Source organism: Acaryochloris sp. 'Moss Beach' (assembly GCF_021497025.1).
In the GTDB taxonomy this organism is placed as follows: domain Bacteria; phylum Cyanobacteriota; class Cyanobacteriia; order Thermosynechococcales; family Thermosynechococcaceae; genus Acaryochloris; species Acaryochloris marina_A.
In genome coordinates this window covers 461371-576713 of record NZ_CP071717.1, presented here as the reverse complement: position 1 = coordinate 576713, position 115343 = coordinate 461371, and the positions used below count along the sequence as shown (strand labels likewise).

Genomic DNA, 115343 nt, shown 5'->3' with positions numbered 1-115343 from the left:
CAATTGTGGACCATAGCAGTGCATGTTGAATTGAAGCAACGACAGCTGGCTGAGGAGAATCTAACCGGTGCTATTGCTGCTTTTCGTCGAGCTGCAAACTTACTCGCTAGAGCAGAAGATGCAATCATCTTTTCAAATGACACAATTGACAATCTTCGCGTTGTTGAAGACCCTGATGATTTAGAGTGGAAAGCCCCACCATCTGTACCTGAACTTTGTATTGTTTCTGGCGGTGACAACATCCCTGGACTTGTAGCTAAAGGAGTTCAAAATCCTCCAGATTTTGAAGCCAACAGTGAACGCAATCTTGTTACTGATATTGCCGGTGCTGTTGCAAAGCTAGAAGAAAATGGGAATTTAGGACCATTCGCATGCATCCTCGATCATAAAGCGTTTATCAAGGCTAATACTCCTAATGATTCTCTTGTGCTACCAAAAGACCGCATTGAACCTTTGTTAGGTACACAGCTCTTACGTTCCAGCATTCTACAAGACAATCAAGTCATTGTAGTTTCTCTGGCTGGTGATCCAATTGATTTAGTAGTTGCAACAGTACCCACAGTCCAGTTCTTGAATGTGAGCGATGAGGCTAGATATCGATTCCGTGTATACGAAAAATTTGTGTTGCGGATTAAGGAACAGGGAGCAGTTAGTGCATTCACTTTATCCTAACCAAAGATTTTGATGATCTAAAGAATCCCTCACTGCAGATAGAAAACATCATGCAAAAAAAGGTAGTGATCCTTGGTGGCGGCGTTGCCGGACTGAGTGCCGCCCATGAGCTGATTGAGCGAGGATTTGCCGTAGAAGTATACGAAGCCAAGAAAATTCCTGGAGGTAAGGCCCGAAGTATCCCCGTGCCCAATACAGGTGGCATGGGACCCAATGGTCCTCGCAAGCCACTACCTGGGGAACATGGCTTCCGATTTTTCCCCCGCTTCTACAAGCATATTGTCGATACAATGGCGCGGATTCCTTACGGGAAAGACAAAACCGTTGCCGATAATTTGGTCGATACAACGCGGGTCGAAATGGCTCGCTATGGTCAGCGTCCCATTGTGTTTCCATCCCGCTCTCCTCGCACCTTTTCAGATGTCCAGGAAATTCTCAATGAGTTTCCAACCATCTTTGGACCTGACTTTGGAGTTTCTCCCGAAGAAATTGCGTTTTTCGGCACCAAGGTCTGGCAAATCATTACCTCCTGTGAAGAACGGCGCTTAGCGGAGTATGAGAAAGAAGACTGGTGGGAATTTGTAGAAGCAGACCATCGTTCCCCGGCCTATCAGAAAATTTTTGGCCATGGCATTACTCGCTCCTTGGTCGCAGCAAAAGCCCACCTGGCGAGTACCAAAACGATTGGTGATATTTTTGTCCAGCTCCTGTTTGATTTAGTAGAGCCGGGACCGAGTAGCGATCGCGTGCTCAATGCACCCACCAACGATGCCTGGATCAATCCTTGGCTGGCCTACTTAATTCAACAAGGGGTGCAATATCATCTGGAGGCCAAGGTCTTAGCCATTGACTGTGCAAATGGCCTGATTCAGGGGGCCACGATTGAAACAGAGGGACAAACCTTTCAGGCCCAAGGGGACTATTACATTGCTGCAGTCCCGATCGAACGCATGGCGGAGCTGGTTACCGACAGTATTAAAACGGCGGATCCAGAATTAGGCAAGCTCCATCAGCTCAGTGAAGGCGGGGTGTCCTGGATGAATGGCATCCAACTGTATTTAACAGAGGATGTGCCCCTGTCCCATGGTCATGCGATTTATGTGGATTCCCCTTGGGCACTCACGTCTATCTCCCAACGACAGTTCTGGCCGGGAGTTGATTTTAATCAGTATGCGGATGGCCGAATTAAAGGCATCATCTCTGTTGATATTTCCGAGTGGGATGAAAAGGGCCTCAATGGTAAAACCGCTAAGGAATGTACCCGGGAAGAAGTCAAAAATGAGGTCTGGGCACAACTTAAAAAGAGTATCAATATCCACGGTCAAGAAATTCTCAAAGATGAATTTTTAGACCATTGGTTTTTGGACCCCGCCATTTATCTCGTAGAAGGGGAAGGAGACACGAATGAAGAACCGCTTCTAGTCAATTTAATTAATACTTGGTCGAAGCGTCCTGATGCAGTGACGGATATTCCCAATCTGTTTCTCGCTTCTGATTACGTCCGCACCTATACGGATCTAGCGACGATGGAAGGAGCCAATGAAGCTGCCCGTCGCGCCGTCAATGGCATTATTGCTGCTGCAAACGCAGATGTTCCCCCATGCAAGACTTGGAAACTGCATGAGCAAGAAATTTTCGAACCCTGGCGAGTGATCGATCGTATTCGGTTTCACCAAGGCTTACCCTGGGATGACAGTTTGGTGCGATGGGGATTATCGGCTCTAAAGCTGGCCCACCAAGGTGGCCGAATTCTAGAACAGCTGCTGGGGGTTACCATCGATCAGCCTCTGGAAAAATTAGGTAACCCGCTCTATGCGGTAGGCACTCAAGGATTTGACAATATTGAATTGCGGCAAGAGCTGATGGAGGTAGTACAAAAGTCAGTGCTAGATATTGTGGTGCGGATGGCTGAATCCCAAACCATGCCTGAAGCAATCCCTAGCTTGGCAGCTCTCCAGACATTATCAGAGCAATCCCAATCTTCTCCTGCTCAGCGCTCTGGAAAAGTTCGCATTATTCCTGAGCGATGAATAGTCTCATTCCCTACCCGTTAGCCAGAGGTATCTTGTGCCCCTAGCTACCCTTACCCCTCAGGATTTAGAGACCCTTCAGATTCATCTTGGTCATTACCGAGACGTGACTTTGGCCGCGTTGTTAGCGGTTATTCCGACTGGAGAACCCCAACGCTATCTGTATGAGCCGTTAAAAAGACATCTTTCCCATATGGGTAAAGGATTGCGGCCTGCTTTATGTATGGCGACCTGTCAGGCCTTTGGGGGAACTGAAGAACAGTCTCTCAAATCAGCTGTTGCCTTAGAAATGATTCACAATGCTTTCCTGGTTCATGATGATGTGGAAGATAACAGTGAATGTCGTCATCGGATGCCGACGATGCAGGCAGAGCAGGGGGTGCCCATCGCCGTTAATATTGGCGATGCCATGAATGCCTTAAGCCTGAGATTGGTGCGGGAAAATATCCCCTTACTGGGTCATCAACTGACCCAACGAATCTATGAAGAGTTTGAGCATTTAATGCTGAAATCTCTAGAAGGGCAAGCCTCAGAATTAGGGTGGGTCCGGGACAACCGCTGTGATATCACTGAGACAGACTACCTGCAGATGATTTTGAACAAAACCTGTTGGTATAGCTTTATGCATCCCTGCCGGATTGGCGGCTTGATTGCCTCCAAGGACACCCTAGACCTCGATCGGTTCAATAAATTTGGATACTTTATGGGGGCCGCCTTTCAGATTCAGGATGATGTGCTTAATTTGGTGGGGGATTCTCAACGGTATGGCAAAGAAATTGGTGGCGATATTTGGGAGGGGAAGCGAACGTTGATGTTAGTGCACCTATTTAAACAGGGCACCCCTTCGGAGCGAAATATGTTGCAATTCTTTATGGACAAGCCTCGAGATGAACGGTCTGAAGATGAGGTGAGCTGGGTGATTCAACGAATGCAGGATTATGGCAGTATTGCCTATGCGATCGCAGTCGCCCATCAGTTTGCCGAAGCAGCCTTAGAAGAATTCTCGGTGGCCTATGGCGATGCCCCCGACTCTGAAGAGAAAGCGTTTATCCCCAAATTGATTCACTATATGATTAGCCGCAATCTGTAGGACCGCTGGTTTTGAGTAGCAAGTAGAGGACAGTCAAGATGAAACAGTATCGACGCAAACCCCTCCAGCTCATCGATCAAGGGCTACCCGAATCGATCAGTGGCCTTCTGGATCAAGTTGAGACTCTCCCTTCTACCGTCTTTGAAACGGGAGGGCTATCTACTGAACCAGAAGCACTCACAGAACCTGTTGCAGAAGTTATCCAGCCTATGATGGACGGAACTGAAACAATACCGACTCCTGAAGCCCTTGTACAGCAAGCTGCTGCTATCCTTGATAACGATCTAACGACGCCCTTACAGTCAGCCCAGACCATTGCCTCTCCTCTAGATCTAGGAAATACGACTCCCTCTGGACCCACTAGCTATTCTGTTCCAGGCTTAGTAGGGGAAATGCATGAGTTTGTGAATGAATTAGCTAATCTACTCTCCCTCAAATCAGATTGGACGGGAGGGGTGTCAGAACAAGCACCATCGAGCGAGGCTGGTGTCCCTTTACTGCAGTCGGCTCATCCAAGCCATGTTGGGGAGACAGTCCAGATCGCATTTAAGGTTCACAATGATAGCGAAGAACCCATTCAGGCCAAGTTCTTCTGCACCGATCTATATGGTTGTGACGGCGATCTGATTTCTCAGCAGGCCATCTCTATTGCCCCTAACCCTCTAAGCCTTGCATCCGACGCAACAGGTTCAATTAGTATTTCTATTCAACTTCCCCAGCATTTACCCAACGGCGAGTATTCAGGGGTTTTGATGGCAGCGGGGTTATCTTACCTAAAAGCGATGGTTTCGGTGATAGTGACTTAAAGAGTAACCATCCATTAAAAGTTAGTAGAAATCGCTTGAACTGGACAAGTAGGAACACATTGTTCACAGACGATACAGCGAGATCGGGTGAAGTTCAGCAAAAAAGATTTGGGGTCAAGGGTAAGGGCCTGGGTGGGGCATATCCCTGTACATAAACCACAATGAACGCAGCTATCTTCATCGATCAGAATTTCGCGATTAGACGAAGACACATCAATATTTTGCGAAAGCATCCAATCAATGGCGGCATCGAGCTGATCAATATCCCCCGCTAATTCCACCACCAACTTACCAATTTGATTTGGGGCAACCTGGGCACGAATAATGTTTGCCGCCACATTGAAATCCTTCGCCAATCGATAGGTGACTGGGACAGGAACGGCTCGCCGAGGGAACGTAAGAGTAACGCGCTTTTTCACAGGCGAACGATTCAGGCAACGATAGGGGCACTTTTAATTGTAAAGCAGGTCAAAAGGATATAAATTCACCCATCGTCTCGTAAAAGTTTAGGCTAATCTGTTAGAGATGAGCTGTCCATAGGAAAAGCACGTTAACCATGCCCAACGTCCAACGTAACCGATTTCTACGTAGAACCCTACAGCGGTTGATCGCCTTTGCAGTCATTCCCCTCTTGCTAGTCATTGGTTCGATTCGTCCGGGCACGGCAGCCACAGCTAAACACTATACAGAATTGGAGTTCCCGGCCCTTCCCGAGGTAACCATTCCAGAATATAGCCGTTTCCAGTTGGATAACGGTTTGACCGTTTACTTAATGGAAAATCATGAGTTACCTTTGGTAAACGGCATTGCTCGTATGCGGACGGGGTCGCGGCTTGAACCTGCCGAAAAAGTGGGCTTGGCTGATATCGTTGGCACGGTGATGCGGACGGGAGGGACCAAACAGCACCCTTCCGAGCAGCTTAACCAAATGCTAGAGCAACGGGCAGCATCTGTGGAGACTGGAATTAGTACTGCTTCCGGTAGTGCATCCTTTGCCGCCCTGAGTGAAGATTTAGACACCGTCTTCGGTTTATTCTCAGAAGTGATTCGTGAACCTGCGTTTGAAAAAGACAAGCTTGTTCTCGCCAAGACCCAACGTCGAGGAAACATCGCCCGCCGTAATGATGATCCTGACAGTATTACAGGCCGAGAATTCAAAAAGCTGATTTATGGGGGAGAAAGCCCCTATGCGCGCACCCAGGAATATCAAACCCTCGACAATATTTCCCAAACCGATGTTGAATCCTTTTACCAACAGAACTTCCACCCTAACTGCATGATTTTGGGAATTGTGGGGGACTTCGATCCCGCCGCCATGACTCAGCGGATCAAAAAAGAATTTGGGGATTGGCCTGCGATACCTGAGCGAGATGAAACACCTCCAGCACCGAGTGCAGAGCAAATAAAAGCCGGGGAGACGTTTGTCGTTGATCAGCCTCAACTATCCCAAAGCAATGTCCAAATCGGTCATTTGGGCGGTCAGTTTGATAACCCCGATATTTTCTCTTTATTGGTAATGAATGAGGCTCTCAACAGCTTTGGGGGACGGTTGTTTAACGAAGTACGATCTCGCCAGGGATTGGCCTATTCCGTTTATGCCGTATGGAGTGCTCGCTACGATTACCCAGGGCTATTTATTTCTGGGGGACAGACGCGTTCTGAAGCAACGGTTCCATTTATCAAAGCGGTGATGGGTGAACTGCAAAAGGTACGCGAAGCGCCCTTATCCGCAGATGAGCTTCAACAGGCCAAGGACTCCATCCTCAACTCTTTTGTCTTCAACTTTCAGGACCCAGGCCAAACCTTGTCTCGTTTAATGCGGTACGAGTACTTTGGCTATCCCGATGATTTTATCTTTCAATATCAGCGAGCCGTCAAAACCATGACTGCCGAAAAAGTTCAGGCTGCAGCGAAGAAATATCTGCAGCCTGAACAGATTGTTACTTTAGTCGTGGGGAACCGCTCAGCGATCCAACCCTCATTAGAAGAGTTAGGAAAAACAGTGACACCGATTGATATCACGATTCCTCAACCTGTTTCTTCTTGATTTTCTAGGGATTCAGCCTACACATAACGCCCTAGAGACGTTATGTGTACCCTTAATTATCAGGGGCTGGTTCTGCCTCGCTGGCTTCACTAGCGTCGGCATTGGGTGAGTCGGTTTCTGCTTCAGCGACGGTTTCTGTGGCCTCAGCTACGGCTCCTTCCTCTTCTGTAGTCGTTTCTGCAATTGCTTCTTCTGGAGTTTCCACGGGTTCGGGCTCTTCCACCTTTGCTGAAGGCCTGGGACCACGCATCAAAGCTAGGGGAACAGCAGGCTTTCTCTTTTCTCTGTCTTTATTGTTTCGACCTTTTCCACGTCCATCTTTACGGCCCTTCTGAATTTGTTTTTTGTCATCGCCTGTTTGGCCTTCAGTCTGGGCACGCTTTTCTAATTCAGACTTCTTAATCGGTCGCTCAGCCATTGTTCAACTAGCATAGGTGTAACTTGCAGATCCTACCTCGAAAGCTGCCGTTCCTGCTAAAGGATATGTCTGAACCCTCAAGACAGCCCTATGCTAATGCCAAAGCAGCCATGTTAGATTCAAAATAGGTTCTTTGAGCAACAGCATGGCGACACCGCAACTTTCAAATCAGACGGCCAGCCAGCCGGTCTCTATTCAGCAGCCCATTGTGTTTTTTGATGGGGAATGTGTGATGTGTAATGGCTTTGTCGACATCCTACTGAAAGTCGATCCTCTAGGAACCATCCTGATTGCCCCTTTACAGGGTCAAACAGCCAGACAGTATTTACCCCCATTGCCCATAGATCGAGAAGCCTGGTCGATTTACTATCGGGATGAGAGTGAGCTGTACGATCAGTCCGATGCGTTTATTCAAGTCTGTAAGCGTTTGGGTGGTGTTTGGTCAGTCTTCAATGCTATTAGTTTGATTCCGCGAACAGGTCGCGATCGCATTTATCGTTTCATTGCTTGTAATCGTTATCGCCTATTTGGACGACGAGCCACCTGCCGCATGCCCAGTGAATCAGAACGGAAACGGTTTCTCCCCTAAGTCTCTCTAGCCCCTCAAATACTTCAAATTGAGGTGCAAACTCTTGTGTAGGCCCGGACTCTTCATGGTTCAGAAAATGTGGGTCTGCCTACAAGCACCCCAGCCTTATCATTCAATGATAAGGCTGTTGATGGATTGAGCTTGCGCAAAAATTTAAACTCAATACTCACCTTCAACTTAAGTGGGCATAAAAAGGCAGTTCTCTTAGTTGTTGGAGCGAGATGCTTTCGGCTTTGCCTTCAATTCAGCAGGATGACTGGGAGGGATGCCCTCAATACTAATCAGGGTTTCTAACACCGACTTCACCGCTGGAGCTGCCACGGTCGATCCGTAAGCATTGCCCCCTTGAGGTTCATCCACAACGGCCAGCACTACATATTTAGGGGACTCCAAGGGGAAAGATGCTACAAAGCTCGTAATCCGGGCATTGCTATAGGTACCGCTATCCGCTTTTTGGGCCGTTCCGGTTTTACCCCCCAAGCGATAACCCGGAATTTTGGCGGGTTTGCCCGTGCCGTTTTGCACCACACTTCCCATCATGGTCCGAACCTTAGCCACCGTATCTTTAGAGAAAATGCGGCGGGGTTGAATCAGATTTAATCCCTTGGTTTTCTTGCCAGCAGGATTGTATAGACCATCAACGACATGAGGAGTCACCAATTCGCCTCCGTTGGCGATGGCTGCATGGAGCTGTGCCATTTGTAGAGGGGTGACTGAAAATCCTTGTCCGAAAGCCGCGGTTGCCGCTTCAATGGGATAGTCTAAAAACTGCTGTTTATCCTTAAACTGGCCGGGGGTTTCAAAGGGAAGATCAGTACCCGTAATTTGGCCAATCCCAATTTTTTTCAGGTAATTGTAGTAGGCCGATCGATCCATCCGCTGCATGACATGGACCATACCTACGTTGCTGGAATATTCCAGGATGCCCGTAATGGAAAGGTTGCCATGGCCTGAGTTGTCGGCATTATTAATCGGCCAGCCACCGATGGTAATTTGACCACCATCGTGGAACACACTATCGGCTTTGATGGCTTTGGATTCTAATGCGATGGCAATATTGATGGGCTTAAAGGTAGACCCTGGTTCATAGAGATCCGAAATGGCCCAGTTTTTAAACAGTTCAGTATTGGCTTCAAAGTAACGCTGGGGATTAAAAGAGGGTTCCGAGGCCAAAGCCTTGAGGGAGCCATCTTCGACATCCATCACAATGACAGTGCCCCGCTTGGCTCGGAACTTTGCCATTTGTTTATGAAGGGCTTGTCGGGCCGACCGTTGAAGTCGCGTATCTAGGGTCAACTTCAGGGTCAAGTCATTGGCATTTAGCGGCTCTAAGGGAAATCGATCCGGCAAGAGCTTACCCTGACCATCCCGAGTCACTAGCAAGGGAATGGGGTCTCCTTTTAAGAGGGGTTGCTGGCTATATTCAATGCCAGATTGTCCTTGGTTTTCGGTATTGACATACCCGACCAATCCCGAGGTCAGTCCCGACTGGGGATAGACCCGTTGCCATTCCCGCGTAATTTCTAATCCATCTAAATAGAGATTGTTGATTTTCTCTGCTTCAATTTCCGACAGGCGATACCCAATTGGAATCCCACTCTCTCCGGTTTTGAATAGCTCTGTCAGAGAATCCGATGAGCGGTCGAGAACAGGGGCTAATGCTTGAGCAATTTCATCCGGTTGTCTTTGGAATAAAAAGGGATGGGCAAACAGACGAAAGACCGGTTCATCCTTAGCCAGTAGATTACCCTGGCTATCCGCGATCGGATAGCGGAAGGTGCGCTCAGGAAGACCGCCTAGCTGTTGTTGTTGGGCCTTCGTTCGGAGAAAAGGGGCCGCACTAATTTGCAAATAGACTAAACGGGCTAACAAGCCCACAATGCCTCCAAATACTACCAACCAAACCAGGAATAAGCGTAATCGCTGATTAGTAACTCGATGGGGCTGCTTCGTTTGGATTCGGGCTTTGATCGCGGCCCGACGGTCTTGGACTGGGTGAGAAGGAGTGGGCATAAACTTGCAAAGAAGTTGGACTTAATAACCAATCGGAGCTACATCAATATGGGTAATGCCAGTCCGCTGAGGAGGCACAGGCTGAGCTGGGCGCACCGGGGCTGGCTTAAAAAACACGGTCGTTTTGGAGCTTTTGGGAACAAAGCCTGCTGGATTGCTTTCTAAATTTTCTGAAATTTGGAATTTGCGCTCTTCATTGCGAGTGAGCCAATCTCGCTGATCACGCTGTAATTTCTCTAGCTTTGAATATTGAGTCCCCCAAGATTGTTGAGTATTCACTCGCCAAGCATAGAGGGGCAAAATTCCTAAGACTGTCACCATCAGAATAGGGGTTGACAGCTTCCGAAACGCCATTAGTAGTATTAGCCAATTGGGAAATTGTGGCGAACGGGAATCAATCAGATCCAAGGGCTGTTCTTGCCTGGATAAAGTCTTGGGTTTTCGCCGTCGTTGAGGGGGATGGGAACGGGCTGAGGGAGCAGCCTGTTTCGGTCGGACGGGGACAACTTTAGATCGGCTAGCAACGGCCATACTCAACTCCTCAAGCCCAGGAAATTACCCGGTTAATGGGTTCGGAAATTTTAATTTTTGGCAATTTTCAGTAGTTGCCACATGCATTATAAATGCATAATTTCATAATTGTTTCCAGAATACTTATCTTTTGTTCATAGTGGGGGTAGATTTCCCCATCAACTCTAATTAGAGTGCTGAGTTTATTCTTTGCAAAAAACTAAAAGTCATCGTTTTATGACCAGCCGTTATGGCTTCAGTGACGATTCAGCCTCATCTGTCAAAGGAACCCGTTCGGCAATCCGCAGTTTAGCGGATCGAGAGCGGCTGTTTTCTCTTTTCTCTTGCTCGGAGGCAATCATGGGCTTTTTCGTGATCACCTGCAGTAAAGGATTCTGGCGAAAGTGGATTTTAACAATTCGATCTTCCAGGCTGTGGAAACTGATGATGACAATTCTGCCCCCGGGCTTGAGCCAGGTGGGAGCCAGCTCAATAAATTTCTCTAGGACCTGCAATTCCTGATTGACTGCAATCCGCAGGGCTTGAAAGACTCGGGTCGCTGGGTGGATTCGACGGCGACGCCCTTTAGGAGGGGGCAGTGAAGACGCTACAACCCTTGCCAGATCAGAGGTAGTGTGAAGGGGGCGTTTGGAGACAATTTTCCGGGCAATTCGCCGAGAAAACCGTTCTTCTCCATAGTGGAAGAAAATATCGGCTAAATCCCGCTCTGAATAGGTGTTGATGACATCAGCAGCGGTTAAATCTTGGCTCTGATCCATGCGCATATCTAACTCTGCGTCATGTCGGAAACTAAAGCCACGCTCAGGGCGATCCAGTTGGGCTGAACTGACCCCTAAATCAGCAATAATGCCGTCAAACCGAAGATCCTCCGGATCATAGGTGGAAAAATTTCCTTGCCAAAACCGGATGCGATCGCAATTGTCATGCAACTTAGCCCGCGCAGCATCCAGGGCCTGAATATCTTGATCAAGGGCGATCACCTGAGCCTGGGGACTTTGTTCCAAGATCAAGGCACTATGTCCTCCTCCGCCTACGGTGGCATCCAAATATAAGCCCTGGTCATGCAGCATCAGTCCTTCTATCAGCTCATGGCTTAAGACTGAAATATGGTTAAAGGCGGCAGCGTCTGGTGTCATATATTCCCTTGAATGGAACAAGGTATTGTTCTGTGGTCTGACCTAAACTTCCAGATTGTACCTGTCCCCTGCTCAAGGGAACAGGCTCAACCCGAAATCAACCCTCAGCCTATTTCGCTTCAGAAACTATCATCGGGATATTAAGTAAAAAAATCTGATGATAGAATATTGCAGTTTTAAGTAAAACTGTTTAGAATCGACCCCTGCATAAAGGAGATATTGATAAAAATGACTGGTAGAAACGGGAGAGCAAAAGCTGGAGGCTTCCTCAAGGACTTTGGCGATTTTCTGATGCAAGGGAATGTTGTCGACCTAGCGGTTGCCGTTGTGATTGGCGGGGCCTTCGGCAAGATTATCGGTTCTTTAGTTGAGGATATTATTACCCCAGCCCTTTTAAATCCGGCGATGAAAAAAGCGGGTGTGGATGAATTATCCAAGCTCGCGATAAATGGCATTAAATATGGTTCATTTCTGGCCACAGTGCTGAATTTTATCGTGATCGCTTTTGTAATCTTTCTGTTGATTCGATCTTTTGAACAAGCCCGTAAGAAGATGCAGCGAAAGCAAGAAATGGCAGAAGCAATTACGCCGGATCCTGCAATTGAGGCCAATGAGCGCTTGATCGGTTCCTTAGATCAGCTCAACCAAACCCTACGAGAAAAGAGTTAATCCTGGGGCTGCAGTGCAGTGGTTTCTCCCAGATCTGTAGACCACTGAGACTGCCCATTTCTGCGGGAGCGGGTCAGATGGCTAAAGATCATCTGACCTATGGCTTGAATTAAGTTGCCTTCTACTTCTTTGAACAATTCCATATTGAGCTTAAAGGCAAGGTTGGCTTCATCTACGATGTGGGTGATAGTGCTTTCATCCAGAAGCAAATTATCCAAGGATTGCCGATAGGTAACCTTAAAGGTTTTAGGGTTCTGGATATCTTCAAACTCATAGAAGGCAGTGCCTTGGCCTTGAGGGAGATTCATGCCTCGCTGGGCTAGCTTCTTGAGCAGTTGTCCCCCAGAAAGGTCTCCGAGATACCGTGTATAGCTATGAGCGACTAGCAGGATTGGATCTGCGATCGCAACTTCATGAATCCTGTCAATATAGTGTTGAGTGGCACTAGAAGGGGTGATTGACGTTTGCCATTGAGGCCCCCAGTAGTAACTTAGATCCGTAGCCAAGCTCTGCTGTCGATATAGCGCCGGAAAATAAAGCTGACTTAAAAGTGGATGGTTTTGATGTTGAGTCAGCTGATCTTCTAGGGCGCTATAGACAAAGTGAAAATTTCCTAATAGTTGGCGATAAGACGTTCTTTCAACTACTCCCTTGAGAAAACATTGGATAAAATCTGCATTTTCTGCCAAAGAATGAGATTTTTTCGTCCCTTCTCGCAGCCGGGTCGCCAACTTACCACTCATCAATTTGCAGCCTTTACACGAATCATCATTGGAGTTGGATAAGCAGTGTGAGGTGAAAGAAATTGCCTTTCCGGTTCAGCTTACACAAAATTATGAACTTATTTTGCCCCACAGATCACATTAACCAGACAATTCCATCGTCAGATGCAGGCAGATCATTACGCGCTGATTTTCTCCAAAACGCGTTCAAATTCTCGGAGTTACTTGACTAGGCTATACGTCTGTAACCCTTGGTGGGACAAGCTTGTTAGGTGACTTTCATGTGTGTATTTACTTGCTCATCTGACCTGTATCTTTTATTCCTATGAACTTTATTAAAAGAAATATTTAAGTTGGATCAATCTTTGAAGACTGTGCTACACTCTTATCCCAATACGACTGGAAAAAACTTACTGAATTTATCTACTACTGGTTAGTAGTTTGCAGTAACTCTTTTCCTAGGGTCTGGGGGAAGCTTAATCGTCGGTTGATAGTATTTTGTCTGTTGCATTTAATTGGCTTTGCGCATTTTTGCAGTTTTTTCTGCAATGTTTAGCTAGTGCAGCACAAGTTATCTGATTTGCTCTTGAATTTTATACAAATCATCACTTTCTCTTCTTCTTTGGAGGCTTTTGCGATGTTTTTGCATGGGCAAATCTCTTCTATCGCTGAAGTGAAATAAATTTCAGCCAGTTAGTCAAATCACTAATGGGTTAAAAGTTCTAAGACTTTTTTGATAGTAAATTGATCAAAAACGATCTTGACTCTCACATGGTTGGTTAAGCTGGTTCAATTCTTTTTTATACGCCCTAATAATCTCCTCTCATAGGTAAAACTCGGTTTCTTATTAATACCAATGACAGTATCTCGGTTTACAAAAGATGTTTCTAATTTGAAATCAGCATCGCAAAAGCGATTACTGACTTTTCTGCAAGAAGAGCTAGCACTGCCGAGCGACTCTATTGGCCTTGCTCTTCGCCACCTTGAGCAAGATCCAGGACCGTTACCGATTGTGCTCTGGCAATATGGTTTGATTACTTTGGATCAGCTCAATCAGATTTATGACTGGCTGGAAACCATTTAATCTGCAAGTTTAGGCATTTTGCATGTGGGTTGAGAACAAACCCTAATTCCCTTTAAAGATACGATGGGCAGCCTCTACACCTGCCCCAGCTTGGAATGGATAGTCTAAATCTGCCAAGGCCGCCTCTACGGCCGCAATGGTGGTAACAATATTGCGATCGCAAACATAACCCAAGTGGCCAATCCGAACGAGTTTGCCTCGCATATGGTCTTGGCCTGCAGCAATCACCACCCCGTAGTGCTGCTGTAATTTGAATCGGAGGGTTTCAGGAGCAACCTGATCGGGGGCAATGGCAGTGACAGCCGGGCTAGCCACATGATTGTCAGGAATAAATAGAGGCAGGTCCAAGGCTCGAAGAGCGGCTCGGGTTGCCTGCATCAACCGTTGCTGATGGGCAAACATGGAGAGCAGACCTTCAGCCTTCATCATGGCTAAACTTACCTGTAAGGCAAAGAATAGATTTACAGGCGGGGTAAACGGGGTCGTATTCGCAGCGGCATCCGTGCGGCATTTCCCCAGGTCCAGATAAAACCGAGGAAAGCGAGCCGTTTCATAAGCCTGCCACGCTAAAGAGCTAACACAAACAAACCCCCAAACCAGGCGGCATTCGATATCCTTTCTGGGACGCAGAAACCACCACATCTAGTCCCCACTTATCGACTGGGACTGGACAAATCCCTAAACTGGTGACCGCATCAATCATGCTTAGGGCTCGACCATGGGCTTTGATATGACGGCTAATGGTTTCCAGATCGTTAAGAACCCCGGTGGACGTTTCACTATGGGTCACAATCACCGCTTTGATCTGCTTATCCTGATCGGCTTCTAGATGCTGCCGAAAGACTTCTGGGTCCAAAGCTTTCCCCCAAGGGACCGTAATCCGCTCGGTAATTAGACCAAATTGTTCACAAACATCCGCCCAACGATCGCCAAACTTGCCATTGCATCCCACCAATACCCGATCACCTGGGCTTAAAAAATTAATGATGCCAGCTTCCATGGCCCCGGTGCCGCTGCTGGCTAAGATCAACACATCATTTTGGGTTTGGTGGAGCCATTTTAAATTTGCCGTAATATCAGCCATCAAATCCCGGAAATCCTGACTACGATGACTGATGGGCTGTTGAGCCGAGGCAAATAATACCGATTCGGGCACTGGAGTAGGGCCTGGAATCATCAGCAACAAGGGATTTTCCATAGGGCATTAAGCATTTTCAGAGGGAAACAAACGCTGCCATTTCAGAGTTTGGGTCTGGGGATGATGACGCCAACGCAGCAAGCAGCGAGCGGATTGTCCTGGACCCATGCCGGGTAGCCCTAATGCCTGCCTCGGGGCTTCTGTGGCTAAGGCAATGGCACGCCCCACATAACAAAGATTCCAGTGGACTAGATTTTGCACCCCAGCCAACAGGGATAAGGTGGTTCCCGACAAGGTGCCATCGGAGAGCCGAGCCGTACCGGCCGTCACTTCAATTTGGCGAGAGTCCCAAGGATAAACGCCATCCGGAAGTCCTAACGGTGCTAGAGCATCACTCACTAGAAACAGGCCTTGCTCGGGGCTAGCCTTCAGCATCAGCTTCAGCATCAATGGGTCCACATGTTGACCATCGGCAATAAATCCACACCAGACCTGGGGATGCACCAGCGCTGCTGCCAATAACCCGGGTTGGCGATGGTGCAAGCTAGGCATGGCATTAAAGGCATGGGTCACCATGGTGGCTCCCTGATTAAAGGCCACATCTGCTTCTGCTGCCGTGGCTAGAGAATGGCCGAGACTGACGATAATATTGTGGGATCGCAACCAAGCTACCGCTTCTCCAGACGGCTCCAACTCTGGCGCTAAGGTCATGACCCTAACGCTATCTTTGTAGGGACCTATGACCGCTTGCAGTGTTTCAATACTCAATGGCTGAAGATGTTTTTGGGGATGGGCACCCCGTTTGGTGGCATTCAAGCAGGGGCCTTCCAAATGGACACCTAGAATTTGCGCTTGGTCGCTATCCCCTGGTGACTTCTGAGCAGACAAAGTAGCCAAGGCTTGCTGAAACTTGTCAACCGATGTTGTCACCAGTGTCGGCAAAAAACCGTCAACGCCTTGCTGCCACAGAAACTGGCAAATTTCTTGAAGTTTCGATTGATCGGTGGGCAACAAATCTGGAAAGGCTAGACCTAAGGCACCATTGATCTGCAGGTCAATGCCCCCTAAAGACAGCCAATCACCTTCTAAATCAATTTTTTGTGGGGCTAGAGTGGGGGGTGGGGCATCCATGGGCTGAATGGTTTGAATCACCCCATCTCGGATACTCACTTGCTGTAATCCTGAGTAGCCAGTGACCCGAGCATTCTCTAACTGGCCCTGAAGCGGTAATGCACCCATGGTGTTGGCGGCTCGCTAATTGACCTAAGCCTCTTCCTTTGGCTCAACAGGCGTTAGTTCAATGTGATTGAGCAGGGTGGTCACAAAGGCAAATAGCAAGAAAGGTAATGACAATACCAAAATCAATCCCCCAGTTAAAAAGGCATACATGGGGTTTTGGTACAGGGCAACGGAGGAGGCTAAAGCAATGAAAATCACAATCAACCAAATAATCACCTGGGCATAGATGTCCCCAAAGGTGAGGGTGCAGGAAAAGCGATACCCTTGTAACGGATTCATCGAAGCGTCCTCAAAAAGAATTAGAATTTCTCAATGTTGCAGGTTGTCTAAAATGCTGATGTTCAAGAAACATGCAGATTGCCAGAAGTGATCAAATTTTAGACAAATCCAGATCAAACGTGATGTTTTTAATTAAAAAACAAGACTTGCTGCTCCTGTGAACAGTCCTATTTTAACGTTGTCCCTGTTTTACAAAGGAAAGAAGAGCCCTTGAGTCATCCTGAAGTTGCCATCATTATGGGCAGTGATTCTGATTTACCGACGATGCAAGCTGCGATCTCAGTTTGCGAAGACTTTAAGATCCTCCCCCATGTGGAAATCATTTCCGCCCATCGTACGCCTCACCGCATGGTGGAATTTGCCCAACAGGCCCACCAACAGGGAATACAAGTGATCATTGCTGGTGCCGGGGGCGCAGCTCATCTACCGGGGATGGTGGCAGCTATATCCCCCTTACCCGTGATTGGCGTCCCCGTGGCCAGCCGCCACCTCAAAGGATTGGATTCCCTTTACTCTATTGTCCAAATGCCAGGGGGGATTCCTGTTGCCACCGTCGCCATTGGTAATGCCAAAAATGCCGGTCTATTGGCCATTCAAATATTGGCTGCTCAGCGCCCAGCACTCCAAGAGCAGGTCATCGCCTATCGTCGCTCCCTCTCAGAAATGGTTCAGGACAAACAGGAACAGTTAGCGACAGTTGGTTATCAACAATACCTCAAGGACTATCAAGCAGCCTCCTCCGCAGGCTAAGATTCGATCAGTGTGCCGGATTCAGGAATGGTAAAGCATGCATCCCCTGGGACATTGGCTTGTGAACGCGCTTGGATCAATATTGATCTAAAAGCGCTAGAGAACAATGTTCGCCAAATCAAACAGCAATTGTTGCCCCAAACTGCATTAATGGCTGTCGTCAAAGCAGATGGCTATGGGCATGGTGCAGTGACGGTTGCCCAAACCGCTTTGAAGAATGGTGCGACTTGGTTAGGGGTTGCCACCATTTTGGAGGGAATTGAACTGCGCCAGGCCGAGATCGATGGGCCTATTCTAGTTCTTGGGGCTACCCATACTGTTCAAGAGATAGAAGCTATCGTCCGCTGGCAACTGCAGCCTACCCTATGTAGCCCAGAGCAAGCCCTGACCTTTTCTCGGCATTTGCACCATCCTTTGCCAGTGCATCTCAAAATTGATACGGGTATGTCTCGCTTGGGGCCCATTTGGCAGCAGGGGGCAACCTTTATTGAATTTGTCTCCCGTCTTTCTAATCTCAAGATTGCCAGTATCTATTCCCATTTAGCAACGGCCGATGATGCAGACTCTAGCTTTATGCTGCAGCAGCAAAGTCGATTACAGGACGTCTTAAGCCGTATCCAAGCCCAGGATATTCCCTTACCCAAACTCCATCTCGCCAACTCAGCGGCAACCTTAGCAGGTCCCCAATTTCACTACGACTTGGTCCGAGTGGGATTGGCACTATATGGTTTATATCCTGCGTCCCACTTCCAGCAGACGGTTTCGCTACAACCTGTTATGGAAGTCAAAGCTCGGATTACCCAAATCAAGACTTTACCCGCCGGATCAGGGGTGAGCTATAACCATACCTTCACCACAGAGCATCCTTTAACCGTTGCAGTGGTCGGTATTGGCTATGCCGATGGGGTTCCCCGGTCCCTATCTAACCAAATGGATGTGATGATTCGGGGTCGATTGGCTCCCCAAATTGGAGCCATTACCATGGACCAGCTCATGGTGGATGTCAGTGACTTTCCCCATTTACCGGTAGGAGAGGTGGTCACCCTTTTGGGTCAGGATGGTCCGGCGTCAATCTCTGCTGAAACTTGGGCTGAGGCGCTGGATACGATTTCCTACGAGATTGTCTGTGGATTTAAGCATCGACTCCCTAGAATCTTAGTCAATAGCGATATCCCTCAAGGACATTGAGATCAGTTCTGGTCGCTCATGGTGGAATGACTGAGTCTCTGCCTTAAGGGGCAAATTGCTCCATCGTCACATGTTGAGGATGTTGAGAGATACGCCGTAGCCAATTGCGAACGTTGCTATAAGGCTTGAGGGAGAATCCTCCTTCCGAGGCGACATGGGTATAGGCATATAAGGAGATATCGGCAATGGAATAGTGCTCGTCCACAAAAAAATCTTGCTTTTCAAGATGGCTTTCCATCACATCTAAGGCGGCATATCCCCAGACTCGGCGGGCCTCCAAATCCGCCTGCCGATCAGGCGGTGACCCTAAATAGCGAATGATATATCGAGACGTGGCAATATAAGGCTCATGACTATATTGCTCAAAAAACTGCCATTGCAGTACTTGGGCATGGCCATAGGGATCTATGGGCAAAAAACATGAATCTTGGGCTAAGAAATGAAGGATTGCGTTCGACTCGAACAGCCATCGCCCATCTGGAAGCCCCAATACAGGTACACGACCATTCGGATTCCTTGCTAAAAATTCATTGGTCCGACTTTCGCCATTCAGAATGTCAATATGAACCCAATCATGCTCTATCTCCAGTAGAGACATGAGTAGCTTGACCTTATAGCAGTTACCAGAATATATATCGCCGTATACTTTGAATTGACTCATCACTATATCCGGACGCATAGAACCCTATGACAGCGTAAAGTGCTGGTCAATTAGGAACGAATTGCAATTCTAGCGTTTTATTCGCTTATCTCTCTAAAATCATGTTTATAGGTCAGATAGCATTTGTCTCAATTGTTATTGGGCCAGCCCAGGCATACAAGGGTCAAACAGCAAGAAACTCCTGGATCACCTGATTACTCAGCTCATCGGTTGAACCAGATGCAACGATGCCCCCTTTCTGCATGGCGTAATACCAATCTGCCTGGCGCACAAAGTGAAGATGTTGTTCAACCAAGAGCACAGAGACTCCTGTCGTTTCAACAATCCGTCGCACAGCGGCTTCAATTTCTAGAATAATCGATGGCTGAATGCCTTCTGTGGGTTCATCGAGGACTAACAGGCGCGGCTTTCCCACTAATGCTCTAGCAATGGCTAGCTGCTGCTGTTGGCCACCACTGAGATCTCCTCCCATTCGGCCTAACATACTGGCTAAGACCGGAAAGAGTTGAAAGACCTGTTCGGGGATGGTGTCACTTTTTTTTCGACCTCGGGGTCGAGCCTCTAGTCCTAAAAGTAGGTTTTCCTGGACCGTGAGACTGGGAATAATTTCCCGACCTTGAGGGACATACCCCACCCCCAGACGAGCCCGCTGATCGGAGGTTTTATTCAGGACTGACTGTCCCTCCAACACAATGTTGCCCGTCCGGGGAGACAGCAACCCTAAAATCGTCTTGAGTAAGGTGGTTTTGCCCACGCCATTCCGACCAATGAGGCAAACCATTTTTCCAGGGCCAACGCTCAAATCAACATTGCGGAGAATATGGCTCTCGCCATAGTAAACGTTGAGGTTCGAGATATCCAGTAGAGCCTGGGGGGAGTGAGTCTGGGATGATGCCTGATTAACCATCGTCTTCCTCCGGCTGTCCCAAATAGACTTCAATCACTTGGGGATTCGTTTGTACTTCATTCATGTTGCCTTCAAACAAGACGCTGCCTTGATGTAACACCGTGACTTGTCTGGCAATCTGGCGGACAAATTCCATGTCATGCTCAATCACAATGATTGAGTGGCTTTTGGCCAGGGTGAGCAATAGGTCGCCAACGTTCTCTGTTTCCTCGTCGGTCAGGCCAGCAACGGGCTCATCCACCAGTAGTAAATCGGGGGATTGAGCCACCAACATGCCAATTTCAAGGCGCTGCTTTTCGCCATGGGACAGCAGGGCTGCTGGAATATCTCCCTTTGTCGTTAAGCCAATGGTTTCTAGCAAGCCAGAAACGGTGCGACGTTCTGGTCCTGAAGGGCGTCCCATTAAGGTTGCCAGCACATTTTTATGACGATTGCAGGATAAATCTAAGTTTTCCCGGGGGGTGAGTTGTAAATAGACCCGCGGCGTTTGAAACTTACGACCAATTCCTAGTCGAGAGATATTGTGCTCGGATCTGGCTCGGAGGTTTTTACCTTTGAATAGTGCTCTCCCCGTCGTGGGTTGAACCTTGCCCGTAATCACATCCAAGAAGGTGGTTTTCCCTGCTCCATTGGGGCCAATAATAACCCGCAGCTCTCCTGTCTCCATGCTGAAGTTGAGCTGATTGAGGGCTTTGAATCCTTCAAAGCTGACGGTTACATTTTCAATTTCTAAGATTTTGTCGCTCATACTCCACTTCCGGATCTTCAGACAAACTGGGATAAGTCATCACTCGTCGGGGTCGCCCAATTAAAGATCGAAACAGTTCCTGTCCTTCGTTTCGTAGCCAACCGATAAATCCGCCGGGGAGGACCGTAACCACCACCAAGAACAATGCCCCCTGAAAAAATAGCCAAATTTCTGGGAATTGCTCAGTCAAGATACTTCTAGCAAAATTAACGATCAATGCTCCCAAAATGGCACCAATTAAACTGGCTCTTCCCCCAACCGCGACCCAAATCACCATCTCAATGGAAAAGGCAATATCCATGGTTTTGGGAGAGATAATCCCGGATTGGACGGTATAGAGCGCCCCTGCCATTCCTGCAAGACCGGCTGATACGGCAAATACCAAAACTTTGAATCCCGTTGGATCATATCCAGAAAATCTCACCCGACTTTCGTCGTCCCGAATCGCGATCAGTAACCGACCGAGCCGGCCACTGGTCAACCAACGACAGAGGAAATAGGCCAGTACTAAGAAAAGGACCGTGAGGGTATAGAAAACAGACTGGGCTTGATCTGATCCTGCATAGACCCCAAATATTTTAGTGGTATCGGTTTTAAGGCCATTTGTGCCGTTGATTAGCTTCTGTTGGCTATTAAAAAAGTTAAAGAAGACAATCAGAGATGCTTGGGTAAGGATCGAGAAGTAAACGCCTCGAATACGGTTGCGAAACACTAGGTAGCCTAACAGGCCAGCAATGGTGGCAGGAATAAATACAATTGCCATCAAGGTAAAGGGCAAGGAGTGAAACGGTTGCCAAAACCAGGGAAGCTTATCTACACCAAATAGGGTGAAGAATTCTGGGAGCTGACCTTCTGGGAGTTGGAGCTGTAGAAACATAGCTAGGGCATATCCCCCTAGGGAGAAAAAGATGCCGTGGCCTAAGCTCAGCATCCCGGTGTAGCCCCAGATGAGGTCAATTCCCAAAGCTACAATCGCTAAGGCCATAAAGCGGCCTAGCATATTGATGCGAAATTCTTGACCGATGGCTGTCAGAAATTGAGGAGCCCCAAACAGAATCAGAAGTGCGATCGCAACCACAATCACCCCTTCGATCACCAAAGAGCGTCGGCGCATGGCAGATGAGGACTTTACGGGAGGAGAATCTGTAATCATATGCTGCTTTTAAGCATCTACCATGCGTCCTTTTTGGGGGAATATGCCAGCCGGTCGGAATTGCAAGAACGTAACAATGAGAGCAAAGACAAGGACTTTCGCCATGCTAGCGTTGGCAAAGAACTGTAGAACAGCTGCTAATTGGGGGAACCAGGATACTAGCGGACTCAGGGCATCAGCACCAATCATGTAATTGGCGATGCCGATAGCCATTGCCGCTACAATACTGCCCACTAGCTTGCCAACCCCCCCCACAACAACAACCATAAAGGTATCCACAATATAGTTCTGGCCTGTATTTGGACCCACTGAGCCTAATAAACTGACTGCACAGCCCGCAACCCCTGCCAACCCTGACCCTAAAGCAAAGGTAAGGGCATCCACTCGCTCTGTGGGAATGCCTAAACAAGCACTCATACTCCGATTTTGAGTGACCGCTCGAATACGAAGTCCCCAGGCAGAGCGTTGCAAAAATAGGTACATGCCAAGGATGCAGACGATCGTCAACACCAGGATAAACAAACGAACATAGGGTAGCTGATAGGTACCCAGCTTGATCCCCTTGCGCAGCCAACCTGGGGCAGTAACATCTACATTCTGTGCACCGAACCAAGGTTTGGTCGCTGCTAGCTGATAGGTTTGACCCAGCATGTTACCGGCTGTCCAGGCAATTCCAGCCGAGAGAGGGATTAAAACAGTACGCGCCCAACCCCGGATCTTTTCGACGTTTGGCCTTCGAGAAAGAATGGCCATAGCCCCAAAATAAAGGACACAAAAAACGCCTAATCCCAGCACCATTACCCAGCTCACACTCCGCACAAACTGTCGCAGGATTAAGCTGACGCCCCAGGTAGCCAGTAGTGTCTCTAACGGCCTGCCGTAGAGGTGGCGAATCACCCCTTTTTCAAGAATTAGCCCCAATAAAGCAGTAACGAAGAAAGCACAGATCAATGCCACAAAAATGTAGGCACCGAACCAAGGTTGACCAAAGGACTTAAAGGCATTCTGGACAACGAATGTTGTATAGGCACCGATCATCATCAATTCCCCATGGGCCATGTTGATCACACCCATGAGGCCAAAAACAATGGCAAGGCCCAATGCCGCTAAAAGCAGCACTGAGCCTATGCTGATGCCATCAAACAAACCATCCAATAACGAAGTGAGCAAAGCATCTCCTCATGGTTAAAAGGTTGTTGATAACGTTAGGCGAGGCTTAGATCTTATATTTCTCGCCTTTATTGGGATCAGACCAATCACAGGCATATCCCTTGGTGTCTTTCACAAACTGGTTCCAAGCAATGGGTTCCACAGGACCATCGGTGGAATTGACAATTTCAAAGAGACCATCCTCTCCAATCTTGCCGATTCTCACTGTCTTGGAAATATGGTGATTGCCCGCAACCTTAACAGGACCATTCGGTGCTGCAAATTCTTGGCCAATCGCAGCAGCTCTTACTTTCTCTAGATCATCAGCAGTACCTGCTTCCTCTACAGCCTGCTTCCATAGATACACCATGATGTAAGACGCTTCCATGGGGTCATTAACGACCCGATCCTCACCATATTCCTTCTTGAAAGCTTCTACAAACTTTTTGCTTTCAGGAGAATCAACGGTTTGGAAGTAATTCCAAGCCGCATAGTGATCTTTGAGGTATTCAACACCAATGGCCTTCACCTCTTCTTCAGCAATACTGACTGACATAGAGGGGTATTTATCTGGGCCTAGCCCTTTACCTTGCAATTGCTTAAAGAAGGCAACATTCGTATCGCCATTCAGGCTGTTATAAATGACACCACCCTCAGGGAGGGCAGCTTGGATTTTGGCAATGACAGGAGTGACATCCGTACTACCCAGTTGGATATATTCTTCACCCACATGCTTACCACCCTTCGCTTCTAGCTGAGCTTTGATGATGGTGTTAGCAGTACGGGGGAAAACGTAGTCAGACCCCACTAAAAAGAAAGGCTTGCCCTTGTATTCTTCCAGCAGCCAATCAACAGAAGGCTCGATTTGCTGGTTAGGTGCTGCGCCCGTATAGAAAATGTTCTTGGAGCATTCTTGGCCTTCATATTGAACGGGATACCACAGCATATGGTCTTTGGACTCAAATACAGGCTTGACCGCTTTTCTACTGGCAGAGGTCCAGCAACCAAAGACGGTCACGACCTTGTCTTGTTCAATCAGCTTTTTCGCTTTTTCTGAGAACTTATCCCAGTCAGACTGACCATCTTCCGTAATGGCCTCGATCTGCTTCCCTAAGACGCCTCCTGCTGCATTAATTTCTTTAATGGCTAATTTCTCAGCGTCTACAACACTTTTCTCGCTGATTGCCATGGTGCCACTCAAAGAGTGGAGAATCCCCACCTTGATGGTGTCACCGGAAGGACTACCACCATCTGTGCTTCCACTGTCCTGACTACCGGGTGTACAGGCTTTGAGCAGCACACTCCCTGAAGCGACGGAACCCATAATTAGGAATTCGCGCCGACCAAATCCTCTGGCCATAAACCGATTCACTCCACAAAACAAAGTAACTTGATAAATACAGACATGTTTATTGATTAACAGATTGCTAGCATCACATGTCTAGGTGGTCAATTTTTTCTCAATCTCCGAAGAAACAGTTTCGATCTTCCCCCTAATTCAGTTGCTTTGGTCTTTGATTAGCACAATATAAATGATTGCTGATTCCTGGCAACATGACCTGTAACAGAAAATACTAGAGATTTAACCTGTAAGAAAAATGTTATCTCTGATACAGAAAATCTGCTATTCTTCCTATTTATGAAATAAGTCATCGCCTATAACCCTTGCTCTGTAAAGACTAGGAAGATTTATTGTTTTTTATTAACAAAAAGTTAAATTCCAAGGTTTTTCCTGGCGTTAGAACATAGTCACTAAAGCCATTGAGTATCGCTATAAAGCTCAACATCTGCTAATACTAGCTAAACACCTAATTTGGTTTTTTTTTAGAATAAATTGCCCATTTGGAGTATACTCACATACCTCTATTGATACTCAAGTTCGGCTAAGATATCTTCTCTTCAGCTTGTCTATTACTCGCCACTATCATGAGGAATTCACAAATTTCTTTGATCTCAAGCTAATAATTGAGAAATATCTTCAATAATTAATGCAATTCTATTTTTAGCTTTGAAGTTCCGTTGAGAAATATTCTTTTCATAGCTCTAAAGAAAATCTTTGGCAAGGCTGACAATATGTGATATATGAAGTGAGTTTTTATAATGAAATTACTCAACGCCCTCAAAATATATCGCCAAAGTTCACTTATTCAAGCACTCATATATTTCTTGGGTATCAGTCTTTTTAGATTCTAAGAAGTCACAAGTTTAATTGTTCTTTAATTTGTATTGTATTTTACAAAAAAAATACCTGCTATACCGTAGTTGTATTTGGGGGGACTTATATTAAGGATCTACTAAGGCTGCCTTAATATAAGAGTTAGGAAATTATCATCTAAGCAATATGACCAAAGTGTTTAAAGGCTAGTGCTTTGTCTAACTGGCTACAGTTCCATAGCCAATTGATACGTTTTTATAGACTAATGTCGACCTGATTTAACACACAAAAGCTTCCATAACACCTAAATTATTTGTATTTAGTGTCTGTGGCTAAGCAGTCAGTTTCTTGCTTTTGATGAAATGTTTAAGTTTTAAGAACAGATTCAAGTTCTGAATCGAAGTTCTAGGTGTGTGTGAGGATTTTTATATGACCAGTATTCGGGATAAATCCCTAGTTTTTTCATCTCTTGCTTTATGGGCATGTTTGTTGCCTACTGCTGTGGGGGCAGTAGAACCCACCGCTTTGGAAGAAGTGCAAGCAGATATCACTGCGATCCCCTCTTTGGAGTTAGCTCTCAACTCTGAGATTGATGATAGTGAGGAAGCTCAAGCCCTCTTTACTACCCCTGAGGGATTAGAAGAGATTGATATCAAGTCTGATGAGACTTCTAGCACTACAGTTGCAGAAGTAGAGTCCTTACAATTAGCCAATCACTCTACTCCGGTGTCTTCTTCTGTCGCAGATTTGATGGAGGAAACCCAAACTGATTCTGTGGGGCAAGTAACCTCGGTTTCTCAGTTATCGGATGTTCAACCTGATGATTGGGCTTTTCAGGCCATTCAGTCCTTAGTCGAGCGCTATGGCTGCGTCGCGGGTTACCCCAATGGTACGTTCCGTCCGAGTCGGGCCATGTCTCGTCGGGAAGCTGCAGCTTTAGTCAATGCCTGTCTAGATAATCTCAGCAATCGCTTTGCAACGAAGGAAGATCTGGATGCTCTGAAGGCTCTGCAAGATGAATTTGCAGCTGAACTTGCGACTTTGAGAGGACGGGTTGACGGCCTTGAAGCTAGGGTGGCAACCGTTGAAGCCCAGCAGTTCTCCACTACGACCAAATTGAGTGTTGACGCTGTTTTTACGGCCCAATTTGGTGATTCAGACAACCGAGCTTTTGATAACTCTTCCGATGGCTTAACACCTGGCGTTAACCAACTGGCAGACTCTCGGGCAAGTGCGATTGGCTCTGTTTACATGAGCTTCAATACCAGCTTTTCTGGAGATGACCTCTTACAAACCACGTTGTTCTTTGGTAATAACGGGCAAGATTTATTCTCCAATGCCCAGGTTGGGAGTACTGCAACACTGCCCTTCGCCCAAAGTGCACCTTTATTCAACCCAGGTCAGTATTACTTTGCTGGCCTACCCAATAATGCGACCCTCTACCGCTTAGCCTATACCTTTAAGCCCATCGAAGATTTAGCGGTAACGGTGGCACCGTTGTATTATCCAACGGACATTATTGACGGCAACAGCTATACCAGTCCGTTTACTGGTTTCAGTACCTGGTTCTTGATCAATAACCCCTTGATTACTCCTTACATCACCAACTTCTTAGGTGGTGCGGGTGCTGGTTTTGACTGGAATTTCAATGGCGGCCCTGTGTCTCTACGGGGTGCCTATGTTGCGGTGAATGGTTTCTCCGCAGTTAACACAGGCCCACCTAACGATGGTGGATTGTTTGGCGATCCTTACCAAGCGACGGCTGAATTGGAATATACCGGTGAGTTAGGCGATGACTCCAACTATGCCGTGAAGCTGCAATATACGAATTCTGAAACATTTGGTGTTAGCCAAAATGTTGTGGGAGTCAATGCAGAAGCAAAATTTGGTCAGTTCGGCATTTTTGGCCGTTACGCTTATTCCTTTGCCAATGGCAATAACGTCGCTAACCCCATTCCGTTTGCTGCGGGTAATGTGGGTCGTTTTGATGCCCAAACTTGGCAGGCAGGTGCTGGTATTCACGATTTGTTAGTACCGGGTTCCTTATTTGCGGTTTCCGCTGGCATGCCTTTCATGAACAATCTGCCTCAAGCAGTAGGGGTGAACGATGAAGACCAAATTAACTTCGAAGCCTTCTATCGTTTCCCAGTGAATGACAACATCACCATTAGCCCCATTTTCTCTGCTATTTTGAATCCCAACAGTAGCAGTATTGAGCCCAACCTCTATCAGGGCTTGCTTCGGGTTGTGTTCTCGTTCTAGTGTTCTAGGTTTTTAACTCCGGGAGTTAGCTTCATGGTTTAACTCCTGACTCACTCAACTGTGCGGTAATTGGCTTGGCTGATTACCGCTTTTTATTGGGAACTGGCGGAATGTGTTGAACGACAAACTCCTTAACTGCGGGAAGACCATCCTGTTCCTTAAGGTTAGCCATGACAAAGGGTTTAGTACCCCGCATTTTTTTCGTATCTTCCTCCATGACTTGGAGACTGGCCCCAACATAAGGAGCAAGATCAATTTTATTGATGACCAATAAGTCAGATTTAGTGATCCCTGGTCCGCCTTTACGAGGAATTTTGTCGCCACCTGCGACGTCAATGACATAAATCGTGAGATCGACAAGTTCGGGACTGAAAGTAGCTGCTAAGTTATCTCCCCCACTTTCGACAAAGACAATATCGGGAGAGAACTGCTGTTCTAAATCTTCGATCGCAGCTAGGTTAATGGAGGCATCTTCGCGAATGGCGGTATGGGGGCATCCGCCTGTCTCGACCCCTAAGATTCTGTCTTGGCTTAAGGCCTGACTGCGCACCAAAAACTGAGCATCTTCTTGGGTATAGATATCATTGGTGACAACGGCCAGATTGTACTGATCCCGCATAGCTTTACAAAGGGCCTCGACTAATGCCGTTTTGCCTGATCCAACGGGGCCAGCGACTCCAACTCGAAGGGAATTCATGATGAGGTCAGTCCTAGGATTTCAAAGGTTGATGAACTAAAAAAGGCTGCCAGTATCTTACAAGCCTTGGGATACGTGTTTTTTAACTACGAAACAAACGGCTATATTGAGTCTCGTGAGCCATGCTGGCCAGGGCAAGTCCCCACCCACAGCTACAGAGATCTTCATCTGCGAGGCGCAAAATCGATTGAGTTGCTGCTTCCAAATGGGGTTGAAGTTGGAAAAGTAGTTTTTGCCCTGAGGTTTGTCCGAGGGGTATGAGTTTAATCCCGGCACCCATGAGATTGGTGGCCCAACTGTGGAGATAGCCGAGGGTGGCAGATTCTAGGGGGATTTGCCAGAGGTTGGCGGTGAGACCAAATGCGATCGCAAAGTTACATCCTTCTATTCGCAATTGCTCCCATACCTCGTTCAGTTCGGGGCTAGTGTTTTCTGGAGCTTGTAACGCTTGAGATAATCGCAACAGCGAGCGTCCCATCTGTAAGCTTTGTAATCTCAACTCTTCCGTTTCTCTGGCAGCAGATAACCAAGCATTCCAATACTGCAATGTTTGCAAATCTGTGTTGGCCCGATACCCACGAACCATGACCGCAGCTTCCATACGAATGGAGCCATAGGCTAGCTCTTGAAGCAACCATGTCTGCAAATGGGATTCGTTATTGATCGTTCCTTGGTCAACTAACCATTCCAGACCTTCGGAATAGCTATAGGCCCCGACGGGTAAAGTCGGACTCGTTAATTGGAGTAAGCGTTGGAGAGTTTGGAGATTGTTCACAACTAGAGGCAACATGCATGAATCAATAACAAATCCGTTTCTAAGCGGTTACTCATTCTGACATCCAGCACAACCGTTAGTCTAAAGAGCATCTATCCATCTTCATCTCCATGAAAAGGTTTATCCTGCTGGTGAGTCTCACCATGCTATTAGTGGTCGGTTGCAAGATCTTCCAAGTTGACAGCCAAGCGCCAGCTGCCGTTCAAATTGAACCCGGAGCCAAGCAGAGAGGGATGTCTTGGACCGCAGAACGGACGCCCATTTCTGCCGAGAATTTTGACACCCTGACTCAAGCCCATGTGAATTGGATCGTCCAAACTCCGTTTGGGTGGCAGCGGGATATCGATTCGCCTGATTTGGCTTTAACTACAAAAGGGGTTTGGTGGGGCGAGACCGATGAGGGCCTGAGCACCACCACTCAATTGGCTCAAAAGCGAGGCATTCAAACCCTTTTAAAACCACATATCTGGTTAACTCGCCCCCAGGAAGGTAAGTGGCGGACGGATATCAAAATGAAGTCTGAGGCGGATTGGCAGACCTGGTTTACCAACTATCGTCGATTTATTCTGCATTACGCCCAGTTGGCCAAACAGCAGAATATTCCCATCCTCTGTATTGGCACTGAACTGCAGACCACAGCCGTAGAACGAGAACAAGATTGGCGACAATTAATTGCTGAGATTCGGCAGGTATACCCTGGTCAGCTCACCTATGCTGCCAACTGGTATGAAGCCTATGAGCAAATTCAGTTTTGGGATGCCTTGGACTTTATTGGTATTCAAGCTTATTTTCCCTTGGCCTCCAAAACTGAACCGAGGGTAGCGGAGTTGAAGCAGGCTTGGCAGCAATATGGGGATGCGATCGCAACCCTCCACAACAAATATCAGAAACCCGTCATCTTCACAGAACTGGGGTATCGCAGTACCTCAGATGCCGCCATAGAACCGTGGAAATGGCCCGACACCTCTGAAATCAATCCAACCCAGCTAGCAACCTCAGAGGGCTTACGTACTCAAGCGAATTGCTATGAAGCCTTCTTCCAAACCATCTGGCAGCAAGACTGGTTTGCTGGGGTGTACTGGTGGAAGTGGATTCCCTCAATTGAGGCCAATCCCAAACAACAAGGCGCTGGTTTCTCACCCCAGAACAAACCGGCCGCAGAAGTGATTCGCAAATACTATAGCTAGCTTCTATCCTCAGCTCAGCCATCCTGATAATGGCCGATTGCTAAACAAATAACCGCGACAGAGAACAAGTAAAGTTAGGCAAAAGGGGAGAAGTGATAGTCTCTGCATCATCCAGTAGCGCTGTAACCAATTTCAACATTGCTTGTTGGCGACGGTAAATTTCCACCTGTTGCAATTGCCAATTGATAATCCAGTATTCTTGTACTCCGCGCACACTGTAGAGCTTGAGTTTGGCCTCTCGATCTCTGCGCTTGTTTTCCGTGCCTGCCGACAAAACCTCAATCACTAACTCAGGAGCGGCCACAAGATGTCCTGATTCATCCAAAGCAGCAGCTAAACGTCCTTTGCTGATCCACACTACATCTGGAATAATGCTGTCTACATCGCTAAAAACGAGACCTGGAGCTATAACTGACTCACCGATTCCCATCTCTAAAGACCAATCACGCAGTTCTGCAAAAATATTGCCACTAACGTTTTGATGCTGCCAGTGAGGAACAGGCGTCACAAAAAGCTCGCCATCAATAATTTCATAGCGACTGCTACTTTCAGGAAGCAATGCTAAATCTGTGGTAGTCCAACGAATACGCTCTTCTATGACATCAGGGTTCATGGGAGCTTACAACAATCAATGAGATGATTTTAGACTTTAAGATCAGAACACGGGATTGATAACCCAGGTGCTAATGGGAATGGCTATGATGGTTTCCCTGTGAACCATAAGCGCCCGCTTCGGGTTGAAAGGGATGCAATTCTTCCGTCACATCCATTCCCAACTGTTCCAGCATATTGCGCAAAACCGAATCGGGCGCGAGACGTAAACAAGTCGGTGTAATTTCTAAGGGAACGTGACGATTGCCTAAATGGTAAGCACTCCTCAATAGATCTAGAAGAGTAGGGGCTTGGACCGTTAAAACAGGTTCGGGTTTAGCAACGATACGCAATACGGTATCGCTATCAGATTGCAGCAAGTCACCATCATATAGAACAGTGCCTCGATCCAGCTGCAGGAAGACGGTTTGGCCCTCTGGAGTTTGGAATTTATGGCGCGATCGCATCCGTTCTTCCGCTGTCAGAGCTAACATCAAATCAGCTTCACGTTTTTCTGTTTTGGACAGCCTGCGAATAAATACCAGTGACACGATCAGCTTTATCCCTTATATCGACAGTAGCCCTCAGCATAATGCGATAGAAGAGGCTTTGGAAACTGACAATGGTGAAGCCAGCTCCAAAAGTTTTCGGGACAGATAGTACCAATTACTATGGGTTCTAGCGTTGGCAGGAACAACCTCAATCATCCAAACATCAAGGATTACTGCATCTGTCCAGGGTGGACTGTGTAAATCATCAAGCCCGGATAGAAAAAGCATGGTACTAATAGAATCTGAACCTGCGTTGGTATTGTAATGTCCTTAATTGATGCCTCCCCTTCTGAACAGAGCAGGGAACCCGGCCTCCGCACTTCAACTGGTTCCAATCAAAAGGGATCCTTGGGCAAAAAAATGGATTTAGATCAGATCAACCAACAGTTTGATCAAGCATCTGCTGAGGATGTCGCCGGCTGGGCTGCTGAGACTTTTGGGGATGGCTTAGTGATGAGTACTAGCTTTGGTATTCAAGCAGCAGTAATGCTGCATTTAGTCACACAAGTTGTTCCTGATATACCTGTTATTTGGATCGACACGGGATATTTACCCTCCCAAACCTATTTATTTGCTGAGAAACTGGCTGAACGCCTAAAACTCAACCTCAAGGTGTATCAGTCTCTTATCAGCCCTGCCCGCATGGAAGCCCTATACGGCAAGCTATGGGAATTCAACGATGTCAAAGCGTTTAATCAGTACGATCAGATGCGGAAGGTTGAACCTATGCAGCGGGCATTACAGGAACTTCAGGCCACCGCATGGCTGGCTGGATTACGCAGTAAACAAACCAACTTTCGACAATCCTTACGCCGAGTTGAACCCCAAGGCGATCTCTATAAAGTTCTACCGATCTTGAATTGGAACTCTAAAGATATCTATCAATATCTACAAGCCCATGATTTGCCCTATCATCCATTTTTTGACTTAGGCTATACCACTGTTGGAGATTGGCATTCCAGTCGTCCGGTCGGAGCAGAAGATGAAAATGACCGCGCCACCCGATTCCAAGGACTCAAGGAAGAATGTGGTTTGCACTTGCCACAAACTCCTGAAGAGTCTCAAAGTTTAGATTCCAGTTCTTTGTAGGCGTTTGCACATCACAAAAGCTAAGTTAGCAACGGCAAGCTCCTGTGATGAACCATGGCCAGAATCCATAGTAAAAAATATCGTGCCGCCGCAAAAGCTAAAGCTAAAGCAGAGGAAAAAGCTGCAGCCGACCGCCAATTTCTTGCTGAAATCCATCAAACGCCATGTCCTAGTTGTGATGCTCAAGATACAGCTCTGATCTTGTATGGATTACCCAGTTTTGACGATCAAATGAAGCAAAATTTGGACAAGGGATTGATTTCCTTGGGTGGGTGTGATCTGATGGATACTAACCCAAAGCTGCGGTGCAACCAATGTGGACATGAGTGGGGTTAGCCATAGTTTTGGAATCATTTGCTTACGATGCTCTAATCAACTCTGAGTGCTTCTGAGTATTCAGCAATATGAGTCAAGGTAATTACTACGACAACATCGCTTCAATCTATGACCAAACTCGCTGGATGTCGGAGTCAGTGGCAGAAGAGGTTGCAGATTATATCTTGGAGCTGGTGAATGCCAAACCTGACACCTCTTTTTTAGAGCCTGGGGTGGGTACTGGCTTGAATGTCCTTCCCCTGGTGAAACGGGGCTATTCTGTGACTGGCATAGATATTTCCCAAGAAATGCTTGATCAATTTAGCAATAAGCTGAAGGGCATTCCCCCAAATTTGACCCTGATTCAGGCAGATGCCTCTCATCTCTCTTTCCCCGATCACAGTTTTGATGTTGTCCTGACGGTCCATATGGTGCATACCGTCTCTCACTGGCAGCGATTTCTTGATGAGATAGAACGAGTCCTCAAGTCTGGAGGATTCTATTTGAATGCCCAATGGATCACACCACCTGCCCGTATGGAGTTTGAGTCCTACTTCAAAGCTATTTTGGCGAAGGGCACCAATACACCCGCTTCTTCTCCCAGACATACGGGCAACCGAGAGATTAGCGTAGAGGACTATTTCAGTAAAAAAGGATATCGATCCAATTATGCAGTTGCTAAAAAATGGTTGGTGAGTAATACGGTTGAGGAGCTGCTTGGTTTTCTGAAGGTACGAGCTTACGGTTTGTGTTGGCGTTCATCAGATGAAGAATTTGAACAGGCACTGAATGAGTTTGAGGCGTTTTGCCTTAGGCACTATGGCTCATTAACAACTGAGATATCGTCAGAAGCCCAGTTTGAGATATGGACATATCAAATCAGCTAGGATTCTTGCTTTCTTTGAGCAACATTCAACCAATAGGGTTCCGAATCTTCTAACTTCCAACGACCCTTAGAAGTCATAGCGGAGAATACATTCAAGACGTTCTCATCTGTGGGCAGGCCGGGGCTTTGGGTTGAGCAATCTGGCATTCACCCACTAGGCAGGGTTGGTTATAGACCGCTTCTTCCTCGATAGCAGGTGCAGCATGACCAAACACCATTTCACAGCTCAAGTCTTCAAAGTTCGGGGTTAGGGTTAGGGGAAAGCCAAACTCCTTAGCAAAAAATTCTTGGGTGGGTAACTTGCACATATTCACACACATGCCCACACAGCCACTTTCCTCTAGATAGCGACATTTTTGAATGTGGAGACCACTTCGTTGCGTGCGGAGTTGCCCGTTCTCGCCTTCGACTTCCACCTCCGTCAGATCGCAGGGACCCACCAGCCAGGTAAACATCCGGCTGGCGAACCAGGCATTCCATTCCAAAATGCGCTTAGTAGGGTTAAACAGGGTGCGAATCCCGAGTAAAACAAAGCTGGGGATGAGCGATCGCAATACCGTAGCCAAGGCTTCCTGCTGCTGCTTAGCATTCCGGCCTCGCATAATTTGTACAGACAGATCAACCAGCCCTTCATAACCCGCTAGTTCACTTTCTTTGCCCACCACCTGGGCCATCTTTACTGAGAACAACCAGATAAAGGCCCGATCAAACCAATTGTCTTTGTAGACTGTCTTCACCCAAATCTCCCTACACTTCGTGAGGCTATGCCATTTCCTCAATATAACGGTTATTCAAAACCGAATTCAGAGGTCATAACTTAGTCCAGGTAGGGAGATAGAGTATTAACCTACTGGTGGCTTCCTGCCCAACTCACCCATTGGTGGGGTTCACCACTGTGTCGAGCTGTTTGGCTTAATTCTGCTTGGGTAATGTTGGCTCCATTTAACTCGGCACCACTCAATTCGGCTCCATCCAAACAAGCCCCAGTAAAATCGGCATGGCTAAGGTTCGCACACCGCAAATCAGCCCCTTTGAGATTAGCCCGCCCCAATTTTGCACCACTTAAATCAGCGCCAATCAAGTTAACCTGACTCAAATTTGCACTGCGAAGATCAGCTTGACTCAAATCAGCATCCGTCAAATTGGCGCAACTCAAATTGGCACCATTCAGGTTTGTACTGGCTAAATCAGCTTGACTCAGATCAGCCCCACTCAAATGAATCTGACTTAAGGCTGCGCCCCGCAGATCAATCTGATGGCAATAGGCATTCTGGAAACCACGTTGTCCAGAACCATAGTCTCGTAACAGTTGAGTTGAATTCATAAGCTTTCCCTCTGCATGCTTGCCATCGAGAGGGCGAATCTCCTCTCCAGATAGATTCACCCTCTCCGTCCTGCATCACCCTTCTAAAACAGTGATGCGATGGAAAAAAACAGAAATAACAAAATAAGCAACCCTGAGAAAACTGCTCCATAGGGGTCGCGGTGCCAGAAATCATCCTGGCGACGGGTCGTATTCATGAGAAATCCTCCCGATATCAACCAAAATAAGCTTGATGGGGATTTAGCTCTCCCCTCTATCCGATATATCCAAATTAAACAAAGAGTTTGAGGAAGTTGTGAGGATTAAGAGGCTTTAGTCGCCACACCCATAATGTGGGGTTTGACGACAGCAATAGGGACAGGCGCTTCAAAGGTTTGATAATCGACATTGGCAAATCCAGCAGATTCAATCACCTTACCGGTCTCTCGATCTAAGCGGCAGCCATCACCTATCACCTGCCAAAGAGGACAAAGGCCCGTTTGGACTTGACGCAGAAAACTACCAGCGGGAGCCATGACATGTTCTATAAACAGAAACTGCCCTCCCGGCTTCAGCACTCGCAGAATATCTTGAACCGTTGACTCTAAATCTGGGACTGAACAGAGAACCAGAGTACATAAGACGACATCCTTGCTGTTATCGGAAATAGCAATGTCGGCTAGAGTCGTAGTCTGTACCTCAATATTGAGCCCTAACTCATCCGCTTGCTGCTGGAGGTAAGGATGCATATAGGGATTGGGTTCGAGACCTAACCAATGGATGTCAGGTTTGAAATAAGTAAGATTTGGCCCTGCACCGGGACCCAATTCTAAGACTTCCCCTTGTAAATGGGCAAACAGCTGTTGTTTGCGATCGGCCATTTTGGTTTCATAACCTTGAGCCGCTGTAGCCATAGCCCAGGCAAAAAAACGTTGATACCATTGCGGGCTGTGCCATGCGGTACTGGCTTGGGATGGAGTCTTAGGCATGGTCAGGATCTTCAATACAACCTATGGCTTAATTCTAAGAGTCTTTTGGACATGGACTTTGGTTCCAATCAATCTGTAATAGAGTCAAATACGCTAACCCTTGGAGACAAAATAATGATGCCATTAAGGAATTGCTAAACTGGCACGCATAAGTTGTTTACGGTTATCAGGAGTGCAGGCATTTTGGTTCAATCTTGGGGTGTGAGAATTGGGTTATTGGGTCTATCGATGACAATGCTGGGTACTCCAATAGGTATCCCTGCTGAAGTGAACGCTGAAGAACAGACCACTCAAGATGAGAATTTAAAAGCTGGGTCAGCTGCCCCATTAACGGAGAAATCAAAAGATTCGCTATCCCCCAAGTTGGATAAGCAAACCCCTGCTGCTTCTGAGGTGAAATCAGAGGATACTCAGAAAAGTGATACAGAGGGCAAATCTGAAAAAACAGCCCTGCCGGAAGAAACTGAACCCCCTCCTTCTGCCAAGAAATTAGCTCTAATTCAGCGACTATTGAGGATTACGGAGCAGAAAAAAAATGCAGAACAGCGCTTAGAGGCCATGTTGGCCAATATGGAGGAAACATTGCCAAAAGTGTTGGCGAATGTCATTCGCGATCGCACCCAGTTACAAGGAGATAAACTGCTCAACCGAGTTACGGCCACCACCCAACGAATGGTGCAGCGTTATCGAGAATTATTACCCAGCAGAATTAACATTGGTGAAATAACTGAGGAAATTAGCACGAATCTGTATGCCAAGTACTATACAGAGAAAGAGCTAAAAGACTTAATCAAGTTCTATCAAACGCCGACAGGACGAAAAGCGATCGCAACTTTGCCTCAATTGACTAAAGAAGCGTTGGCTCAATCAAACGATATTTTGCTGCCAGAAATTACTCAGCTCTTGCAAGAAATCATGCAAGAAGAATTTGGATCTGAATCTTCCAAATCCAACCCAAAAGAAACTAGCAATGAGACAAAACCCTAACTTTATATTTAATAAGTAGATCCTTAAGTATTCTACTTATTAAAAGTCTTTGACTGGAATACTTCTCAAAACATGAAATTTAGTTTGATATCACAGTCTTTGCCATCTCGAATCAGATCCACCTGGCGAATAAATTCTCGAAAATAAAAGCGTCGTTCAGATTCTGATAGATCCATCCAAAACTGATCGATGGATACGGTTTGGGCAATTTCCTTTAAGTTCACCGGGGGGAGTTGAGCCAATCGACTTTTTAACTCTGCAATTTCAGTTTGCACATTGTAAGCTCGTAAATCGGCTGTAGATTGGTCCAAAACTTTGGTTTCGACCAGTGCAGGTAATTGAGACAAAATGGCTTGTTTTGCTGAAATTTCAGTATCTACACCTTGTTTAAATTGATTCAGGATCGGTTGGTTGACCCCAGCCACTGCCTGGGGAAGTTCTTCACAAATGGATTGAATCGTTTTCTGCAAAATCTTGTCATAGGAAATCGCCTGACATCTCGGCTTTTCAGGACACTTCGTTGGCCGTAGGTAGAGATATTCCTTGCCTTTACCTCGGGGCATGACTCGCGAGATGGTCATGGGAGATTGACAGGTGGCGCAAAATACAATTCCTGAAAGAGATCGAGGTGCACTCGCAGCCCTAGGCGTCATACTGCGGTTGCGGCGCAGGAGCCGATCTACTTGGGCTCCTTCTTCTCGGGAAAGCAGGGGCGTATGGGTGTCCATCACTACCTGTTGGTTTTGGTAGGTTAAGTCTCCCCGATAAACGGGATTGGTCAGCCATCGCCGTCCAGTAGAAACCGATATCTTTTTGCCATGCTTCTTGGCAATATGCCGCACAGACCCACGCAAAGATCCATAGAGGAGGAAATGTTCGAAAAAGTCTTTTACTACTGGAGAAACCGTGCGATCGATCACATATCGATCTTTGCCTCGCTTATAGCCATAGGGAGCTTTCCCTGGGGGCGGACGTCGTTTGATCCGGTTTTGGGCATGGCCATGGCGAATGCGCCGACTGCGCTGCTCTGCTTGAATTGCCTCTAGTAACACCAAAAGCTGGGATGAATCGGCACTTTTCTGATCAAGAGTTGCCAGCCCTGGCTTGAAATTTGGAGATTGGTAGTCTTGCTCAATCGCAACAATGCAGATGTCTAGTCCTTCAAGCTGCACTAAATTCTCTGTGACCTGGCTCAGGGATTCTCCCAAATCTTCCAGCCGTATCACCAGTAAATAGTCAGGTATTTCAGTCTGACAGTCCGCTAGTAGCGCCGTGAGTTGAGACCGTCGCCAGTCCAAATCCTGATACACCCGATCCACTTCCCATCCCCAAATGGTGGGTTCTAACTTCGTTTCCCACGTTAAGTCCTGGTAGAGATAGGCAACAATGCGCATGGGTTCAACAGGGACTTAGAGACAGCCAAACTATCGGGGCTGGTCAATAAACTTAAATACGACCTCTAATTGGCTTCCCCAATAGGGATAATCATGGCCTGCACCAGCCACTGGATGATACTCCACAACGACTGACGATTGTTGCTGTTTGATGGCGTTAAAAAATAGGCGACTTTGAGACTCTGGCACAACGTCATCTGCCGTGCCGTGGGACAGGTAAAGCGGCATAGTCCATTCAGCGGCTCGGGCTTGAGGGTTATCCCGTCCAAGCCAACGGGATTGAAATTGAGAAAAAGGACCATACAGGGCAGTCATCAGCCGATCTTCCGGCGTATTCTCCTGGCTAAAGTCTCCCGACAAACTGGCACCCGCCACAAATAGTCCTGGATTTTCGAGGGCTAATAGAGCAACTCCTCGGCCTCCAGTCGAGAGACCCAGCAGGGTATTGTGTTGGCCTGGCAGGAGTAACTGATGGCGTTTTTGGATGGTGGGGATAAATGCCGTTTTGATGAATTCTCCCCCCGGAATGCTGTTCCATTTGAGAGTGGTTTCGGGATGGTAGGCACTGGCATAGAGGGTCTTGTCCATTTCAGGGAGCAACAACACATAGCCATACCGATCGGCAAAGTCGACTAAGTTGGTGTTTTCCACCCAGCTAGCCCGAGGAAAATCCCAGCCTGGTAAAACGACTAAACAGGGACGCTTCGACTTGGGGTTTTCTTGTAATTGTGGCGGTAGATACAAATCGTAATATACGTCTTTGACCTGCAAATCCCGGTTCCAACCTGCGATCGCATTCATCACTACACCATCATTAGAAGCCTTTAACTGAGAAGGCTGTACCGACTTTAAGTTTTTGTCAGCAGAGACAGGGATTACCTGTTGCTGAAGCTGTTCAGGTTGTTTAGGAGTCTGAATTGGCAATGGAGAACGTTGCACTTGCGAAGGCGAAATATCAGGCTTTTTAGCCATCGAACATCCCCCTAGGCACATAAACAAAAATGACCAGAATATCTTTGGGTTAAATTTTAGATTCTCAAGGTTATTCATTAAGTAATGTTACCCAGCCGTGATATCATTGGCCTTGGCCTGCAGTAACGCATCCAAACCAAATTTCTAGCCTGTGGAATTGTCAGATACTCCCCTTCAGCCCGGTGCCACCTCAAGCGAGAGTGAGCCAGTTGAATCGCAGATCTCTCAAGCAGGAGATTCGATGGATGACTTTTATCAATTCAAAAATGGCTTGATAATTTCATCTTCAGTTATAGCAGGGTTATTTTTTGGCCCTGTTTGGTGGGTGTACTCTCTGAAAGTTGCCAGCAGCTATTTGCTCGGTGCATCCGTCGGAGTGCTATACCTAAGGATTTTGGCGAAGAACGTTGAACAATTAGGAAGCGGGAATACCCAAGTCGGCAAAGGCCAGCTAGGTGTTTTTGTCATCCTCATTGTCGTGGCAGCTAAGTGGAATCAGTTAGAAGTCCTACCTGTTTTTTTAGGATTTCTAACCTACAAAGTTGGCATCCTCTTTTTCGTCTTGTGGTCTGCAGTTCTGTCGCCCTCAACTAATTCCTGAGAAATCGACAGAATGCCCCTATTTTTTTGCCTGAAGTTCCAACGAGGTTGGGCGTATTATGCATCACAGCAGCCTTCTGCTAGATTCTTTTAATTGGTTCACCACCTTGCCTTTAGCAAGTTTAGAGGTGGGTCAGCACCTATACTGGCAGATCGGTGGCTTAAAGGTTCATGGTCAGGTTCTGATTACATCCTGGATCGTCATCGGCATCTTAGTCATTGTGTCTGTGCTGGCAACCCGCAAGGTTGAGCGCATTCCTAGTGGTCTCCAAAATTTCATGGAGTACGCGCTAGAGTTTGTCCGTGATTTGACCAAAAATCAAATTGGCGAGAAAGAATACCGTCCATGGGTGCCATTCATCGGGACGCTCTTTCTATTCATATTTGTCTCCAATTGGTCCGGTGCTCTATTCCCTTGGAAGCTTATTAGTCTTCCCGAGGGAGAACTCGCAGCACCCACAAACGACATCAACACCACTGTCGCTTTGGCATTGTGTACTTCGTTTGTTTACTTTTACGCAGGATTTCGGAAAAAAGGTCTCGGTTACTTTCGCAAGTACATCGAACCCACTCCGGTACTGCTACCAATTGCGATTCTTGAAGATTTCACCAAGCCGCTTTCCCTTAGTTTTCGTCTGTTTGGTAACATCCTTGCCGACGAGCTAGTGGTTGCAGTTTTGGTGCTACTCGTTCCCTTAATTGTGCCTTTGCCTGTGATGTTGCTGGGACTATTTACCAGCGGTATTCAAGCATTGGTCTTTGCGACCTTGGCTGGTGCTTATATTCACGAGTCGTTAGAAGGTCATGGGGACGGAGAAGAGGCCCACTAACCTCAAAGTCAGGTTACTGATTCAGTAACCGATTGACTCCAAAATTAGTGGCTGGTGCAGGCATCTAAAGTCTGACAACCTGTGTAAGGTCTACCTTGTTGTTCTATTTCAAAATAAGGAAAAAAGCATTATGGATCCGTTAGTCGCTGCTGCTTCTGTATTAGCTGCTGCCCTGGGAATTGGCATCTCTACAATTGGCCCTGCTCTTGCTCAAGGTAATGCTGCTGGAAAAGCGGTAGAAGGGATCGCCCGTCAGCCCGAAGCAGAAGGAAAAATCCGAGGCACTTTGTTGTTGTGTTTGGCGTTTATGGAATCCCTAACCATTTATGGTTTGGTGATTGCCCTAGTTCTACTTTTCGCCAACCCTTTCGCCTAAATAGGTTAGTGAGGGACGTTCGCGTAACGTCCCTTCTCCGTTTCTAGTTGTATTGAATCTAGATGGCACTTCTTTAAGTGCTCATTACCTTCAGCTACAACTCCGACTTTTTCTGAATCTGACCCTTTTTTAGACTGAGCAAAACAATGTTTGATTTTAATGGCACGTTGCCATTGATGATGTTCCAGTTCTTTTTGTTGGTTGCTGTGTTGAACGCAGTGTTCTTCAAACCCCTCACTCAAGCGATTGATGAGCGAGATGGTTTTATTCGTACCAACAACACTGAAGCCCGTGAGCGTTTGGCTAAAGCCAAGAGCTTAACTGAGCAATATGAACAGGAGTTGGCAGGCACGCGAAAGCAATCACAACAAGTGTTGGCAGATGCTCAAGCCGAAGCCCAAAAAATTGCTCAAACACAAATCACTGAAGCCCAACAGCAAGTTCAAGCTGAAGTGATGAAAGCTCAAGCCGAACTCGAGTCACAGAAACAGTCTGCCTTTGGCGAATTAGAGAAGCAGGTTGATACCCTCAGCCAGCAAATTCTCAATAAGCTCTTAGGCTCAACCCTGGCATAAGCCATCACAGCACCGCAGTTAGGACTATAAACATGGGGATGTTTAATTGGCCGGCAAGCGCTGGCATGACTGGGTTTCCACAACTAGCTGAGGCTGGTGGTTACAGCCTTAACTTTGATATTCTGGAAGCCAATGTCGTCAACTTGGTAATCGTTATTGGATTACTCATTTATTTTGGTCGAGGCTTTCTAGGGAAATCCCTAGTTAAGCGACGAGAAGACATTGAAACCGCGATCTCCGAAGCTGAAGCCAATCAAGAAAAAGCTGCTGCAACCTTGGCAGAAGAGCAAGAGAAGCTTGCTCAAGCCCAAGCAGAAGCGAAAAAGATTCTGGCTAATGCCCAGACCAATGCAAGTAAAGCGAAAGAGCAAATCCTGGCTGAAGCGAAAACAGAGATTCAACGCATCAAAGATGCTGGATCTCAAGATACTTCTGCTAGTCAGGAACGTGCGATCTCAGAAATTCGACAGCGCGTTACCGCTATGGCCCTAGAGAAAGTTGAAGCTGATTTGAAAAATCAGTTAGGGAATAATGAATCCGCCCAGCGGAAATTAGTCGATCAAAGTATTGCCTTGCTAGGAGGCAACTCATGACACAAAGCATGGTTAGCTCCAAAATTGTTGAACCCTATGCCGAGGCGTTAATGTCTGTGGCTCAAAGCAACAACCTCACCAACCAGATTGGTGAAGATATTAGCTTTGTCCTCAGTCTGTTGGAAACCTCTACTGACCTGAAAGATTTCTTGGTCAATCCACTGACCCCCGCCGATGCTCAGAAGGCCGTTCTTCGGCAGTTAGCTGAATCGCGGGTTCAGAAGCAATTCTTCAATTTTTTGCTGCTCTTGATTGATCGACGACGCATCATCTTCTTAGAAGGTATTTGCAAGTACTATCAGACATTACTGCGCAAACTCAACAATACGGTTTTGGCAGAAGTGACCTCAACGGTGGAACTCACCAAAGAGCAACGTCAAGCCATCACTGAAAAAGTGAAACATATGAGTCAAGCGGCCCAGGTTGATCTTCAAACAAGTATCGATTCTGACCTCATTGGCGGTGTGATTATTAAAATTGGCTCTCAAGTTTTAGACGCCAGCATTCGTGGCCAGTTGCGCCGGATGAATTCTTCTATAACAAGCCTGTCTTAAGGTAATGGTAATTTTCTTGATTACCGCTTAAGTTGTTTGACCTCTACCCACATCACAAATTAGAGCAAGTCCCATGGTAAGCATCAGACCCGACGAAATTAGCAATATTATTCGCCAACAGATTGAGCAATACGATCAACAAGTCAAAGTTGACAATGTTGGTACCGTACTCCAAGTGGGTGACGGTATCGCCCGTGTTTATGGCTTAGAAAAAGCCATGGCCGGAGAACTCTTAGAATTTGAAGATGGCACTGTAGGTGTTGCCCTCAACCTGGAAGAGGATAACGTCGGTGTGGTGCTGATGGGAGACGGTCGCGAACTCCAGGAAGGGAGTACCGTTCGTTCAACTGGTAAAATCGCCCAAATCCCTGTGGGTGATGCCTTGGTTGGTCGCGTTCTAGATGCTCTAGCTCGCCCCATCGATGGTAAGGGCGATATGAACACATCTGAAACTCGCCTGATTGAGTCTCCTGCCCCTGGCATTATTGAGCGGAAGTCTGTGTATGAGCCCATGCAAACGGGCATCACTGCGATTGACTCCATGGTGCCTATTGGCCGAGGCCAGCGAGAGTTGATTATTGGTGACCGTCAAACGGGTAAAACAGCCGTTGCGATTGACACCATCCTCAACCAAAAGTCTGAAGATGTGATTTGTGTCTACGTTGCTATTGGCCAGAAAGCCTCTACCGTGGCTCAGGTAGTTGAAGTCCTGAGAGAACGGGGCGCCCTTGACTACACTGTTGTGGTTGCTGCTAACGCTAACGACCCCGCCACTCTACAATATTTGGCTCCTTATACTGGCGCAGCTATTGCTGAGTACTTTATGTACAAAGGCAAGCACACCTTGGTGATCTACGATGACCTCTCCAAGCAAGCTCAGGCCTATCGTCAGATGTCCTTGCTCCTCCGTCGTCCACCCGGACGTGAAGCCTATCCTGGTGATGTGTTCTATCTCCACTCTCGTTTGTTGGAGCGGGCTGCAAAGCTAAGCCCTGAACTGGGTGAAGGAAGTATGACCGCACTACCGATTGTGGAAACCCAAGCGGGTGACGTGTCGGCTTATATTCCTACTAACGTTATTTCCATTACTGACGGTCAGATCTTCTTGTCTTCTGACTTGTTTAACGCCGGTCTGCGTCCTGCCATTAATGCTGGTATTTCAGTGTCCCGAGTGGGATCTGCTGCTCAGATTAAAGCGATGAAACAGGTTGCCGGTAAGTTGAAGCTGGAATTGGCTCAGTTTGCTGAACTGGAAGCCTTTGCTCAGTTTGCCTCTGACTTGGATCAAGCGACTCAAAATCAGTTGGCTCGTGGAGCACGCCTCCGGGAAATTCTGAAACAGCCTCAATATTCTCCTCTACCTGTAGAAGAGATGGTTGCAGTGATTTATGCCGGTACCAATGGCTATCTTGATGATGTCCCTACAGATAAAGTGACAGAATTTGTCCAAGGGATGCGGGATGATTTGAAAGCCAACCACGCCAAATATGGTGACTTGGTCCGAGGCGAGAAGAAGATGGGTGATGAAGCCGAAGGGATTCTAAAAACAGCCATCGCTGATTTCAAGAAAGCTTTTATGGCTGCGGTCTAGGAGGGAATTATGCCAAACCTCAAATCGATTCGTGATCGCATTTCGACGGTCAAGAATACCAAGAAAATTACTGAGGCGATGCGGCTAGTGGCCGCCGCCAAGGTCCGACGTGCCCAGGAGCAGGTGACAGCAACCCGTCCCTTCGCTGATCGTTTAGCTCAGGTCCTCTATGGCTTGCAAGCTCGACTTCGATTCGAAGAAGTGGAATTACCGCTGCTGCGAGAACGGGCTCTAAGTAAAGTCTGTTTGTTGGTGATCACTGGAGACCGTGGTCTCTGTGGTGCCTACAACAGTAACGCCATTAAACGAGCTGAAGTGCGATCCAATGAACTGAAAGCTAAAGGGATTGACTATACGTTTGTCCTCGTGGGTCGGAAAGCGATTCAGTACTTTCAGCGCCGTGATCAGCCAATCTCAGCTACTTACGATGCTTTAGAGCAAATTCCTACGGCTCAAGAAGCCTCTGGTATTGCGGATGAACTCTTATCGCTGTATCTCTCAGAAACAGTTGATCATGTTGAGTTGATTTATACCCGGTTTCTTTCCCTGGTGAATTCTAAACCTGTGGTCCAAACCCTACTTCCTCTCGACCCTGATGAGTTGGTGGTGGCAGAGGAAGATGAGGTCTTCCGATTAACCACTCGAGGAGGTGAGTTTCAGGTGGAGCGCGAACGATTGGATCGATCTGCTCCCCAGGAAATGCCTTCAGATATGATCTTTGAGCAAAATCCCATTCAAATTTTGGATGCTTTATTGCCACTGTATCTAAACAACCAGCTACTGCGGGCATTGCAAGAATCAGCCGCCAGTGAATTGGCTGCTCGAATGACTGCGATGAACAATGCTAGTGATAATGCTTCTGATCTAATTAGTACCTTGACCTTGTCTTATAACAAGGCTCGGCAAGCAGCGATTACTCAAGAGCTGCTTGAGGTGGTCGGCGGTGCTGAAGCTCTGAACTAAAGGGTTTTACCCCGCAGTCTGACTGCTCTCTTGATCTAAGTGTTTATATTCCCCATCAGCCCTGGTTCAGTATCTGAATCAGGGTTTCCCCTATGGGCTGACTGTTTAGGATCTTTATGCCTGGGAAGTTGAGGTTAAATGGAGTGGAATCCTGGAGGCATTGAAGCCAGGGGGGAACCATTATATTTTGGGAGTTGTAGTGATGACTGCTGAAGAATTGTTGGAGCGTTATGCTGCTGGAGAAAGGGATTTCAGTGGAATTGAGTTTAAACGGGGTCTCCGACTTGAGGATGTCGAGTTGCCAGGTATCAACTTGAGTCAGGCTATTCTCTTTGGGGCTGAGCTGAATGGTACTAACCTGAGTCGGGCGAACTTAAATAACGCTAATTTGGGGAGTGCTTGCTTGGAAAGAACTAATTTAAGAGAAGCTAGCCTTATCCATACCATTATTTCCGAGGGAATTTTGGTTGAGGCCAATCTGAGTAGAGCCGATCTCAGCTTTGCTGATTTGGTTGAATGCCCTTTGAATGATGCCGATCTTACTGGAGCTAACTTGAATGGAACGATCTTGGGCTTCAGGCCAATACTTAAAGGGGCCAACTTGACTAATGTTGATCTGAGTCAATCCTGCATCGATATTCCAGATGGGATTGAAGATCATAGTTTGGAGAGAGCCATTTTCTGCAATACCATTTTGCCTGACGGGACTAAAATCATTAGCTTTATCTGAAGTATTTACAGCTAATAACGGTGCAACTAAAGAGGTTGAGGATTGAAATTAGAGAGTGTTTAACCCTGATTCAGAATTTGGATCAGAGTTTCTCCAATAGCCTTGCAGCTTAGGACCGTTGTACCTGGTGATTGAATATCCCCCGTCCGATAGCCTTGAGCCAACAAAGTCAACACAGCAGACTCAATTTTGTCCGCCGCTGCTGGCTGATCCAAGCCATAGCGCAACATCATCGCCACACTCAGCACTTGGGCTAAAGGATTGGCCTTATCCTGACCTGCAATATCTGGGGCAGAGCCATGGACGGGTTCAAACACCCCTGGACCGTCTGCTCCCAAACTGGCAGAGGGTAACATGCCGATACTGCCCGTGAGCATGGCGGCAATATCCGAGAGAATATCGCCAAATAGATTACTGGTAACGATGGTGTCGAACTGTTTGGGCCAGCGGACGAGCTGCATAGCGGCGTTATCCACGTACAGATGAGAGAGCTCTACATCAGGGTATTCGGATGACAATGCGGTGATGAGATCGCGCCACAGTTGCGACACTTCTAATACATTTGCTTTATCCACAGAACAGAGCTTACCACTCCGTTTTTGGGCGGTTTCAAAGGCGACTCGACCAATCCGATCAATCTCTGCCACGGTATAGGCCATTGTATTGACGCCCCGTTGCTCCCCCGTTTCGGTGCTAAACACCCCTTTGGGTGAGCCGAAATATATGCCGCCTGTTAGCTCTCGCACCACCATGATGTCCACGCCTTCAACCACCTCAGGTTTTAGACTGGACGCATCAATCAGCTGGGGCAGAATTTGGGCGGGTCTCAGATTGGCAAAGAGTTCTAGTCCTGCCCGTAATCCCAACAGCCCAGTCTCAGGACGGAGATGACGGGGCATTGTGTCCCATTTATAGCCCCCAATCGCAGCCAACAAAACTGCATCACTTTGTTTGCAGGTATCTAAGGTTTGTTTCGGTAGCGGGTTCTCTACCGCATCAATAGCGGCTCCTCCAATCAATGCCTCATTAAATTCAAAGGTCAAATTTTGCTGCTGCCCCACAACCTTGAGAATATCAACGGCCACGGCCATGATTTCAGGGCCAATACCATCTCCTGGCAACAACGTAATTCGATAGGTCTGAGTCATGATTGTTTCGATAGAAAGCACACAGGCTATCTATCATATGACGCAGCAACTCCTAACACCATAGAACTTGAAAATCTTCACGACTCAGTTCTTCTGGGTTGAAGAAGATTATTTCTAAGACCTTACAGCTTAGCGATCAGACGGCTCAGGAGTGGGTGGATCAAAAATCACATCTTCATAGATCGCCGCCATCTCTCCCTCGTAATTGATGCTACTCAACGTGAAGGTCTCACTGGTAGAGGTGTAGGTTTCCAAAACCCATCTACCTTCACTCCGACGAAAGCACTCAATTCGTTGCCGTTTAGCGTTGATTAACACATATTCTTGCAGACTCTCAAGGGACTGATAATCGGCAAACTTATCCCCCCGGTCAAAGGCTTCAGTGGAGGCCGAGAGGACTTCCACAATCAAGGAGGGAAATTGTTTGTAGGTTGCTGTTGCCTGATCGCGATCATCACAGGTGACCATGACATCAGGATAGAAAAAACGATTGTTCGGGTTGACACGCGCTTTCATATCCGACAAATAAACCCGACATCCAGACCCTCTAATATGATTGCGCAGACCAACCGCTAGATTAAGAGCAATGGTGACATGGGCATCTGATGCACCTGCCATTGCATAGACTTCACCATCCCGATATTCATGCTTAATGGGACTGGCTTCTTCGTAAGAGAGGTATTGTTCTGGGGAGAGATGGACTTGTTTTGGGGAGGCAACCATGATTTTTTTCTAGGACAATCAAGTTTGATCTCCTATTTAGAATAACGTGCCATCTTCTGGAGTGCATTTAGCAGTCACAAAAGTGGAGTCTTTGATGAGGTAATACACGGGCAAGGGTTGGTGTGATTGGACCCAGTGACCGGAGTGATAGTGATCATTGTTCCGTCTGTTGAAATCCCACACCCTGAAAGGTATATGCATCTGACAGGGGAGCAGCCCATGCCTCAATATCGACAAAATTTACCCCAATTATCGAGCGACGTTTTTTTGACGGACGGGGGGTTAGAAACCACCCTGATCTTTCATAAAGGTATCGATTTACCTGACTTTGCTGCCTTCGATTTATTGAAAGATAACCCAGGATATGAAGCCCTCTATGGGTATTTTCAAACCTATGCTCAGCTCGCTCAGACCTATGAAGTGGGCCTGATCTTAGAAAGTGCCACATGGCGAGCCAATTCAGACTGGGGCACCAAGCTTGGTTATGATGCAGCCGAGTTGGCCGCCATGAATCGGAATGCGATCGCACTTCTGCATACCATTCGCCAACAATACGAAACCGAAACCAGCCGCATGGTCATTAGTGGCTGTATCGGCCCTCGGGGAGACGGATATCAGGTCGATACCGCCATGACCCCAGCTGAAGCTCAGGTATACCATCTGCCTCAAATTGAAGCCTTTCGCGATGCCGAAGCCGATATGGTCAGTGCCGTCACCATGACCTATGCCGAAGAAGCCATTGGCATTACGAGAGCGGCCCACTTAGTCGGTATGCCTGTGGTTATCTCCTTCACCGTGGAAACCGACGGCAAGTTACCGACGGGGCAAGTATTGAAAGATGCGATCGCACAAGTCGATGCCGCCACGGGCAATGGACCTATTTATTACATGATCAACTGTGCTCATCCATCCCATTTCGATCATATATTTGCAACCAACGAACCTTGGCTGACCCGCATTCATGGACTTCGGGCCAATGCATCCACCAAAAGCCATGCCGAATTGGATGAAGCGGTAGAACTCGATGATGGTAACCCCCAGGAACTGGGTCAGCAATATTTAAATTTAAGTGATGCCTTACCTAACCTGAATGTCCTAGGGGGATGTTGCGGGACCGACCATCGACATATTGAAGCGATTTGCAAAGCCTGTCTACAGCCTCGTCCTACCGCCAAGTCATATTAAGCCGAGACCTTATTATTGTGCTTGAAATCCCCACGACAGGGAAAATCTTGATGTGGTAATCATAGAGGTGAGCTATTTCATTAACCTCAAGACATGAGTACAGATCCTTCCCTTCCTCAACTCCCCTACCTTCTCCGCTATAAAAGAGAGGTCGCCATTGTCTTTATGTTGTTGGGCGGGCTTAATATCGGTTTGGGAGTTTGGCTCTTGCTCTTAGGCAAGTTTTACTTCCCCCTGATCTTGGGATGCCTAATTGGCTATATTAGCTTTGGCTATTTCACCAAACCCATGGCTACGATCCATCATGACCAAGTTGCTTTGTATAACATGTTGGGAAAAAAGGTCAGATCCTATTCCATCAGCACCTTGAGTGATCTACAGCTCCAGGGGCGGCAATTGTATGTTCAACAAGGAGACGCCCTAAAAAAAGTGAGACTGTCTCCTTGGATTATTCACACCAAAGACTGGCAAACGCTGGAGACCGTTCTGCGATCGCAGCCTCAACTCCAGGCTAAATAAGGTAACCGTTCTGTTGTTTTCTCGATCTTTTTGACCTGGCCTAACAATTGCCCACAGGCATCCCAGGTGCCAGATAGCATCATTTGCCGAGGGCCTTCGCCCATACTAATGGCATGGGAGACATCCCCCCAGGTCAGAGTCAGTGGATCTAGGTCAATTTTTACCGACGTTTCGGGATGCTGAGTCAGATGGGATTGTAGTTGTTGCACCACATCGGCAGCAGCCGTAACGCAAGGAATGCCAATCGCCACACAATTTCCAAAGAAGATTTCGGCAAAACTTTCCCCGACAATCGCTTTAATCCCCCATTTTGCAATCGCTTGGGGGGCATGTTCCCTGGATGAACCGCAACCAAAGTTGCCATTAACGACTAATACGCTGGCCCCTTGGAATTGTGGTAAATCAAATGGATGCTGTCCACCCGTTTGCTGGCGATCATCCGCAAAGACCTGTTGTCCCAGACTGTCAAAGGTCACGCATCGCAAAAACCGGGCAGGAATAATCCGATCCGTATCAATATCGTTGCCAGTCAAGGGAATGCCAGTGCCACTATGGGAATGAATTTGGCTCATGATTTCGCTAAACAGATGAGGTTGGTCTTTATTCTGACATCATTTCTACCGATGACGAGAAAGAAATCAACGAGTAAACCTGGGAGGAGCCTGTCTCCTTCCGCTTTATTCTCGAGAACCAATACACCAGAAAAAGTTATCTATGTCAGCCTTGATCATCAAATATTGACAATATAGGCATGACCAATTAGTGATTTAGCCATACCTATATTGAGTCAATACCTAAGATCGGAACAGCCAGTAGATGTTCAAGTTTTTAGAGCAGAGAAGGACTAAGCCCCACCGTTATCCGTTCCATCAATTGAGAGAGCCCCCTAAATAAATAGTTGATGTAGCAACTGCATAAGAACATGCAGTTCATTAATGAGCTAAATTCTGCTAAGCAATTGATGCAGACGGCATATTCTTTCGCGAGCAAATCTTTCTCGGCCACTGCAGAGACCTGGCGACATGAATCTTTTAATCTCAATATTTCAACCGTATTTATAAGTATGAATCTATTCTTGGGTTAAGGAAATGTAGGCAGAGCATGAACTTTCTTAGATTAAATTTATACTTTTAGGGGAAAATACGTATAAAACTAAATTAGTAGCCGATCAATATAGAAGCATGTGCCTCTGGGCAAAGTCATGATTAACCGAGAATATTCGGAGGCTGTCCCATACTAAATTTGAAAAAAATATGGGGAACACTAGTTTTATGAGGCAGGGACACTAGCTAAACACATGTTAAAAGCATTTTACAAAGCTCAGGTCTATAAGAACGTGATGGAAGAGCTGGTCGAAGAAGAAATCGACCGGCAAACCCGCAACTTTAAACCTGAAACCGCCAAAGCTTTAAACCGCATTGACGTCGTATCCTATGCCCTCAATCGATTGCCACCCCTTTATGCTTCTAGTCAAGAAGGGGTCTATCGGCAAAAGCAGCGAGGGCAACAACAATTTGGGCAACGCCTACGGGCTGCCGTCCATCAATCCTTAAAAGTGGTTGCTCAGCAGCCCACGCGGGTGACGACTCCCCTTCTTCCTCAAGAGGAAGTCGAAGCAGAAATGCATATTGCCAGGATGGCCCTAGAGGAATTGGCTGATTCCATGACGGATCTAGAGTTGGACGGTTAAGTCTATTTAGCCTCTCTATCCGCTTGAATTGTGGTCACTGTTAAGTCGGACGACAGTTGGGTCAGTTTTTATGGCTCAGCCCAATCGTCGGATTACCCTACGCAAGAGATAAAAAGCAGGAAAGCAATTCTTGCAAAGACCCATGGCAAAATTGTCATGGGTCTTTTGAATTAGCCTATACTTTGCAATCACAAAAAAATATTTCTAGTTGATTTCACGGTGATCCGTTAAGACCCATACGGGGAACTATAAAGAGTAACGATCTTTAGTAAGACCGTTAACCTAAGTGGAAAAATACAGTTTGTAGAGCATATAGCAGGGATGACCTGAAGTCAGACAAAGGATAGAAACAGTTACAGATAATGTGACCCATAGAGAGCCAACAGAAGAGTACTATAGATTCTCTACTTGCTCTGAAATAAGGACTTTCTGAACATTCAGGTTGAGACATCTTCAACCATGAACAGAAATAACCGATTATTACTTAATGTGTCATATCCATATTTTCGTTAACGTAGATTTCTACACTTTTCTAAGTATTCTCTCAACTGAATGACTCCCACTGACTACCTATTTTCCTCTGTGTCATAAATGCAGAGTTCACCAAATCGTTGTGTGTTGAGAAGGAAGAACAATACCCATGGCAGCAACTATGAGTGGCAAAATCTCAAACAAGTTGAACGTAGCAGACTTGCTCAGCCAGCATGCTAATGCCAAAAAAGATGGTTGCTTAGTCGTTTCTAACGGCGCTATCAATTGGTTTTTTTATCTTGAAGAAAGCCAGTTAGTTTATGCGACCTACTCGGCTGACCCCCTGGACCTGTTAGATAACCATTTGCGACGGCTCAGTCGTCAGGTTCCTTCCCTCAACAGCGAAGTACGGACTCAAGTCAGAATTAACTTTAACGGCGACTCCTCCGAGCAGATTTGCCCTGATTATCAAGCCATTTCTTGGTTAGTGAGAACCAACCAGCTAAAGCCTGCCGAAGCTGCAACCTTGGTAGAAGGCATTGTCATCGAGATTCTAGAGTCCTATTTGTTGGTCTCTGAAGGAACCTATAAGTTTTTACCTAAGTCGGCTCACCTTCCTGTTTATACCAAGCAGACCATCCCCCCCTTACTGCAAAAATGTCAGAAACGTTTGAATGCCTGGCAAGCTTTAGGGCCAATGGTTTGGTCCCCCCATCAGCGGCTCTATTTTTCAGAGCAGAGTCCTGGAGCAGCAAAATTATCTCCGAGTAAAGTTCAACAGTTACAGAAAATTCTGCGAGGATTTAGCTTTCGCCACCTTGGGGTGCTACTCAACCTCGATGAACTCCAACTGGCCCAAAACCTCAACTCTTTGATTGTGGACAAAGTAATCTTATTGCAAGATCCACAACCCCCCTTTAATCAGTTACCTCGATTGGCCATCGGGGCGGTTGGCAATGCCCCTCAGGCCAGTGGTGCACAGTCCAATAGTGATGCTGCATTAGGAAATATTGGCACCAGCGAGATTGGCCAGAAGAGCTACACCATTGCCTGTGTGGATGATAGTCCTGCCATTCTCAATACCATTAATCGATATCTGCAAGATCAAAACGTTTCTGTTGTGATGATCAGTGATCCAGTGAAAGCCTTAATCCAAATTATGCGGGCTAAGCCGGATTTGATTTTGTTAGATGTCGGCATGCCTTGGGTGGATGGTTACGAGCTTTGTCGCCTGATCCGCAAGAATTCTCAATTCAAGAAAATTCCGGTGGTGATGGTAACAGGAAACACAGGGTTAATTGACCGGGCCAAAGCCAAAGTTGCTGGGGCCACGGACTATTTAACCAAACCGTTTACCCAAGCGGATCTTCAAAAAATGGTCTTTCGCCACTTGACTTGATAGATATCCTCAGGTGTATTTTGTCAGGAAAAGGGCACTCTGAAAGTGTCAGGTGAAACCATGGATTACCTTGATTTGTTTTAGGAGCAATAACAAATGAGAACTGTTTTAGTAGTGGATGATGGTCCGGCAGAACTAGAGCTAATTTGCAGTTATTTACGGGAAGGCGGTTATGCCGTTATCAGTACAACTGATGCGAAGGATGCCTTAGCCAAAGCAGAATCTCAGAAGCCCGATATTGTGGTGACTGATGTGGTGATGCCCGGAATGAGTGGCTTTGAACTCTGTCGCAGTTTGAAGAAGAATGAGGCGACCCAACAATTACCCGTAGTGATTTGTACCTCTAAGAACCAAGACTTAGACAAGCTCTGGGGTAAAAAACAAGGGGCGGATGCCTACATCACCAAGCCCTTTACCCGCGAAGATTTGCTCCAAGCTGTTCAATCTGTTGTTTAAGCAATGAAACTGCCCACTCTAGACCTTCAATCATCGCCGTCACAGGAAGGATTAGGTGATCCTTATCTCAAGTTGCGGTTGAGTGATAGCGTACCTGTTGCACTACCCATGGAGGCAGCCCGCGAAGTAATTGTGGTGCCTGTTGAGCAAATCTCGCCGATTCCCAATATGCCCACCTGTGTCCTGGGGCTCTTGAACCAGCGAAGTCGGGTGTTTTGGATTGTAGACCTGTCTATCATGCTGGGCTATACAGGCTTGATGGCCAACGCCAGGCAATTTAACATTGCCATTCTCCAAGTGGGTCAGGTTCCCCTAGGGTTAGCGGTGCCAACCGTACAAGGTGTAACGCGATTTTCCACAGATACCATCCAGTCCCCTATTGGTACGGTTGCTCCCAGTATTGCGCCCTATTTACGGGGGTGTTTGCCAGAAGAGAAAGAAATTCTATTGGTTCTGGATCCTGACGCAATTGTGAACGCATCCGTGTTGCAGCGTTAATACCACCATGGGGAGAAGTTTTGAAGCATTGAAAATATCTTATGTCAAAACTAACTAGACCGGGTTGATCTTGAATCTCCCCCTGGAGCAAGCACTACAGCAATTTTATTTCTTCTAAGGTTCGTTGGACCTTGAGTCTTCTACATAACATTATCCGTAATTCAGAGAGGCACGATTCCCCATGCATATGAAAGATCATGCAGACGATACAGCCATCAATAATGGCCATAGCGACAAAAATATTGTCCCCCTTGATCTAGAGCAGATGACTGCTGGCATCAGCGATTCCTACTCTCAAGGGGCAGATGAGTCTAAGGCAGTGATGCCTATGTCTGCAAGCCCTGCTCCCAGCGCTGATCCCGTAACGAAAGCAGCCGTCAAGCCGCTAATGCAGCGATTAGGACTCAAAACAAAGGCCACGGTATTGGCTATTAGCCTTGGGGTTATCCCCGTGGCGGTTATTGGACTAGTTGCCAGTTATATTGCCGATCAATCGATCTCTCAAAAGGTTGTTGAGAACAAAAAAGCACTGACAACCCAGATCTCAGCTAAGGTTGCCTCCTATATGCGGGAGAGATTTGGTGACATCCAGATTATGTCTAGTTTGGACGTTTTTGTCGATCCGGCCTTGCGCAAGGCTACTTCCAGAGAAGCGAAGCAAGCTTCCCTAGACAAGTTTATCGACGCTTACACCATCTACAACAGTGTTGGGTTCTTCGACTTGAAGGGGAATGTCATGGCCCAATCATCGGGTAAGGCTCTGGGGAACCACAGTGACCGATCTTATTTCCAAGCCGCCGTAAAATCTGGAAAACCCTATATCTCTCAGCCCCTACTGTCTAAATCTTCCGGCGTTATCTCGGTTTACACCGCTAATGTGGTCCTTGATCGAGCCTCTGGTAAACCCATCGGTGTGGTCCGGGCCAGAATGCCGGTAACATTCCTGGAAGATTTGCTCGTGGGAATTGATGGCTCTGAAAATGGCTACCTGGTTGATCAGAACGGCAAGCTGTTTGCCGGATCGAATGAAGCCAAAGCAACCATCCTTGCAGCCAATAAAACTGGGGAGTCGTTGTCTGCCGATAAGAAGTTCTCATGGTACAAGACGGTTAAGGATACACAGGAGGTACGATCCCTCCCGGTTGAAGACAAATTAGAGACCATTGTGCCGTTCCAGGCGCTAAATAACTCTGACGATCCGTTCTTGAAAAATTTGCCAGCTTTAGGCTGGAAGACCATTCTGGAAACAGACAAGGGGATTGCCTTTAGCTCGGTGAACCAGTTGCGGTTGGCCCTACTCTTAGGTTCCCTCGCTGCTGCGATTGTGGTGGGTGCCATTGCGGTTTTAATCTCCGAACGGGCAACTCGACCGATTATTGAGTCTGCTGAAGCGGTGAACTCAATTGGTCAAGGGGACTTGGATACTCGGGTAAATGTCGCCGGAGAGGATGAGCTTGCTCAACTGGGAGACAACATCAACAACATGGCGGAACAACTTCAAACCCTGTTGTTGGAACAAGAATATACCGCCCAACAAGAATTAGAGCGGCAGACGGAAGTTGCCGACGCCCAACGAAAACAAAATGAAACGTTGCAGGCAGACTTGCTGACTCTATTGACCGACGTGGAAGCGGCCTCTGATGGAGACTTAACCGTCCGAGCCAACGTGGACGCCAGCGAAATCGGAATTGTGGGTGACTTCTTTAACTCCATTATTGAGAACTTGAGAGACATTGTGGCCCAGGTGCAAGTCGCCTCTGCCCAGGTGAACGATTCAGTGTCAACCAATAGCTCGTCTATTGTGACGTTGGCGGATGAGGCGTCAGCTCAGGCCGAGCAAGTGGAACAATCCCTACAATTCGTGGAAGATTTGACCCAAGCAGCCCAAGAAGTCTCAGATAACGCTCAACAGGCTGCCGAGATTGCTAAAACAGCCTCTGAAACGGCGGTGAATGGTGGAGCCACCATGGATCTAACGGTGGCCAGTATTGACCAGCTGCGCGAAACCGTTGCTGAAACGGCTAAGAAAGTGAAACGATTGGGTGAATCTTCTCAGCAGATTTCTAAGGCGGTTTCTTTGATTAACCAAATTGCCTTGCAGACCAACTTGCTGGCGATTAACGCCAGTATTGAGGCGGCTCGAGCTGGTGAAGAAGGCCGGGGTTTTGCGGTGGTTGCGGAAGAAGTGGGTGCCCTAGCGTCTCAGTCTGCAACAGCAACGAAGGAAATTGAGCAAATTGTGGAGAACATTCAGCTAGAAACTGCTGAGGTGGTCAACGCGATGGAAGTGGGTACAACCCAGGTGGTCGAAGGAACGCGCATGGTCCAAGATACCAAGCAAAGCCTTGGCCAAATTGTGTCAGTGTCCCAACAGATTGCGGACTTGGTGCAAACGATTTCGGGTTCTACGGCATCCCAAACGGCTAAAGCTCAAATGCTGTCTAAGCTCGTTCAAAACGTGGCGAAGGTGTCTGAGAATACCTCCGATTCTTCCCGCCAGGTGGCCGGATCCCTGCAAGAAACGGTGGAAATTGCTAAGCAGCTGCAGGCCTCTGTGAGTACCTTCAAAATTAGCGAAGCCTAGGAAAATGACTGGGCTGGCGGATCGAAGCTAACTTTAACTGGCTTCGACCCGCCAGTCCACCACAAGAAATTTACTCAGTCTTGATATCGGGTTCAGGCTGATTGCCCAGTTAATAATTGGTACTGAGAGAGAAACCATGTCCCACGATAGTGAACAGGAAGTTCGCCTTCAGTTTCTGGAAGAAGCCTTTGAGCATTGTCACCAAATCGAATCGGGCCTTCTGGGAATAGGCACCAGCGGTGTTGATCGACAACAAATGGATGGCGTTCTGCGAGCTGCCCACTCCGTCAAGGGGGGAGCCGCCTTGATGGGCTTCCATAACCTAAGCCAGCTGGCCCACCGTTTGGAGGACTTTTTCAAAGTCCTTAAAATCGGTAAAGTCGAGGTGAATGGCGAAACCGAAAGCCTGTTGCTAACGGGCATGGATTTCATGCGTCAGGTCGCAACCCTCAATCAACAGGGGGATGATGTTGACGAACAATGGCTAGAAACCCAAGCCAACCCAGTGATGGAACAGCTCCATGACTTGCTGGGTGATCCTCAACCTGAGGATGAAGCCTCACTCCTCTCTTCTGAGGTGGGTGAAGACATGAGCTTTGTGCTTTTTGAGTCAGAAGTAGAAGAATGCTTGACTCGGTTAGAAGAGCAAATGACCAGTCAAGATGTGAATATCATCGTTGCTGAATTTGATTCTACCCTGGAAGAATTGGGTGGATTAGGTGAAATGTTGGATATGCCAGCGTTTCATGGTTTATGCCAGTCGACGTTGCAATATCTGAAGTCCTCGACGGAGCCGGATCAGCAGCTCAAAATTGCTGAAGTGGGCTTGCAAGAACTACGGCGTTCCCAAGCTATGGTCCTAGTGGGCCAAAAAGATGCGATTCCTGATGCTCTGGATGTTAGCTCTCTGGGAGAGATTGCAGGTGCCATCGGACAACCTGCTGATGTTTCAGCGGATCTGACAACGGAAGACGCTGATCCATTTGCAGGCATGGAGTTTGCGCTAGAACCCCTCGATTTGGGAATAGCCGATCCAGCTGAAGCCGACTTGCTTGCAGGGGCTGAGCTAGAATTTGAACCTCAAGAATTAGACGCGACTGTAGCCGAGCCAGACTTATTTGCAGGGGCTGAGTTAGAATTTGACCCCCAAGAGTTGGAAACAGCCGCAGCCGAATCCGACCTATTTGCAGGGGCGGACCTAACCCTAGAGCCCCAAGATTTAGAAGCAGTTGCCCCCTCAGAAGCCGCTTCTTCTGTAGAGATACCGGCGCTAGAAGAACCACAGCTTGCTCCCGCCGCAGACTTGGATGCTTTTGCCGATGTAGATTTGGCAGGTATTGCTGAAGAAATTGAATCCCTCGTCCCCGAAGAAACGGCTGTGCCTGCCCTTGAGGTGGAGAGTTCTACAACTCAGCCAGAAATAGCAGAAGAGGTAGAGTGGTCTGACTCATTTGCTGCAGAAGCGGTAGACCTAATTAGTTCCTTTGATGCGACTCCTGAGCAGTCGGTCAGTCCCCCTGTAGAAGTGCCGAAAGTTGCTGAACGCAAACCGGCTCGGAAGCGTGCCTCTACTCGGACGGTTGCCAAACCCATGGCGACTGGGGCTGCAGCTCCAGAGACTGCAGATACGACCATTCGAGTGCCTGTGAGTAAGCTCAATCAGCTCAATGAATTATTTGGAGAGCTGATTATTGAACGAAATGGTTTGCAAATGCAGTTAAAGCAGCTGCGAAACCTAACCGAGCTTTTGCGAGACCGGGTTCATACCCTTGATAAATCCAATGCTCAATTGCGAGCAGCCTACGACAAAATTTCTGTGCAGGAGGTGTCTGCCCAGGCTGTTCCTGCCATGGCTGTTCCTGTCGGTGTCGGTGGCCAGGCCAATGGCTCTGCTACCCCCGCTAGCTTTACTAGCCCTCATCTCGATAATGATTTTGATCTCCTGGAGATGGACCGCTATAGCGAGATGCATTTGCTATCCCAGGAATTGATGGAAGCCGCGGTGCAAATTCAAGAGGTGACTGGAGACATCAATACCGGCCTAGGAGATGCGGAGCAAACTACTCGGGGACTCACCCGAACGTCAAAATTGATTCAGACCAGCATGACGCAAGTGAGAATGCGTCCAGTTTCTGAATTGCTGAGTCGTTTCCCACGCGTTTTACGAGATTTGAGCTTGCGATTTGGTAAGCAGGTAGAGCTGAAGATTGTTGGAGGGACGACCCTGGTCGACCGCTCGATTCTGGAATCTTTGAATGATCCGCTGATTCACTTAATCCGCAATTCTTTTGATCATGGGATAGAAAAGCCCGAGGCACGGGTTGCTGCTGGTAAATCTCCGAAGGGCATTATCGAAATTCGGGCAACCTATCGAGGCAACCAAACTCAAATCACGATCAAGGACGATGGTGGCGGCATTAACCTTGATAAGATCAAAAGCCGAGCCATGGAAATGGGGTTGGATGCCGAGGATCTGCGGAATGCTAGCACTAGCGACTTACTCGATTTAATTTTTGAACCTGGCTTTAGTACGGCATCATCGGTGACGGATCTGTCCGGCCGAGGCGTCGGTATGGATGTGGTCCGCACAAATTTACAGAAAATTCGAGGTTCAATTGCGGTTGATACGGAAACGGGAGTAGGCACGACCTTTACCATTTCGGTGCCCTTCACCCTGTCGGTGATTCGAGTGCTGCTCGTAGAAGTTGCCAATATGATGTTGGCGTTCCCCACTGACATTGTCGAAGAGATGATGCTGCTGAACTCCGAAGATATTATGGACAGTGCTGGGGCCGAAGTCCTGAATTGGGATGGTGAAATGGTGCCGTTGGTGCGCCTGAATCAGTGGCTACAACTGCCCCGGATTGCTAAGTTGCCGGATACGGAACAGACCCCCAGTATTAATGCCCCCACTGTGTTGATGGTGGAAGATGGCAATGAGCTGGTCGGTCTACAGGTAGATCGCTACTGGAGTGAACAGGAAGTTACAATCCGTCAGGCTGAAGGGAATATTGCTATGCCGGAAGGCTTTGCGGGCTGTACGATTTTGGGTGATGGTCGGGTCATTCCCCTGATTGATGCCCTTAGCCTCCTCAACTGGATGAACGATCGTAATAATGATTTTACGGGTAACTCCGGTGCTTTGGCGGGTGCTTTATCGGGGGCTGACACCCCGATGGTGGATACAACAGCCACTCAACAACCTTTGGTTATGGTGGTGGATGACTCTGTCAATGTTCGCCGATTCCTAGCTTTGACCTTAGAAAAAGCAGGATACCGAGTTGAGCAGGCTAAAGATGGCCAACATGCCCTGGAAAAACTTGAATCAGGTCTACCGATTCAAGCAGTGGTTTGTGATATTGAAATGCCCCGAATGGATGGATATGGGTTCTTGGCTCATGTGAAGGCCAAGCCTGACTTTAAGTCGATTCCTGTGGCGATGCTGACGTCTCGAAGTGGAGATAAGCATCGCAAGTTGGCGATGACTCTGGGCGCTTCTGCCTATTTCTCTAAGCCCTTTAGAGAGAAAGAGCTTCTGCAAACCCTAGAGCAGTTTACCCAAGCAAAATGATTGTGAGTGATTGAACGCTATGGCTATTTTTTCATCGGTGCGATCGCAACGGGGTACCAACCGCAACACCGAAGCGACAGAGCAACTTATCGCCTTTAAACTGCGGGGAGAATGGTTTGCGTTACCCGTTGCAGCAGTGCAAAAGGTGATTCCTTTGGGGACGATGCATGGCGATCCGCATAATACGGGTATCAGCTTAACCCTCCACCAAGGCCAAGAAATCACGGTCGTGGATGTGGGACATCGAATTTTTAATGAGGCTGCATCATCTTTGATGGCAGATGATCTAGAGGCGACCTTTCAATCCAAAGCAGATGATTCTCAAACTTCTCAGCGATGTCTTGTACTGATCAAAACTGCTGAAGGTGGCGTTGTCGGTGTGCCCATTGATTCCCAACCCGCTATTCGTCGAGCTGGAAAATCCCAGTTTGCCCCCATCCCCAGTTCTTTTCTGGATCGGGGTAATATCCACTGTGTTAGCTCCATGATCGTGGATGATGGAGGCGTTGACCCTTTATTCTTACTCGATCCTGAATCGCTCAGCTCTATTTAAATTGCTTGGTGTTTCACAAAAGAGAAACAAGAGCCGTAATGCCGGACGAGGCTCTTTTGCCGCTACCCCCCGCTTTGATCTCGTTAGGGCGGTTATAAAGCTTCAATCCCATTAGGGGTGGGGGATTTAAGTGTGCAGAGCATTGATAATGTCCCGCCATGATCCTATCGATTTAAGACAGGAACTTGCTATTGGCATTGCACAGATTAGCCCTAGCGCAAAGGTTGAGTTTGACTCAAGCTCTGATCAACGATTTTGTGGACTAACCTTTATAGGGTAGACCTCTTGAGAAATTAATCATAGCTAAAACTTCGTTTTAGACAGGGACTCACGGCAATACTTTTCTGAAGAATACTGCCGTCAAATCAAAATAATGAGCGTCTTCTTGAAGGTAACCGATGCGCCTAGATCGGGCGACCTCGGTACATTCTTTGGACTTTATTATTGGGTGTTGTCTGGGGTGGAGATTCGGCTGATGCTTGTGCTGGTGGAGACTGTGGTGCGGCTCCTCCGGCAAACACCAATTGATTGTCTGCAACAACAACTTGAGCAGATTTCAAGAACTCATTTAAAGTGGTCCAAGTTTGCCCAGGGTTTGCTTGCAACCAGGCTTCTCCCATCACAGTTGCTTCAGGCCGAGGCACTTTATAGCGCATTTGCATGGCAACGAGTACTTTGAGGCGGTCGTCCATCCTAGATCCTTGCAGGTTTAAATTAACTGATAGCCTTTGGAAGAATTTCGTATAGGAGTTTTATATCATCAATATGATATCAAGTCCGGATAATCTTTAGGTTACCCATTTCTCTGACAAAAACGCATATTATGCGTTTATCAACTACTGATTGAATCCTAAGGGAATATGCATTTTTCGCACTATCAATCTTTAAGCGCATCGCTATGTCAATCTTATCTATAGATAGCCTAACTATCGGTGAGAATAGGTGGCCAGGATTGTCTTTGTAAGTAGGGTTTAGGCTTCCCCTGTAAAGTATTTACTCCCAGTCTTAAGGAGTACTCTATTGACTGTCTACCCATTTAAAAAGATAGCGATATAGGTGAGGTCAACAACGTTACACTCCACAACGTCATTTTGTCTCTCTTTATACATCTGGGAGGAGATTAATCTCAAAATCTCAACCCTAAAAGTAGGTTCTTATCTCACAAAGTCTTGCCTCTTTTATTTAAAAATAAACCCTGTACAAGCCTGATGAAGAGGGTGAGATGTTCCTTGAGGTTTGTGAATAATCTGTTGCTATGACAAAACGTCTTCTAGAAAAGGGCATACTCAACATGTGATTTGTCTAGAGATTAAGCATGGGAGCATTAGTGACTCAATCACAAAAAGTTTAGGCGTTTTTCTCAACTACTAAACACCTAAACATCTTTGATTGAAGGACTAATCTGGACAAAGATTTGATAGTTGTGTGTGTCTGTCCCAAAGATGATTCTCTTGCTAGATAAACAACAGTGTGAATGAGGTCAAGGAGCTGTAAAGCACTCATGTCTAGAAATTTAAAAGCCTAAGCCGCCCGGCCAGCCGCGCCATCGCCGCGCATCTTTACGTTGGTCAATGCTGAAAAAACCAATTTATTTATATTTAACTGCTGCCATTGTATTGGTCTGGAGTAGTGCTGCAGTTGCCCAAGAAGCCCCTTCATCCATTTTTTCTGGTGAAGCTAAAGTGGTGGCAGACACCATTTGGGTCCTATTTGCAGCCTCCCTCGTATTCTTTATGAATGCTGGGTTTGCCATGTTGGAAACCGGGCTTTGTCGTAGTAAAAATGCGGTGAACCTGCTTGCAAAAAACCTAATTGTATTTGGTTTGGTGAGTTTGGCTTACTGGGCCGTGGGTTTTGGCATTATGTTTGGCAATGGCAATGATTTTATGGGGACTACGGGATTCTTCCTGGGAGGAAATGACAATAGTCCGGCCACAGGTGACGCCTATTATGGAGCGTTTACCGCTCTCAATTGGGCAGGAATTCCCCTCAATGCCAAGTTCTTCTATCAGTTGATGTTTGCAGGGACTGCAGCCACCATCGTGTCGGGTGCCATCGCTGAACGAGCCAGATTTATTGCCTTCTTTATTTTTAGTATCTTGCTGACCTCCATTTGTTACCCCATGGTGGGGCATTGGATTTGGGGCGGTGGCTTCCTACAAAATATGGGCTTTTATGACTTTGCAGGCTCTACTGTGGTCCACATGGTTGGAGGATGGGCGGCTCTAGTTGGAGCTGCTTTGATTGGCCCTCGAAGTGCTCGATACTTTGAAGGAAAAAGTTATCCCATCCCCGGGCATAACCTCAGTATTGCGACTCTGGGTGGATTAATTTTGTGGTTGGGGTGGTTTGGTTTTAATGGGGGGAGCACCATGGCTGCTGATCCTGCTGCCATTAGCCATATTATTGTGGTCACCAATCTCGCCGCAGCTTCAGGAGCTGTGGCTGGTACCCTCACCGCTTGGATCTATTTCGGTAAACCAGACTTAACCATGACCATTAATGGCATGTTGATTGGCTTGGTGAGTATCACAGGAGGATGTGCTTTTGTGACTGCTGGAAGTGCAGTACTGATTGGCTTGCTCGGCGGTATTGTGGTGGTCTTTGCTGTTGATGTCTTTGACAATTTCAAAATCGATGATCCGGTGGGTGCCCTATCCGTGCATATGGTAGGCGGATTCTGGGGGACTTTGGCGGTTGGCCTGTTTAGCGTTGGCCCAGATACCTTTAGCTGGTATACAGAAGGGGCTGGTCCCGCTGCAGGTCTTTTTACCAGTGGCTCATTAAATCAAGTCGGGATTCAGCTCGCAGGTCTGGCCATTGTCAGTGTGTTCACAGTGGTTTTCAGCTTCATTGCGTGGACAGCCCTCAAATATCTCTCAGGCATTCGTGTTTCTCTAGAAGATGAGAAGGTTGGCTTGGACCTCAGCGAACATGCGATGGAAGCCTATCCTGGTTTCTTAGGGGATGAGCATCTTTAGTACAGCTAAATTTGCAATCTAAGATTAAAAAGCGGCTGTCATTGACAGCCGCTTTTTAATTCTGAAAACAAGGGCTAAAGCAGAAATTTAATTCCCACCTAACCACTTCTGGGCATTTAGCCGCTGGACTACTCCAAAGACGAGCAACTCTAGAGTGATTTTCCGCTCGTCGCAGAGAAAGGGCTCAATTGTACTGGGGTTGCTGCCCGTGTTGGACCAGGAAAAGGCCCGCTGCTTTTTGATATCGCCTTCGGGGAAATACACTGTAAACTGGCGGGTGCCATTTAGCCATTCACCCGTGATGTTGTTGTCTGCAAAGTTTAGCTGCAAATCACTGATACTTTTAGCAGCCAAGGCTTTCTCAAGGGCTGGAAGATAGTCTTGCTGGACAAACTCCGCGAAGGGCTTATCTTCGAGCTTAGGCTTCTTCTCTTTTGGTTTTGCTGCTGGGGCAGCCTCGGCGGCTTTCTTTTCTGCTTCTGCCATAGGTTTGTTGGTTTACCCCCCTGCGATCGCAGGAATGATACTAACTTCATCACCGTCTTTGAGGGCCGTTTGTTGTCCCTTTAAAAAACGGATATCTTCATTATTTACATAAAAGTTGACGAAACGGCGCAATTCGCCTTTCTCATCACAAAGACGTGCTTTAATTCCTGGACAACTTTGTTCCAAGGATTCTAGTAATTCGCCAATGCTGCTGCCGTCACATTCGACGGTCGCCTGATTTTTCGTCAGCTTTTGTAAAGGCGTAGGAATAAGGACAGTAACGGACATAGGATTCAACTGCAATAGAGAAACAAATGAAACGACTAACAGCCTATACAAGCACAGGTTGCCAGTCCAACCGATCCAATGTGCGGGAGCGCTCTAGGGCTCGCTCAAAACTTCCGAGTTTAGGCTCAATCTCAAAGGGCTGACCGATACAACCTTGGACCGCTTCTTGGGTCTTGAGGCCGTTGCCCGTGATGTAGACCACAGTTTTTTCTTCTGGGTCAATTTTACCGGCTTCGACGAGCTTCTTAAGGACAGCGACGGTGGTGCCGCCAGCTGTTTCTGTAAAGATGCCTTCTGTTTCAGCTAACAACTTCATGCCTTCAACTATCTCAGCATCGGTAACTGATTCAATCGTGCCATTGGTTTTCTTAGCAATATCGATGGCATAAACCCCGTCGGCAGGATTACCAATGGCAATGGATTTGGCAATTGTATTGGGTTTCACGGGATTGATGAAGTCGCGGCCTTCCCGATAGGCTTGGGCAATGGGAGAGCAGCCTTCGGCCTGGGCACCGCTAAACCGCACGGCTTTTTCATCGACTAAACCGAGATCGATAAATTCGCGGAAACCCTTATAAATCTTGGTAAACAGAGAGCCCGAAGCGAGGGGCGCAACAATATGATCAGGAAGTTCCCAACCCAGTTGCTCAGCCACTTCATATCCGAGGGTTTTGGAGCCTTCAGAATAATAGGGACGCAGATTGATGTTGACGAAGCCCCAACCGTGAGTGTTGGCGACCTCTGAACAGAGGCGATTGACCTGATCGTAGTTGCCTTGAACGGCCATTACCGTTGGACCGTAGATGAGGGTACCCATGACCTTACCCGCTTCCAAGTCCGCTGGAATGAACACGCAGCAATCGAGGCCCGCCCGAGTTGCGATGGCAGCTGTTGAATTTGCCAAGTTACCGGTGCTCGCACAGGACACGGTCGAGAAACCCAACTCTTGTGCCCGAGTCAACGCTACCGATACCACCCGATCCTTAAAGCTCAGGGTGGGCATATTGACGGCGTCGTTCTTGATATATAGATTTTTGAGCCCCAATTGCCGAGCTAACCGATGGGACTTCACCAAAGGGGTCATGCCCGTTCCCACATCAATCGGCGTATCTGTCTCAACGGGCAAGAAGGAGCGATACCGCCAAATGGAGTTGGGACCGGCTTCAATACTTTCACGAGTAATCGGCTGGCTAAGGCGGCTGAAGTCATAGCTTACTTCTAGGGGACCAAAGCAGAGTTCACAAACGTGGGTTGCTTGCAGTTCGTACTCGGCTCCGCATTCTTTACACTTCAGTGCTTTCAGAGCAGAGCTGCGAGATTGATTGGTAAGGGTTTGAGTCATGGGTTTAGCAATTTCGATAGGAATACGTCAACAACGCATCTGTTCAATTCGCTAGATGCTAACACGGGCATAAAATACCGTCAAATATACCCGACTAAAATAGTCGGGTATTGCAAAAACGACTTTTATTCTTCGACTGCAGGAATATCTAAACAAACCCCAAACATCTCCGTTAGGGACTCTTGGGCTTCTTCTTTTTGTTCGGCAGGCATCTCGTCCTTCACTTCATTGAGCATAATTTCGTAGAGTTCGAGTAGTGGGTGAGCATAGTCCTGCTGCTGCTCCACGGTTAAGTGAGGTTTTAACAATGTGAATAGAGTCAAGGCTTCTAAAACCCAGTTGGAAACCTTTTGATGTAGCTTTTCAGGATCTTCTTCTTCCTCAAGTTTTTCCATCTCCGCATAGAGAAAGTCCAATAACCCGCCAGTGAGTCTTTCTCGATCTTGAGGACGATAATCTTGTAGGTATTGTGTAAGCCAGGTTTGAAAGGTCTGATCTTTTTCTTGGATTTCTGCTTCAGAGAGTTCAGCTCCAGACTCAGAAGACCCACTAATTTCTTTTAACTTTTGCTCCCAAGCTTGGCAGAACGTTTGAAAATGCTCTTCGAACTGCCGTTCGCCTTTAATCAAAATGAAGGAGGTCTGACCGTAGGTGTCTCCTAAAATTTGCTTGCGGCGCTTTGATTCTCCCATATTGACCTGACCTTAGCGATTGTCCAACTCATCATAAATGGGACAAATGTCAGGCTTTGGTATCTAAGGAAAAATCAAGATAATTCTCAACATCCCAAACGAATCAATGCCTCGAAATAAAAAAATCAAGATCTAGCGGGATCGGGGAAATACCTACCAGGAATGATATTCAAAACGATTCCTCAAAAAGTGTATTGCATTGGAATTTTGGTTGTGATTCAATCAAATGTGGGTCAGATAGAATAATACATTCCTTCTGCTATTAGAGTAACCATGCAATGCCCATTGTGCGGTCATCCCAAAGCCTATAAGCATGGCAAGATGGCCAATGAGAAACAACGGTATCACTGTCCTATTTGTAAACGAACTTTCACTGAAACCTTTGATACCCTTTACTATCGTCGACAGACCTGCCGAGAGACGATCCATCAAGTTCTCCAATCTCATGCAGAAGGCACGAGTCTCAGAGGCATTGCCCGAATCACTGGGCTTTCCTACAACACGGTTGTCTCCCTCGTGCGTTCTGCTAGCCAACGCTCTCAGCAACTTCATAATGGCAACGTTCAAGCAGTCAGCACCGATGATGTCAGTGCCGATGAGATGTGGTCCTTTGTGAAAAAAAAGCAAAAACATTGCCGACCATCAGAGCTAGAGGTGGGCGATTGTTGGATGGCGATTACGTTGGCCAACACCAGTGGTTTGATATTGACCTGTCGGGTGGGCAAGCATACCGACTCATTGTTGGATGAACTGATGACCAGCACTGAAGGCAAGACCGATTGCAAGTTTTGGAATAGTGATGATTGGGGCGGTTATGAGCGCATCTTAGGGCCAGACATTATCCACTACATTGGTAAAGACCGAACTCAACGATTGGAGCGTACCAATGGGATTGTTCGGCAGCAAACAGGTCGATGGCATCGCCGCCAAAATAAGTTTGGCAAAGTTTGGGAGCAAACGAAGGTTACGGCTCGGTTAGGGGTGAGCTATTTTAATTGGATTTGGACTCACAGCCGATTCAAAACGACTGCGGCCCAACGAGCAGGATTAGCTGATTGCCCATGGAACTGGAATGACATTCTTTGCTACCCCACAATTATTTGAGGCACGACCGGAATTTTTTTGCGATCGCAAAGTGATACAAGTATTAGAGTTTCCCATTTATGGATGGCTGAGGAGAAAAATCATGGGTCGCTGGATAGTATTACTCGCCAATCGTGCTCCCTTCGCTGCACTTCTCATGGCATGCACATTTTTAGCAGATGCCGCTTTAGCTCGCACTTCTTCCACCCATACAGCGACCCCAACATCACCGAGCATCTACTCCCCCATCCCCTCAATTCAGAACGCAGAAACATCTGTCTTCCAAATTGCAGAGACCAAGATGTGTAATGGCAGCTCAATCGTAGAGCTGTCTTTTCGTAATCCTAAAAAAGAAAACAATCAACCCAACCTATCCATCGGCTCCATCTACCGATTTACCCAGGTTGCTCCTGGTATTGATGCATTGGTCACGGTGGACAAGTTCAACAATGGTGCAACCTTAGGGGCAATTGATAATGCCAGCACAGGGTCCGCAGATGCTCTGCAGCCTACTCTCAATGCTTCCAAGCAAAAAGGGGATTCGAGTGTAGACCTGATTATCAGTTTTGTAGAAACAGGATCGAACACACCTACCACCATCAAAGCTTTCAATGCTTCCGGTGTAGACATAGATGGAGATAGTAAAGACTTAAGGGAGTACATCGAGCTAGAGGGATTCTCTAGCTATACCCTCGAGAATCCCACGACCCTAAAGCCAACTATTACCCCTCCATCTGGTCGCTTTGAATCCAATACAGTCAAGACGCAACCGGGTATCAGCACAGATGCAACGCAAACTTTAATAACTGCTTCTTATGAGAATGTCAGTAGTTTCCGCTATCGAATCGGTGCACTAAAACCCAAGGGAAGTAAAAGTGGTCGCCTCAACTCTTTGTCATTTAGTTGTCTTCCCTTTCAAGAGCCAGAAACTGAGCCTGCTCCGCCACCCACTCCAGAACCAGAGCCTACGCCTGCTCCCGAACCGACTCCAACTCCAGAACCAGAGCCCACTCCTGCTCCAGAGCCAGAGGGGGGAGCAGAAAACCCTGAGCCTACACCTACTCCCGAATCCGAACCCGCTCCTGAAGCTGAGCCAACGCCTGAACCCACTCCCGAACCCGAACCCGCTCCTGAACCTACTCCAGAACCCGAGTCAGAACCAATTTCCGACCCAACACCTGAACCGGAGGGTAGCCCAGGAACACCCGATTCAGCGCCAGAAGCTACCCCTGAGCCAGAGCCAACCCCCGAGCCAGAGGGCGGTGCAGAAACACCTGAGCCTGAACCGACTCCAGAACCAGCACCTGAAGCTGAGCCAGCCCCCAGACTCTACTCCAGAGCCAGTTCCCGACCCAACCCCTGATCCTGCCCCCCGAACCCACTCCTACTCCTGAACCGGAGGGTGGAGCAGAAACACCAGAGCCAGCTTCCGAACCTACACCAGACCCAGAACCATCGTCCGAAGCAGGTGATCCACCTCAGCTATCGCCCCTATCTGGGAAAATCGTTATCAATGAGGTGCTTTACAAACAAACGATTGGCAGAGCCAATGCTGAGAATAACGATGAGTTTATTGAGCTATTCAATCCATCAGATGAAGCAGTTGATATTGGCGGATTGCAATTAATAGATGGCAATATTCTGGATGGCGATATAGATGGCAATACCGGAAGTATTACAGGCAATACCAGCCCCTACGTTTTTCCCGCTAATACCATCCTCCAACCAGGGGAATATGTGGTTGTTTGGATTGGCAGTGAGAAAGATGCTCAAGGTAATCCTATATCCGCCCATCAGGCCCCAGATGCAGCTTTTCAAGCCTGGTTAGGGCAACGTCCAAAACTCAATAACACCGGGGATGATGTCTGGTTATACGATGGCCAAAACCAGATTATTGACTACATTGCCTACGGTAAAAATACAAGCAGCAGTACAGCGATTAATACCCCACCCCCTGCATCATTAGGGCTGTGGGATGATGCTGCCCAAACAACATTAGGGGGGGCTGATAATGGGCAATCCATTAGTCTGACTGCGAATGGGCAAGATTCCAACAACAGTGCCTGCTGGGAACCCACAACTAGTGGTGATGCCAGCACCCGCTGCTTGGGCTATCTAGAAACGATTGATACAGATCCTACAGGCAGCAGGATTACCAGTGTTGCAGGTAATAACAATGGTTCAGATGAGCCTACTCCAGAACCTGAGCCAGAGCCAGAGCCGACTCCGACACCAACTCCAGAACCTGAGCCGACTCCAGAACCAACGCCAGAACCAGAACCAGAACCAGCTCCAGAACCAACTCCAGAGCCAACCCCAGCTCCTGAGCCAGAGCCAGTTCCCGAACCAGCACCTGAGCCAACCCCAGAACCAACTCCGACACCAACTCCGACACCAACTCCAGAACCAACTCCAGAACCAACTCCAGAACCAACTCCAGAACCAACTCCAGAACCAGCTCCAGAACCTACTCCAGAGCCTACTCCAGAGCCAGAGCCGACTCCAGAACCAGAACCGATACCAACACCAGCACCTGAGCCAACCCCAGAACCGACTCCGGAACCTGTTCCTACACCAACCCCTGAGCCAGAACCTACTCCAGAACCAGCTCCAGAACCTACTCCAGAGCCAGAGCCGACTCCAGAACCAGAACCGATACCAACACCAGCACCTGAGCCAACCCCCAGAACCGACTCCGGAACCTGGTCCTACACCAACCCCTGAGCCAGAACCTACTCCAGAACCAGCACCTGAAGATGAGCCAACCCCAGAACCAACTCCGACACCTACTCCAGAGCCAGTTCCCGAACCAGAACCGATACCAACCCCAGAACCGACTCCGGAACCTGTTCCTACGCCAACCCCTGAGCCAGAACCTACTCCAGAACCCACACCTGGATCTGTGCCATTTCCTGCGCCAAGCCCCCATACCGGCTCCAGCCCCAACACCAACCCCCCAGTCCAGCCCCAGAACCTGCACCAACCCCAACCCCCCAGTCCAGCCCCAGAGCCTGCACCTGCACCAACCCCCCAGTCCAGCCCCCAACCCCAGCTCCAGCACCAGAGTCAGTTCCTGGAGCCGTGCCATTTCCCGTGCCAAGCCCCACACCTGGTTCTATACCAGGTCCAACACCTCAACCCACACCCAGTCCAGAACCAATGCCAGGAGCAACTCCTGCACCTCAACCTAGTGCAGAGCCACCGAGTGGATCGACGTCCCAACCATTCCCAATTCCTGTGCCCTTACCGTCACCTTCTCCCCAACCTGGTAATGTGCCAGATAATCTACCTGATCCTTCTCCAGGCAAAGTTCCTGGATCGGGGACTCCTCAAACTCCTGATCCGATAGAACAAATAAGTCCAAGTGAGACCACTCGTCCCAGTGACCCTGGTGAACAATCCCCTACACCCTCTGAGCAATCGCCTCCTCCAGTGGAGCGACCTGCACCTCAACAAAAAATTGATGCGCCCTCGCGCGATGAGCCTGAATCTCCACCTCCCGTGCGAGCGCTCTGGTAGGTCGTCAAACCTTTTAGTTTGAATATCACAGCCCTCGGTAATAGAGGGCTTCTTTGTCGATTGAGGTAAAGTTAGCTCATCCATTGTTTCAGGGATAATGAGGTGGCCATGCAGACTCAAGATCGTGATGCAGCACGGAACCGCTTTTCTGAAGGCAAGCCATTGTGGGTCCGTGCGATCGCAACCCCCGCTACGGAATTTGGTCCCACTCCCCTGCCGCTGTTATCGGGTCAAATTCCAGAAGGTTTTCAAGGCACCTTATATCGCAATGGCCCTGGGCGTTTGTCCCGTCAGGGCCAAACCGTTGATCACTGGTTTGACGGAGACGGCGGCATTTTGGCCGTCCGCTTTGATGCTGGAGAGGCAACAGCTAGTTACCGCTATGTCCAAACCCAGGAACTTCAAGCAGAAGAAGCGAAAGATCAATTTCTCTATTCAGGCTATGGGCAAATGGCCCCTGGTCCGGTTTGGAAACGGTGGGGCGTTCCCCCCAAAAATGTAGCCAATACCTCGGTTTTGGCATTACCTGACAAATTGCTCGCCCTTTGGGAAGGGGGAAATCCCCATGCCCTTGATCCCGTTACCCTAGAAACCCAAGGATTGGATGCTCTTTCAGGCTTAACCCCTAAGCTCACTTACTCTGCTCATCCCAAACGAGATCCACAAACGGGCAACATCTATAACTTTGGCGTTATCTTTGGTCCCAAAACCTATATTCAGCTCTACTGCAGCCATGCCTCTGGTGCCATTGATCGGCAAGCCTCTATTCCCTTGCCAGGGCTGTCTCTAGTTCATGATTTTGTTCTGGCTGGGCGTTATCTAGTATTTGTTGTACCGCCGTTACGCTTGCAGATGTTGCCCATCATGTTGGCAACGAAAAGTTTAAGTGATGCCTTACAGTGGCAGCCCCACCAGGGAACGCAGATCATCGTCATTGATCGGGACACCTTTGAGGAGGTGAATCGTTTTGAGACTGAGCCTTGGTTCCAATGGCACTTTGGCAATGGTTATGAAGATGCTGCTGGCAATATTGTCCTGGACTATATTCGCTATCCTGATTTTCAAACCAATCAGTGGCTGAAAGAAGTGGTCACAGGCTATCCGCAAACCCCTGCTTCCGGGGAACTGTGGCAGCTACATATTAATCCTCAGACCGGCCAAGTCTTGCAGAACGAGCAGCGGTTTAATTTTGGTTGTGAATTTCCTATCGTTTCCCCCCTGGAAACTGGACAGAAGACCACCGCCATTTATTTGAATCATCATTCTCACAGTCCACGACCTGTGGAGGAAATGTTTGATAGCATCGCTCGCATTGATGGTAAAAATGCTGCGGTGAGGAGTATGGCTTTTCCTTCAGGCTGTTACCCCATGGAAGCTATTTATGCTCCTGATCCCAACAGTCCTGATCAAGGGTGGTTGTTAACTGTGGTCTTTGATGGCAACCAGGATCAAAGTACCGTGCAAATTTTTACAGCGAACCAGTTAGATTTGGGTCCTATTGCTGTTTTAGGCTTGCCCGAGATTATCCCCTTTGGGTTTCATGGCACTTGGCAAGCTGCGATGTAAGCTTATCTGTGCTCAACCCTACTGAACACTCCGCTTTAAAGCCCGTTCCATATCTCGCTTATCCTGACGTTGCTTGATTGATTCCCGCTTGTCGTGGAGTTTCTTACCCTGTGCTAATCCGATCGTCACTTTGATCCAGCCCCGCTGGAGATACAGCTTCAATGGCACCAAGGTCAGTCCTTTTTGTTCGGTTTTGCCAATCAGCTTACGAATTTCTTGGCGATGCATTAAGAGTTTGCGAGTACGCCGAGGATCGTGGTTAAAAAACTGGCCAGCATTGCTATGGGGTGAGACATGCACATTGAGTAGGAATGCTTCCTCATTACGGATTTGGGCAAATCCGTCCCGTAAATTGACTTTCCCAGCTCGGATTGCTTTGACTTCAGTTCCGGTTAGGGCAAGGCCTGCCTCAAACACCTCTAAGATTTCGTATTGAAATCGGGCTTGGCGATTATCACTAATAATTTTGAAAGACTCACTCATACCTTCTAATGTACTCTGCCAAATTCTATTTCGTGGATCAGTCTTCCGTGCCATCCAAGATTGTGATGGACCTATCGATGGATTTGAGGGATTCACTCGGACTGATAGCATGGACAATAACGCATACTGGGCTAGTTAAGGTAAGTAAAAAATGGGTAAAGCCGTCATCAAGTTCTCTTCTGAAGACTGTGGGATTTGCCACAAAATGTCCTTCTATGATCAGAAGGTCACAGAGGAGCTGGGCTTAGAATTTATTGATGTCAAAATGCAGGACACCGCCACTTACCGTAAATATCGCAAGATCCTTCTGACTCAATATCCCGATAAATCGGAGATGGGGTGGCCCACCTATATCATTTGTGACTCTCCGGATGCAGAGTTCTCGGTTTTGGGCGAAGTCAAAGGCGGACATCCCAAAGGGGAGTTTAGAAGCCGACTCCAAGCAGTCTTAGGAGCTGCGTAAAGTCCGCTTATCATCCTGATGTTCTACTTTATCTTCTGGTATGCCCTCGTCCCCCGTTAGTCGCAACAACACGAAGCAATATAAGAGACGACGAACTCGACGTAATCCTTGGTTATTGGGCTTAGATCGACTGATGGCCCTAGCTGCCCTAGCGAATTTAAGCTTAGTGCTCTTCAACATCACCTACATCCCGCTTCGAGATTTTTATTTAAGTCGACTGCCTCAAATCACAGAACTCTATGACCCCATTAAAGGGATCGTGGCCAATCGGGATACTCAGAAATATCTGGAAACGGTGGATCAAGTTGAGCAACAGCTGGCGAAGTCGGGGACGGAAGGAGCTGAACTCCAAAAGTTATTGGAGCAGCTGAGAGGGCAGAGTGCAGAAATGGTGGATGAGAATCCATTTGAGCTTGCCAACAAAACCGGGACTCTAGAGAAAATTAAGAACCGGATGCGGGAGCAAATGGATAATGAGTCGGCCAAGGGCTCCTTTCGTGAGTTTTGGAGTGTCGATTACCTGAAGAAGAACCTGTGGACGCGGGAGCTCGAATTTTTTAGTAAAGATATTCGACCCCTGATTGCCTCCAACTACTACCGCCCCTTTGGGGAAAGCGGTGATTTTGTTGACTTCTTTGTCATCATCGATTTGCCTTTTGTCCTCCTGTTTGGATTGGACTATTTGGTCCGAACCTTCTACCTGAGTCGCCGCCGCCAGGGGACCAGTTGGAAAGATACGATTTTTTGGCGCTGGTATGATCTGCTCTTTTTTATACCTATTTGGCGAATCCTACGCATTTTGCCGATCACCTTGCGATTGCATCAGGTGGGCTGGATTAATCTCAGTCGGATGCAAACCCAAATCAATCGGTTCTTAGCCGAAAGTCTGGCGGGAGACATGACGGAAATCGTCCTGGTTCAATCGGTTGGCATTGCTCAGGATGCCATCGAACAAGGGGTGATTGAACAATGGCTCCTGAATCCTGAAACTGACACCGTTGAGATTAACGAAGTAAACGAGTTGGAGGAGCTGATTCTCCAGGCCGTCAAGATCACCATTTATAAAGTGCTGCCCCAGCTCACCCCCGACTTAGAAAATGTGATCCGCCATGCCATCGTGGAGGCTTTGAGCGATATTCCTTTTTATCGACAAGCCCAGCAACTGCCCGGAATGATGACGCTCCCCAATGTGATTGCTGAACAAGTGTCGAAACAACTGACGCAAACCTCACAGTCCACTCTGACGAAGGTCTTAAACGATCAGAAGGGAAAAGATATTTTCGATCAGCTAGGAGAACATTTCACGGATGCCTTACGGGGTGAGCTTCAAAATCAAGAAACCCTAGATGAAATTCAGTCCCTACTTACAGACTTTTTGGAAGAAACTAAACTCACGATTTTGCAACGCCTAGAGTCTAAAGATGGAGAGGGAGCCGCTGCAGAGGTTGAACATTTGCGCCAAGTCACCCGTGATTCGGGTCAGTTACCTGCTGTTCAGGTGATTCCAGGCTCTTCTCGCCCTTAGTCTGTCTATTCATCTCTTGCCAATTAATCCAAACTGCGTCGGGCTGCGCTACACTAGGACCTTGGTGGGCGTCTGCCCATGGCTCATGCTTTTGGTTTGGGCTTTCAAGGTGGGTGTTAACCCACTTTTTTTATTGTCAGGGTTATCTCCATGACACATCCATTAATCCCTAAAGTGATTGACCTGGCTGCCCCTGTTGCAGCCCAATTTAATCTGGAAGTGGTGGGCGCTGTGTTTCAGACCAACCAAAATCCGCCTGTGTTGCGGGTTGATATTCGCAATTGTGATGCAGATACTGGTTTGGAAGATTGCGAGAAAATGAGTCGCGCCTTGGAAACGGTCTTGGATGAGGATGATGTTTTTCCAGATGCCTATGTGCTAGAGATTTCTAGCCCAGGGCTGTCGACACTACTGACTTGCGATCGCGACTTCGTTTCCTTCAGAGGTTTTCCCGTACTCATTCAAACCCATCAGCCCTATCGAGGCCATCACCAATGGATGGGTAACCTCACGGGTCGAGATGAGAAATTTGTCCGGCTCAATCAAAAAGGTCGCCCCATCAAGATTCCCCGGGAAGAAATTCTTCAGGTGCAGCTCCACGACTCTCCTGAATAACTCCCTAGATATTTATCCAGCCTCGAATCTCTCCCTCACACCCTAGTTCAGCAAGGAGTAAGCCTATGTCCATGGTCCAGTTACCTGGTTTAGCGGAAATGATTAATGTGATCAGCCGTGAACGTAATCTTCCCAAACCTGCGGTACAAGCTGCCCTGCAAGAGGCCCTTCTGAAAGGCTATGAGCGCTATCGACGTACCCTACTCTTAGATAGTGGGGCTCAATTCGACGAAGAATATTTTTATAATTTCGATGTCGAACTGGATATCGAAGAAGAAGGCTTTCTGGTTCTAGCAACCAAAATGATCGTTGATGATGTGGAAAGTACCGACCACCAAATTGCATTGACTGAAGTACGAGAAGTCGCTCCCGAAGCTCAACTCGGCGATACCGTTGTCCTAGATGTGACCCCCGAGCAGAATGAATTTGGACGGATGGCTGCCATCCAAACCAAGCAGGTTCTATCCCAAAAGCTGAGGGATCAACAGCGCAAACTCATTCAAGAAGAGTTTCAGGACCTCGAAAAAACTGTATTACAAGCTCGTGTACTTCGATTTGAGCGTCGTTCTGTGATCATGGCCGTCACCAGTGCATTTGGGCAACCAGAAGTTGAAGCTGAATTGCCCAAGCGCGAACAGCTTCCCAATGACAACTATCGGGCCAATGCCACCTTTAAAGTGTTCCTCAAGCGAGTGGCGGATGGTCCTCATCGGGGACCTCAATTAGTTGTCTCTAGAGCCGATGCAGGCTTAGTCGTCTATCTATTTGCCAATGAAGTCCCAGAAATTGAAGATGAGGTCGTTCGGATTGTTGCCGTCGCCCGAGAAGCCAATCCCCCCTCTCGTCAGGTTGGTCCCCGCACCAAAATTGCTGTGGACACCCTAGAACGAGAAGTCGATCCCGTCGGTGCCTGTATTGGTGCCCGAGGGTCCAGAATTCAAGCTGTGGTGAATGAACTCAGAGGCGAAAAGATTGATGTTATTCGCTGGTCCCCTGATCCAGCCACCTATATTGCCAATGCCCTCAGTCCTGCTAGAGTTGATGCGGTTCGTCTGATTGATACTGAAGAACGCCAAGCCCATGTCCTCGTTGCCGAAGATCAGCTAAGTTTGGCGATTGGTAAAGAAGGCCAGAACGTCCGGTTAGCGGCTCGTCTAACTGGGTGGAAAATCGATATCAAAGATATTGCCAACTATGATCAAGAAGCTGAAGATCTGCAATTGAGCGAACTTCAAGCCCAGAAAGTCGATGAGGATGAAATCGCCATTGAAGTGGAACAACCTGACCTGGAGATGCCTGAAGTATCAGATGCTGGTGCTGAATCGAGTAGCGAAGCCTCAAGCGAAGAACTTTCAGCCCATGTGGAGGAAGATGAATCCCCAGAAGTAGAGGAGGCAGTCAACACGTCTGAAGATATGGAAGAGTAATGTTGCAGATAGATCTTTGTATCTGGACCTGCAATCTGATGTCATCAATCCTTCAAGATGCCTGACTCTCTTCAATATCCAGAATTTCTGAAAGATGCCATAACGAATAATCATTTGCTAACGCTATGGCATCTTTCAGCCAATGCCAACAAAAAATAGTTGATAATAGCAATATTGCTTGATCATCTTTCCCATAAAGTGGATGCTAGATAAAGCGTTAGCTCCACCAAACGAACAGTGAAAGTTTTACTTCCCACTCGCAAGTTTGTCAAACAGCATGGATAATGCTTAAGAAGGAGTTTTTATCCTTACTATTAGCTGGGCAATCAGCTATGCCAATGGAACGCAAAAAGACCAAAAAGTAACATCAAACATATCCTTATCCCAAAAACGTAAAGGGTAGAACTATGTAAGATCACAGGAGACTAAAGGGGCCAGTGGATGAGTAATAATCACAAAATTAGAATTTACGAGCTATCAAGAGAGTTAAATTTGGAGAACAAAGACATTTTGGCAGTATGCGATCAGCTCGATATTGCTGTCAAAAATCACAGCAGTACGATTACTGAGGATGAAGCCGCAAAAATTCGATCTGCTGCCAAAAATCATCCATCTAGCCAAAAGGCAAATCAGCCCAACCGCAAGCCGGCTGCTGCCAAAGAAGGCAGTGCGCAAAAGCCTCGCCCCATTGCCAAACCAGTCAAGCAAGATCGACCCAAAAAACAACAAATTCTTGAGCTGCGTAAACAACCCTCAAAACCCGCTGAGACTTTAGCAACACCTCCATCTGTGAGTGCAGCGCCTCCATCTGTGAGTGCAGCGCCTCCATCTGTGAGTGCAGCGCCTCCATCTGTGAGTGCAGCGCCTCCATCTGTGAGTGCAGCGCCTCCATCTGTGAGTGCAGCAGATTCATCTGAGCCCTTGCAGGCTCCTAAGCCTATTCGCCCAGAACCCACTCGTGCACCCGAGAAGCCTGTGGCTACAGAGAAGTCTGCCATCAAGCCTCCTTCCGTTGCCAAGCCCGCGAGCCCAACCCTATCCCCCCCCAGCGAATAGAGCAGAGAAGGTACTGACAAAACCAGCCACTCAAGTTCCCGAGATGGTGAAGAAGCCTCAGCTTCTGAGCAAACCCACTTTCAATTCCCCCCCCAAACCTACTCGTCCAGAAGAGCCTAAAGTTAGCCCTAGAACAGGCGCCGTTTCGCCAACCGTGGAGCCGCCGACTAAGCCGGCAGCAACAGAACCGCCTCGTCCTCGACTGATTCGCCCCATTTCCATCACAAAAGCGAAACAACAAGCTGAGAAAGAGCAGGAAGCATCCAAGACCAGTGGAGCGGGCGCAGCCAAAGACAACAATGACACCACTGAGCTACTCGTTCTCAAGCCGCCAACATCACGTCAGAAAAAAGATAAGCGGACTGTTAAATCAGATGATCAATTAGAAGATCGGCCCACTAAGGCTTCAAAAGCTAGCCTCAAGCAGAAGCGGCGCACGCAAAAAGAGATGGAGGAGGATGAAGACGATCTTTTTGGAGCAGATGGCGCTAATAGTCAAACGGCTATTGATGTGAGTCAATCTTTGGTGCGACCGCCTAAGCCTAAATCAATGAAGCAGTCTAAACCCACGACTGTTCCCATCAATCGCAGCCCTGGCCCCTCTAAAGGTGGCAATCGACGGCAGCGAAATCGCTATCGTCAACAGCAGGAGGTCGAGGTCGAACGGCCCACACTGCTGACCTTAACCTCCGACTTAACGGTCCAAGCATTGGCAGCGGAACTCCTTGTTCCCGAAACTGAAGTGATTAAGATTCTCTTTATGAAGGGAATTGCCGCCAATATCAATCAGGTTCTGGATATTCCAACTGCCACGATGGTGGCAGAAGAATTAGATTGTGAGGTCGAAACCCAGGAAGAAGAATCTGAAGCCCGTAAAGTTTCAGAAATGCTGGATGCTGAAGATCTTGAGAAACTGCAATCTCGTCCGCCTGTGGTCACCATTATGGGCCATGTTGATCATGGTAAAACCACCCTCTTGGATGCAATTCGCGAAACGAAGGTTGCCCAAGGAGAAGCTGGTGGCATCACCCAGCATATCGGGGCCTACCATGTTGACTTAACCCATGGAGATGGAGTGCAACAGGTCGTCTTCCTGGATACACCAGGTCACGAAGCTTTCACCGCCATGCGGGCTCGGGGAACACGAGTGACGGATATCGCCATTTTGGTAGTAGCTGCCGACGATGGCGTGCGTCCACAAACCCTGGAAGCGATTAGCCATGCGCGGGCCGCAGAAGTTCCCATTATTGTTGCCATCAATAAAGTCGACAAAGAAGGGGCTCAGCTGGACAGAGTTCGCCAAGAACTGAGTGAGCATAATCTAGTCCCTGAAGATTGGGGTGGCGAAACGGTCATGGTGCCGGTCAGTGCCCTTAAGGGGGAAAACCTAGATACGCTGCTTGAGATGGTGCTGCTGGTCGCTGAAGTCGAAGATTTGCAGGCCAATCCGGATCGCCCTGCTAAGGGAACGGTGATTGAGGCTCACTTAGATAAGGCCAAAGGTCCGGTTGCTAGTTTGCTAGTTCAAAACGGTACCCTCCGAATCGGTGATGTGTTAGTCGCCGGGTCTGTCTTCGGTAAAGTGCGGGCCATGGTTGACGATCGCGGTGCCCGCGTCGATACGGCTAGTCCTTCCTTTGCCGTCGAGGTGCTGGGGATGAGTGAAGTGCCTGCTGCGGGTGAAGAATTTGAAGTCTTCGTGGATGAGAAAGTTGCCCGATCTCAAGCCGGACAGCGGACGGATCAACAGCGCCATACTCGTTTGCAGCAGGCCTTGGCTTCTCGACGAGTCTCTCTCAATGCCTTGTCTGAAAAGGCCCGTGAAGGAGAACTGAAAGAACTGAACCTGGTCATCAAAGCAGATGTCCAAGGATCCCTTGAAGCTCTGTTGGGTTCTTTGGCTCAACTGCCTCAAAATGAAGTTCAAGTTCGCGTATTGCTGTCAGCACCTGGCGAAATTAGCGAAACAGATGTAGATTTGGCTTCCGCCAGTGGTGCCGTCATCATTGGTTTCAACACTAGTTTAGCCACCGGGGCCCGACAAGCCGCCGATCAGGCCGGAGTGGATATCCGTGAATATGACATCATTTATAAGCTGTTGGAAGATATTGAAGGCGCCATGGAAGGCCTCCTAGAACCTGAGTTTGTAGAGGAAGACTTGGGCGAAGCCGAAGTTCGGGCCGTGTTCCCTGTGGGACGAGGTGCGATCGCAGGTTGTTACATTCAATCTGGGAAATTGGTACGGAATTGTCGCATTCGAATCCAGAGAGGCAATGACGTGGTCTTTGAAGGCATCCTAGATTCCCTCAAGCGGATGAAAGATGATGTTCGCGAAGTGAACTCAGGCTATGAATGTGGTGTGGGCGTTGATAACTTCAGTGGTTGGACTGAAGGCGATCGGATTGAAGCCTTTCAGATGGTGACGAAGCGGAGAACATTATCTGCAGCGACCTAATCTACCCTGTGCCCTTTATTTTCTGTATTCCCTGTCACACTCTCCAGCCTCTAATTTGAGTAGGCTGGAGGGTGTAATAAGGAATTTTTAAGGGATTGGAGAGTGTTTAGATTTTTTGTGTAAGCCGTAACGTATTCAATAGTTGAATCGTGTTGGAAACAGAATAGCAAAATGGGACAGTGGAGAGTGTTTAGATTTTTGTGTAAGCCGTAACGTATTCAATAGTTGAATCGTGTTGGGAACAGAATAGCAAAATGGGACAGCGCCGCCTTCCAATTCAAAATCGGTCTGGTCCATCTCTTCGAGATATTCCTCATCGCCAGAAACATCAATTTGTAGACAGACTCTTCATTCGGGAAGACAGCTTTGGTCTTAATCACCTTTCGCAGTGAGCGATTGAGCGACTCAATGGCATTAGTGGTGTAGATAACCTTTCGGATGGCCATTGGGTACTTAAACAACGGAGCAATATTATCCCAATGCCGTATCCAGATTTGGCTGATGCCAGGATACGTCTGGTCCCATTTGTTGGCAAACGCATCCAAGGCAGCCTCAGATTCCTCCAAAGTGGCCGCTTGATAAATGGGCTTGAGGTCTGCAGCTACGGCTCGACTTTCCTTCCAAGGCACATGGCGCAAACTATTGCGAATGAGATGAACGATACAAACTTGAACTTGAGTATCGGGATAGACCGATTCAATCGCCTGGGGAAAGCCTTTGAGACCATCACAGCAAGCAATCAAGATATCCTGAGCGCCTCGGTTTTTAAGGTCTGTGAGCACTGAAAGCCAGAATTTTGCTCCCTCCCGCTCGGCAGCCCCTATCCATAATCCCAACAGCTCTTTGTTTCCCTCCACAGTTACCGCTAGCGCGACATAGACGGCTCGCTTGCTGACTTGGCCATTGACTTTGATGTTCACATACAGGGCATCGAGATAGACAATCGGATACACCTCATCCAATGGTCTTGAGCGCCAGTCTTTAACCTCCTCCATGACACTATTGGTGACGTCACTAATCAGACCCTCAGAGATATTGGCCCCATACAGCTCCACCAATTGAGACTCGAATATCACGAGTGGTCATGCCACGAGCATATAAGGCGATGATTTTCTCGTCGAGTCCCGCGATACGTCGCTGGCCTTTGGGCACGAGGACAGGCTCAAACTCACTGCAACGGTCGCGAGGAATCGATAGGTCCATCTCTCCTTGTTCAGTCTGGACGGTCTTTTTCGAGTAACCATTGCGACTGTTTCTAGGGCCATGAGAACGCTCATCGACGGAGGATTGATGCAGGTGATGAGTCAATTCACCTGCCAAGGCTCGTTCCACTAGGCGTTTGCTGAGTTGTTTGAGCAGTCCTGATTCGCCCAGAATATCCTCTGGCTGTGGATTCTCTCCAATGAGTTCATCCAATAGCTCATCAACTCGATTGGGTACTTGTTTCTTTCTAGACATGATGCGGTCTCCTGGTGTGTTTGGATTCTAGACCGCTTACACAAAACTCTGATCAGTCTCCCACCAGGGATGGGGAGGCTATGGGATGTCAAGATTTTGGCCGGAATGCCCACTGCTGTTTGTCCTGGGTGAACGTCTGACAAAACGACCGCATTAGCCCCGATATTGACATCATCCCCCCAGCACCACATTTCCTAGGATTTTGGCTCCTGCCCCAATATTCACTCGTGCTCCTAGCTTGGGGGGGCATCCAAAGGATGATCCAAATATCGATTCCCCAAGGTAACCCCCTGACGAATAATACTCTCATCGCCAATTTCACTATCTCCATGGATAACAATGGCTCCTTGATGCTCAATCACCACCCGACGCCCTAATTTGACGGTATAGGGTAAATCAATTCCATAGACATTGCGAATGTAGCGGTAATGCCCCCGGTAAATCAGGCTAAACGGGGCTCTTAACAGCTTTGGCTGCAGCTGCATTCGCCAAACCCCAAACCGATGGACGGCGACTGCTCGAAATCCCGGTTTGGTCCAATCGGACTGATGGGCTCGCCAGTCTTCCCTAATTTGTTGCCAGAGGCTTAAATCTTGCTGCGACATTGCCCCCCCTTGACAAAGGCACTATTGCAAAAGAAGTCTTGTAAAAGATGGGGGGGATCGACTTGAGGCTTGTGCTGGACTAACTGCCGTAGCTGCCACAGAGAATATCCCCCCAGCCATGCCAGATCTGTCAGGACCGCATACCCATGACTGTGGTGCTTATGAAAATATCGATGGCGGGAGTCAAACCAATATTGCGGTCGCCGCTGTTGGCAGGCTTGGGCTCCAGTCACCCCAGAGCTTTGCCCCACAAGATGAACCACGCGACTGGCGGGGACATACCAACAGGTCCAATTTGCCTGTCTTGCTCTAAGGCAAAAATCAACTTCTTCGTAATACATAAAGAAGTCGTCATCCAGTAGCCCAATTTGCTCAAAGACCTGGCGCCGAATCATCATACTGGCCCCAGCTAGCCAATCTGTGGCTATCGCCTGGTCAGCAATTGGGGGGGCTAAGATCCACCGGGATAGGACTTTAGAAACCAGTCCCAACCGTAATCCCTGATCTAATTCACTCCAGATGGTATGGAATCGAAAGGCTGAATATTGAGGGGTGCCATCTAAATTTTCTAGACGACTGCCTGCGATGCCCACATCAGGGTGTTGTTCAAGAAATGTGAGTAACGTCTTGAGGGCTCCAGGATGAACCACCGTATCGGGATTTAACAACCAAATATAGTCAGGGGGATGGGTAGACTCAAGGGCAGGGCCAATCATGGCATTGTTGCCAGCAGCAAACCCCCCATTTGTATCTAGGGATTGGAGCGTGACCCAATCTTGCCAATGATGGGATGCGATCGCATCTCGCAATACGACAACGGACTCATCTCCAGACTGGTTATCGGCAACCACAACCCTTGTATTGCCATGGTGCTCCACCTCTGTTTGCAAAGACTGCAAACAATCAATCGTCAGCTGGGGCGTTCGATAATTGACAATCACAACCAGCAAAGAAGGTGATAGTGACTTTAACATCAATCAAGTGATTCGCTGAAGGTAAGAGGGCCTTCCCTATTTTTAACATCTGTCAGGAGACCGAGTCGTATCGCTCCGATAAATGTAGAAGTTCTCCCCCAATCACACCTTTAGTGTTCGATTAGAACGATACTCGCTGATCTCCTTCTAGGGGCTTGTTGAGCATTAATCCAGGAGTATTAGCTGCGCCATTTGCCGGTTCATCACCCTCGCATTACGTGGAGCGAGCTGTGAGGGTAATGTCCTATCCTCAGCCGCTGGTAGAAATACAAGGTGTGAAGTATGGAGATAGCTCTGGGGGCATCGCTTTAGGATCGTCTTTGATACTAGCTTGGGCTTTCGTAAAGATTTGAATCGCCTGCATTTGAGAATGCTGTTGCTGCATTTGGGAAATTGAGCATTGGCAAATCTGCGATGCTTTATCAGCAGAATCCCCTTTTACTTCTCTCAATTTTTTAGTGCACTCATAAGTATATAAACGCACCAGCTGAGGATTGTAGGTATATTTGGCAGATGCAATTTGAGCTGAATGGGTGTGGTGAGCATTGGCCTGACTTGGAATCAATAGACTAGAACACCCCACTGTGCTCGCTACAGTAAAGGTGATTGATAAAGCTCGAATAGAACGAACCATAAAAACTTCTCCTATAAGTGAAAAGAGTGAAGAACAACACCAAGGAATCGGCCTGCTTTGGAATTGAATGATCAAACCTTTGTAATCGTAGGCTGATAATTCATCTATTTAAGCCTTCCCTGCGACAAAGCGCTATTTAAGTTAAGCAATTTAGTTTGTTTTTGACACATTTCATCATATTTACGGTACTTATTGCATGATGTGTCTAGCTTCTAGGATGTTCCCGAGCGCACTTTAATCTGTCAATTGTTATGAAGCGTGATGAATTTATTTTGAGCTGGGCCATCCATTCAAATGGATGGATACCTCTACATTTCTCATAAGATCTGCTGCCGATACCCAGGTACTATTGAGGAGCAAAGCCACTCGCCAACGTTTTCCCTATGTCATCCGCACAACTGCGCTTAAATCTAATAGAAGGATCCGTTACTTTTAGTTTTACTGCCGAAGCAGCCCAAGAATTTAAAACTGCAATTTCAGCCTTAATGACAAGCCTGAAGGCCGTTGCTAATAAAACACCTGGAGAAAAAGTACAGCCCCAACCCTCGATGGAATACCAGTATACCGGGGACGTTTTCTTAGAATGCTTTTGCAACCCTAATATTTGGCCTAGTCCTTTTGCGGCAAAAGTTCTGATTACCGTGAGGGATGATCGCATTCGACTCACAACAGAAGCTGAACTCACCCGTACTATCGAAGATCTGAATGAATTTATTGAAACAAACGGGTAATTCAACTCAGTCTTTCTCTTGGGAAGATGGGGGCAGTCTCAATCTCTGAATCAAACTTGGACAGGTGGGATCACCATCCGATAAGCTACTAAAGAGTGGGATTTATGATTACAATCGTTCACTATTAAGTTCTAGTTAGAGGTATCCGCATGGGTTTTATCGCCTACATATTATTCATTAGTCTTTTTACCGGTATGGCTCTTGGTCTTTATTTTGGTCTCAAAGCCGTCAAATTGATCTAAGACAACGGCATCAACCCGAAAGCTTGGTTGGAATTTAGGATTCCCCAAGCTTTCGGCAAGGATTTTTTCATTTCAGAATGCTCCAAATTACGTTTTGAGTTTGCTAAGGGTGTGGTTGCGATCGCAACCGCAATTCGTTCTCCTCCCCAAACCTTCTAGAATAGGGAAGAGTTATTGCAATAAGGCAAACGCTACATGGTCACAAAGGCACCTGCAAAGACTGGATATGAGGCGGTAATTGGTTTAGAGACCCATTGCCAGCTCAGTACAAACACCAAAATCTTTTGTAACTGTTCCACTGCCTTTGGAGCAGCTCCGAATCATCAAGTTTGCTCAATCTGCATGGGTATGCCCGGTGTTTTACCTGTCCTCAACGAAACCGTTTTAGAATATGCCGTCAAGGCAGGTCATGCCCTCAATTGTGAGATTGCTAAGTACAGTAAATTCGATCGGAAGCAATACTTTTACCCCGATCTGCCCAAAAACTATCAAGTCTCTCAGTTTGACTTGCCCATTGCCGAGCATGGCTGGATAGAAGTCGAGATTGTTGACGAACAAGGGGAAGCCACCCGCAAAAAGATCGGCATTACCCGTCTACATATGGAAGAAGATGCTGGCAAATTGGTCCATGGCGGCAGCGATCGCCTAGCGGGTTCCACCCACTCCCTGGTGGACTTTAACCGAACCGGTGTCCCTCTAATCGAGATTGTTTCCGAACCCGATATGAGAACGGGACTCGAAGCAGCCGAATATGCCCAAGAGATTCGTCGGATTGTCCGATATCTTGGAGTGAGTGACGGCAATATGCAAGAAGGCTCCTTGCGCTGCGACGTCAACATTTCTGTACGCCCAAAAGGCCAGAAAGAATTTGGCACCAAAGTAGAAATCAAAAACATGAACTCCTTTAGTGCCATTCATCGAGCCATCGACTATGAGATCGCCCGCCAGACTGCAGCCATTGAAGCAGGCGAGGGTGAGTCCATTATTCAAGAAACTCGCTTATGGGAAGAAGGCGCCCAACGCACCATCGGTATGCGCAGCAAAGAAGGCGCTAGTGACTATCGATATTTTCCCGAGCCAGACTTAACACCGATTGAAGTCGCCCCTAAGCTGCTGAAACAATGGCAGTCAGAACTACCCGAACTCCCTGCAGCCAAGCGGCATCGATATGAGGAAGAAATCGGATTGTCCCCTTATGACACCCGAATTCTCACAGATGATCATGCCATCACCCAATTTTTCGAGACAACCTTAAAAGCTGGAGCTTCTGCTAAGCAAGCAGCTAACTGGCTGATGGGAGATATTACCGGCTACCTCAACAATGAGAACTTATCTATTACGGACATTGCTTTAACTCCTGAGGCCCTAGCTGAACTCATTGAGTTGATCGAAGCTAACACCATCAGTGGCAAAATTGCCAAAGAACTCTTACCGGAGTTGTTAACAAAAGGCGGTTCACCTAAAAAGTTAGTTGAGAAGAAAGGACTAACTCAGATTTCGGATACGGCTACCTTGGAAACGCTGATTGATGAAGTCATAGCGGCTCACCCCCAAGAGTTAGAGCAGTTCCGCAATGGCAAAACCAAACTTCAAGGCTTTTTCATGGGACAAGTCATGAAACGAACCAGTGGACGAGCTGATCCCAAAGCCACTAATCAGATGCTGGCTAAAAAGCTGAAAGCCTAAGTCCGAATATTACTCATTGGAGCAGATGAATTCAGATTCATTTATGGATGCAGCCATCCAAGAAGCCCAGTTGGGATTAGCTGCTGGAGGTATCCCCATTGGATCTGTTGTGGTTAAGGGTGGGAGCATTGTTGGCCGAGGCCATAACCTCAGGGTTCAACAAGGTAGTGCAATTTTGCATGCAGAGATGAGTGCTTTGGAAACTCTGGGCCGTCAACCTGCCACGTTTTACCAAGACGTCACTTTATACACCACATTGTCGCCGTGCAGCATGTGTTCAGGCGCTATTTTACTCTACAAAATTCCCCATGTCGTTATCGGTGAAAATCGAACCTTTATGGGAGAAGAAGTCTGGCTGAAATCTCGTGGAGTTCAGGTTACAGTCCTAGACCATCCCCAGTGTTACCAAATGATGCAGGCGTTCATTAACGGAACCCCTCAACTTTGGTATGAGGATATTGGTGTTGAGAGAGCCTGAAGCCCATCTCAATTCAAAGTCATTGAAGTCAAAAACCAAAGTCCCAGCCTAAAAGAAATGAATATCTTGGGGCTGGGACTTTGGTTCAGATCGAAAACAATCTAGGGGGTGGGAGCAGGAACTCGCTCGATTCTGGCGCCTAAGCCGCGTAACTTCTCTTCAAAGTCCGAATAGCCCCGATCAAGGTGCTGTAGCCCTTCAATACTGGTTTTACCTTTAGCTGCTAGGGCGGCAACCACTAATGCTGCTGTGGCTCGCAAGTCAGTGCCTGTTACCGGTGCTCCTGACAAGAATGGCACACCATGAATAACGGCGATGTTGCCCTTAACTCGAATATCGGCCCCCATTCTGACCAATTCAGGGACATGACCCAAACGGTTCTCAAATACTGTTTCAGTCACAACACTGTTTCCTTCACTTAAGGTCAGTAGTGCCATGAAAATAGACTGCATATCGGTGGGGAAACCAGGATAAGGAAGGGTTTCGATCTCGGTCCCTGCATGAACACCTTTGGACTGAATCCGCAAACCTTGTTGGGCATCTGCTGTCAATTTAAATCCGATAGACCTGAGCTTGGCAATGACTGCAGTCAAGTGGTCAGGAACGACGGGTGCCAGGAGGATATCAGAATGGGTAATGGCTCCCGCCATCAAAAATGTGCCTGCTTCAATCCGATCCGGCACAATGTTGTAATCGGTGCTGTGCAGTTTAGGGACGCCGGAAATGGTAATCGTTTTGGTGCCCGCCCCCGTAATTTTGGCTCCCATGGAGATACAGAAATTAGCTAAGTCTGCAACTTCAGGCTCCTGGGCCGCGTTGTCCAAAATGGTTTCACCCTCAGCTAGAGTTGCCGCCATCATCAGGGTTTCGGTTGCCCCTACACTGGGATAATCGAGGTAAATCTTGGCCCCTTTGAGCTTAGAAGCATAGGCATGGACGACACCATGTTCAATGTAAACTTCGGCTCCGAGTTGCTTCAGGCCCCGAACGTGAATTTCTACGGGTCTTGCACCGATTGCACAGCCGCCAGGTAAGGGAACTTTGGCAACGCCCATACGAGCGAGTAAAGGACCAATGGCAAAGAAGCTGGCTCTTAGCTTACTGACGAGTTCGTAGGGGGCATCCGTTGTAGTGATATGGGTCGGATCCAGATCTAAAACATCGTTGTCTTGCTTAATTTTGACGCCTAAGGTTTTGAGGATTTTGGCCATTCCTTGAATGTCAGCAAGGGATGGAACATTCCGTAAACGACAGGGTTCTGAACATAGGAGTGCTCCGGCCATCAGCACGAGGGCGGAGTTTTTGGCTCCACTAATTTTGACTTTACCTTGAAGTGGCGTCCCCCCCCATACCTCAAGGATCGACGAGTGTGCTTTGGTCGAAACAGACTGATCCACTATGCTAACGGGGGAAGAAACGGTTTTAAGAGTATTCAATGGCCTACACCACACCAAAAATTTGCAGGGGAATGTGGTCTAGAGTGTACCCTAAAACCGGCCAAAAAATCAGAACTTTTGTAACATTCCTCTCATATTCTGCATCAATTGTTGTGAATTCTTTATCCCTATTCTCTTTCGCCAATGACTCCTACTAAAGTTTGGCCCCGTTTTCTGCAGTTTCCACGCCATGCCAGTCTTTCAGTCTGGTTAATGATTACAGGCATTCTTATTACTCTCTTTTTCATCATAATTGCTCTAATGGCTCCATCCCTACAGCAGTGGGATTGGATTCAAGATCCAACCCCCACCAGCATTCTCGACAATATTCCCCATAGTGCGCCTTCAGGTGAACATTGGTTTGGAACAGACAAACTCGGGTATGACGTATTTGCTCGGACGGTTTATGGTGCTCGGGCAGCGCTGCAAGTTGTGGTAGCAGCAACCTTATTTAGTGTTGTCTTTGGCGTTATTTTGGGGCTAGTCAGTGGATACCTTGGGGGGCTGGGTGGATCGAATTTTACTCTTCTTAATGGATTCGATTTATGCCATACCTGGTTTACTGATCGCCGTAACTTTGTCTTTTTCTATTGGTGAGGCAGCACGAGGGGTTCCGAGTGCTGCTGCTGCGTTGGGAGTGGCCTATATTCCCAAGTACTATCGCGTGGTTCGCAATCATACCGTCAGCATTAAGACAGAGCTGTTTATGGAGGCAGCTAGAGCTTTGGGGGCTTCTCCGTGGCGAATTATTACTCGATATCTATTCGGCAATGTGATTCAGAGTGTGCCTGTCTTGTTTTCCTTAAATGCAGCGGACTCAGTTTTAACCTTGGGTGCTCTGGGTTTCTTGGGGCTAGGTTTGCCTGCTGAAATCCCAGAATGGGGATATGACTTAAAAGTTGCTTTGGAAGGATTCACTGGGGAAGTTTGGTGGACAACCCTATTCCCTGGCTTGGCCATGGCCTCATTATCGGTGGGATTATCCCTTGCCAGTGAAGGCCTGAGTGAGTTCTTCAATCCTTTGCAGCGACGGGATGCCGATCAAAGCTAGGGGCCAAGGTAAGATGAGGTAGGTTGCTGTGAAGTGGTTCCACAAAGCGTCATGTGGACTGTTCTTTAGCCTTCCGGCAACACCCTGCCCATCACAACTTATTACACCTATAGGATGTGGTTTTTGGTTAGACGTAGTGATGATACGGAAGATGCGATCGCATCCTATCCACCCCCAGCGTTTTCTAATCTCAAACTACGATTCCGCCGCACGTATTTCTGCCCAGACCATCTTCTAATTAAACAAAGGCTTCTAGGCGTCTCTCTATGAAGCTAATCTCGGCATTTCAGCCCCTGCGCCACCTCACTCAATCCAGTCGCTTTGCCATTATTGAAGCCTGTCTGATTGGTCTTATTTCTGGTTTAGCAGCTGTCGCCTTACAGGATGGGATTGGGTGGTTAGGTGGGTTGCGCATCTACTTTGCCAACCAGTTTCATTCCCCTTTGATGTTGCCGTTAATCGGTTTTATCGGTGGTTTTATCGCAGGTTTGCTGATTGAAACTATCGCCCCGGATGCGAAGGGGAGTGGTATCCCGCAAGTGAAGGCTGCACTGGCACAATTTCCCATTGCCCTCAATTGGCAAGTAGCGCTGGTCAAGCTGATCAGTGGCATTACAGTTCTGGGCACAGGATTGCCCTTAGGTCGGCAAGGGCCCACCGTTCAATTAGGCGCTGCCCTGGCCGCTCAACTTAGCTACTGGTTTCCAACAGCTCCCAACCACCGCCAACAGATGATTGCAGCAGGTGCAGGGGCGGGACTCGCAGCAGGGTTTGCGGCTCCCATCGCTGGGGTCCTCTTTATTGTCGAGGAGTTGTTACATGATTTATCTGGATTAACCCTAGGGACCGCCATTCTGTCCTCCTTTATTGGTGCGGTTGTTGCCCATGTCTTGGGAGGGCAGAACCTATCCATCAGCTTTGAGCAGGTGACAACTGCCACCAGCTTCTCTGTTCCAGAAATTCCTTTCTTTATCCTGTTGGGGATTTTGGCAGGAGGATTTGGAGCCTTGTTCAACCGAGGCCTACTTCTTAGTGTTGATCTGAATCGCCGCCTCACGTTCCTCGGATTACCCTGGCGAATTGGCTTGGCAGGGGGGATTTGTGGAGGCATCATTGGCCAACTCCCCAGCATTTTTCAGGATAATACGGGGCTTAGGGGGTTATTGGGACTAGGAGATCTGGGTTGGCAGTTGGCCCTAACGGCCTTCGTGGTTCAGTTTGGATTAACCCTGATTGCCTATGGGGCAGGGGCTCCAGGGGGGATTATTTGCCCCCAGTCTAGTCATGGGGGCAGCCTTAGGTAATTTAGTCGGCTTAGGGCAGGCTCAACTACTAGGGGCTGGTTTACCCACCACCTACGCGTTTGTGGGCATGGGGGCGTTCTTTGGGGCCGTTAGCCGCGTCCCTTTCACTGGGATCGTGATTATTTTTGAAATCACCCAGGATTTTAACCTTGTTCTCCCCCTGATGATTAGCTCTGTAGTGGCCTATCTAACCGCTGAGCAAGTCAATCAAAGTTCTATTTATGACTTGCTGCTAAAGCAACAGGGGATTCAACTACAGAATGCATCTCCCTCTGCCCAACGCATGTTAGATGCTCTGACAGCAGAAGATATTATGCAGCGGCAAGTCGAAACGTTACCGAGCGATCTGCCCTTAGATGCAGCCCGAAAGATTTTTTCCCGCTCTCACCATCGTGGCTTTCCCATTCTCGAAGATCGACGATTAGTGGGGATTTTGAGCCGCACCGATCTCAATCGAGTCACACAACAACAGAAACCAGGGGATACATTAATCCGGGATGTAATGACGTCCCAGCCCTTAACCGTCAGTCCCACGGCCTCCTTGTCAGATGTCCTTTATATTCTGAATCGTTCCCATATCAGTCGTCTACCTGTTTTAGATGGACGCAAACTGATTGGTATCATTACCCGTGCTGATATTATTCACGCCGAATTTGATCACATTTCAGGCCAGAAGCAACAAGATAATCAGGCTTTTGCCCCATCCTATGGGGTCTATCTAACCCGAGGGCCAGCTACCGGCGAAGGGCGAATTCTCCTACCCCTAGCGAATCCTGACACAGCTGAAACCCTCCTAAAAGTTGCAGTAGCCATGGCCCAATCCCTCAACTATGAGCTAGAGTGCCTGCACATTATCCATCTACCCCGTAATCGTTTACCGGCCGAGACCCCAGTCCAAACCACAAAAAGTCGGCGAATCCTGCAAAGGGCTGTTCGGTATGGCCAACGCCATCAGGTGTCTGTTCATACCCAAGTCATCGTGGCTCAGGACGTGGCTCAAGCCATTTTAGAAGCCGAACAGACCGAACATATCAACCTCCTGCTCATGGGGTGGCAAGGGCAATTTTTCTCTGGTGGACAAATTGGCAATCCTACGGTTCGAAAAATTCTTCAACAGGCTAAAAGCCAAGTCTTAGTGATTAGACCTGCCACCCATTTCAATATGGGCAAAAATCAACGGTGGCTCATTCCGGTGTCCGGAGGACCGAATGTTCAACAAGCGATTCAACTCCTTCCAGCCCTAGTTCCTATCAGCAAGTCACCCAATCTGAAATTATTTCAAGTTTATCCCCCCCAGTAGTGACCTACCCGACCCCAGCATTCTCGATCACTACTCACAGTTTCTCAAGCAGGCCTGTCCTGATAGCACGGTCAAAAGTACACAAATTTGTGCTCAAAATGTGGCAGACGCTATTGTGGAACTGGCAAGGCTCCAACAGACAGACATCATCGTTATTGGCGCCAGTCCAACCGGGTTAGTCCACCAAGCACTCAAAGGAAATATTCCCCTAGCCATTGCTCAAGGGACAGAGGCGACCATCATTTTAGTGAGAGGCTCTGGAACCAGCGTTGTGGTATAACTGTGCCCTGAACAATGTCAGGTAATGGAACATTGACCCAAACTTCTGAATCTAAATTAGGTGGTGAAAGGCAATGTCCAAAATGATCAAACTGAGAAGAAAACGACGACGCTCAATCTGGGGCCTCATTTTTTTATTAAGTCTATGGAGTTGCGTGCTGGGATGGGGATTATCTCAAATCCAAACCTCTGTGGCCCTTGAGACTGCTCCATTAGCCCAAGTCTCAGAATCTCTGCCGACCACAGAAGCTATCGGAGACGTTGATCCAGTCCCTCCTCAGCTCAAGCGAGGCGAACAGCTCTATCAACAACGCTGTGGAACGTGCCATGTCGCTTTACCCCCGCAAGTATTACCGAGCCAAACATGGCAGGCCCTCTTACCGGACACCAACCATTACGGCGTAGTGTTGCCCCCGTTTAAGAATCCGGAACTCACTGATACCTGGGCATATCTCAGCTTCTTCTCTCGACCGATGAGAGAAGATGGTCTTCGCCCCATTCCCTATCAAGTTAGACGTTCTGTATTTTTTAAGGTATTGCATCCTGGCGTTGATTTTGCTGAACCAGTCACCCCTGACACTTGTGTTCGGTGCCATCCTGGCGTGTCCCAACTCAACTTCCGTCAGCTAAGTCCTGAGTGGACGCAATAGTCCATTTGCATGATTGAATTTAACGAAGAAGGGCTTGCCCAAGGCAAGCCCTTCTTCGTTATGAGGCTGTTTAGTGACTTTATGAGTCAAGCCCAAGACGGCTAAATTCGAGCTGTGAAAGATTTCTAGTGTTGGGGTTGAAGTCAGGGTATAGATTGACATATATTTAGTACGATCGTTCGTTCTATATAGCTATGATTTCATTTTATTATGCCAAACCCTCCCTCTTCAGCCGTCCGGTTTGGATCACACTGATTGAAAAGGGCTTAGCGTTTGATCCGATCGTCGTCAATATGGGGGGCGATCAATTCACGCCTGAATTCAGGGCTCTCAACCCCTTTTGTCGGATTCCGGTACTGGTGGACAATGACTTGACGGTGACAGAGTCCCAAGCCATTTTGGATTATTTAGACCTGCAATATCCCCAACCTAAATTGCTGCCAGAATCTGCCCAGGCAGTTGCTAAGGTGCGGCAGGTGCAAATGATTACTACCAATGAACTGATCCCGGCGATTGGGGAATGCTTGATGAAAAAGCCAGACCAGCAAGTTTATGCCAAGCATCGAGCGATGACGGCTCTGAATATCTTTGAAGGACTGCTCGAAGGGCCTTATTTTGGTGGCGATCACCTGAGTTTGGCAGATATTGTGGCGGGATCGGTAGTCCCCGTCGTGTGTGACTTGGGATTTTCCTTGGACCAGCTGCCACGATTACGAAACTGGCTTAAGGCGCTAATGGTTAGACCAGCCTGGCAGCAGACTCAATTAACCGCCGTCGAAAAAGATCGATTTTTGCGAAGTATTCGAGCCCTTGCCAGATTATGGCAAAAACGACGACGCCAGCGAGCTGAAGAATTACTCGTCCCCAACCAAAACACTCCCCCAACCATCGGTTAAGGGAGTGCAGCTAAAGGGCGAATAGACTAGGCAAATGCCATCATTTCTGATTCCTTGGCAGCCATGGACTGGATTAAATCAATCATGCGATTGGAGTAACCCCACTCGTTGTCATACCAAGCCACGACCTTAAAGAAATTGGAGTTCAGTTCCATACCGGCTCCCGCATCAAAAATGCTGGAATGGGGATCGCTAGTGAAGTCTGTAGAAACAACGGCATCTTCGGTATATCCTAAAATGCCTTTGAGCTCTCCATAGGCAGCCGTCCGCATGGCTGCACAAATATCAGCATAGGTAGTAGAACGTTCTGTACGGAAGGTGAGGTCGACAACAGAGACATCAGGGGTGGGAACGCGCAGGGCCATACCGGTCAACTTGCCTTTAAGCTCAGGGAGAACTAGGGTGACTGCTTTTGCTGCGCCTGTAGAAGCAGGAATGATGTTTTGGGCTGCACTTCGCCCCCCCCGCATATCTTTCTTGCTGGGGCCATCCACGGTTGGTTGAGTAGCTGTCATGGCATGAACCGTCGTCATCAGTCCTTCTGCAAAGCCAAAGTTATCGTGAATGACTTTGGCAATAGGGGCTAGGCAATTGGTGGTGCAGCTGGCGTTAGAAACCACAGTATGTTGCTGAGGGTTATAGAGGTGATGGTTGACCCCCATCAGTAGTGTGGGGACTTTTTCAGGATCCTTTTCCTTAGTGGGGGCTGAAATGGCAACCCGCTTGGCCCCTGCTGCTAAATGTTTTGAGGCTGTATCGAAGGTGGTGAAGAGTCCTGTTGCTTCCACCACATACTCTGCACCTAGCTGGCCCCAGGGCAGCTCTTCTGGATTACGGATTGAGGTACAGGGAATAAACTTGTCGTTGACCATGATCCCCTCAGAAGTCGCTGCAACAGTGCCACGAAAGGGACCATGAGTTGAATCGTACTTCAATAGGTAAGCGATGTTCTCGGCAGGGACTAAATCATTAATGCCGACAAATTCAATATTGGGGTTATTGATCCCAGCTCGGAAGACGAGTCGACCAATACGGCCAAAACCATTAATGCCTATCTTTATAGTCATTGAGAACCTCGTAGGACGGATTACCAAGCACTTGCTTTAGGCCCTATTCATGCAGCGAAAATCAGATATCTCGTAGCCAGTCCTATCGCCCTCACAGGATGAAATCGTGTTCCTGTTGCTAGAGCTATAGATCTGACCATCAAATCTTCTACCCGGAACTTAATTTCTGTTTAGGTATAGATAAACAGAGATAAAGCGGTCAAAGATAAATTTAATTTGAGAAATGCTGACTTTTTGGCGTTAAAGGGACTGTAGAGATAGAAAGCCTTTGCAAAGTTGTGCGGTTTATGATGATGAGACAAAAACGGCTCAACACCTAATACGTTAAGGGACGTTTATTGATCACAGGATTTTCCTAAGCAATTTTTTAGATCAGTTATCTATTCAAGATATGGTTGGAGGATTGCCTTTACTTCCGAAGAATACCGACTGTGATTGCATCCCTTACGCACCGGACAAAAATCGTCGCTACCATTGGTCCGGCCAGTAGTTCTCCAGATATTATTCGCCAAATGGTGAGAGCCGGAATGGATGTGGCTCGCTTGAACTTTTCCCATGGGACCTATGAGCAGCATGCTCAAATGGTGAAGCTGCTGCGATCTGTTTCTGCAGAGCTAGATACGCCCGTTACCTTGTTACAAGATTTGCAAGGCCCTAAAATTCGGGTGGGCCAGATTGCTGATGGGGCCATGAAGTTAGTCCCAGGGGAGCGGTTGACGTTAGTGGCAGAAGAGCATTTTCATAACCAGCCCCGGACCGTTGCCATTGACTATCCCTATTTAGCGAAAGAAGCCCAATCCGGAACGCCGATTTTGATGGATGACGGTTTGCTGGAATTACGGGTGGAACAGGTTGAAGAGGATCAAATCCACTGTCAAATTATTCAAGGCGGAATTTTAGGCAGTCGCAAAGGTGTCAATCTCCCTAGCTTAGATTTGCAGCTCCCCTCCCTAACGGACAAGGATCGGCAAGATTTAGAGTTTGGCCTTTCCCAAGGCGTGGATTGGGTCTCCCTCAGTTTTGTCCGTCGAGCAGCAGATATTCACCTTCTAAAAGAGGTGTTGGCGGCTCATGGGGCGGCAGATGTGCCTGTCATGGCCAAGATTGAGAAACCCCATGCGATCGCAAATCTCGAAGCCATCCTAGATGCTAGTGATGCAGTGATGGTGGCCCGAGGCGATTTAGGGGTGGAAATGCGGGCTGAAAAAGTACCCAAACTGCAAAAGCAAATTATTCGCGCCTGCAATAAGCGCAAGCTCCCGGTGGTAACGGCGACCCAAATGCTGGACAGCATGATTCGCAACCCCCGACCCACCCGAGCTGAAGCCAGTGATGTTGCTAATGCCATCATTGACGGAACCGATGCGGTGATGTTATCGGGGGAATCCGCTGTGGGCCAATATCCCGTCAAAGCGGTGGAGATGCTGGCCCGAATTGCCACGGACGTGGAACCCGATCTGAACTTTGTGAATAATCCACCGGCCTGTTTTGATGAGACCCATGCTCTCAGTGAGGCCCTCAGTGCGATTCAAGAAGTGCTCTCCTTGAAGTGCATTGCTGCCTTTACCTCCACGGGCTACACCGCCCTGATGGCGGCTGGAGAGCGACCCCGTACGCCGGTGATTGCCATAACCCCCTTTGAGAAGGTCTACCATCGTCTCAACCTAGTTTGGGGTGTTAAGCCTATTTTGATTGATCATCAAGTTGAATCCTTCGAGCATTTGGTGTCCCAAGCTCAGACCTGTTTATTAGAGAAAAACTTGGTGAAATCGGGTGACAAAATTTTGATTATCGGCGGGATTCCCACACAACAACCGCGGGGCACCAACTTTATCAAGATTCATCAGATTGAGTAATTAGCCCAGGCGAGAAGTCCGCCGCATTCGCCATTTTTGCAGTTCAACGGCCCAGAAACCTAGACTGGCAACTCCAAGGCAAAGCAGCAGCTCCACCATAGAAAGAGGCTGGGTTTCAAAGATTTTTTGAAACATCGGATGGTAGAGGACCAATAGCTGCAGGCCTGTGGTCAGCAATACCGTTCCTAGTAAAGGTCTATTGCTTGTTACGCCCATTTTGAACAAGGACTCTTGCTCACCGCGAATGGCTTGGACGAGAAAAATTCGCGAAAATGCCAGGGTGGAAAAAATCAGGGTTTGCCAATGGGCCAGCCCAGTCTGCCAACCCCAGTACCCTACTCCGAAGAACAGGCAGCCTAACAATAATCCAATCCAAGCAATATCCCGACCCACCCCACGGCTAAATAGGTTCTCGGTAGGAGAGTAGGGAGATCGGCGCATGATGTTGCGCTCTGCGGGTTCCACACTCAACCCGATGGCCAGTAGACCATCAGCCAGTAAATTGATCCATAAAATTTGCAGCGGTAGCAGCGGAATCGGCATATTCACTAAGGGAGCCATCAAGATCACCCACAGCTCACCACAATTGCCGCTCAAGGTGTACTTGATAAATTTGCGAATATTGTCATAAATGACTCGCCCTTCCCGCACTGCTTCCACAATGGTGGAAAAGTCATCATTCAGCAGAATCATATCCGCTGCTTGTTTTGCGACATCCGTGCCGGTGATGCCCATCGCTACACCAATATTGGCCTGCTTTAAGGCGGGGGCATCATTAATTCCATCTCCGGTCATAGCCACAATCTGCCCCTGGTGCTGCAACGTGCGCACAATTGCCAGCTTATGTTGGGGGGAGACCCGAGCATAAATCGAAACATGCTGAACCGCTTCTAAGAGTTCAGCCTCATTGATTTTGTCTAGGTCTTGGCCCGTCAGAGGTAGGCTGCTAGCAATGTTGAGCTGCTGGGCGATGGCTTTCGCTGTAATCGGGTGATCCCCAGTAATCATGACTGGACGAATCCCTGCGGTCTGACACAAAAACACAGCGTCTTTTGCTTCAGGACGGGGTGGATCAATCATGGCCACTAACCCCACCAGCACTAAGTCCTGCTCAAGATTCTGTGGAGATAAACCGTTCGGACTTTGGAGAAGCCATCGCAGAGCCAGTCCCAAAATGCGTTTCCCGTCAGCAGCCAGGCGATCGTGAATTTGAGAAATTTCTTGCCGTTTGGCTGCTGAGAGGGGCTCGATCAGATCTGCACCCCAAATATGACTGGATTGATCCAATAGACGATCCAGAGCCCCTTTGGTAAACATGAGATTTAAGGAGCTGAGGGGAGCCGGAGCAGATTGGGCAAGTGCCTCCAGACCGGGCATCGTTTGAAATCGATGCACCGTACTCATTAACTTGCGGTTGGCATCAAAGGGAAGTTCTTGATGACGAGGGAGATGTTGGCGGAATTGAGGGGGCCAGGAGCCTAACTGGGCCGCAGCGGCTAGCAATGCCGTTTCTGTCGGATCTCCCAGAAGACGATAGTGATTGAGTTGATCGGGATCGGATTCTAAACAGGCATCATTGCAAAGGGCTAGCCCCGTCAGCATCACATCGAGTACAGATTGCTGGTTAGACTGCAGGCTCTGCAAACAAGGGTTGGGCGGTAACGTGGGCGTCAATGGCATGTTGGGAGTGGCAGGGATAGACATCTCTGTGCCAGCAAAGACCAAATCAGTGACGGCCATGCGGTTCTCAGTCAAGGTTCCGGTTTTGTCTGAACAAATAACCGTCACGGAACCAAGGGTCTCCACCGCGGGCAGCTTCCGAATAAGGGCTTGATGCTTCAACATGCGCTGAGCCCCTAAGGCCAGTGCAATCGTGACGATGGCAGGTAAACCCTCGGGAACGGCTGCAACCCCTAAGCTCACGGCAGTTAGGAACATAAATCGCAAATTTTCGCCCTGCCATAGCCCCAGGAGAAAGATGATTAGGATGAGGATTGTGATTGAGATCGCAAGTTGTTGCCCAAACCGATCCAAGCGCTGCTGGAGCAGCGTTGGACTAGGCTTAGCCGTTTGAATCGCCGCTGCAATCTGGCCAAGCTCCGTTTTCATCCCCGTGTGAGTGACCACCGCTTGACCTCGGCCATAGGTAACAGCCGTTCCCATGTAGACCATGTTGTAACGTTCAGCTAAGGGATGCTGATCGGCTAAGGCGTCGACGATTTTATTAACGGGTTCAGATTCTCCCGTTAGAGACGCTTCTTGCACGCGTAAAGAAGCACTGTCCATGACTCGGCAGTCTGCAGGTACCAAGTTACCTGCTTCAAGGGCGATGATATCTCCTGGGACTAGGGACTGCGCCCCGACCGCTTGCCAGGACTCTTGGCGTCGGACCCTAACCCTGGGGACAGCCAGTTTCTTGAGAGCAGAAATGGCTTGTTCCGCTTGATAATCTTGAAAGAAGCCGAGGCCAGCATTGAAAATAACAATAGCTAGAATAGCTAGGGCATCTTTAAGATCCCCTAGCAAACCGGATAGAACTGAAGCCACAATCAGAATCAAGACCATGGTGGCTGTTAGCTGTTTCCATAGCATATGCCAAGGGCTTTCGCGGTCTTGTTCGATCAGTTCATTTAGACCATAGGTCTGTTGTCGAAGGGTTACCTCAGCGTGGGAAAGCCCCTGATCAAGAGAGGCGTCCAAATGATGCAGCACTTCCTCTGGATGCAGTTGATACCACTCCATACTGGCTTCCCTCTAACGGCACGGTTCTTTTCCCCCGCCCAGTATTGATAGGTAGGGATCACATGCTTTACTCCAATTGTAGTGACCTGAAAACAGGATATGACTGGGACCTATCTCAATAGAGAGATAACTTATTGCAAGTCGTGATTGTCTGGCTTCTTGTCCAGTACTTGTAATAGAGAGGCCACCTATAGTTTTGACCATTCCTCAGGTAATACATTGGCTTCTAGCACAAAGTCTCCCTTGCCGTTGGGAGTCATTACATAGGCCACCCCTTCTGGTTCCGGCAGAATGCCAGTAGTGACTTCAAAGATATCGGAATGCCCAACAATAACAGTATTTTTCTCTGCCTTGGGAAGTGCAGTTAGTAATGGTTTTACGTTTTTCTCCGCTTCGTCTCTTTGTTGTGGCGAAGGGGTTTTAGTCGGTAAATAGTTGAGTCGAGGATTCTTCACATGCTGACCAAATGCTGAATCTGCCGTTTTCCAAGTTCGGCAATACTCACTAGTGATTACTTCCCCTACAGGAATATTTTTTGGCGGTGAATGCTGCTCCTATGTCTTGAGCCTGTTGGGTGCCTTCTTGACTCAATTGCCGCTGGAGTTCACAGTTGGCGAGGTCCGACTTAGAGCCAGCCTGATCTTTTTCACCTTGATTGGTCTGGGTATGGCGAAAATAGATAATATGCCCGCCCTTTTGTAGAGCACTTAAGAGTTCTTCACCCCTGAGCTTGTCTTTAAATTCAGCATTAGCTATTTTGCCCTGGTTGTTGTCGGCAGCTTGTCCATTTGTCTGCTCAGACTTTGTTAAAGGGGCACTTTGGACATTAGGGTTGGCGGTGTCTTGTCTAGATGAGGGCGATCCGCTACAGGCTGTTAAGTTTGCTCCCATGCCAATAGCCATTAGTAGACTAAAAACCTTAAATTTATTTTGCATAACTCGTTTTACCCTTTTTAAGTTCTATTTAGCTAAATTCACTCTCTGTTTTTTATTACCAATAAGCCAAGAAAAAAAGAAAGATAATCTAAGTCAATTTAGACAAAAATTAATTCAGGCATCAAATAAAATTCTAAAGACCCATGATAATCAAAAGATCTGGTTATTTTATACGGACAGTAAATAAAAAATATGCCCTAAATGTTTTGGTGTTTTTGTATGGTATTCACTTGTGTTTTATGCCTTGGAAGATTTTGTCGAATACGTGAGCTTCTTTGCCTGGCTTTTGATTGGCTCCAAAGGCTAGAGCATCTGTAGGTATCTCAATGGTTACCGCTGGCAGCAACTGAGGCCAAGAGTAAGCCTCAACCACTTCACTAGCAGACTTCCCTCAGATCCACCCAATGGAGATTGTTATCCTCTTCCTTCTTGGGAATTGAGACCAATAGCCATAATGCTTTAGAAGTTTCAGCAAAATAGCCTGCCATACTTAAGATTGAATGTGGTGATCTTGCTGACCCTGCCTGAATATTCTTAATCTAGATTTAGATAGTTGCCTTGTCCCCATCGCTGATCCCCAATTCGTGAGCTGGAAGCCAGTGGGCAAGGAGCCAAGACTTTTATAGAAAATCCTGTTTGTTCATTGCCAGTTTGATGATTTTCCTGCCAATCAAATAAGATGGACTGAGTCTATAGTAAAAAGACTTGGTCGGGGTAACAGTTGTGACAATCCATTAACGACTCTATGGGTATGGCTGAATAGCAGCACTCAGCATATTACATTGGCATCAATTCCTCGATTTTGGTTACTCGGGATCGACAATTTCATTGCGGAGGGAATTGAGTCACAATAGGTTAATGAGCAGAGTGTATTTATGGTCAATTTAGCTGAGCTTCCGTCTGGTTCGTCCCCATGGAAATTGGGACGTCTGGCCCAGCTATTGCTTTTGGCCATGGTGGTACTCACCTATAGCGTCATTGAGATGGCGGTGGCTAATTCACTCTTTCTCACCCATGTGGGTGCCGATGGATTGCCCTTAGCCTTTATCTTGATCGGCCTGTTTTCAATCCCTGCCTATGCGTTGTTCTCGCAAGTAGTAGATCAATACAGCCGCCCCCAGCTATTTCGATACATGCTGATGTTGGCTGCGGTTATGGCTGTCGGTATGTGGTTCCTGCTGGCAGAAACGGGACTCGTTACCTACTATATCGTCCTGATTTTGGTCTTTTTTCAGTGGGACTTTCATAACAATATTCTCTATGCCAGTTTACTAACGGATTATTTTTCGGCTCTGGACTATAAGCGGTATGCCCCGTTTATTGGCATGGCCCAGGCTGCTGGCACCCTAATTGGGGGCGGATTGACGGCGTTGTTGTCCCACTTCTTTTCTACCCGAGAGCTATTGCTGGGGTTACCCGTTGTATTTGGGATTGCGATCGCACAGCTGTTTTTCCTGGAAAACACCCAACGCCAAATTGAAACCGTCGGCAAAACAGACAATGTGGGCATGATTGAAGCCCTAAAAACCTTTCCCGACTTGGTGAAGCGTTACCCGCTGATGCTGTTTTTGGCCGCCAGCAGCTTCTTGTTGGTGATTATCTACCTGTCCGCGGAATTTTTATGGTTCAGCATCTATGCTGATAACTTTACGGAAGATGCCCTCACGGGCTTCTTAGGCTTGATGCGGGTGAGCGTTAGCGTGATTCAGGTGCTGGTGCTCTATTGCTTTACTCGCCCTCTCCTCCATTGGGTCGGGGTCGCCCGCATGAATGTGGTCTATCCCTTAACTACCCTGTTTGGTCTGTTTGGCATTGTCCTGCAAACTAGCCTACCGGCTGCCATCGCTCTCCATATCAATGGAGATGGCCTCTACAAAAGCATTAATATCCCCGTCCATCAGCTCAACTACAATGCGGTCCCTCGAGAATTTTTAGGTCGCATTCGCACCCTGAGCGATGGCTTCTTTTATGCGGTGGGCTTAACCACAGCAGGCTGCCTCCTCTGGATCTGCCATCACACCCTGAGCTTGGCTCAAATTTCCTGGATTGCCATCGGCTTGACTTGCGTTTTATTTGGTCTGCGTTTACCGATGGGCAAGTACTATGCCCAGGGGCTAGAAGAAATGATCCGCTCGGACACCATTAATTTGGATGAGCTGGGCAATGTCCAGGCCCAGTTCCCAGCAGAGTCCAATGCAGTGATTCGCGACTTGCTCAAAGATAGCGATCGCTACACCCAAATCAAGGGTCTGGAGTTTGCAACCCAGCTCGGGCAACCCAGCCAGTTTTATTTAGATGTACAGCCATTGCTAGGGCAGGACGATCCAGATCTGCAAACGGCCATTGTTCGCCTATTCAGCACTAATCCAGATCCAGAAACCGTCGCAATTTTCGAAGATTGCCTGCAGACTGCCTCTGGGCCGCTCCGTTCCACCGCCTTAGAAATTCTGATTGCCAATCGTTACCCCTTTACGGCGGAACAACTTCAACCCCTCTTAACGGAGGCGGATCCAACCATACGGCCCTTAGCAGCAGTCGCTGTAGATCAAGTGGGCCAAATGGATGAGACCCTGCAAGCCACCTGTGATCAAATCTGGTATTCAGACCTTTCTGAATCAGCGGGTCAAGCCGTGGTGCGGGTGATCGCCTGCAGCCAAGATCGAAGCTTAATGCCATTGCTAACAAAATTGCTGATCCAGGGCGATCCGGGTATTCAGCAAGAGAGCTTGGCCATCCTTGCTACCCTAGGCCAAGCTGGGGATCGAGATCTAGCGGATATCGCTATTACAGCCCTCGATCATCCTGCGCCGTTGGTTCGAGCTGCTGCCTTTAAGTTATTGGGAGTAGTCCATGTCCCGGACTATGCCACCCACATTGCCCTGGGATTTGAAGATCCTGATTCTCGAGTCCGACAGCAGGCAGCTAAGATTTTGCCCGCCTATGGCAAGCCGGGATTGCTGATGGCCCAAGAGAGTTTATCTGCGAATGATACGGACGTAGTGAATACTGCGATCGCAGCCATAGGACAGGTGCGAAATCGTCAGGCCGGTAAGATCTTGTATGAGCATCTAGCCCCTGAGTTCCAGCAACTCGTCCATACCCGTAAATGGCAGCAGCAAATCCCCAGTACAGACCCCAATTGGCAACCCCTAGCCTTGGCGATTGAAGATTTTCACAATCGACTGTTGCAAAAAGTGCTCTATATTCTGGCCTGCCTGGGCCATGATCGAACGGTCAATGCCATCAATCGTATCCTCAGTACCAATGAACAAAAGGATTTAGCTAGCGCAGTCGAAGCCTTAGCTTCTCTGAAAAATCGTCGCTTTGTGTTGCCTCTGCTTCCGGTGCTAGAGCAGGTGGTTAAAAAAGAGCCTGTCAGCGGACGAAGTTGCGTTGAACCGCAATGGATGCGAGATAAAGGGTATAAATTACTGTTAGAAGCCTTAGAAACCCAGGATCGATGGATTCGGATCGGAGCTTTAATCGCCCTAGCGGGTGTCCCCTCTGCTTTAGTCAACGATCCAGACCCCCTCGTTAAAACCGTGGCAGAACAGATTTTTCTGTCGGTTGATCCAGACCCCTTACCTACGAATCAATTTATGAAACGCCTGCTGTTGCTCAAGGAAGTTGCCCTCTTCAAGAATTTATCTCTGGATGAGCTGTTGCTGATTGACCAAACCCTTGAACAAGAGCAAAAACTGGCTGGAGAAACCATCTTCTCAGAAGGCAGTTGGTGCACATATTTCTACATCATTGCGGAAGGCAAGGTCCAAATTATTAAAGACATTGATGACCAGTCCAGGGATTTAAAGCAGCTGTCTGTGGGTGAATATTTTGGGGAAGTGGCCCTATTTGATGATGCGCCCCATTGGGATGGAGCCATTGCCCTAGAAAACTGCACGTTGCTAAAGCTAGAGAAAAATCGGTTTATCAGCCTGATGACCCAGCGCCCCCATATTATTCTAGAAATTTGCCGTTTTCTCAGTCAAAGACTTCGAGAAACAGACAATTTTAGATCTTTAGGAACTCTAGAGTCCTCACAACTTTCGGAAGTCCAATCCTAAGCAGGTTTTACACTAGAAATAGAATCAGCAGCCATTGCAGCATGATGCCATAGACGACGAGATAGGACGGCACAATGACTCTTGCTAGTCAACGGAATCTTTCATTTACTGAATTTTTGGACCAATATCCAGAAGATGGATTTTATGAGCTAGTTAACGGAGAAATTGTGCGTATATTGGCCACTCGGCAACATGAAGATATTGCTGATTTTATTGCGGATGTCTTCAAGGCAGAAGTGAGCCGATGCCAGATGAACTATAAAGTATCGGATCGCATTGTTTTGGCTACCCAAACCCAGACTGGCCAAGAACAAGGGCGTCACCCTGATTGACCAAACCGGCGGTCCAATCGGACCGGCTATACAGCTCTTCGCGAACCTATTCAGGTTGCGGTTGAAGTGGTTTCAACCAAATGGGAAGACGACTATGAAGACAAACTGGACGAATATCAAAGATTAGAAATCCCAGAATATTGGATTGTGGACTATCTTGCTTTGGGAAGCCGTTCCTATCTGGGCTTTCCTAAGCAACCTGCTGTATTCGTTTACCAGTTGGATGCTCAAGGCCACTATCAACACCAGCGATTTCAAGAAAACGATCTCATTCAATCTCTGACTTTCCTAGAATTGCAATTAACCTTGGGGCAAATCTTGATGGCGTAAGGATAGGCTAAAGCTAATTATTTAAAAGACTCCCAAGCACCACTAATACTGTAGGAACCATCTTGCATAATCTTGAGAAAAAAGATTGAGCAAGCCTTAAGTTGCCCTGACCATTTCCAACATTTCTCTGTACTCTTCAAGTTTTACTCTCTTTAAACGTTCGCATTTATTAGCATCGAAGGTGAAAGTTACGTAACGATATAATTGGTAAAAGAACCAAAATACCGCAAAATAAAGAAAAAGGTAGCCAGATGACCCCATAAACAAGCCGAGAAGCACTAAAAAATACACAGAATAGTATCTGCATCTGTGAGAAAAAAAATGCGACTTCTTCGTTCAGGATACCTTACCTTCAGTAAGCTCTCTTTCCTTAGGATTAATAAATTATAGTTATCAAAAAACAAGATCTTTGTAGATAGTAGTTCCTTCTTTTTAGTAAAGGTTGTGTTAATGCCCTTTGAAGGATTTTGTCAGCAAAATCTATAAATTCTTCTTCAGCTTGTTTTTTTTCTAGCACTCTGTATAAAGAAGTTAATTAAATTTTTTTATCCATTGTCTATCTTGAGTAAATATCCCACGAAGCTTATCTAGTAAAGGTTTTATGCCAAGAACAGCACTAGATATTAGATCCTCCAGGTTCCTTATTAGTAAAAAATAAGCTGTTTTCAAGTAATTTTTCAATAGAATGCCTACTTTGCTTTAAAACAGTTAAATATTTAGCTTTTGCGACAAAGTATAAACTATGTATAAAATTATTTAGCCCTATAGTTAACCTTCTCCGATCCTTCATATTGGCTTGGATATTGATATAATCAATAGCACGCGTGATTAGATCTGGAATGATTCCTATCTCATAATCCATGGCACAAATGATTTTCATATGCCATTCGATTAATTGCTTTAATGAATCATCCAAATTGTTTGATGCCCTAGAAATTTCTATACAAGTTGAATATACTAACTGACTCGTCATCATACTTCTCCAACATCAGGAACTATTCTTTAAATAAAATTCATTTAAAGATTTCAACGAAACCAAAGTTTATTTCTGGTTAAAAAAATATGCATTATTATTCTTATCAGCTGATTCATCACTAAATTACGTGAAATCAAAATAAATCTTACATTTCTTAATGTTTTCTAGTGTCTAAAGTTATTTTCAAATATCATTTCTCATAAAATACTTCCCTAGGCCAACAACCTATATTTATATAAGTTATGTACATTTTTTCTTCAGCCAATAATAGGAGTATGATGACATTGAATAAATGTAATTTTGAACATTTTTTCTATATGTATCTCAGTTTAAAAATCACAGCGGGAAATATTTGAAACTCTTAATAAATATCAAGATTTTTAATTAATTGCCGATCAAGCCCTTCAATAGAGTTACTGTCGCTCCAAGGTTTCCTTAGATCGGAAATTTATCTAGCAGACTAAAAAGCGGTCGATCAGCTTTGTTAGAAATAGCTTTAGTGGAAGGTTGCGTTAGAGTATAAGTTCCCTAAAATTAGGTCTTGACGATGCACTAGTTCTAATCAGTTTGGGAATAGCTTTCACTGAATCTAGTTTGGGAAAGAAGGTGATTCGATGCCAACTGTGACACTAAAGCTGGACGGTATGAGCTGTGCGGCCTGTGCCAGCAGTGTTGAGAGAGTCCTGAAGAATTTAGCGGGTGTTGAAGCCTGTAATGTCAACTTTGGGGCTGAGCAAGCGACAGTCCACTACAACCCCGATCAAATTCAACCCAAAACTGTGGTTGCATCCATCGATGCAGCTGGATTTGGAGCCGAGATTCTGGATGATCAGGAATGGTATAAGCTGTCAGACGATCTGGCTCAGAGTCCCTCCCCCACAACGTCCCAGCAACTTCGGCTCAAGGTATGGATCGGCGGCGTGATTAGTGTTCTATTGATGGTAGGGGTACTGCCCATGATGACAGGCATATCCATGCCATGGATTCCAGCCTGGGCACACCATCCAATTCTTCAGCTAGTTCTGACATTGCCAGTTCAGTTTTGGTGTGGCTATTCCTTCTATGGCGGAGCCCTCAAAGCCCTGAAGCAGCGAACTGCCACGATGGATACCCTGATTGCCTTGGGCACCAGTGCCGCTTTTTTCTATTCTCTGGCAGTGACTTTTATCCCAGCGGTCTCCGACCAGGGCTTTGGGGTTTACTATGAAACCTCTGCTGTGGTGATTACCCTTATTCTGTTGGGACGATGGTTTGAAGAACGGGCCAAGGGTCAAACCTCCACAGCGATTCGTCAGTTAATGGGTTTGCAGGCTAAAACGGCTCGCGTGATTCGGGATGGGCAGGTTGTGGAGATTGCGATCGCAACTGTGCAACCCGGCGATACCGTCCTAGTTCGTCCTGGAGAAAAAATCCCCGTTGATGGTCAAGTGATTGAGGGGAAATCCACCGTGGATGAAGCGATGGTGACAGGAGAAAGTCAGCCCGTTCACAAGCAACCCAGCGATTTAGTAATTGGCGCGACACTCAATAAAACGGGCAGTTTCCAATTTCGAGCTACCCATGTGGGCAGAGACACCGTCTTGGCTCAAATCGTCAAACTAGTGCAGGAAGCCCAAGGCTCTAAAGCGCCGATTCAACGCTTGGCCGATCAGATCACAAGCTGGTTTGTCCCTGCAGTGATCACCATTGCCGGAATTACCTTTATCGTCTGGCTACTCACCACCCAAACCCTCTCCTTGGCCTTAATCACAGCCGTAGGCGTTCTCATTATTTCGTGTCCCTGTGCCCTAGGATTAGCTACTCCCACTTCCGTCATGGTCGGCACGGGCAAAGGGGCAGAACATGGCATTTTAATTAAAGGGGCCGACAGCCTGGAGCTAGCCCATAAGATCCAAACTATCGTCCTCGATAAAACGGGCACCCTGACGGAAGGGAAACCAACGGTAACGGACTTTGTCACTACCAAGGGAACGGATAGCGGCAATGAACTACAGCTGTTGCAGCTAGCAGGCATCGTCGAAAGCCACTCCGAGCATCCTCTCGCTGAAGCCGTAGTGCGATACGCCCAATCCCAGGATGTGGACGTATTGCTAAGTGATACGCAAAACTTTGCTGCGATCCCAGGTCAAGGCGTCCAAGCCCAAGTCAAGGACCACTGGGTTTATATCGGCACCCAGCGCTGGTTAAAAACACTGGGAATCGAAACTGCCGCGCTGCAAACCTATGCTCACCAGTGGGAATCGCAGAGCAAAACTGTAATTTGGCTAGCGATTGATCACCAGCTTGAAGCCGTGATGGGGATTACCGATGCCTTGAAGCCCACGTCAGTTGAAGTAGTTAAAACCCTTAAGCAGATGGGCTTAGAGGTGATGATGCTGACGGGGGATAATTGGCGTACTGCGAATGCGATCGCAGCTCAAGCCCACATCGAACAGGTCCAGGCAGAAGTCCGTCCTGACCAAAAAGCTGCAACCATCCAGCAACTCCAAACGGGTGGGCACATCGTCGCCATGGTGGGAGATGGCATTAACGATGCCCCCGCCTTAGCTCAAGCTGATGTAGGTATAGCTATTGGCACAGGAACTGACGTTGCCATTGCCGCCAGTGACATCACTTTGATTTCAGGTGATCTACAGAGCATCGTCACGGCCATTAAACTCAGCCGCGCCACCATGAGGAACATTCGCCAGAATCTCTTTTTTGCCTTTATTTACAACATTATTGGTATTCCAGTCGCTGCCGGAATTCTCTATCCCTTTTGGGGGTTGCTCCTCAATCCCATGATTGCAGGGGCAGCAATGGCCTGTAGTTCCGTCTCCGTCGTTACCAATGCCCTTCGTCTACGGAAATTTCAGCCGGGACCTATTTTGCCAGCAGTAGTCCGGTAAACAGAGCAGCCCCGACAATGAAAGACATAAAACAGCTCTCCTGCTCATCCGGGAGTTCGCGTTTAAGCACATTGAGAATAATGCTGCCCGCCAAAAAAGACCAAATCACCAAAACTCCTGCCTTATCCAGCATCGCGGATTGCCCTAGGACCATACCTAGAATAATCGCGGCTACCAATAACCACCGGCCCCGTTGGTTATAGGGCGTTTTGTGATGCTCATATAAATGATGATCAATGATGAAAAAGTGCAAGGCCAGCGCGGCAAAAAAGAGGATGCAAGTATAAAGACTATGAGCACCTAGATCTTGCAGTAAATATCCCAAAATCACATTAAGGAGAGCAAACGCACTAATGTGAATCCAAAAAATGATAGTGCTAGCATTATCAGTATTTTTCTGATCCTGATTGGCTTTCCGAGATTGTAAGACTAAGCTGTCTAATCCATAAAAAACGACTAGTCCCAGTAGAGCTAAAAGATAAACATGATTCTCCAAGTAGATCAATAATGGCAACTGTGCATGTTCTATCTCTTCTTGAGCATGGCTCAACTCAGGGAAAATTTCTAAAAAAACAAACCCAATAGACACCCCACCTGCAAATGAGAGCCACTTATGGTGAGGAATAAAAGCGGGAATTGTGAGTTTGGAGAAAAAGGCATGAACAACTGCTAAGCCGATGGCTAGAAATATCCCAGGATTAACCATTTCACATTGCTCTCAGAGTCAAGCTTCCTTCTTTCGCACCAACTCTACCACTCTGAATTGGACGCTTATCTTAAATCGACATGGACTTTTCCTAAGAAAAGAATGAGGCTCTCGTCCTCAAGCAATAATCCCAGATCGCAAAAATGGAAGGGGCTAAGCTTTAGCAGAGGGCTTCAGAATCCATCGTTGGGTCAATATCCCCAAGATAATACCTAAGCCTAAAATCATCCAAAAGGCTACAGGCGAATGCTCTAAGCCATTGAGCAAGTTCATCCCAAACAAACTACACAGTGCTGTGAGGGGTAAAAATATGGCAGCTAACAGATTCAGGCGCTGAGCCGTACGGACCGACTCCAAACTAAGACGACTTTGTTCCTCCGCTCGTTTTGCTAAATCAAACTCCAAAGCATTTTTAACATCGGTATAGAGCAAATCCAAGGTCCGATCTAAATCACTAGCCCAATCCCGTAGATCAATAATGTCTCTATCCTCGGGTACACCCTCCCGAGCAGCCTGCAGCGTATCCATCATATTTTTGGCAGCACGACAGATAGGAGCCAAGTTTTCTAGGATTTGGAAATAGTCTTCAGCCAAGGCAGCTTGGCTATATTCTTGACTCAATTGCTGTTCTGCTTTGCTATAGCCTTTGAGATGTTTTCTGAGCCGGGGTAAGCCTTCTCCCCCTTCGCTGCATTTCCAGGTTCCTTGGGGATGGCGCCAAAAAAAGATCCCTTGTCGCTGTCGACTGCCTGGTTGGGGGAGTTTATGGAGAACCAGCAACAGATGGCCATTGGCTAGCATCGCACGCTGTTTACCAGCCCCTTTCTGGCCAAAACGGCGCTTAATCTCATCGGGGAGTTGCCAATTGGCAGGCAGTTGCATCGTCATTTTTCCTTGCGGTGTCTTTTACTCCCAATTTGCCCATCTGTTCTGCCTATTGTGCAGAGCAAGATAGAACAGCTCAGAAGGGTAAGACTTAAAACGGACTGACCACAATTGAGAAAAAGAGCTGACTATCATCAAAACCACTTGTTTCTGGCCCAATGGAGATAATTGGAATTCCCCAATCTAACCGAGCAGACATCAGGTCGGACCACTGCCATCTAAGCCCCAAACCCACAGCAGCTAAAGTCTCTGTTCTCGATCCATCTGTGTTACCCCATCCATGGCCGAGATCGAAGAAGGGGGCCAGCTGTAATAGTCCTTCTTGGTTATCGCCAAACCGAGCCAGAGGTAAACGATACTCTGCGGAACCAAATAAGCCATTATCAACCAGCAAGAGATTTTGAGGATACCCTCGAACACTATTGAGTCCCCCTAAACCGTACTGCTGCAGAGGGACTAAGGAGCGGTCGGCAAATTGAGCAGTCGATCGCAGTAGCAAGAGGTTGCCAGGGGCAAACTGCTTAACCCACTGAGCTTGTCCACGCCAGAGGAAAAACAGACCATCAGGAACTTCAGGTTCACCCAGTGCCGTTGGATTTGGATTAATCGTGGCAAAGGCATCTAGGCCAATACCAAATTCTGATCTCAATGCTAAAACCGAATCATTTCCCCGCTGGGTCCACTCCTGGAATAACCGGAGTTGGGAAATTTCAGTACGCCCTTCAGCATCAGCTCCAGGAGAAAGAGGAAAGGGGAATCCTAGTAACGAAGTATCACTTTCTTGGCGACCTAAAGTAATCCCTAAGGCCAGCTCCTTCTGGGGCGTTTGAATAACGGGCTGACGATAGGTCAAACTCAGGTCTCGTGAAACCCCTTCAATATCCAACTGATCGAAGGGTTCTTCTACAACCCGACTCCAAACCTGGCTAAAGCTAGCGCTGATCGTGCCATTGCGAGCATTGATGGGAAAGGTATAGCTAAAGTCCAATTCATTACTACCATCGGTATTGGCATACCCCAACCGCACCCCATCTCCAAATCCGAAGAGGTTGGCTTCACTGACCACAACTTGCCGTTGAAAACTACCAATACTGCCAGAACGCTGGTTGTCTAAGACGAACTGCACATCAAAGGAAGGAGCCTCTTCAACTTTTACCTGCAGAATACTCAAACCAGGGCCAGAGCCTGCCGTCAGTTCAGCAGAGAGGTTCCCAATCAGAGGATCGATCTGGAGCAATCGCATTGCCCCCAATAGCTCATTCACATTCAGAGGCGGCCCCGCCCCCAGGTTTAGGCGTTTACTAACATAGCTAGACTTCAGATGCTTATTTCCCGAGACTTCAATACCTTCCAGCCGTCCTTCCACGACTTGTAAGGTCACTATTCCTTTCTCAATTACCTGGTCTGCTGGCAAGTAGGCTCCTGAGGTGATGTAGCCTTGATCGATATAGTACTGAGTTAGGGCAGAACGGGCCTCTAGCAGCCGAGAGAAAGGCACAGCATCCCCTGTGAAGGGCTTAGTAACCTGTTGTATTTCTTCTTCGCTTAACACCGTGTTGCCAGTGATACGGTATTCCGTCACGGCAATGAAGTTAGGGTTATCCGGAGATTCTGGTTGAGGCGTTGGCTGGGGTGGAGCGTTCAGCAAGTCCTCAGAAGGGGGTAACTTTGGGGGAGCCTGAGGTGCTGGTTTCGGGAAAGTCCTAGGCTCGATAGGTTCAATGGGAGTAACATCTGGGGGGATATTTGGAACGCCAGGAGGTGGGGCAGTTTGAGCCCTAACCCCTAGGGGGAGAAGATAGAGTCCCCATAAGCCCAAAAAAGTTCTGAGTAGGTGAAAGCGAAGGCGAATAAAACGATATTCAGAAGCCATCTTTAGGGTTCATCAGTAACTGTATTAGCTTAGGAATAGGGTAGTGATTCTATTTAGATTAAGCTCACTTTAACATCATGATGTCTCTTGAAAAATACGCAGTTACTCAACAAAAATAAATCTTTCTCGGCAGTTTGATTCCTGCCTGTCTTTCTCGATTCAAGATCCCATCAGGCTCGTAAGCATATGGCTTGAGCAGAATATCGAAATTGATATCAAGGGTGTTTTAGCCCTGGTACTTAGATTCCCCCATAAGCAAAGTTTTTATTGCAGACACTGCCAATTCTGCAATAAAAGACCAATGAAATCATCAGTCTCTAACCAGGCACTTTCTTCTGACTCTTTTGTATTGTTCTAGAAGTATAAAATGGATAAGAAAATGTGTTTTATGTCAACCCTCATATCGCAGGATTAGCTGATCAAGCCTCTAGAAATCTATTAGAGTGTGTAAGAGTGAGAATCCTATCCCAGCCTTGTTTGCTCCTGTCATATGTTGTTGCCCGCTAGCATCGAATTCACCAATCTCTGTCGAACACAGGTGACCTTATTGATGCAGAGCTTTCAGGCCAGTATGGGAGCAGTGTACTTGTCCAAAGATTTGCCTGCGCAACAACAGGGTGAGCTAATTCCCATCGTCATTTATCCAGAAGAGTCAGCGCAAAATTTACAGCCAGCACCCCTGCGCCTGCCCGCAAGCGACCCTGAACAGAAACGGAATCCAAGTGCCTCACTAACTTCTAGCCAAACCAATATTTTGTCTGAGTTAGAAAAAGACGAATTCTGGTCAGATAACACGCTTTCCACCACAGCTCTGGCCATATCACAAGCTCAACAAGTCGTGATTCCGTTAATTCATGAAGAGATGGTTTTGGGGTTGCTGGTCGCTGCCCGTGAACATCGTTCGTGGAGCAAGGTCGAACAATCGCAACTGCAGCAGATTGCGGATACCTTAGCTCTGGCCTGTATTTTGGATCAGCGATCCCAATGGCTAGCCAATGCTCAGTATCAACAGCGAGTGTTGCAGTCGGAACAGCACCAGACCCTGTCTAATCTGCTACATCAGTTTCGTAATCCACTCACCGCCTTGAAAACCTTAGGCAAGCTCCTCCACAAGCGCTTTGGGGAAGATGAAAGTAATCGCAAAATTGCCGCCAGTATTGTTGAGCAAAGCGATCGATTAGAAGAGATGCTGCGCCAGTTTGACGGTGCTATTGATTTAGGGGAAGCGGCCATCGAGCCACTAGATGCGGATGCTTGGGTCTCAACGTCTCAACCAACTCCTCCGGCCTTACCTCCCTCGCTTCCTTTAGGGGAAGATGAGCTGCAGATGCAGCTCTGCCAGTTCATGGATATCCTCCAACCCCTAATCCAGTCAGCAGTAGGACGAGTAGAGCAAAAAAAACTACAGCTCACCGTCAGGATTCCTAGCAATTTGCCCCCGATTAAGGCAGATATGATTGCGTTGCGTGAGGTCTGTAGCAATTTGTTTGATAATGCTTTGAAATATACCCCGGCTGGAGGCGAGGTGCAGGTAGAGGTTTGTCGCCAGTTGGCTGAAGGTCGCCAACCTGCCCAATTCCTATTAATCAGTGATAGCGGCCCAGGAATTCCCCAGGCTGATTTAACACGAGTTTTTGAGCGCCAATATCGAGGTGTGCAGGCCCAAACAGATATTCCTGGAACAGGGCTAGGATTGGCCATTGCCAAAACGCTGATGGAACAAATGCAAGGCGATATTCAAGCCTTTAGTCCCCGTATTGATCAGCCCGAACCATTGGCCTTGGCTGCCCCAGGCAGTACGTTTATGGTGAGGTTGCCGGAATCAGACGTCAAGATTCTGGCCTGAACAGGGTAGCCTATAAGGGGCTAATGACAGGATGGTAGCCTGTTCAAGTCCGTTGTCTTTAGTCAAAGCAAACGTTTGTGGGGAATAGTACTGAATGCTGTTGAGCAATCCGATTGTGGCTGAGATGGCGATGGAAGCAGAAGATGCGATCGCAAGTAATCTCAAACAATTTTTGCTGGTATTATCCGTCTCTTTGAGTGTTGCCACCCTGCCCCAGGTGTTTAGCTGGTTTCGCCAAATTCCTTATACCTTGCTGCTGGTCATCGTTGGGTTGGGGTTAGCCTTTGTCGATGTGCGGTTGGTGGATTTATCTCCGGAGCTCATTCTGGCGATTTTCTTACCGCCGTTGCTATTTG

The 115343-nt window shown here is 47.7% G+C and carries 100 protein-coding genes and 7 pseudogenes (2 of these 107 only partly in view); 60 read left to right on the top strand and 47 right to left on the bottom strand.

The genetic code is table 11. The features are described 5' to 3' along the window. The 4 genes in view from HRE53_RS02730 to HRE53_RS02715 are tightly spaced (at most 50 nt apart) and all read left to right on the top strand, a layout consistent with a single transcriptional unit that may run on beyond the window. On the top strand, positions 1 to 672 hold the 3' portion of the coding sequence (locus HRE53_RS02730) for an encapsulin (RefSeq protein ID WP_235108973.1). The gene continues 198 nt to the left of window position 1, outside the view; only the last 672 of its 870 coding nucleotides appear in the window; its start codon lies beyond the left edge, outside the window; its stop codon occupies positions 670 to 672. A 50-nt stretch (positions 673 to 722) separates the two neighbouring features. Further along, positions 723 to 2702, top strand: a complete 1980-nt coding sequence (locus HRE53_RS02725; protein WP_235108972.1) for an FAD-dependent oxidoreductase — start codon at positions 723 to 725, stop codon at positions 2700 to 2702. Positions 2703 to 2739: 37 nt separating this feature from the next. Then, on the top strand, positions 2740 to 3792 hold the full coding sequence (locus HRE53_RS02720; protein ID WP_235108971.1) for a polyprenyl synthetase family protein: 1053 nt from the start codon (positions 2740 to 2742) through the stop codon (positions 3790 to 3792). A 38-nt stretch (positions 3793 to 3830) separates the two neighbouring features. Continuing rightward, positions 3831 to 4598: a hypothetical protein gene (locus HRE53_RS02715; protein WP_235108970.1), complete on the top strand. Its 768-nt coding sequence runs from the start codon at positions 3831 to 3833 to the stop codon at positions 4596 to 4598. A 14-nt stretch (positions 4599 to 4612) separates the two neighbouring features. Here the strand turns inward: HRE53_RS02715 and HRE53_RS02710 are convergent, their stop codons facing one another. Beyond that, the gene (locus HRE53_RS02710; RefSeq protein WP_235108969.1) at positions 4613 to 5017 is read right to left on the bottom strand and encodes an NIL domain-containing protein; all 405 of its coding nucleotides are present in this window, start codon (positions 5015 to 5017) and stop codon (positions 4613 to 4615) included. A 137-nt stretch (positions 5018 to 5154) separates the two neighbouring features. On the opposite strand from HRE53_RS02710, the gene HRE53_RS02705 reads away from it, so the two are divergent. Beyond that, positions 5155 to 6645 carry a pitrilysin family protein gene (locus HRE53_RS02705; protein ID WP_235108968.1) on the top strand — a complete coding sequence of 497 codons (1491 nt, stop codon included), beginning with the start codon at positions 5155 to 5157 and terminating at the stop codon, positions 6643 to 6645. Positions 6646 to 6697: 52 nt separating this feature from the next. On the opposite strand, the gene HRE53_RS02700 is transcribed toward HRE53_RS02705, so the two are convergent. Next, the gene (locus tag HRE53_RS02700; RefSeq protein WP_212662106.1) at positions 6698 to 7063 is read right to left on the bottom strand and encodes a hypothetical protein; all 366 of its coding nucleotides are present in this window, start codon (positions 7061 to 7063) and stop codon (positions 6698 to 6700) included. Between the two features lie 145 nt (positions 7064 to 7208). Here HRE53_RS02700 and HRE53_RS02695 point away from each other — a divergent pair, with 145 nt between their 5' ends. After that, a complete protein-coding gene (locus HRE53_RS02695; protein ID WP_212662105.1) occupies positions 7209 to 7652 on the top strand; it encodes a thiol-disulfide oxidoreductase DCC family protein in 444 nt (147 codons plus the stop codon). Positions 7653 to 7856: 204 nt separating this feature from the next. On the opposite strand, the gene HRE53_RS02690 is transcribed toward HRE53_RS02695, so the two are convergent. From HRE53_RS02690 to rsmH, 3 genes are all read right to left on the bottom strand, one after another. Then, positions 7857 to 9665, bottom strand: coding sequence for a penicillin-binding protein 2 (locus HRE53_RS02690; protein ID WP_235108967.1), 1809 nt, complete (start codon positions 9663 to 9665; stop codon positions 7857 to 7859). Between the two features lie 21 nt (positions 9666 to 9686). Beyond that, on the bottom strand, positions 9687 to 10196 hold the full coding sequence (locus HRE53_RS02685; protein ID WP_235108966.1) for a hypothetical protein: 510 nt from the start codon (positions 10194 to 10196) through the stop codon (positions 9687 to 9689). 227 nt (positions 10197 to 10423) lie between these two features. Next, a complete protein-coding gene (rsmH, locus tag HRE53_RS02680; RefSeq protein WP_235108965.1) occupies positions 10424 to 11332 on the bottom strand; it encodes a 16S rRNA (cytosine(1402)-N(4))-methyltransferase RsmH in 909 nt (302 codons plus the stop codon). A 228-nt stretch (positions 11333 to 11560) separates the two neighbouring features. On the opposite strand from rsmH, the gene mscL reads away from it, so the two are divergent. Continuing rightward, positions 11561 to 12001 carry a large conductance mechanosensitive channel protein MscL gene (gene mscL, locus HRE53_RS02675; RefSeq protein ID WP_212662101.1) on the top strand — a complete coding sequence of 147 codons (441 nt, stop codon included), beginning with the start codon at positions 11561 to 11563 and terminating at the stop codon, positions 11999 to 12001. Here mscL and HRE53_RS02670 read toward each other — a convergent pair. Continuing rightward, entirely contained in the window at positions 11998 to 12744 is a 747-nt protein-coding gene (locus tag HRE53_RS02670; RefSeq protein WP_235108964.1) for a heme oxygenase (biliverdin-producing), read from the bottom strand. The genes mscL and HRE53_RS02670 overlap by 4 nt on opposite strands. A gap of 835 nt (positions 12745 to 13579) precedes the next feature. Here HRE53_RS02670 and HRE53_RS02665 point away from each other — a divergent pair. Continuing rightward, a complete protein-coding gene (locus tag HRE53_RS02665; protein WP_212662099.1) occupies positions 13580 to 13807 on the top strand; it encodes a DUF2949 domain-containing protein in 228 nt (75 codons plus the stop codon). 42 nt (positions 13808 to 13849) lie between these two features. On the opposite strand, the pseudogene HRE53_RS02660 reads toward HRE53_RS02665, so the two are convergent. From HRE53_RS02660 to HRE53_RS02650, 3 genes and pseudogenes are all read right to left on the bottom strand, one after another. After that, a pseudogene (locus HRE53_RS02660) lies at positions 13850 to 15005 on the bottom strand (pyridoxal-phosphate-dependent aminotransferase family protein). 6 nt (positions 15006 to 15011) lie between these two features. Further along, positions 15012 to 16184: an N-acetylglucosamine-6-phosphate deacetylase gene (nagA, locus tag HRE53_RS02655; protein WP_235108963.1), complete on the bottom strand. Its 1173-nt coding sequence runs from the start codon at positions 16182 to 16184 to the stop codon at positions 15012 to 15014. Between the two features lie 24 nt (positions 16185 to 16208). Continuing rightward, positions 16209 to 16463: a hypothetical protein gene (locus HRE53_RS02650; RefSeq protein ID WP_235108962.1), complete on the bottom strand. Its 255-nt coding sequence runs from the start codon at positions 16461 to 16463 to the stop codon at positions 16209 to 16211. A 210-nt stretch (positions 16464 to 16673) separates the two neighbouring features. Between HRE53_RS02650 and purE the strand changes: the two genes are divergently transcribed. Together purE and alr are read left to right on the top strand one after the other, a co-directional pair. Continuing rightward, positions 16674 to 17213, top strand: coding sequence for a 5-(carboxyamino)imidazole ribonucleotide mutase (gene purE, locus HRE53_RS02645; protein ID WP_255801157.1), 540 nt, complete (start codon positions 16674 to 16676; stop codon positions 17211 to 17213). Between the two features lie 27 nt (positions 17214 to 17240). Continuing rightward, positions 17241 to 18401 carry an alanine racemase gene (gene alr, locus HRE53_RS02640; RefSeq protein ID WP_235108961.1) on the top strand — a complete coding sequence of 387 codons (1161 nt, stop codon included), beginning with the start codon at positions 17241 to 17243 and terminating at the stop codon, positions 18399 to 18401. Between the two features lie 43 nt (positions 18402 to 18444). On the opposite strand, the gene HRE53_RS02635 is transcribed toward alr, so the two are convergent. From HRE53_RS02635 to urtA, 6 genes are all read right to left on the bottom strand, one after another. Next, positions 18445 to 19062 (bottom strand): glutathione S-transferase family protein, encoded by a 618-nt coding sequence (locus HRE53_RS02635; RefSeq protein ID WP_212662094.1) that lies wholly within the window; start codon positions 19060 to 19062, stop codon positions 18445 to 18447. 163 nt (positions 19063 to 19225) lie between these two features. Then, entirely contained in the window at positions 19226 to 19969 is a 744-nt protein-coding gene (gene urtE / locus HRE53_RS02630; RefSeq protein WP_212662093.1) for an urea ABC transporter ATP-binding subunit UrtE, read from the bottom strand. Continuing rightward, positions 19962 to 20717: an urea ABC transporter ATP-binding protein UrtD gene (gene urtD / locus HRE53_RS02625; protein ID WP_235108960.1), complete on the bottom strand. Its 756-nt coding sequence runs from the start codon at positions 20715 to 20717 to the stop codon at positions 19962 to 19964. The genes urtE and urtD overlap by 8 nt, the downstream gene beginning before the upstream one ends. Next, positions 20692 to 21870 carry an urea ABC transporter permease subunit UrtC gene (urtC, locus tag HRE53_RS02620; RefSeq protein ID WP_235108959.1) on the bottom strand — a complete coding sequence of 393 codons (1179 nt, stop codon included), beginning with the start codon at positions 21868 to 21870 and terminating at the stop codon, positions 20692 to 20694. Before urtC ends, urtD begins: the two co-directional genes overlap by 26 nt. Before the next feature lie 9 nt (positions 21871 to 21879). Next, on the bottom strand, positions 21880 to 23040 hold the full coding sequence (gene urtB / locus HRE53_RS02615) for an urea ABC transporter permease subunit UrtB (RefSeq protein WP_235108958.1): 1161 nt from the start codon (positions 23038 to 23040) through the stop codon (positions 21880 to 21882). Positions 23041 to 23086: 46 nt separating this feature from the next. Further along, entirely contained in the window at positions 23087 to 24379 is a 1293-nt protein-coding gene (gene urtA / locus HRE53_RS02610) for an urea ABC transporter substrate-binding protein (protein WP_212662089.1), read from the bottom strand. A gap of 1224 nt (positions 24380 to 25603) precedes the next feature. Here urtA and HRE53_RS02605 point away from each other — a divergent pair. Next, on the top strand, positions 25604 to 27436 hold the full coding sequence (locus HRE53_RS02605) for an iron uptake porin (protein WP_235108957.1): 1833 nt from the start codon (positions 25604 to 25606) through the stop codon (positions 27434 to 27436). An 82-nt stretch (positions 27437 to 27518) separates the two neighbouring features. Here the strand turns inward: HRE53_RS02605 and ureG are convergent, their stop codons facing one another. Both ureG and HRE53_RS02595 read right to left on the bottom strand, forming a co-directional pair. Next, on the bottom strand, positions 27519 to 28133 hold the full coding sequence (gene ureG / locus HRE53_RS02600) for an urease accessory protein UreG (protein ID WP_235108956.1): 615 nt from the start codon (positions 28131 to 28133) through the stop codon (positions 27519 to 27521). An 82-nt stretch (positions 28134 to 28215) separates the two neighbouring features. Next, positions 28216 to 28923 (bottom strand): urease accessory protein UreF, encoded by a 708-nt coding sequence (locus HRE53_RS02595; protein ID WP_235108955.1) that lies wholly within the window; start codon positions 28921 to 28923, stop codon positions 28216 to 28218. Between the two features lie 95 nt (positions 28924 to 29018). Here HRE53_RS02595 and HRE53_RS02590 point away from each other — a divergent pair, with 95 nt between their 5' ends. Further along, the gene (locus HRE53_RS02590) at positions 29019 to 30095 is read left to right on the top strand and encodes a glycoside hydrolase family 113 (protein ID WP_235108954.1); all 1077 of its coding nucleotides are present in this window, start codon (positions 29019 to 29021) and stop codon (positions 30093 to 30095) included. Positions 30096 to 30135: 40 nt separating this feature from the next. On the opposite strand, the gene HRE53_RS02585 is transcribed toward HRE53_RS02590, so the two are convergent. Further along, positions 30136 to 30708 (bottom strand): Uma2 family endonuclease, encoded by a 573-nt coding sequence (locus tag HRE53_RS02585; protein ID WP_235108953.1) that lies wholly within the window; start codon positions 30706 to 30708, stop codon positions 30136 to 30138. Positions 30709 to 30778: 70 nt separating this feature from the next. Beyond that, the gene (gene ureE, locus HRE53_RS02580; protein WP_235108952.1) at positions 30779 to 31237 is read right to left on the bottom strand and encodes an urease accessory protein UreE; all 459 of its coding nucleotides are present in this window, start codon (positions 31235 to 31237) and stop codon (positions 30779 to 30781) included. Between the two features lie 264 nt (positions 31238 to 31501). On the opposite strand from ureE, the gene cysH reads away from it, so the two are divergent. The 3 genes from cysH to HRE53_RS02565 all read left to right on the top strand — a co-directional run bounded on the left by cysH (position 31502) and on the right by HRE53_RS02565 (position 33528). Continuing rightward, the gene (gene cysH, locus HRE53_RS02575; RefSeq protein ID WP_396133409.1) at positions 31502 to 32326 is read left to right on the top strand and encodes a phosphoadenosine phosphosulfate reductase; all 825 of its coding nucleotides are present in this window, start codon (positions 31502 to 31504) and stop codon (positions 32324 to 32326) included. A gap of 54 nt (positions 32327 to 32380) precedes the next feature. Further along, complete coding sequence (locus HRE53_RS02570) at positions 32381 to 32662, top strand: hypothetical protein (protein WP_212662083.1); 282 nt, start codon at positions 32381 to 32383, stop codon at positions 32660 to 32662. A 68-nt stretch (positions 32663 to 32730) separates the two neighbouring features. After that, the gene (locus HRE53_RS02565) at positions 32731 to 33528 is read left to right on the top strand and encodes a class I SAM-dependent methyltransferase (protein ID WP_235108951.1); all 798 of its coding nucleotides are present in this window, start codon (positions 32731 to 32733) and stop codon (positions 33526 to 33528) included. 91 nt (positions 33529 to 33619) lie between these two features. On the opposite strand, the gene HRE53_RS02560 is transcribed toward HRE53_RS02565, so the two are convergent. The 3 genes from HRE53_RS02560 to HRE53_RS02550 all read right to left on the bottom strand — a co-directional run bounded on the left by HRE53_RS02560 (position 33620) and on the right by HRE53_RS02550 (position 35819). Beyond that, positions 33620 to 34264 carry a DUF4033 domain-containing protein gene (locus tag HRE53_RS02560; protein WP_235108950.1) on the bottom strand — a complete coding sequence of 215 codons (645 nt, stop codon included), beginning with the start codon at positions 34262 to 34264 and terminating at the stop codon, positions 33620 to 33622. A 110-nt stretch (positions 34265 to 34374) separates the two neighbouring features. Then, entirely contained in the window at positions 34375 to 34851 is a 477-nt protein-coding gene (locus tag HRE53_RS02555) for a pentapeptide repeat-containing protein (protein WP_235108949.1), read from the bottom strand. A gap of 302 nt (positions 34852 to 35153) precedes the next feature. Next, positions 35154 to 35819 carry a class I SAM-dependent methyltransferase gene (locus HRE53_RS02550; RefSeq protein ID WP_235108948.1) on the bottom strand — a complete coding sequence of 222 codons (666 nt, stop codon included), beginning with the start codon at positions 35817 to 35819 and terminating at the stop codon, positions 35154 to 35156. A 183-nt stretch (positions 35820 to 36002) separates the two neighbouring features. Here HRE53_RS02550 and HRE53_RS02545 point away from each other — a divergent pair, with 183 nt between their 5' ends. Continuing rightward, positions 36003 to 36806: a DUF2059 domain-containing protein gene (locus HRE53_RS02545; RefSeq protein ID WP_235108947.1), complete on the top strand. Its 804-nt coding sequence runs from the start codon at positions 36003 to 36005 to the stop codon at positions 36804 to 36806. 65 nt (positions 36807 to 36871) lie between these two features. On the opposite strand, the gene HRE53_RS02540 is transcribed toward HRE53_RS02545, so the two are convergent. Both HRE53_RS02540 and HRE53_RS02535 read right to left on the bottom strand, forming a co-directional pair. After that, the gene (locus HRE53_RS02540) at positions 36872 to 38200 is read right to left on the bottom strand and encodes a recombinase family protein (RefSeq protein WP_235108946.1); all 1329 of its coding nucleotides are present in this window, start codon (positions 38198 to 38200) and stop codon (positions 36872 to 36874) included. Positions 38201 to 38230: 30 nt separating this feature from the next. Then, entirely contained in the window at positions 38231 to 39172 is a 942-nt protein-coding gene (locus HRE53_RS02535; RefSeq protein WP_235108945.1) for an alpha/beta hydrolase-fold protein, read from the bottom strand. 151 nt (positions 39173 to 39323) lie between these two features. On the opposite strand from HRE53_RS02535, the gene HRE53_RS02530 reads away from it, so the two are divergent. The 9 genes from HRE53_RS02530 (at position 39324) to HRE53_RS02490 (ending at position 45984) form a co-directional block, all read left to right on the top strand. Further along, positions 39324 to 39773: an ATP synthase subunit I gene (locus HRE53_RS02530; RefSeq protein ID WP_212662076.1), complete on the top strand. Its 450-nt coding sequence runs from the start codon at positions 39324 to 39326 to the stop codon at positions 39771 to 39773. Positions 39774 to 39831: 58 nt separating this feature from the next. After that, positions 39832 to 40602, top strand: a complete 771-nt coding sequence (atpB, locus tag HRE53_RS02525) for a F0F1 ATP synthase subunit A (RefSeq protein WP_212662075.1) — start codon at positions 39832 to 39834, stop codon at positions 40600 to 40602. Between the two features lie 130 nt (positions 40603 to 40732). After that, complete coding sequence (gene atpE, locus HRE53_RS02520) at positions 40733 to 40978, top strand: ATP synthase F0 subunit C (protein ID WP_010468088.1); 246 nt, start codon at positions 40733 to 40735, stop codon at positions 40976 to 40978. A 146-nt stretch (positions 40979 to 41124) separates the two neighbouring features. After that, complete coding sequence (locus HRE53_RS02515) at positions 41125 to 41553, top strand: F0F1 ATP synthase subunit B' (protein WP_212662074.1); 429 nt, start codon at positions 41125 to 41127, stop codon at positions 41551 to 41553. Positions 41554 to 41585: 32 nt separating this feature from the next. Continuing rightward, positions 41586 to 42146 (top strand): F0F1 ATP synthase subunit B, encoded by a 561-nt coding sequence (locus tag HRE53_RS02510; RefSeq protein ID WP_212662073.1) that lies wholly within the window; start codon positions 41586 to 41588, stop codon positions 42144 to 42146. Beyond that, on the top strand, positions 42143 to 42700 hold the full coding sequence (gene atpH / locus HRE53_RS02505) for an ATP synthase F1 subunit delta (protein WP_212662072.1): 558 nt from the start codon (positions 42143 to 42145) through the stop codon (positions 42698 to 42700). Before HRE53_RS02510 ends, atpH begins: the two co-directional genes overlap by 4 nt. Before the next feature lie 73 nt (positions 42701 to 42773). Beyond that, positions 42774 to 44291: a F0F1 ATP synthase subunit alpha gene (gene atpA, locus HRE53_RS02500; protein WP_212662071.1), complete on the top strand. Its 1518-nt coding sequence runs from the start codon at positions 42774 to 42776 to the stop codon at positions 44289 to 44291. Positions 44292 to 44300: 9 nt separating this feature from the next. Then, the gene (locus tag HRE53_RS02495) at positions 44301 to 45254 is read left to right on the top strand and encodes a F0F1 ATP synthase subunit gamma (protein WP_212662070.1); all 954 of its coding nucleotides are present in this window, start codon (positions 44301 to 44303) and stop codon (positions 45252 to 45254) included. A gap of 202 nt (positions 45255 to 45456) precedes the next feature. Next, on the top strand, positions 45457 to 45984 hold the full coding sequence (locus tag HRE53_RS02490; RefSeq protein WP_235108943.1) for a pentapeptide repeat-containing protein: 528 nt from the start codon (positions 45457 to 45459) through the stop codon (positions 45982 to 45984). 59 nt (positions 45985 to 46043) lie between these two features. Here the strand turns inward: HRE53_RS02490 and leuB are convergent, their stop codons facing one another. Together leuB and HRE53_RS02480 are read right to left on the bottom strand one after the other, a co-directional pair. Next, complete coding sequence (gene leuB / locus HRE53_RS02485; protein WP_235108942.1) at positions 46044 to 47132, bottom strand: 3-isopropylmalate dehydrogenase; 1089 nt, start codon at positions 47130 to 47132, stop codon at positions 46044 to 46046. A 129-nt stretch (positions 47133 to 47261) separates the two neighbouring features. Then, positions 47262 to 47855, bottom strand: coding sequence for a Uma2 family endonuclease (locus tag HRE53_RS02480; protein ID WP_235108941.1), 594 nt, complete (start codon positions 47853 to 47855; stop codon positions 47262 to 47264). A 219-nt stretch (positions 47856 to 48074) separates the two neighbouring features. Here HRE53_RS02480 and HRE53_RS02475 point away from each other — a divergent pair, with 219 nt between their 5' ends. Both HRE53_RS02475 and HRE53_RS02470 read left to right on the top strand, forming a co-directional pair. Further along, positions 48075 to 49040, top strand: a complete 966-nt coding sequence (locus HRE53_RS02475; protein WP_235108940.1) for a homocysteine S-methyltransferase family protein — start codon at positions 48075 to 48077, stop codon at positions 49038 to 49040. Between the two features lie 93 nt (positions 49041 to 49133). Continuing rightward, positions 49134 to 49559 carry a hypothetical protein gene (locus HRE53_RS02470; RefSeq protein WP_212662065.1) on the top strand — a complete coding sequence of 142 codons (426 nt, stop codon included), beginning with the start codon at positions 49134 to 49136 and terminating at the stop codon, positions 49557 to 49559. Here the strand turns inward: HRE53_RS02470 and leuD are convergent. Then, on the bottom strand, positions 49541 to 50131 hold the full coding sequence (gene leuD / locus HRE53_RS02465; protein WP_235108939.1) for a 3-isopropylmalate dehydratase small subunit: 591 nt from the start codon (positions 50129 to 50131) through the stop codon (positions 49541 to 49543). The genes HRE53_RS02470 and leuD overlap by 19 nt on opposite strands. 725 nt (positions 50132 to 50856) lie before the next feature. Between leuD and HRE53_RS02460 the strand changes: the two genes are divergently transcribed. From HRE53_RS02460 to HRE53_RS02430, 7 genes are all read left to right on the top strand, one after another. Then, complete coding sequence (locus HRE53_RS02460) at positions 50857 to 51249, top strand: late competence development ComFB family protein (protein WP_010474433.1); 393 nt, start codon at positions 50857 to 50859, stop codon at positions 51247 to 51249. A 640-nt stretch (positions 51250 to 51889) separates the two neighbouring features. Next, a complete protein-coding gene (locus HRE53_RS02455) occupies positions 51890 to 53119 on the top strand; it encodes a response regulator (protein ID WP_235108938.1) in 1230 nt (409 codons plus the stop codon). Positions 53120 to 53215: 96 nt separating this feature from the next. Continuing rightward, positions 53216 to 53575 (top strand): response regulator transcription factor, encoded by a 360-nt coding sequence (locus HRE53_RS02450; RefSeq protein WP_235108937.1) that lies wholly within the window; start codon positions 53216 to 53218, stop codon positions 53573 to 53575. A 3-nt stretch (positions 53576 to 53578) separates the two neighbouring features. Continuing rightward, positions 53579 to 54073, top strand: coding sequence for a chemotaxis protein CheW (locus HRE53_RS02445; protein ID WP_235108936.1), 495 nt, complete (start codon positions 53579 to 53581; stop codon positions 54071 to 54073). Positions 54074 to 54254: 181 nt separating this feature from the next. Then, a complete protein-coding gene (locus HRE53_RS02440) occupies positions 54255 to 56657 on the top strand; it encodes a methyl-accepting chemotaxis protein (RefSeq protein WP_235108935.1) in 2403 nt (800 codons plus the stop codon). A 136-nt stretch (positions 56658 to 56793) separates the two neighbouring features. Further along, positions 56794 to 60228 carry a response regulator gene (locus HRE53_RS02435; protein WP_235108934.1) on the top strand — a complete coding sequence of 1145 codons (3435 nt, stop codon included), beginning with the start codon at positions 56794 to 56796 and terminating at the stop codon, positions 60226 to 60228. Positions 60229 to 60247: 19 nt separating this feature from the next. Next, positions 60248 to 60781: a chemotaxis protein CheW gene (locus tag HRE53_RS02430; RefSeq protein ID WP_235108933.1), complete on the top strand. Its 534-nt coding sequence runs from the start codon at positions 60248 to 60250 to the stop codon at positions 60779 to 60781. Between the two features lie 404 nt (positions 60782 to 61185). On the opposite strand, the gene HRE53_RS02425 is transcribed toward HRE53_RS02430, so the two are convergent. Continuing rightward, positions 61186 to 61473 (bottom strand): hypothetical protein, encoded by a 288-nt coding sequence (locus HRE53_RS02425; RefSeq protein WP_235108932.1) that lies wholly within the window; start codon positions 61471 to 61473, stop codon positions 61186 to 61188. A gap of 879 nt (positions 61474 to 62352) precedes the next feature. Between HRE53_RS02425 and HRE53_RS02420 the strand changes: the two genes are divergently transcribed. After that, positions 62353 to 63762: an ammonium transporter gene (locus HRE53_RS02420; RefSeq protein ID WP_235108931.1), complete on the top strand. Its 1410-nt coding sequence runs from the start codon at positions 62353 to 62355 to the stop codon at positions 63760 to 63762. A gap of 87 nt (positions 63763 to 63849) precedes the next feature. Here HRE53_RS02420 and HRE53_RS02415 read toward each other — a convergent pair whose 3' ends face one another. The 4 genes from HRE53_RS02415 to HRE53_RS02400 all read right to left on the bottom strand — a co-directional run bounded on the left by HRE53_RS02415 (position 63850) and on the right by HRE53_RS02400 (position 66570). Next, positions 63850 to 64248 (bottom strand): DUF2996 domain-containing protein, encoded by a 399-nt coding sequence (locus HRE53_RS02415; RefSeq protein ID WP_212662057.1) that lies wholly within the window; start codon positions 64246 to 64248, stop codon positions 63850 to 63852. A 12-nt stretch (positions 64249 to 64260) separates the two neighbouring features. After that, positions 64261 to 64536 (bottom strand): MoaD/ThiS family protein, encoded by a 276-nt coding sequence (locus HRE53_RS02410; RefSeq protein WP_235108930.1) that lies wholly within the window; start codon positions 64534 to 64536, stop codon positions 64261 to 64263. 43 nt (positions 64537 to 64579) lie between these two features. Beyond that, complete coding sequence (gene thrC / locus HRE53_RS02405; protein ID WP_212662055.1) at positions 64580 to 65878, bottom strand: threonine synthase; 1299 nt, start codon at positions 65876 to 65878, stop codon at positions 64580 to 64582. A 125-nt stretch (positions 65879 to 66003) separates the two neighbouring features. Next, positions 66004 to 66570, bottom strand: a complete 567-nt coding sequence (locus tag HRE53_RS02400; RefSeq protein ID WP_235108929.1) for a DUF2839 domain-containing protein — start codon at positions 66568 to 66570, stop codon at positions 66004 to 66006. 273 nt (positions 66571 to 66843) lie between these two features. Between HRE53_RS02400 and HRE53_RS02395 the strand changes: the two genes are divergently transcribed. Genes HRE53_RS02395 through HRE53_RS34775 form a run of 3 tightly spaced genes read left to right on the top strand, consistent with a single transcriptional unit; the run spans position 66844 to position 70377 of the window. Then, on the top strand, positions 66844 to 67674 hold the full coding sequence (locus tag HRE53_RS02395; RefSeq protein WP_235108928.1) for an IS1 family transposase: 831 nt from the start codon (positions 66844 to 66846) through the stop codon (positions 67672 to 67674). Then, positions 67643 to 69016, top strand: coding sequence for a hypothetical protein (locus HRE53_RS02390; RefSeq protein ID WP_235108927.1), 1374 nt, complete (start codon positions 67643 to 67645; stop codon positions 69014 to 69016). The genes HRE53_RS02395 and HRE53_RS02390 overlap by 32 nt, the downstream gene beginning before the upstream one ends. Further along, positions 69013 to 70377, top strand: coding sequence for a lamin tail domain-containing protein (locus HRE53_RS34775; protein WP_315876544.1), 1365 nt, complete (start codon positions 69013 to 69015; stop codon positions 70375 to 70377). The genes HRE53_RS02390 and HRE53_RS34775 overlap by 4 nt, the downstream gene beginning before the upstream one ends. Before the next feature lie 152 nt (positions 70378 to 70529). Here HRE53_RS34775 and HRE53_RS02375 read toward each other — a convergent pair whose 3' ends face one another. Further along, a complete protein-coding gene (locus HRE53_RS02375; RefSeq protein ID WP_235111309.1) occupies positions 70530 to 70760 on the bottom strand; it encodes a hypothetical protein in 231 nt (76 codons plus the stop codon). On the opposite strand from HRE53_RS02375, the gene HRE53_RS02370 reads away from it, so the two are divergent. Together HRE53_RS02370 and HRE53_RS02365 are read left to right on the top strand one after the other, a co-directional pair. Further along, complete coding sequence (locus HRE53_RS02370) at positions 70747 to 71172, top strand: hypothetical protein (protein ID WP_235111307.1); 426 nt, start codon at positions 70747 to 70749, stop codon at positions 71170 to 71172. The two genes, HRE53_RS02375 and HRE53_RS02370, sit on opposite strands and share 14 nt — an antisense overlap. Positions 71173 to 71280: 108 nt before the next feature. Further along, positions 71281 to 72738: a carotenoid oxygenase family protein gene (locus HRE53_RS02365; RefSeq protein WP_235108926.1), complete on the top strand. Its 1458-nt coding sequence runs from the start codon at positions 71281 to 71283 to the stop codon at positions 72736 to 72738. An 18-nt stretch (positions 72739 to 72756) separates the two neighbouring features. Here the strand turns inward: HRE53_RS02365 and smpB are convergent, their stop codons facing one another. Then, positions 72757 to 73221, bottom strand: coding sequence for an SsrA-binding protein SmpB (smpB, locus tag HRE53_RS02360; RefSeq protein WP_212662051.1), 465 nt, complete (start codon positions 73219 to 73221; stop codon positions 72757 to 72759). Between the two features lie 151 nt (positions 73222 to 73372). Between smpB and HRE53_RS02355 the strand changes: the two genes are divergently transcribed. The 5 genes and pseudogenes from HRE53_RS02355 to infB all read left to right on the top strand — a co-directional run bounded on the left by HRE53_RS02355 (position 73373) and on the right by infB (position 80762). Beyond that, positions 73373 to 73684 carry a thioredoxin family protein gene (locus HRE53_RS02355; protein WP_235108925.1) on the top strand — a complete coding sequence of 104 codons (312 nt, stop codon included), beginning with the start codon at positions 73373 to 73375 and terminating at the stop codon, positions 73682 to 73684. 40 nt (positions 73685 to 73724) lie between these two features. After that, complete coding sequence (locus HRE53_RS02350; RefSeq protein WP_235108924.1) at positions 73725 to 75209, top strand: hypothetical protein; 1485 nt, start codon at positions 73725 to 73727, stop codon at positions 75207 to 75209. Positions 75210 to 75359: 150 nt separating this feature from the next. Next, on the top strand, positions 75360 to 75824 hold the full coding sequence (rimP, locus tag HRE53_RS02345) for a ribosome maturation factor RimP (RefSeq protein ID WP_212662048.1): 465 nt from the start codon (positions 75360 to 75362) through the stop codon (positions 75822 to 75824). Positions 75825 to 75889: 65 nt separating this feature from the next. Further along, entirely contained in the window at positions 75890 to 77251 is a 1362-nt protein-coding gene (gene nusA / locus HRE53_RS02340) for a transcription termination factor NusA (RefSeq protein WP_212662047.1), read from the top strand. A gap of 441 nt (positions 77252 to 77692) precedes the next feature. After that, positions 77693 to 80762, top strand: a pseudogene (gene infB, locus HRE53_RS02330) (translation initiation factor IF-2). A 218-nt stretch (positions 80763 to 80980) separates the two neighbouring features. Here infB and HRE53_RS02325 read toward each other — a convergent pair. The 4 genes and pseudogenes from HRE53_RS02325 to HRE53_RS02310 all read right to left on the bottom strand — a co-directional run bounded on the left by HRE53_RS02325 (position 80981) and on the right by HRE53_RS02310 (position 84433). Next, a pseudogene (locus HRE53_RS02325) lies at positions 80981 to 82220 on the bottom strand (IS256 family transposase). Between the two features lie 83 nt (positions 82221 to 82303). Then, positions 82304 to 82825, bottom strand: a pseudogene (locus HRE53_RS02320) (serine O-acetyltransferase); the annotation flags it as partial. Beyond that, complete coding sequence (locus tag HRE53_RS02315; protein ID WP_235108920.1) at positions 82807 to 83799, bottom strand: glycosyltransferase family 2 protein; 993 nt, start codon at positions 83797 to 83799, stop codon at positions 82807 to 82809. The gene HRE53_RS02315 and the pseudogene HRE53_RS02320, both read right to left, overlap by 19 nt. Before the next feature lie 250 nt (positions 83800 to 84049). Beyond that, the gene (locus HRE53_RS02310; protein ID WP_212662042.1) at positions 84050 to 84433 is read right to left on the bottom strand and encodes a hypothetical protein; all 384 of its coding nucleotides are present in this window, start codon (positions 84431 to 84433) and stop codon (positions 84050 to 84052) included. A 383-nt stretch (positions 84434 to 84816) separates the two neighbouring features. On the opposite strand from HRE53_RS02310, the gene HRE53_RS02305 reads away from it, so the two are divergent. From HRE53_RS02305 to HRE53_RS02290, 4 genes are all read left to right on the top strand, one after another. Further along, entirely contained in the window at positions 84817 to 85164 is a 348-nt protein-coding gene (locus tag HRE53_RS02305) for a hypothetical protein (RefSeq protein ID WP_235108919.1), read from the top strand. 149 nt (positions 85165 to 85313) lie between these two features. Beyond that, positions 85314 to 85406 (top strand): cytochrome b6-f complex subunit PetL, encoded by a 93-nt coding sequence (petL, locus tag HRE53_RS02300; protein ID WP_212662040.1) that lies wholly within the window; start codon positions 85314 to 85316, stop codon positions 85404 to 85406. Positions 85407 to 85601: 195 nt separating this feature from the next. Next, the gene (gene gatB / locus HRE53_RS02295) at positions 85602 to 87092 is read left to right on the top strand and encodes an Asp-tRNA(Asn)/Glu-tRNA(Gln) amidotransferase subunit GatB (protein WP_235108918.1); all 1491 of its coding nucleotides are present in this window, start codon (positions 85602 to 85604) and stop codon (positions 87090 to 87092) included. Between the two features lie 25 nt (positions 87093 to 87117). Then, a complete protein-coding gene (locus tag HRE53_RS02290) occupies positions 87118 to 87570 on the top strand; it encodes a nucleoside deaminase (protein WP_235108917.1) in 453 nt (150 codons plus the stop codon). Positions 87571 to 87671: 101 nt separating this feature from the next. On the opposite strand, the gene murA is transcribed toward HRE53_RS02290, so the two are convergent. After that, positions 87672 to 88967 carry a UDP-N-acetylglucosamine 1-carboxyvinyltransferase gene (murA, locus tag HRE53_RS02285; protein WP_212662037.1) on the bottom strand — a complete coding sequence of 432 codons (1296 nt, stop codon included), beginning with the start codon at positions 88965 to 88967 and terminating at the stop codon, positions 87672 to 87674. Between the two features lie 183 nt (positions 88968 to 89150). Here murA and HRE53_RS02280 point away from each other — a divergent pair. From HRE53_RS02280 to HRE53_RS02250, 5 genes and pseudogenes are all read left to right on the top strand, one after another. Continuing rightward, positions 89151 to 90057 (top strand): annotated as a pseudogene (locus HRE53_RS02280) (ABC transporter permease). Positions 90058 to 90180: 123 nt separating this feature from the next. Continuing rightward, positions 90181 to 90327 carry a hypothetical protein gene (locus tag HRE53_RS02275; RefSeq protein ID WP_235108916.1) on the top strand — a complete coding sequence of 49 codons (147 nt, stop codon included), beginning with the start codon at positions 90181 to 90183 and terminating at the stop codon, positions 90325 to 90327. After that, positions 90324 to 92941: pseudogene (locus HRE53_RS34850) on the top strand (chloride channel protein). The gene HRE53_RS02275 and the pseudogene HRE53_RS34850 overlap by 4 nt, the downstream one beginning before the upstream one ends. Before the next feature lie 73 nt (positions 92942 to 93014). Then, positions 93015 to 93590 carry a hypothetical protein gene (locus HRE53_RS02255; protein WP_212662034.1) on the top strand — a complete coding sequence of 192 codons (576 nt, stop codon included), beginning with the start codon at positions 93015 to 93017 and terminating at the stop codon, positions 93588 to 93590. A 194-nt stretch (positions 93591 to 93784) separates the two neighbouring features. Next, positions 93785 to 94486, top strand: a complete 702-nt coding sequence (locus HRE53_RS02250; protein ID WP_235108912.1) for a glutathione S-transferase family protein — start codon at positions 93785 to 93787, stop codon at positions 94484 to 94486. Positions 94487 to 94512: 26 nt separating this feature from the next. On the opposite strand, the gene gap is transcribed toward HRE53_RS02250, so the two are convergent. After that, positions 94513 to 95553 carry a type I glyceraldehyde-3-phosphate dehydrogenase gene (gene gap / locus HRE53_RS02245; RefSeq protein WP_212662032.1) on the bottom strand — a complete coding sequence of 347 codons (1041 nt, stop codon included), beginning with the start codon at positions 95551 to 95553 and terminating at the stop codon, positions 94513 to 94515. Between the two features lie 434 nt (positions 95554 to 95987). Here gap and pyk point away from each other — a divergent pair, with 434 nt between their 5' ends. Then, the gene (pyk, locus tag HRE53_RS02240) at positions 95988 to 97409 is read left to right on the top strand and encodes a pyruvate kinase (protein WP_315874886.1); all 1422 of its coding nucleotides are present in this window, start codon (positions 95988 to 95990) and stop codon (positions 97407 to 97409) included. Here pyk and HRE53_RS02235 read toward each other — a convergent pair whose 3' ends face one another. From HRE53_RS02235 to HRE53_RS02225, 3 genes are all read right to left on the bottom strand, one after another. Beyond that, entirely contained in the window at positions 97410 to 100151 is a 2742-nt protein-coding gene (locus HRE53_RS02235; protein WP_235108911.1) for a cation-translocating P-type ATPase, read from the bottom strand. Positions 100152 to 100339: 188 nt separating this feature from the next. After that, positions 100340 to 100606, bottom strand: coding sequence for a hypothetical protein (locus HRE53_RS02230; RefSeq protein ID WP_235108910.1), 267 nt, complete (start codon positions 100604 to 100606; stop codon positions 100340 to 100342). Between the two features lie 49 nt (positions 100607 to 100655). Continuing rightward, on the bottom strand, positions 100656 to 101087 hold the full coding sequence (locus HRE53_RS02225) for a hypothetical protein (RefSeq protein ID WP_235108909.1): 432 nt from the start codon (positions 101085 to 101087) through the stop codon (positions 100656 to 100658). 875 nt (positions 101088 to 101962) lie between these two features. On the opposite strand from HRE53_RS02225, the gene HRE53_RS02220 reads away from it, so the two are divergent. Further along, positions 101963 to 105151, top strand: coding sequence for a cyclic nucleotide-binding domain-containing protein (locus tag HRE53_RS02220; RefSeq protein ID WP_235108908.1), 3189 nt, complete (start codon positions 101963 to 101965; stop codon positions 105149 to 105151). Positions 105152 to 105225: 74 nt separating this feature from the next. Next, positions 105226 to 105813, top strand: a pseudogene (locus tag HRE53_RS02215) (Uma2 family endonuclease). Positions 105814 to 106429: 616 nt separating this feature from the next. Here HRE53_RS02215 and HRE53_RS02210 read toward each other — a convergent pair. Continuing rightward, positions 106430 to 106729, bottom strand: coding sequence for a hypothetical protein (locus HRE53_RS02210; RefSeq protein WP_235108907.1), 300 nt, complete (start codon positions 106727 to 106729; stop codon positions 106430 to 106432). A 674-nt stretch (positions 106730 to 107403) separates the two neighbouring features. Between HRE53_RS02210 and HRE53_RS02205 the strand changes: the two genes are divergently transcribed. Next, positions 107404 to 109677: a cation-translocating P-type ATPase gene (locus HRE53_RS02205; RefSeq protein ID WP_235108906.1), complete on the top strand. Its 2274-nt coding sequence runs from the start codon at positions 107404 to 107406 to the stop codon at positions 109675 to 109677. Here the strand turns inward: HRE53_RS02205 and HRE53_RS02200 are convergent. From HRE53_RS02200 to HRE53_RS02190, 3 genes are all read right to left on the bottom strand, one after another. Then, on the bottom strand, positions 109652 to 110383 hold the full coding sequence (locus HRE53_RS02200) for a hypothetical protein (protein WP_235108905.1): 732 nt from the start codon (positions 110381 to 110383) through the stop codon (positions 109652 to 109654). The genes HRE53_RS02205 and HRE53_RS02200 overlap by 26 nt on opposite strands. Before the next feature lie 153 nt (positions 110384 to 110536). Continuing rightward, complete coding sequence (locus HRE53_RS02195; RefSeq protein ID WP_235108904.1) at positions 110537 to 111265, bottom strand: CorA family divalent cation transporter; 729 nt, start codon at positions 111263 to 111265, stop codon at positions 110537 to 110539. A gap of 94 nt (positions 111266 to 111359) precedes the next feature. Next, entirely contained in the window at positions 111360 to 113141 is a 1782-nt protein-coding gene (locus tag HRE53_RS02190; RefSeq protein ID WP_212662024.1) for a ShlB/FhaC/HecB family hemolysin secretion/activation protein, read from the bottom strand. Between the two features lie 490 nt (positions 113142 to 113631). Between HRE53_RS02190 and HRE53_RS02185 the strand changes: the two genes are divergently transcribed. Further along, positions 113632 to 114987 carry an ATP-binding protein gene (locus HRE53_RS02185; RefSeq protein ID WP_235108903.1) on the top strand — a complete coding sequence of 452 codons (1356 nt, stop codon included), beginning with the start codon at positions 113632 to 113634 and terminating at the stop codon, positions 114985 to 114987. A gap of 94 nt (positions 114988 to 115081) precedes the next feature. Further along, on the top strand, positions 115082 to 115343 hold the start of the coding sequence (locus HRE53_RS02180) for a Na+/H+ antiporter (RefSeq protein WP_212662022.1). It continues 1319 nt past the right edge of the window; only the first 262 of its 1581 coding nucleotides appear in the window; it begins with the start codon at positions 115082 to 115084; its stop codon lies off the right edge, out of view.

Excerpts from the sequence above, each read along its gene's own strand:
- HRE53_RS02725 (WP_235108972.1), top strand. The coding sequence starts at position 723 with ATGCAAAAAAAGGTAGTGATCCTTGGTGGCGGCGTTGCCGGACTGAGT.
- HRE53_RS02715 (WP_235108970.1), top strand. The coding sequence starts at position 3,831 with ATGAAACAGTATCGACGCAAACCCCTCCAGCTCATCGATCAAGGGCTA.
- HRE53_RS02705 (WP_235108968.1), top strand. The coding sequence starts at position 5,155 with ATGCCCAACGTCCAACGTAACCGATTTCTACGTAGAACCCTACAGCGG.
- HRE53_RS02700 (WP_212662106.1), bottom strand. The coding sequence starts at position 7,063 with ATGGCTGAGCGACCGATTAAGAAGTCTGAATTAGAAAAGCGTGCCCAG.
- HRE53_RS02695 (WP_212662105.1), top strand. The coding sequence starts at position 7,209 with ATGGCGACACCGCAACTTTCAAATCAGACGGCCAGCCAGCCGGTCTCT.
- HRE53_RS02690 (WP_235108967.1), bottom strand. The coding sequence starts at position 9,665 with ATGCCCACTCCTTCTCACCCAGTCCAAGACCGTCGGGCCGCGATCAAA.
- HRE53_RS02685 (WP_235108966.1), bottom strand. The coding sequence starts at position 10,196 with ATGGCCGTTGCTAGCCGATCTAAAGTTGTCCCCGTCCGACCGAAACAG.
- rsmH (WP_235108965.1), bottom strand. The coding sequence starts at position 11,332 with ATGACACCAGACGCTGCCGCCTTTAACCATATTTCAGTCTTAAGCCAT.
- mscL (WP_212662101.1), top strand. The coding sequence starts at position 11,561 with ATGACTGGTAGAAACGGGAGAGCAAAAGCTGGAGGCTTCCTCAAGGAC.
- HRE53_RS02670 (WP_235108964.1), bottom strand. The coding sequence starts at position 12,744 with ATGAGTGGTAAGTTGGCGACCCGGCTGCGAGAAGGGACGAAAAAATCT.
- HRE53_RS02665 (WP_212662099.1), top strand. The coding sequence starts at position 13,580 with ATGACAGTATCTCGGTTTACAAAAGATGTTTCTAATTTGAAATCAGCA.
- nagA (WP_235108963.1), bottom strand. The coding sequence starts at position 16,184 with ATGGGTGCATTACCGCTTCAGGGCCAGTTAGAGAATGCTCGGGTCACT.
- HRE53_RS02650 (WP_235108962.1), bottom strand. The coding sequence starts at position 16,463 with ATGAATCCGTTACAAGGGTATCGCTTTTCCTGCACCCTCACCTTTGGG.
- alr (WP_235108961.1), top strand. The coding sequence starts at position 17,241 with ATGGTAAAGCATGCATCCCCTGGGACATTGGCTTGTGAACGCGCTTGG.
- HRE53_RS02635 (WP_212662094.1), bottom strand. The coding sequence starts at position 19,062 with ATGAGTCAATTCAAAGTATACGGCGATATATATTCTGGTAACTGCTAT.
- urtE (WP_212662093.1), bottom strand. The coding sequence starts at position 19,969 with ATGGTTAATCAGGCATCATCCCAGACTCACTCCCCCCAGGCTCTACTG.
- urtD (WP_235108960.1), bottom strand. The coding sequence starts at position 20,717 with ATGAGCGACAAAATCTTAGAAATTGAAAATGTAACCGTCAGCTTTGAA.
- urtC (WP_235108959.1), bottom strand. The coding sequence starts at position 21,870 with ATGATTACAGATTCTCCTCCCGTAAAGTCCTCATCTGCCATGCGCCGA.
- urtA (WP_212662089.1), bottom strand. The coding sequence starts at position 24,379 with ATGGCCAGAGGATTTGGTCGGCGCGAATTCCTAATTATGGGTTCCGTC.
- HRE53_RS02605 (WP_235108957.1), top strand. The coding sequence starts at position 25,604 with ATGACCAGTATTCGGGATAAATCCCTAGTTTTTTCATCTCTTGCTTTA.
- ureG (WP_235108956.1), bottom strand. The coding sequence starts at position 28,133 with ATGAATTCCCTTCGAGTTGGAGTCGCTGGCCCCGTTGGATCAGGCAAA.
- HRE53_RS02595 (WP_235108955.1), bottom strand. The coding sequence starts at position 28,923 with ATGTTGCCTCTAGTTGTGAACAATCTCCAAACTCTCCAACGCTTACTC.
- HRE53_RS02590 (WP_235108954.1), top strand. The coding sequence starts at position 29,019 with ATGAAAAGGTTTATCCTGCTGGTGAGTCTCACCATGCTATTAGTGGTC.
- HRE53_RS02585 (WP_235108953.1), bottom strand. The coding sequence starts at position 30,708 with ATGAACCCTGATGTCATAGAAGAGCGTATTCGTTGGACTACCACAGAT.
- cysH (WP_396133409.1), top strand. The coding sequence starts at position 31,502 with ATGTCCTTAATTGATGCCTCCCCTTCTGAACAGAGCAGGGAACCCGGC.
- HRE53_RS02570 (WP_212662083.1), top strand. The coding sequence starts at position 32,381 with ATGGCCAGAATCCATAGTAAAAAATATCGTGCCGCCGCAAAAGCTAAA.
- HRE53_RS02565 (WP_235108951.1), top strand. The coding sequence starts at position 32,731 with ATGAGTCAAGGTAATTACTACGACAACATCGCTTCAATCTATGACCAA.
- HRE53_RS02555 (WP_235108949.1), bottom strand. The coding sequence starts at position 34,851 with ATGAATTCAACTCAACTGTTACGAGACTATGGTTCTGGACAACGTGGT.
- HRE53_RS02550 (WP_235108948.1), bottom strand. The coding sequence starts at position 35,819 with ATGCCTAAGACTCCATCCCAAGCCAGTACCGCATGGCACAGCCCGCAA.
- HRE53_RS02540 (WP_235108946.1), bottom strand. The coding sequence starts at position 38,200 with ATGCGCATTGTTGCCTATCTCTACCAGGACTTAACGTGGGAAACGAAG.
- HRE53_RS02535 (WP_235108945.1), bottom strand. The coding sequence starts at position 39,172 with ATGGCTAAAAAGCCTGATATTTCGCCTTCGCAAGTGCAACGTTCTCCA.
- atpB (WP_212662075.1), top strand. The coding sequence starts at position 39,832 with ATGCATCACAGCAGCCTTCTGCTAGATTCTTTTAATTGGTTCACCACC.
- atpE (WP_010468088.1), top strand. The coding sequence starts at position 40,733 with ATGGATCCGTTAGTCGCTGCTGCTTCTGTATTAGCTGCTGCCCTGGGA.
- HRE53_RS02515 (WP_212662074.1), top strand. The coding sequence starts at position 41,125 with ATGTTTGATTTTAATGGCACGTTGCCATTGATGATGTTCCAGTTCTTT.
- HRE53_RS02510 (WP_212662073.1), top strand. The coding sequence starts at position 41,586 with ATGGGGATGTTTAATTGGCCGGCAAGCGCTGGCATGACTGGGTTTCCA.
- atpH (WP_212662072.1), top strand. The coding sequence starts at position 42,143 with ATGACACAAAGCATGGTTAGCTCCAAAATTGTTGAACCCTATGCCGAG.
- atpA (WP_212662071.1), top strand. The coding sequence starts at position 42,774 with ATGGTAAGCATCAGACCCGACGAAATTAGCAATATTATTCGCCAACAG.
- HRE53_RS02495 (WP_212662070.1), top strand. The coding sequence starts at position 44,301 with ATGCCAAACCTCAAATCGATTCGTGATCGCATTTCGACGGTCAAGAAT.
- HRE53_RS02490 (WP_235108943.1), top strand. The coding sequence starts at position 45,457 with ATGACTGCTGAAGAATTGTTGGAGCGTTATGCTGCTGGAGAAAGGGAT.
- leuB (WP_235108942.1), bottom strand. The coding sequence starts at position 47,132 with ATGACTCAGACCTATCGAATTACGTTGTTGCCAGGAGATGGTATTGGC.
- HRE53_RS02480 (WP_235108941.1), bottom strand. The coding sequence starts at position 47,855 with ATGGTTGCCTCCCCAAAACAAGTCCATCTCTCCCCAGAACAATACCTC.
- HRE53_RS02475 (WP_235108940.1), top strand. The coding sequence starts at position 48,075 with ATGCCTCAATATCGACAAAATTTACCCCAATTATCGAGCGACGTTTTT.
- HRE53_RS02470 (WP_212662065.1), top strand. The coding sequence starts at position 49,134 with ATGAGTACAGATCCTTCCCTTCCTCAACTCCCCTACCTTCTCCGCTAT.
- leuD (WP_235108939.1), bottom strand. The coding sequence starts at position 50,131 with ATGAGCCAAATTCATTCCCATAGTGGCACTGGCATTCCCTTGACTGGC.
- HRE53_RS02460 (WP_010474433.1), top strand. The coding sequence starts at position 50,857 with ATGTTAAAAGCATTTTACAAAGCTCAGGTCTATAAGAACGTGATGGAA.
- HRE53_RS02455 (WP_235108938.1), top strand. The coding sequence starts at position 51,890 with ATGGCAGCAACTATGAGTGGCAAAATCTCAAACAAGTTGAACGTAGCA.
- HRE53_RS02450 (WP_235108937.1), top strand. The coding sequence starts at position 53,216 with ATGAGAACTGTTTTAGTAGTGGATGATGGTCCGGCAGAACTAGAGCTA.
- HRE53_RS02445 (WP_235108936.1), top strand. The coding sequence starts at position 53,579 with ATGAAACTGCCCACTCTAGACCTTCAATCATCGCCGTCACAGGAAGGA.
- HRE53_RS02440 (WP_235108935.1), top strand. The coding sequence starts at position 54,255 with ATGCATATGAAAGATCATGCAGACGATACAGCCATCAATAATGGCCAT.
- HRE53_RS02435 (WP_235108934.1), top strand. The coding sequence starts at position 56,794 with ATGTCCCACGATAGTGAACAGGAAGTTCGCCTTCAGTTTCTGGAAGAA.
- HRE53_RS02430 (WP_235108933.1), top strand. The coding sequence starts at position 60,248 with ATGGCTATTTTTTCATCGGTGCGATCGCAACGGGGTACCAACCGCAAC.
- HRE53_RS02425 (WP_235108932.1), bottom strand. The coding sequence starts at position 61,473 with ATGGACGACCGCCTCAAAGTACTCGTTGCCATGCAAATGCGCTATAAA.
- HRE53_RS02420 (WP_235108931.1), top strand. The coding sequence starts at position 62,353 with ATGCTGAAAAAACCAATTTATTTATATTTAACTGCTGCCATTGTATTG.
- HRE53_RS02415 (WP_212662057.1), bottom strand. The coding sequence starts at position 64,248 with ATGGCAGAAGCAGAAAAGAAAGCCGCCGAGGCTGCCCCAGCAGCAAAA.
- HRE53_RS02410 (WP_235108930.1), bottom strand. The coding sequence starts at position 64,536 with ATGTCCGTTACTGTCCTTATTCCTACGCCTTTACAAAAGCTGACGAAA.
- thrC (WP_212662055.1), bottom strand. The coding sequence starts at position 65,878 with ATGACTCAAACCCTTACCAATCAATCTCGCAGCTCTGCTCTGAAAGCA.
- HRE53_RS02400 (WP_235108929.1), bottom strand. The coding sequence starts at position 66,570 with ATGGGAGAATCAAAGCGCCGCAAGCAAATTTTAGGAGACACCTACGGT.
- HRE53_RS02395 (WP_235108928.1), top strand. The coding sequence starts at position 66,844 with ATGCAATGCCCATTGTGCGGTCATCCCAAAGCCTATAAGCATGGCAAG.
- HRE53_RS02390 (WP_235108927.1), top strand. The coding sequence starts at position 67,643 with ATGACATTCTTTGCTACCCCACAATTATTTGAGGCACGACCGGAATTT.
- HRE53_RS02365 (WP_235108926.1), top strand. The coding sequence starts at position 71,281 with ATGCAGACTCAAGATCGTGATGCAGCACGGAACCGCTTTTCTGAAGGC.
- smpB (WP_212662051.1), bottom strand. The coding sequence starts at position 73,221 with ATGAGTGAGTCTTTCAAAATTATTAGTGATAATCGCCAAGCCCGATTT.
- HRE53_RS02355 (WP_235108925.1), top strand. The coding sequence starts at position 73,373 with ATGGGTAAAGCCGTCATCAAGTTCTCTTCTGAAGACTGTGGGATTTGC.
- HRE53_RS02350 (WP_235108924.1), top strand. The coding sequence starts at position 73,725 with ATGCCCTCGTCCCCCGTTAGTCGCAACAACACGAAGCAATATAAGAGA.
- rimP (WP_212662048.1), top strand. The coding sequence starts at position 75,360 with ATGACACATCCATTAATCCCTAAAGTGATTGACCTGGCTGCCCCTGTT.
- nusA (WP_212662047.1), top strand. The coding sequence starts at position 75,890 with ATGTCCATGGTCCAGTTACCTGGTTTAGCGGAAATGATTAATGTGATC.
- HRE53_RS02315 (WP_235108920.1), bottom strand. The coding sequence starts at position 83,799 with ATGTTAAAGTCACTATCACCTTCTTTGCTGGTTGTGATTGTCAATTAT.
- HRE53_RS02310 (WP_212662042.1), bottom strand. The coding sequence starts at position 84,433 with ATGGTTCGTTCTATTCGAGCTTTATCAATCACCTTTACTGTAGCGAGC.
- HRE53_RS02305 (WP_235108919.1), top strand. The coding sequence starts at position 84,817 with ATGTCATCCGCACAACTGCGCTTAAATCTAATAGAAGGATCCGTTACT.
- petL (WP_212662040.1), top strand. The coding sequence starts at position 85,314 with ATGGGTTTTATCGCCTACATATTATTCATTAGTCTTTTTACCGGTATG.
- gatB (WP_235108918.1), top strand. The coding sequence starts at position 85,602 with ATGGTCACAAAGGCACCTGCAAAGACTGGATATGAGGCGGTAATTGGT.
- HRE53_RS02290 (WP_235108917.1), top strand. The coding sequence starts at position 87,118 with ATGAATTCAGATTCATTTATGGATGCAGCCATCCAAGAAGCCCAGTTG.
- HRE53_RS02255 (WP_212662034.1), top strand. The coding sequence starts at position 93,015 with ATGTCCAAAATGATCAAACTGAGAAGAAAACGACGACGCTCAATCTGG.
- HRE53_RS02250 (WP_235108912.1), top strand. The coding sequence starts at position 93,785 with ATGATTTCATTTTATTATGCCAAACCCTCCCTCTTCAGCCGTCCGGTT.
- gap (WP_212662032.1), bottom strand. The coding sequence starts at position 95,553 with ATGACTATAAAGATAGGCATTAATGGTTTTGGCCGTATTGGTCGACTC.
- HRE53_RS02235 (WP_235108911.1), bottom strand. The coding sequence starts at position 100,151 with ATGGAGTGGTATCAACTGCATCCAGAGGAAGTGCTGCATCATTTGGAC.
- HRE53_RS02225 (WP_235108909.1), bottom strand. The coding sequence starts at position 101,087 with ATGCAAAATAAATTTAAGGTTTTTAGTCTACTAATGGCTATTGGCATG.
- HRE53_RS02220 (WP_235108908.1), top strand. The coding sequence starts at position 101,963 with ATGGTCAATTTAGCTGAGCTTCCGTCTGGTTCGTCCCCATGGAAATTG.
- HRE53_RS02205 (WP_235108906.1), top strand. The coding sequence starts at position 107,404 with ATGCCAACTGTGACACTAAAGCTGGACGGTATGAGCTGTGCGGCCTGT.
- HRE53_RS02200 (WP_235108905.1), bottom strand. The coding sequence starts at position 110,383 with ATGGTTAATCCTGGGATATTTCTAGCCATCGGCTTAGCAGTTGTTCAT.
- HRE53_RS02195 (WP_235108904.1), bottom strand. The coding sequence starts at position 111,265 with ATGCAACTGCCTGCCAATTGGCAACTCCCCGATGAGATTAAGCGCCGT.
- HRE53_RS02190 (WP_212662024.1), bottom strand. The coding sequence starts at position 113,141 with ATGGCTTCTGAATATCGTTTTATTCGCCTTCGCTTTCACCTACTCAGA.
- HRE53_RS02185 (WP_235108903.1), top strand. The coding sequence starts at position 113,632 with ATGTTGTTGCCCGCTAGCATCGAATTCACCAATCTCTGTCGAACACAG.